The following is a 112,224-nucleotide window of genomic DNA, read 5'->3' on the forward strand; positions in this document are numbered from 1 at the left end:
CCGGACACCCCGAGCGCCCGCAGCCGGGTGCGCATCTCCCCCGCCGCCCGCGCCGTGAACGTGACGGCGAGGACCTGGCCCGGCGCGATGTGTCCGGTGCTGACGAGGTGGGCGATGCGGCGCGTGATCGTGCGGGTCTTCCCGGTGCCCGCCCCGGCGAGCACGCACACCGGCCCGCGGGGGGCGGTGACCGCGGCGAGCTGCTCGTCGTCCAGGCCGGCTTCGAGGGTGGGCGCAGTCACGGGCCCATCCTGACAGCCGGGGAAGACAGGACCCGCGGGGGTCGTTGCACGGTGCATGGCTCAGGTGACGATGTACTCGACGACGTGGTGCGGCTACTGCCGGCGGCTCAAGCTGCAGCTGGATCAGGCCGGCATCGCGTACGACGAGGTCGACATCGAGCGCGACCCCGAGGCCGCCGCGTACGTGGAGAGCGTCAACGGCGGCAACCAGACGGTCCCCACGGTCCGCTTCGCGGACGGCACGGCGCTGACCAACCCACCGTTCGTGGTGGTGGCGGAGAAGGTCGCAGACCTGGCGGCGTAAGACGGCGGTGCACATCTCCCGTTCACCGTGCACACGTCCTGCCGTATGCACGGTGGCGGTTTCGTTTGCACGGTCAGGTCAAGCGCGATCGGAGGCGGGCCGCCACCGGGGCGAAGTGCGTCAGGTCAGGCCACGTCCAGCGCACCACCGCCAGGTCCTCCGCACGTAGTGCGTCCTCGCGTCGTTTCTCCTCGTAGACGACGTCGGCCGGGTCCTGGCCCGGTCGGAGGAGTTTGCCGTACTTGACGCGGCCGTCGAACTCGCCGACCGTCCGCTGCCGGGGCCAGCCGAAGTCGACCCGGCCGACGAACGTGCCGTCGGAGCGGCGGACCTCCCACTGCAGGATCGGGGCGGGCAGACCGGCCTCGGCGATCGCCACCCGGCTGCGCGACTCCCCGACGCTCCCGCTGCCACGGGCCGCGAAGCCGATCGCCCGCCGCGCCGCCGGGAGCCCGGGCCAGCGCGACCACCGGGCGAGTGCCACCGCGAGCGCGCCCTCGTCGACGAGACCCGCCTCGAGTGCGGCGTCGGCCACGACAACGGCCTGCTCGAAGCCGACCGTGCGGGCGACGTCGACGATCGTGCGAGGGACCGAGGTGACCGGCAGCCCATCGACGAGCACGATCTCGTCGGGCTCCATCGGAGCACAGTGGACGTGTACGCGGCTGCCTCGCCGGGCTCCCGAGCGCCTGCGTGTTCGCGTCACGATCACCCGGTCGAGCGGGATGCCCCAGACGCGCAGCCCGTGGAGCACGGCAGCGGACACGTGGCTCACGACGGCGTCCGGCGACAGCTCGGCCAACGCGGCACGGACCAGCAGGGCGTGTCCAACCGCCGGGTCCTCCGACGGGCCAGCGACGTATGCACCGCGGCGGATCGGGTGCAACGAGCCGTCGCGCAACATCCGCCGTACCTCGTGGTCGCCGTACCCGGCCGCGCGAAGCCGCCACCGCAGGTAGATCTCGGACTGCACGCGGTGATCGTGCTCCGCGCCCGGTCACCCGCGGGCCCGTTCCGCGGAACTCGCCGAGCGTGCACACCTCCCGGCCATCGTGCACACGTCCTGCCATGTGCACGGTGGCCGCGCGGTGTGCACGGTCAGTCGAGGGCGGCCCAGCTCTCCAGCATCGATCTCGCGATGCTCACCTTTCCCGGGAGCAGCAGGGGGCGCTCGGACTTCGCGCCCCAGTCGCCCGCCTCCAGCGCCGCGCGGAGGACCGTGCGCGTCACCCACATCGCCTCGGCTATCTCGCCGTCCGCCGGGACCAGCGGCTCGTCGGGATCGGCCACCGCCGAGAAGCCGACCATCAGCGAGCGCGGGAACGGCCAGGCCTGGCTGCCCAGGTACGACACGTCGCGGACCCGGACGCCGACCTCCTCGTGGATCTCCCGCAGCACGCAGGCTTCGAGGGACTCGCCCGCCTCGACGAACCCGGCGAGCACCGAGTAGCGCCCCTCGGGCCAGACGGGCTGGCGGGCGAGCAGGACGCGGGCCGCGTCGCCCGTGCCGCCGTCGTGCACCAGGCAGATGACGGCCGGGTCGGTGCGCGGGTACTCCTCGTGCCCGTTGGCCTCGCAGACCCGGTGCCAGCCGGCGTTGCGCGGGTGCATCGGCGAGCCGTCGCGCGCGCAGAAGCGGGCGGCCGCGTGCCAGTTCAGCACGGCGACCGCCCCGGTGAGCAGGCCGGCTCCGAGTGCGTCGAGGGCGGCGCCGACGGTGCGCAGGTCGGCCCAGTCGGTGGGGTCCTCACCGGCGACGAGGTCGACGTCGCCCCGCACGGCCCAGTAGGCGACGCCCTCGTGCTCGCCGAGCAGCACGGCGTGCTCCGGCGGCTCGTCCCCCGTGGTCGGCCGGGTGATCAGCCGGGCACCGGAGCCGGAGATCGTGTCCCAACGGTCCCGCGGCCGGCGGACGTCGCCCCAGTCGACCGGGGTGCGCCCGCCTTCGTCGAGCACGACGATCCGGGCCTTCGGCCACCCGGCGAGCTGGCGCTCCCGGTCGGAGCGGATCGGTTCGTCGCGCATCACGACCGACCGGGAGAGGACCGGCGGAGCGTTCAGCCGGAACCGGAGCTCGTCGCTCACGGGCCGGTGATCCCACCCAGCGCGCGGACCCGCGCGCCGATGACGTCGGCGTCGCCGACCACCACCCCGGTGAACGCGGTGGGCGCGAAGAACTCCAGCGCCGCCTCGGCCACCTGCTCGACCGTGACCGACTCGAGCCGGGCGGGGTGGGCGCGCAGCCAGTCGATCCCGAGCCCGTCGGCGGCGAGCGCGGACAGGGTGGACGCGAGCCCGCCCTGGTTGTCCAGCGAGATCAGCAGCGAGCCGACGGCGTAGGCGCGCGCCGCGTCGACCTCGGCCGCGGTCGGCGGGACGGCGGTGATCCGGCCGAGCTCGTAGCGGGTCTCCAGCAGCGCCGGGGCGGTGACGTCGCTCGCCACGTCCGTCTCGACGCCGAGCACGGCACCGCCGGGCACGAACTCGATGCCGGAGTGGGCGCCGTAGGTGTAGCCCTTGTCCTCGCGGACGTTCTCCATCCACCGGGACGAGAAGTAGCCGCCGAACACGAGGTTGGCCAGCTGCAACGCCGCGTAGCGCGGGTCGTGGCGGCGCAGCGCGGGCGCGGAGAGCCGCAGCTGCGACTGCACCGAGCCGGCCCGGTGCACCAGCAGCAGGTCGGACGGCGTGATCGGCGGTGGCGTGGACAGCTCGCGGGCCGGTGAGTCGGAGACCCAGCCGCTGACCGCCTTCTCGACCTGCGCGATCGCGTTGGCGGGGTCGATGTCGCCGACGAGCACGAGGGTGGACCCGCCGGGCACGAGCGCCGCGGCGTGCAGGGCCCGCACCTGCTCGACGGTGACGGCGGCGACCGCCTCACCGGTCGGCATCTCCCGGGTGATCGGGTGGTCGCCGAAGCGCTTGCGCTGCAACGCCTCCCGGGCGATCGTGCGGGGCTGCGCGCGGGCCACGCTGATCCGCTCGACGAGCCGGTCGCGCTCGCGGGCGACCTCGCCGTCGGGGTGGGTGGCCGCGGTGAGCACGTCGGCGAGCACGCCGAGCAGGTCGGGGAGGCCGTCGGCCAGGCCGGAGCCGCCGATCTGCAGCCGCTCGGGGTCGACGTTCACCCCGAGGTCGGCGCCGACCGCCGCCAGCTCGTCGTCGATGCCGACCCGGTCGCGCGTGGCGGTTCCGGTGAGCAACGTGGACGCGAGCAGCTCCGCGACCGCCGGGTGCTCGGGCTCGTCACCGGCGAACGGCACGCGCAGCCGCAGCTCCACCATTGGCACGCCCGGCCGGTGGGCGGCGAGCACCCGCAGCCCGTTCGGGAGCACGCGCTCCTCCACGTCGGGGAGCGGCACCGCTCGGGTGGGTCCGAGCGGCGGCAGCGGGCGCGGCCCCAGCTCGGTGCGGCCGATCTCGTCGGCGCTGCGATGGGTCGTGCTGGTCACTCGCCCTCCTTCGGCTCCACCAGCAGCACACCGCGCCCGCCGGAGCGCAGCGCGGCCGCAGCGGCGCGCACCTGCTCGGGGGTGACGGCGGCGAGCCGGTCGGGCAGCTCCGCGCTGATCTCGGCGCGGCCGTACAGCAGCTCGCGCGCGCCCAGCCCGAGCATGCGGTACATGACGCGGTCGTTCTCCTGGTGCAGGCCGGCCGACCAGCGCGCCACCTGCCTGGCCAGCTCCTCGGTGCTCGGGCCTTCGGCGGCGAGCTTGTCCAGCTCCTCGTCGACGGCCGCGAGCACGCGGTCGGGGTCGACCGCCGACGGGTGCACGGCCGTGATCGTGAAGGTGTCGGGGTCGCGCGCGTCGAGCGGGCCCATCAGGCCCGCGCTCGCGGAGATGTCGGTGACGAGGCCGTCCACGTGCACGAGCCGGCGCTGGAGCCGGGCCGCCTCCCCGTCGCCGAGCACCGACCCGAGCAGCGCGTGGCCGAGGTAGCCGTCGAGGTCGGAGCCCGGGTCGGGCATCCGGTAGCCCAGCGCGATGGCCGGCAACGGGGCGTGCGCGTCGATGACCGACTGCCGCCGCTCACCGGTGGGCAGCGGCTCACCGAACGAGGGGCGCTGCGGCGCCGGGCGGGCCGGGATGTCCCCGAAGTGCTTCTCGACCAGGCGCAGCGTCTCCTCGACGTCCAGGTACCCGGCCACGGTGACCTGCGCGTTGGCCGGCGAGTAGTAGGTGTCGAAGAAGGCGGCGGCGTCCTCGAGCGATGCCTGCTCCAGCTCCGAGAAGTCGCCGTAGCCGTTGTGCGCGTTGGGGAAGGTGTCGTACAGCACCGGCGGCAGCAGGATCCAGGGGAACCCGCCGTACGGCCGGTTGAGGACGTTGAGCCGGATCTCCTCCTTGACCACGTCGATCTGGTTGCGGAGGTTCTCCTGCGTGAGCTTGGGCGCGCGCAGGCGGTCGGCCTCCAGGAACAGCGCGCGTTCCAGCGCCGCCGCCGGGAGCACCTGGAAGTAGTCGGTGTAGTCCTGGTGCGTCGAGCCGTTGAACACGCCGCCCGAGCCCTGGACGTGCCGGAAGTGGGCCAGCTTCTCCAGGCTCTCGCTGCCCTGGAACATCAGGTGCTCGAACAGGTGCGCGAACCCGGTGCGCCCCTCCGGTTCCGAGCGGAAACCCACGTCGACGTGCACAGCGACGCCGACGACTGGGGTGGCGGGGTCCGGGACGACGAGGACCCGCAGCCCGTTGGGCAACGTCGTCCGATGCAGTTCTGGCGCAGGCACAACGCCGAATGTATCCCGTCGCGAGGACCTGCCGCCTACCCCGTCGACACGCCGAGCAGGCCGGTGCCCGGCCGGCAGTCGACGTACTCGAAGAGCGCCTCGCCGTCGGCCACCACCGACACCTCGTGGTACAGGCGCAACCGGGCGGCGGGCCCCAACGTGGACAGGTACCGCATGGCGGCCCCGAAGATCGCGACGTGCGTCGGGTGGGACTCCGCCCAGCGCTCCAGGTCGGCGAGGCTGCGCCACCAGCCGAGGCCGAACGTGCGCTCCACCGGCCGCCCGTCCTCGACCACCGTGAGGTAGCGGTTGGCGTAGCAGCCGACCTCCCGCCCCTCGGTGCGGAGGAAGTCCATCCCGGCCCTCAGCACGGGTTCGACGTCGTTCAGGTACATTGCCCGCTCGGCATCGTCGGTGTCGGCCCAGTCCTGGCCCGACCGGATCAGGCAGATCCCGCCGTGCGGCCGGATCCGCACCCGGCCCCCGTCGCGCTCGACGACGGGCGCACCGACCGGTGCGAGCGGGTCGGTCTGCGACAGCGGGATCCGATCGCGAACCCCGCCCCAGTAGCCGTGCTCCGCGATCTCACCGCTCCACTCGTCGGCGAGCGCGCCGACGCCCTCCGGGCGGCCGAGTGAGGAGAACAGCGTCTCGTGCTCCTCGACGGTGGGCCGCAGGACCTCGGCCCAGCGGCCGCAGCCGTCCCGAACACCGAGCCAGGACTCGCGGTGGGCGGCGGACCAGCGGTCGAACGACGCCGGGTCGTCCCAGTAGGCGATCGACACGATGTCGACCGTCCCGTCCGCGGCAACCTCGCGCGCCCGGTCGTGGTGGCCCGGCCCGTCGGCCGCGGCGAAGGCGGCGTCGAGGACGTCGAGAGCGCCGACCGGCGGCTCCCCGCGGAACTGCAGCCCGAAGTAGGCCATGACGACCTGGCGCACGGCGGGCCGCATCCGCGCGACGAAGGACGGGTACGGCGGCGCGTACCCCTCCTTCATCCGGCGGGGGTGGGTGCGCGTTGCGGCGAGGTGCGCCGGGATGGCCGACTCCACGTCACACGTCCGCGGCGACGCGGGTGGCCGCGATCGGCGGGAGCTCACCCTCGATCTCGACGCCGGGGGCGGCGAACGGCACGACGCGGTCGCCCGGGGTCTTGTTGAGAAGCAGGCGCGTGACGTCCGGCCGCGAGTAGTGGCCCGCCGGGTCGGCGGCGGCCTTGGCGAGGGAGATCATGCCGAGGTCGAGGTCGGCGTACACGATCCCCTCGGCGTCCGGCGCGAGCGGCTCGTGCAGGAGGCTCCCGTCGGGACCGAAGATCCGGGCGTACCCGCCGCCGGTCTGGAGCAAGGCGCGCTTCGTGTCGTCGGTGCACATCAGCTCGACCATCCCGGGCGAGACGGTGGCGCACGGGGCCACCACGAAACAGCCGCCCTCGACGGCGTAGATCCGGCTCGCCGACGTGTTCACCTCGGGGCCGAGCGCGTACGCGGCGCCGGCGTAGAGCGAGAAGCTCGGCCACGCCGCGACGTGCACCTGCTCGTTCTGCGCGTACATGGCGTACTTCGACAGCGGCTGCAGGTGCTCCCAGCAGCACAGCCCGCCCATGCGGCCCAGCGGGGTGTCGTACACCGACAGGTCGCTGCCGTCGCCCTCGCCGAACACGGTGCGCTCGACGTGGGTCGGCTTGAGCTTGCGCCGCTTCGCGATCGTCTCCCCGTCCGGCCCGATGAGCCACTGCGCGATGTAGAGGCTGCCGCCGTGCCGCTCGGACAGCCCCATCACCACGGTGATCCCGTGCCTGCGCGCCGCGGCGGCGAGCCGCTCCGCCTGCGGCGAGCCGTAGACCAGGGAGTTGTCGTGGTAGCGCGGGAAGAACTGCAGCCCCCACGCCGGCGCGTCCAGCCAGATGAACCACGGGTAGCCCGGCAGGAAGGTCTCCGGGAACCCGATCAGCTGCGCGCCGTTCCCGGCGGCCTCGGCGATGAGGGCGATCGACTTGTCGACACCGGCTTCGAGGTCGAGGAACTCGGGGGCGGCCTGCACGGCCGCGGCGCGGAAGCGGGGGTGGGTCATACCCGGGAAGCGTGGCGTGCGGTCGGGACGCACGCTGGTCCCTGCGTGTCGGATGTGTTGACTGTCCGACGCACATCGGTGCGAGGACGGCTCGGGCAAGGCCGTGTCAGCAAAGCCACTTTCAGGACGCGAGAGGACATGAAAGTGGCTTTGCTGACGCTGGGCTTGCCCTGGCGCCGGGGGAAGCGGATCTAGCGGTCCTCGCGACGCTCGGCCGCGATCCGCCGGAGTTCATCGCGGACTCGCTCGATGTTCCACCTGGCGTGCCCACCGGCCGATTCGAGATCCGGGGTCAGGATGCCGTCCTGCCTGTACTTCTGGATCGTGCGGGGCGCCAGGCCCAGGGCACGCGCCAGCTCCGCCGTGGTGACGAGGCGCGGTTCTGACACCCCTCGACCGTAGGCGCAGGTCAGTGCGGTTACTGCTGCTTGTGCGGCCTCTGCTGTTATTGCGCTCTATGCGGAGTATGCGGCATCGTGGAGTGCATGGCGTTCTGGATGACGAAGATCCCCGGAGGTGGGTTCGCGATGGGCGAGGCGGCGGACGAGGCCGAGGCGCGGCTGATGATCGCGCGCGAGCAGGGCCGGGCATCGGTGACGTTCAGCGAGCGCTCCGGCCGGTACCGGTGGACCGTGGTGCTGGACGAGGGGAAGACCTCGCACGGCTGGGCGGAGACGGAGGACGAGGGGTGGTGGTTCGTGAAGGAGGCGGTGAACCGGCCCTACCGGGGCACGCACCACCGAAAGCCCCGCGGCCTCTGGACATTGCCGCCGACATAGGCCGGACGGCATCTTGCCTGGTGGCGACCGCCTCCCTACCGTCTTCCCATGGCGCGCCTGCTCAGCACCGACGCGGTGGACGCGCGGGAGCGGTTGGCGTACTGGAACGAGGCCGTCTCAGACACCTACGTCCGGCTCGACACCACCGCGCCGGGCCGCGACGTCGTCGGGGAGATCCGGGCCGACTCACTCGCCACGCTGGAGCTCTCCCGCGTCACCGCCACCGCGCAGCACGTCCGGCGCACGCCGTCGCTCATCGCGGCGGCGGCCGAGGACTACTTCCTCGTGAGCATCCAGACCAGGGGCGCGGGCGCCCTGGTGCAGGACGGGCGCACCGCGGCGCTGGCGCCTGGCGACTTCGCCCTCTACGACTCCACCCGGCCGTACGAGCTGCACTTCGACGCGCAGTTCCAGCAGTACGTGCTCATGCTCCCCGGCCCGACCCTGCGCTCGCAGCTGCGGCGGGTGCAGGAGCTCACGGCGCGCGGCGTCCGCGGCTCCCGCGGGGCCGGGCACCTGATGATCGAGATGATCCGGACGCTCGCCACCGACATCGAGGTGCTCGAGCCGGCCGCGGCGGCGGCCGTGGCGCAGAGCGTGGAGCACATCGTCGTGGCCGGTCTGAGCTCCCTCGCCCCCGGAGCACCCGCCCCGGAGCCGGAGCTGGCCGCTCGTCGCGAGCAGATCAAGGCGTGCGCCCGTACCCGGCTGCGCGACCCCGGCCTCACGGTGGCCGCGATCGCCGCCACGCTGCACACCTCGGTGAGCACGCTGCACCGGGCGTTCGCCGGGGAGCCGTGCTCGATCGCGGAGTGGATCTGGGCGAAGCGCCTCGACGCGGTGCGCGCCGACCTCTGCGACCCCGCCCTGCGTCACCGCACGATCAGCGACCTGGCCTTCTCGTGGGGCTTCGTCGACGCGTCGCACTTCAGCCGGGCGTTCAAGGCCCGGTTCGGGTGCACCGCACGCGACGTCCGTCAGGCGGGCGGCAGCACCACGAACTGGCGCAACGACAGGTCGACGTAGGTCACGGGGCCACGCGGGCCCGGCGTGTGGTCGACGTTGATGCCGGTCTCGGGCAGGCCGAGCAGCTTGTAGCCGTCGAGCAGCCGGGTGGTGGTGTTCCAGAAGACGCCGGTGCCGGTGTACGCGTCGATGAACGCGGTGGCGGCCGCCTCGTCCGTTGCGCAGACGGAGGCCGCGAGCCCGGACGTCTCCCGGATCGCGGTGGCCGCGGCGTCCACCGGGCCGTCCACCGGTGTGACCGTGACGTGCGCCTCGGCGCCCGAGTCGAGGGCCCACTCGTGGCCGAGGGGGTGGGTGTGCGGGGGCAGGCTCGGTGTGATCTGCCGGGCGCGCAGCGCCTCCTCGGCAACCGGCCACAGCCGGCCGTACGCGGGGCGGTCGATCAGCAGCAGGTTGAGGCGGTTGCAGACGCCGAGCCGGTCGGTGCTCTCCGTGACCAGCCGCGTGACGTCGGCCGGGTCGGCGCTCGCGTCCAGGTAGAGGACGCCGCCGCCGTCGGCGTGGGCGAGGACCCGGGTGCCAGCGGTGGCGCCGAGCGCGGACAGCTTGCGGGTGACCTCGCCGCTGCCCCGCACCACGACGAGCGGGACGAGGTCGGGCAGCCCGACCAGCGCCTCCGCGCCTGCGTGGCCGGGCGTGGGGACGAGCTGCACGGCGGCGGGCGGCACGCCGTTGCGCTCGAGGGCAGGCGCGATCACGAGCTCGACGAGGGCGCGGGCGGAGCCGAGCGCGGCCGAGCCGGTGCGCAGCACGGCGGCGCTGCGTGCCTTCAGCACCTGGGACGCCACGTCGACGGTGACGTTCGGGCGGGCCTCGAACACCGCCCCGATCACGCCGACCGGCACCCGCCGCTCGTAGACCCGCTCACCGCTCGGCAGCGTGCGCACCTCGCGCTCGGCGGGCGGCTCCGGCGTGCCGGCGAGCACCTCGAGCTGGGTGGCCATGTCGGCCAGCCGCTCCGGGGTGAGCCGCAGCCGGTCGAGCAGGCCGGCGGCCATCCCACCCCGCTCGGCAGCGGCGACGTCCGTGGCGTTGGCGGCCAGCAGGTCGGACTCCCGCTCCCGCAGCAGCTCTGCCGCGGTGCGCAGGGCGGCGTCGACCGCAGCGCCACCCGCGGCACGCACCCCCGGCGCGGCCGCGGCGGCGCGCTGGGCGGCCTCCCGCACCGCGGTGGCCTCGGGGGTCTCGGTCGGGGTGGTGGTGCTGGTGCTCACGGGAGAAGGTTGCCACGCGGTCGGGCGGCTCCGCCCGGAGGTTCAGGAAAGCCACATTCCTGAACCTGGAGTACAGCAACGTGGCTTTCCTGAACTTCGCGGCGCCGCGAGTCAGGCCTTGGCCAGTGCGGCGCCTTCGGTGAGGGCCCGCAGCTTCGCCCACGCGATGCGCGGGTCCACGCCGTCCTCGCTGACCGCGAGGGTGGCCATCCCGCAGTCGGTGGAGGCGAGCACGCGGTCGGGGCCGACGATCCGCGCGTAGTGCTCGATCCGCTGGGCGACGAGCTCGGGGTGCTCCACGTAGTTGGTGGTGCTGTCGATCACGCCGGGCATGAGGACGAGGTCGTCCGGGAGGTCGGCGTCGGCGAGGACCGCCCACTCGTGGCCGTGCCGGGGGTTCGCTCCCTCGAAGGACAGCGTGCCGACGCGCGCGGTGAGCAGGACGTCCAGGATCTCGCGCAGCGGCACGTCGCGGTGGTGCGGCCCCTCGTAGTTGCCCCAGCAGACGTGCAGCCGCACGCGCTCGCGGGGGACGTCGCGCAGCGCGCTGTTGAGCGCGGCGATGTTCTCCTCCATGCGCGCGCGGTGGGCGCGCAGGCCGTCCTCCCCGTCGGGGAAGCCGGCGCGGCCTGACGCGAGGTCGGGGCAGTCGACCTGCAGCATGAGGCCGGCGCGGACGATCGCGCCGTACTCCGTCTTCATCGCGTCGGCGAGCGCCGCGAGGTAGGTGGTGCGGTCGGCGTGGTGCTCGTCGTCGACGAACAACGCGATCACGCCGGGCGATGCGGCGGTGAGGAACGCCTCCCCCGCCCCGGCGGCGTCGGCGGCGGAGCGCAGGGCGGCGATGTCGGCCTCGACCGGCGCGGTGTCCGGGTAGGTGACCGGGCCCCGGCAGACGGGGATGACGAAGTCGCGCGACGCGGCCTGCCGGGCGAGCCGCTCGGCGTACTCCGGGAAGCCGTCGAGCGCCGCGTTGGGGCGGGGCTCGCGCTCGACCGCCTCCAGCCCGGTGATCCGCGACCGCACGTACGTGACGTAACTGATCTTGCCGAGCTCGCCGTCGTTGACGACGTCGAGGCCCGTCTCCACCTGCCTGCGCACGCACCCGGCAACCGCGTCGCGCACCGCGGCCGGGTCGAGCTCGGGCCCGCCGCGCTCGCGCTCGGCGATGGCCGCGAGCAGGTGGGCGGGACGCGGCAGGCTCCCGGTGTGCGTCGTCCTGACCGGCATGCGGACCCCCCGCCGCAAACGAGTTTGACCTGTACCCCTGTTGAGGTTGCACCATCGTCGGCGTGACCGCAGCCCAGACCCCCAGCGCCGTCCGCGACGAACTGTTCGGACCGAGCCGGCGCGCGACGACGATCGGCATCGTCCTCCTGATCAGTCTCATCGCGTTCGAGGCGATGGGGGTGAACACCGCGATGCCGGCGCTCGTCGCCGACCTCGGCGGCGTCGCGCTCTACGCGTGGCCGTTCGTGTCGTTCATGGCCGCGTCGGTGTTCGCCACGGTGCTCGGTGGCCGCTGGTGCGACCGGGCGGGCCCGCGGGTGCCGCTGGTGGTGTCGCCGCTGATGTTCGGCGCCGGCCTGCTGGTCGCCGGCACGGCCACGACCATGGCCCAGCTCCTCGTGGGCCGCGTGCTGCAGGGCGCGGGTGCCGGGATGTCCAGCGTGGCGATCTTCGTGCTGATCGCGGCGGTGTACCCGGAGCGGGCCCGGCCCGCGGTGTTCGGCCTCATCTCCTCGGCGTGGGTGCTCCCGGCGCTGCTCGGGCCGCCGGTGTCCGGGCTGGTCACGCAGACCCTCTCCTGGCACTGGGTGTTCCTCGGGCTGGTCCCCCTCGTCCTGGTCGCCACCGCGCTCGTGGTGCCCGCGGTGCGCACGCTGACGCCGCCGGAGCAGGGGGTCGGTGCCGTCCGCCGCGGCGTGGTGCCCGCGGCGTTCGCGGCCTCCCTCGGGGTGGCCGCACTGAGCTGGGCCTCGCAGCACGCGTCGGTGCTCGCCGCCGTCGTGGCCGTCGCCTCGGTCGCGGTGCTCGTCCCCGCGCTCGTGCGGCTCTTCCCGCGCGGGGTGTTCCGGCTGGGGCGCGGGATCCCCACGGTCGTCGCCTCGCGCGGCCTGCTCGCGGGCGTGTTCTTCACGATCAACTCGTACCTGCCGCTCATGCTCGAGGCGACGCACGGCTGGTCGCTGGCCGCGGCCGGGATCCCGCTGATCGTCGGCGCGCTGGCCTGGTCGGGGGCGTCGGCGTGGCAGGGCAGGCATCCCGACCTGCCGCGCACCACGCTGCTGCGCGTCGGCTTCTGCGGGGTCACCGTCGGCGCCGCCGGCATGCTGCTGGTCGCCCCGTCGTGGGGGATCCCGTGGCTGGCCCTGCCGTTCTGGGCGATCGCAGGGCTCGGGATGGGCCTCGGGTTCTCGTCGGTGTCGTTCCTGCTGCTCCAGCAGTCCGAGGCGCACGAGACCGGCTTCCACACCTCGGCCGCCCAGATCGCCGACCAGCTCGGCACCGCCATCCTGATCGGCGCGGGCGGCGCGGTGCTCGCGCTGCTCGGCACGCCGGCGGCGGCGCTGCCGGTGCTGATCGCGGTGCTCGTGGCGCTGGGGCTGATCGGCGTGTTCGGCGCGGCGCGGGCGGCTCAGCCCGGATCGGCGAACACCACCACGTTGTCGGAGTAGTGCCGGGTGCGGCGGTCGAACGCACCGCCGCACGTGATCAGCACCAGGCGGGGCGGGCCGCCCGCGGCGAACACCTCGCGCGGCAGCTCCGCCTTCGCGTACTGGCGGCGGGCGCTCACGCGGTAGCCCACGGAGCGGCCGTCCGCCCCGAGCAGGACGATCTCCTCGCCCTCCGCGACCTGCCGCAGGACGGCCAGCGCACCGAGCCCGCCCGCGAGGGAGTCGACGTGCCCGGCGAGCACCGTCGTCCCGCCTGCGCCGCCTGCGAGGGCGCTCGGCGACCACCAGCCCACGGTGGAGGGCGGTTCGGGCACCACGAGCGCGCCCTCCGGTCCCGTCGGCACGGCGACGACGGGAGCGCGCAGGTCGCGCGAGGGCAGCGCGAGCTCGACTGGCGGCGTGCCCGCCCGGACCGGCTCCGATGCGGGGGCCTCACCGGCGACCAGCCGGGCGAGCACGCCGTCGACGACGGGTGCCGGTGCGAACGGGTTCACCACTGCCCGCACGGCCCCGACCGGGGAGTCGAACGGCGTCGCGTCCGGCGCGGGCCCCGGGCCGAGCATGGCCGCCCCGCCCACGAGGCACATCCCGCCCGCGACGGCAAGAGCGCGGGCGAGGCGAGCGTCGCGTGGACCACGGCCCACGGCGGCCGGGCGGTCCGCGATCGGGGCGCGATGGCGCCCCACCGCCTCGTCGATCGCGGGGCGTACCCCCTCGAGGACGGCGGTGCCCGCGCGGGGCGTCACGCCGCCCGGCGCCGCCACCACAGCGCGCCGGAGAGCAGCAGGGCCCCGAGCCCGACCAGGACGATCGCGGCCGGCGTCACATCGCCTGCGGCCTGCCCGCCGCTCCCCGCGTCGACGGCCCCGGGGGTGGCGGCACCGGCCGGAGCAGAAGCCTGCCGGAGCTCTTCGGCAGTCGAGTCGAGGCGCTTCAGCGCATCCTGCGCGGCGGCCTTGGCCTGGTCCGAGGCGTCCTCGTCGGCGAGGACGGCGTTCGCCGCCTCTCGCACCTGCTGCTGGAACCGGCCGGCGGCCCGCAGCCACGCCTGGTCGAACTGCTCCCCGCTGCGGGCGCGCAGATCGGCGAGGGTGGCCTGCTGCTCCGCGGTCGGCTCGGTGGCGAGGATGCCCCCCACGCTGGCCTTGAACCGGTCGAGAACCGCCTGCCCGTCGGTGGAGTACTGCGCGCTGAGCGTCCGGACGTCCTGGGCGCTGCCCTGCGCCTGGCCGAGGCCGCCGAGAGCCGCGATCGCCGACGCGGCCGAACCCGCTGCCCCGAGCGTGTTGTTCGCGCCCATGCCGAGGGCGGCGTTCAGCCCACCCGGTGTGCCGGGCTGATCGGGCGCGATCGGCGTCGCTTCTTGAGGCTGGTCGGGCGAACCGCATGCGGTGACGGCGCCGAAGACGATGCCGATCACGGCGAGCACGGCAACCGCGTTCGCGACGACCTGCCGGATGGGACGGGTGCGCACGGCTCCTCCTTCGTCGGATGACACCGAGCACGTTTGCTCCATCCGGGTCGAGCCGCTGCCGAAACCGGGGAAGTCCGCCCCAATGTGTGTCGCTCAGGTGGGTCGCGGGGCCGGGGCGAGGTGCACGACCTTCACCGCCGTCATCTCGTCGAGCAGCTCGGGGCCGAACCCGAAGCCCGAACCGCTGTCGCCGCGCGGCTGGGACGCCCCACCGGGCGCACCGCCGAACACGTTGTTGACCTTGACCGTGCCGACCGGCAGCTCGCGCCACGCGCGCTGCGCGTGCTCCATGTCGGAGGTGAGGACGGTGGCGGCGAGGCCGTAGCGGTCGGCGCTCGCCTCCTGCAACGCGGTGGGGAAGTCGCGCACGACCCGGACCGGGGCGACCGGACCGAACGTCTCCTCGCTCATCACCGCCATGGCCGGGACGCACCCGATCAGCACGGTGGGCGGGTAGAACGCGCCGGGCCCGCCCGGGATCGCGCCGCCGGTCAGGGCGTGCGCACCGGCGTCGAGCGCCCCCTGGACGTGCCCGTGCACGTGCTCGCGGTGCGCCCGGTCGACGAGCGGACCGATCCGATCCGCCCACTGCCGCGCCTCCCCCACGAGCGCCTCGATGAACGCGTCGGCCTCGGCGGCGTGCACGAAGATCCGCTCGACGGACACGCAGATCTGCCCCGCGTTGGCGAACGCTCCGAGCGCGGCCTGCGCGGCGGCCCACCCCGGGTCGACTCCCGCGTCGACGATCAGCGGGTCGTTCCCGCCGTTCTCCAGCAGCGGGCGGGCACCGGTGCGGGCGCAGGCCTCGGTGATGGCGCGGCCGGTCGCGGAGCTGCCGACGTGCGCCACGACGTCGACCGGCGCCGAGGCGAGCCGGGCGCCGACCGCGCCGTCCCCGTCGACGATCTCGAGGACGCCGGGCGGCAGGGCTGCTGCCACCAGCTCGGCGAACCGGCGCCCGGTCTGCGGGCAGCGCTCGCTCGGCTTGTGGACGACGGTGTTGCCGGTGACGACCGCGGCCCCGATCAGCCCGGCCGCCACTGCCACCGGGTCGTTCCACGGCGTCAGCACGGCCACGACACCCCGCGGCTCGGGGACCATCAGGTCGGCGGCGTCCCAGGCACCGTGCAGGCTGCGGCCGCGGTGCACCGGCCCGAGCTCGGCGTACTGCACGAGCGTGCCGATGCCCGCGTCGACGCCACCACGGGCGTCCTCCACCGGCTTGCCGGTCTCCCGGGAGTTCAGGGCGGCGAGCTCGTCGGCGGCCTCGCGGACGGCGGCAGCGGCGGCGTGCAGGGCGGCCCCGCGCTCCGCCGCCGGCGTGCGGGCCCAATCGGACGCGGCGCGCCGAGCGGACGCGACGGCCTCGTCGCACCGCTCGGGCGTGGCGATCGGGACGCGCCCGACCACCTCGTCGGTGCGCGGGTCGAGGACGGTCAGCTCACGGTTCTCCAGCACGGTCACCGAGGAGCAGTACCCGCCCCCGAACTGGATCACGCTCGCACCAGCGACAGAGCTGTCACCACCACGGCGATGACTGCGGCCGCCAGCACGAGCCATGCGCCCGGACCCGGCGCGGCGACGACGTCCTGGCCTGCGGCGACCAGCACCCGTGCGTTGCGCATCGCAGCGGCCAGGTCCAGCCAGACGTGCGCCGCGACGGCCACGACGAGGCCGCACACGCCCACACCGAGCAGCCGCCCGCGGACGACGTGCGCGGGCCGTCCCGCCCGCAGCACCATCGCGAGCGCGGCGACGAGCGCCAGCGCGGCAGCCGCGCCGAGGGGGACTCCCAGCAGCGGCGCGGTCTCGGTCGGTGCGACGACGGGGATGTCGAGCCCGTACTCGGAGCCGGCTTCGGAGTAGCTGGAGGTCCACGGCGAGCCGGTGGTGATCCCCCGCCCGGCGACGACCTCCCCGAAGCAGGCACCGACCGCGACCGCCGCCAGGGCCGGCAGCAGCAGGGCGACGCTGGTCCGCGGGCGTCGCGGTAGAGCGGGAAGCCCGGCGACGAGCACCGCGACCACGAGCGCCACCAGAGCGGCGGCCAGTACGAGCCACGTGCCCGCGCCGACCTGCACGACCTGCCATGGACTGCCCGGCCCGCGCGCGTCGCCGAGCTCGGCGGCCACATCGAACCCGATCGAGGCCGCCCCGCCGACCAGCAGGCCCGCGACGAGCGCGGCCATGCCGGGAGCGGCACGCAGCGGCCTCGAACCCGAAGCGAGCACGAGGATCGCGACGACGAGCGCGAGGACGGCGCCGAGGGTGACCAACCCGCCGACGGCAGGTGCCGCGGCGGCCCGTTCGAACAGGCGCGCCAGCTCGGGGTCGGGCCACAGCAGCCCGGCGAGGGTGAAGAACCACGGTATGACGAACTGGTCGATCGCCGAGACGGCATGTCCCGGCTCCGTGGACCACATCACCCAGCTCCAGCCGGTACGGACCTGGACCATCTCGCCCGATGCGGATGACGACTCCACGTAGAGCACGAGCGCGCCGGACTGGCCGATCACGGCGAGTGCGGATGCCACGACCGCGAGGCCCGCGGCCAGCAACCGCCGCCGACGCCCGGCCGCGGCCGCGCAACGGGGTACCACGCACCTGTGGACATGCGGACACGGTCGCACCTCGCTCCGGGAGGGCTCCCCGACCCTCGGACCACCGTTGCGGGGCGGCGCCACCCGGATCCGGCCACGTTCCGGCTCAGGACCGGTGCGGCAGCTTCTTCGGGGTCGACGGCGGCGGCACCACCGGGCCGGCGTCGCCGTCGGGTGCGGTGTCGAGGTCGACGATCACGGGAGCGTGGTCGCTCGGGCCGCTGCCCTTGCGTGCCTTGCGGTCCACCCAGGCCGCCTGCACGCGCGCGGCCGGGTCGGCCCCCGCGAGCACGAGGTCGATGCGCATGCCGAGGTCCTGGTGGAACCGCCCGGCGCGGTAGTCCCAGTAGGTGAAGATCCGGTCGGACGGCCAGCGGTCGCGCACCACGTCGTGCAGGCCGAGGCCCTTGATCTCGGCGAGCGCCTTCCGCTCGGCCGGCGTGACGTGGGTCGAGTTCACGAAGAGCGCCGGGTCCCACAGGTCCTCGTCGGTGGGGGCGATGTTCATGTCACCCGCCACGACCGCCGTCGTCGCGTCGGTGATCGACTGCCGCAGCGCCGCGAGCCACTCCAGCTTGTAGAGGTAGTGCGGGTCGTCGGGCGTGCGCCCGTTCGGCACGTACACCGACGTGACGCGCAACCCGCCGCACGTCGCCGAAACCGCGCGCGCCTCGGCGGGCGAGTCGGGGGCCGGGAACCGCGGTTCGCCGGGCAGCCCGCGCACGACGTCGTCGAGCCCGACGCGCGACAGCAGCGCCACCCCGTTCCAGCGGCCCTCCCCGAAGTGGGCGACGGCGTAGCCCCGCTCCGCGAGCGGCCCGTCGAAGGCTTCGGCGAACGCCTCGTCGGACAGCTTGGTCTCCTGCAGGCACACGACGTCGGGTGCGCGCTCGTCCAGCCATGGCAGCAGCCGGGGCAGGCGGGTGAGGGCCGAGTTCACGTTCCAGGTAGCCAGACGCACCTGGAGCACGCTACCGTTGCCGAGTTTGTACGATGGCCGAACAAAGGGGTTTGACGATGCCGCAGCCCACCCGCGAGGACCGCTTCAGCTTCGGGCTCTGGACGGTCGGCTGGCCCGCCCGTGACCCGTTCGGGGACGCGACGCGGCCCGCGATCGACCCTGTCGAGTCGGTGCACCGGCTCGCCGAGCTCGGCTGCTGGGGCGTGAACTTCCACGACGACGACCTCATCCCGTTCGGCACCGAGGCCGCCGAGCGCGACCGGATCATCGCCCGGTTCAAGGCGGCCCTGGCCGACACCGGGACCGTCGTGACGACGATGACCACCAACCTGTTCACCCACCCCGTCTTCAAGGACGGGGCGTTCACCAGCAACGACCGGGGCGTGCGCCGGTTCGCGCTGCGCAAGGTCATCCGCAACCTCGACCTCGCCGCCGAGCTGGGCGCGAAGACGTACGTCTTCTGGGGTGGCCGGGAGGGCGCCGAGGTCGACTCCGGCAAGGACATCGCCGCAGCCCTCGACCGCTACCGCGAGGGCATCGACCTGCTCGCCGCGTACGTCAAGGAGCAGGGCTACGACATCCGCTTCGCGATCGAGCCGAAGCCGAACGAGCCCCGCGGCGACATCCTGCTGCCCACCCTCGGCCACGCGCTCGCGTTCATCGCCGAGCTGGAGCACGGCGACATCGTCGGTGTCAACCCCGAGGTCGGCCACGAGCAGATGGCCGGGCTCAACTACACGGCGGGCATCGCCCAGGCGCTGTGGGCGGGCAAGCTCTTCCACATCGACCTGAACGGGCAGCGCGGCATCAAGTACGACCAGGACCTCGTGTTCGGTCACGGCGACCTGCTCAGCGCGTTCGCCACCGTTGACCTGCTGGAGAACGGCGCGCCAGGCGGCGGGCCGAAGTACGACGGCCCCCTGCACTTCGACTACAAGCCGCTGCGCACCGAGGACATCGACGGCGTCTGGGCGTCGGCCGCGGCGAACATGAGCACCTACCTGCTGCTCAAGGAGCGGGCCGCCGCGTTCCGCGCCGACCCGGAGGTGGCCGAGGCGTTCGCGGTCTCCGGGGTGGCCGAGCTGGCGAAGCCCACGCTGAACCCCGGCGAGACCGTGGCCGACCTCAAGGCCGACCGCTCCGCGTTCGAGGACTACGACGCCGTGAAGGCGGGTGAGCGCGGCTACGGCTACGTCCGGCTCAACCAGCTGGCGGTGGAGCACCTGATGGGCGCCCGATGACACTGGTGGCCGGGGTCGACTCGTCGACCCAGTCCTGCACGGTCGTGATCCGGGACGCGGCCACCGGCACCCTCGTGCGTTCGGGCAACGCGAAGCACCCGGACGGCACCGAGGTCCACCCCTCCGCCTGGTGGGAGGCGCTGCAGGCCGCGATCGCGGAGGCCGGCGGGCTCGACGGGGTCGAGGCGATCGCCGTGGCAGGCCAGCAGCACGGCATGGTCTGCCTCGACGAGGCGGGCGAGGTCGTCCGGCCCGCGCTGCTGTGGAACGACACCCGCTCCGCTGCCGCGGCCGCCGACCTCGTCGCCGAGCTGGGCGCCAAGGAGTGGGCGGAGGCCACCGGGAGCGTCCCGGTGGCGTCGTTCACGGCCACCAAGCTGCGGTGGCTAGCCGAGCACGAGCCGGAGCACGCCGCCGCCACCGCGGCGGTGTGCCTGCCGCACGACTGGCTCACCTGGAAGCTGCTGGGCACCGGCGCGCTCGACGACCTGGTCACCGACCGCTCCGACGCCAGCGGCACCGGCTACTTCTCGGGTGTCACCGGTGAGTACCGGCTCGACCTGCTGGAGCGCGCGTTCGGCCGGTCGGACGTCCGGCTGCCGCGGGTGCTCGGCCCGGCCGAGGCGGCCGGCCGCACCCCGGACGGGTTGCTCGTCGGGCCCGGCGCGGGCGACAACGCGGGTGCGGCGCTCGGGCTCGGGGCCGCCGTCGGGGACGTGGTGATCTCGATCGGCACGTCCGGGGTGGTGTCCGCGATCAGCCCGACCCCGACCGCGGACGAGACCGGCATCATCGCCGGCTTCGCGTCCGCGTCCGGCGAGCACCTGCCGCTGGTGTGCACGCTGAACGCCGCTCGGGTGCTCGACGCGGCGGCGCGCATGCTCGGCGTCGACCACGACGGGCTGTCCCGGCTCGCCCTGTCGGCGCCGCCCGGGTCCGACGGGCTCGTGCTCGTGCCGTACCTGGAGGGCGAGCGGACCCCCAACCGGCCCGACGCCACCGGCGCACTGCACGGGCTCACGCTGGCGAGCTCCACGCCCGCGCACATGGCGCGCGCGGCCGTGGAAGGCCTGCTGTGCGGGCTCGCCGACGCGCTCGACGCGTTCCTCGCGGCCGACGTGCCCCTCGAACGGGCGTTCCTCGTGGGTGGCGGCGCCCGCTCGGAGGCCCTGGCCCGCATCGCGCCCGCGGTGCTCGGGCGGCCCGTGCTGCGCCCCACGCCCGGTGAGTACGTGGCCGACGGCGCGGCCCGGCAGGCGGCCTGGGTGCTCGCAGGCGGCGACAACCCGCCGGTGTGGGAGGCCGCCGACACGGAGACGTTCGAGGCCGACCCCACGCCGGCAGTCCGCGAACGCTACGCGCAGGTGCGCGAGCTGACGGCACCGCGCCTCGGCTCGTGAACCCGTGGGAGAACGCTCCGCGAGTCGCGGGATGAGTGCGGGCGAGTCGGGGTGAGCGTTCCCGCGGGGCAGCACACGGTCCGGCGGCACAACCTGGCGCTCGTGCTGGGGGAGGTCGCCGGGCCGGAACCGCTGTCCAGGGCCGCCGTGGCGGCGCGTACCGGGCTCACGCGCGGCACCGTGTCGTCGCTGGTGGAGGAGCTGATCGCGGCCGGGCTCGTCACGGAGCTCGCGGCCGCCCGTGGCGGGCCGGGACGGCCGGCGAGCCCGCTACGGCTGGACCCGCGCGGGCCCGCCGGGCTCGGGCTCGAAGTCGGCGTCGACACCGTGGGCGCGTGCGTCGTCGACCTCACGGGCGCGGTGCGGGCGCAGCGCACGGTGGTCTCGGACCACCGCGACGACGACCCGGACGCCGCGCTCGCCCGCCTCACCGCGCTCGCGGACGATCTCGTGGCCGAGACCGGGCTCCCGATCGCAGGGGCGACGGTGGCCCTGCCGGGCGTCGTCGGCCCGGCCGGGGTTCTGGAACGGGCGCCGAACCTCCCCCGCTGGGTTGACGTGGCCGTCGGCGACGCGCTGAGCACGCGGCTGCACGGCCTGCCCGTCCGCGCCGGGAACGAGGCCGACCTCGCCGCGCTGGCCGAGCGGTGGGCCGGTGGGCCGAGCGACGCCGTCGTCGTCTCCGGCGGCATCGGCGTCGGCGCCGGGATCCTGCTGGACGGCGCCCTCTTCGCGGGTGGCGGTGGGCGGGCGGGCGAGATCGGCCACGTCGTCGTCGAGCCGGACGGGCAGGCGTGCCACTGCGGCGGACGCGGCTGCCTCGAGACCGTCGCCGGGCTGGAGGCGCTCGCCGCGGGTCGTCCCGAGGCCGTCGGCGCGGCCGGCCGGGCGCTCGGCATCGCGCTCACCGGGGCGGTGCACCTGCTCGACGTGCCCGCCGTGGTGCTGGGGGGCAGCTACCCCGGATGTGGTCCGCCGCTGCTCGACGCCGTGCGCGCCGAGCTCACCGCGCGGGTCTTCTCCCGGGCCGGCGTGGAGGTTCGCTTCTCCACGCTCGGCCCGGAAGCGGCTCTGCGCGGGGCCGCGACCGCGGTGGTGCAAGGGGTTCTCGCAGATCCCGGGGCACTGATCGTGCGGGCCTGACCCGGCTCAGGAGGCCTTGGGCAGCACGCGGATGCCGTCGGCGCGGATCGTGCCGGCGTCGGCCGTGCCGGTGAGCACCACGACGTCACCGACGGCGGGCTTCTGCGACAGCGCCGTCGTGTTCACGGTGACCTGGAGGCCCTCCACGGAGGTCACGGTGGCGGTGTCGCCGCTGACAGCGGTGACCGTGCCGGTGACGCCCGCCTGCGGCGCCCAGATCGCCTCCGCGGTGGCCGCGTCGCCGGTGCCCTCCACGGCGACCACCACGCGCTCGCCGACCTGCAGGTCGCCGAGGCCGCTGTTGCCGGAGCCACGCACCCGCGTCTCGCCGTCGGTGCGGATCGTGCGCTGGCCGGCGCCGTCGACGTTCACGACGATCGAGCCGTTGGCCACGGACGCGACCGTGCCGGTGACCACCGGTTCGTCGTCGAGGTCGAAGCCCCGGCCGCCCGGGCCGCCGAAGCGCTCGCCACCGGGACCGCGCTCGTCCATGTCCATGCCTCCGTGCCGGCCCTCCGCCCACGGGGGTGCGCCCGACCAGCCGGCTCGGTCGAAGCCGGGGCCGAAGCGGTCGTGGTCGCGGTCGGGCAGGAGCAGGGCGGTGGTGACGCCGCCGATCACGACCAGCGCGGCGACCACCGCGGTGATCACGACTCCACGGCTGCGCAGCCGGGACCGCCAGGACTTGCGTTGCGGCGGGACCTCGGTGGTGGGTGGTTCCGTGCTGCTCATCTGGATGCTCCCCTCGGGACGGTGCTCACTTCCCCACCGACGCTCCCGCCCCTTCCTGAAGGCGACCTGAAGTCCCACGACTCCTTCAGCCGATCTTCAGGCAGGTGGTGCGGACGCCCTGGAGAATGGGCGGCGTGACCGCGCGCGTGCTGGTGGTGGAGGACGCCGAGGCGATCCGCACCGCCGTGGTCGCCGGTCTCGGCGAGTCCGGGTTCGGCGCCACCGGCCGCCCGGACGGGCGCACCCTCGAGGACGACCTGGCGACGTTCCGGCCCGACCTGGTGGTGCTCGACGTCATGCTGCCCGGCCGCGACGGCTTCACCCTGCTCGACGTCGTGCGCCGCCACAGCGACGCGGGCGTCGTGATGCTCACCGCCCGCGACGCCGTCGACGACCGGTTGCGGGGCCTGCACGGTGGCGCCGACGACTACGTGGTGAAGCCGTTCGCGCTGGCCGAGCTGGTCGCGCGCGTCACGGCGGTGCTGCGCCGGATGGGCCGCACGCCCACCACCGTGGAGGTGGGCGACCTCGTGGTCGACGCCGCTGCCGGCACCGTGCTGCGCCGCGGGGTGCCGGTGGAGCTCACCGCCACCGAGCTGCGCCTCCTCGACTACCTCGCCGCGCAGCGCGGCCGCGTCGTGAGCAAGGGCCAGATCCTCACGCGGGTGTGGGGGTACACCGACTACGACCCCAACCTCGTGGAGGTGCACGTCTCGGCGCTGCGCCGCAAGCTCGGCGAGCCGCGGCTGGTGCACACGGTGCGCGGCCTCGGCTACGTCCTGCGGGCCGACGGCGACGAGGCACCGACGTGACGCCGCTCCGCACCGTCTCGCTGCGGCGGCGGGTCACGGTGCTCAGCCTCGTCGTGCTCGCCGCCGTGCTGCTGGTGGTCGGCGTCCTGACCGACGTCTTCTTCAGCGCCCAGATCCGCTCGGAGCTGCGCCAGCAGCTGAACGTGCGCGCGACGCTCGCCGGCCAGCTCGTCGCCCAGGGCGTACCCGCCGACGAGGTGGCGCGGCGGCTGGAGGCGCCGGGGATCCGGGCCGAGGTCGTCGCCTCCGACGGCCGCGTCTTCGCCGGGGATCCCCACGACGACGAGCGGTGGGGTCCGCCGTGGCGCAGCAGGCCGATCGGGCCCGGCCACCGCGACTGGTGGGACGACGACGAGGACCCCGGCAACCCGCAGGTCCTCGAACAGCCCCTCGCCGACGGCTCGCGGCTCACGCTCGTGGCGAGCGGCGGGCCCGTGAGCGGCGCGCAGGCGCTGCTGCGGCGCACGCTGATCGTGCTCAGCATCGCGGCGCTGGCCGTGGCCGGCATCGTCATGCTGCTCAGCACGCGCGTCGCGCTGGCGCCGCTCGACGCCATGACGGCTCTGGCGCGCTCCATCACCAGCGGCGACCGCGGCCGTCGCCTCGCGCCGACGCGCACCGACACCGAGCTGGGGCGCACCGCAGCCGCGTTCGACGCGATGCTCGACGAGCTGGAGGGCGCGGAGGCGACCGCGCGGGCGTCCGAGGCCAGGACGCGGCGGTTCGTCGCCGACGCCGCGCACGAGCTGCGCACCCCGATCGCCGGGGTGCAGGCCGTCGCGGAGGCGGCGCTCGCGCCTGGCATGTCCACCGAGGACCGCGAGCGGCTGCAGCTGCTGCTGCTGCGCGAGAGCCGCCGGGCCGGTCGGCTCGTCGACGACCTGCTGGTGCTCGCCCGCCTCGACGCGGGCCTCGAGCTGCGCCGCGAGCCGGTGGACCTGCTGGAGCTCGCCGGCACCGAGGCCGAACGGGCGCAGCTCGTGGCACCCGACCAGCAGGTCGAGGTGCGGGGCGAGCCCGTCACCGTGCCCGGTGACGCCACCCGGCTCGCGCAGGTGCTGGGCAACCTGCTCGACAACGCCCGCCGCCACGCGGGCCCCGGCGCGGTCACCGTCACGGTGTCGGGCGGCGACCCGGCCCGCGTCCTCGTCACCGACGAGGGGCCGGGCGTCCCGCCCGCCGACCGGGAGCGGATCTTCGACCGCCTGGTGCGGCTGGACGAGGCCCGCGGCGAGGACGGCGGTGCCGGCCTCGGCCTCGCGATCGCCAGGGGCATCGCGCGCGCCCACGGCGGCGACCTGCGTTGCGTCGACCCGCCGACCGGTCGTGGCGCGGCGTTCGAGCTGACGCTGCCCTCGGGGGTCAGTCCTCGTCGGGCAGGGTGACCTTGCGGATGTAGAGCAGCCGGTCGCCGCGCTCGAGGGCGTCGACGGCGGAGGCGTCCACGCGGTAGAGGTCGTCACCGCGCACGACGCCGAGCACGATGTCGGCGAGGTGCCGCGGCGAGCCACCCACCTCGGACTCCTCGACCGGCCGCTCGCTGATCGCGAAACCCGCCTCGGGCGTGAGCAGGTCCTCCACCACCTCGACGATGTTCGGCGTGGTGGTGGCCATGCCGAGCAGGCGGCCGGCCGTCTCCGCCGAGACGATCACCGAGTTGGCCCCCGACTGGCGCAGCAGGTGCACGTTCTCCGACTCGCGCACCGACGCCACGATCCGGACCTCAGGGGCGAGCTCGCGGGCGGTCAGCGTGACGAGCACGGCGGTGTCGTCGCGGTTGGTGGCGACGATGATCGCGGCCGCCTGCTGCAGACCCGCGATCCGCAGCACGCTGGAGCGCGTGGCGTTGCCCGTGACGGTGACGAGGCCGAGCGCGGACGCGGCGTCGAGCTGGGCGCGGTCGGTGTCGACCACGACGATGTCCGAGGGTTCGGCACCGTCGCCGAGCAGCGTCTCGACGGCGGCACGACCCTTGGTGCCGTAGCCGACGACGACGGTGTGGTTGCGCACGCGGGACCTCCAGCGCTCGATTCGAACGGCCTGCCGGGAACGCTCCGTGAGCAGCTCCACCGTCGTTCCGACCAGCACGATGAGGAACAGCAGCCGCAGCGGCGTGATGACGATCGTCGTCAGCAGCCGCGCCTCGGGGGTGACGGGCACGATGTCGCCGTAGCCGGTGGTGGAGAGCGAGACGGTGGCGTAGTAGAACGCATCGCCCAGGGAGATCGGGGTGTCGCTGTTGTTGTCGACGTACCCGTCGCCGCCCGCGTAGACGACGAGCGCGGCGGCGACCAGTGCGCCGAGCGCGATGAGCAGGCGGCGCAGCAGCGCCACCGCCGGGCTCCCACCCGTCTCCGGCATGCGAACGAGGCCGACCAGCGACGGGTCGGCGAACGGCCGGCGGTGGTTCCCCCGACCCAGATCCGTCACCACGCGCGGAGAGTAACCGCCGGGGCTCGGGTACCGCGCGACGACCTGCCCGTCGCGGCGAAGATCGTCAGGGCTCTTCGACGATCCCGGCCTGCGCCGCGCCTTCCACCACCTCGTCCAGGCCGAACGCCGCCACCGCGTCGAGCGCCCCGCTGCCGTGCACGCTGTGTTCCGCCGCGCGCCACGCACCCCACGCGAGCAGGTCGGCCGTGATGGCGTACGGCTCGGGTGCCGTGAGCCGGGTGCGGGCGAGCAGGGTGCCGGTGGCGTCGAAGACCTCGGCGACGAAATGCGACCGGGCCGCCGCGAGCGCATCGGTGGCCGGGTCGGTCTGGACCCGGCGGGTGAGCACGTCGGCCACGGTCGCCACCGCACGGGACGGCACCCGGGACAGCAGCGGGGAGATCCGCGCGCCCGCGTGCACGGCACCGCTCGCCCGGCCGAACCAGCCGAGGTAGACGTCCACCGTGCGCAGGCCCGGCGCGATCCGCGGCAGCGCGAACTGCTCGCTCGCGCCGATCGTGACACCGGGGCGCGGCCGGCCCGCCACGTCGAACGTGCGCATGCGCGCCCCGGCCGGCTCGGTGCGCAGCGCCCCGTCCCGCCAGGCGTAGAGGGGCTGGGTGGCGATCCCGAACAGCGAGCGCAGGGTGCCCCGGGAGAACGGCTGCCCCTTGCCGAGCCCGCTCACGAAGTACCCGACGTCCACCCGGTCGGCGCCCTCCCCCGCGGCCCGCAGGGCGAGCGCCCCGGCCAGCACGCCGGGCACGTAGTCGTTGCCGAACGCGGTGAGCAGCGCCGCGCCGGAGCGCTCGGCGGCCGGGCCCCAGCGCTCGTGCACCGCGCGGATGAACGGCGGCTCGCCGGTGGAGTCGAGGTACACCGCGCCCGCGTCGACCGCCGCCGCGACCGCGGGCTCCCCCAGCTCCGTGAACGGGCCGACCGTGCTGACCAGCACGTCACCGCGGCCGACGAGCGCTGCCACCGACGCCCGATCGGTGACCTGCGCGACCGCGGTCTCCAACCCGCCGAGCCGCTGCGCGAGCGCCGCGAGCCGGGCGGGATCGCGCCCCGCGAGCACCGGCCGCAAGCCCCTGCCGACCATCGCCTCGGCCGTGCGGGCGCCGGTGTAGCCGGTGGCCCCGAACAGCACGATCCGCGCGCTCATGGCCGTGAACCCTAGGCCGAGATCGGGTAGCGTCGCTCGCGTACCGCACCGGTGGCGGCGTCCCACACCTCGCGAACCCCGGGATGCGCCGTGCCTCCGATCGAGATCCGCCCCTTCCGCCGCAGCGACCGCGACCAGCTCACCGACCTGGTCAACGCCCACGTCGAGGTCGTGTTGCCGGGGGTGTCCGTCTCCCCCAACGCCGTGCTGAGCCAGCTGGAACGCGAGCCCGACGAGATCGTCGTGGACCCGTGGGTGGCCACCCGGCACACGCTCGTCGCGATCCGGCACGACCGCCTCGTCGCGGCCGTCCACCTGCGGACCTTCGCCGACGAGGAGCGCGTCGCACCGAACCACCGCGGCGCGGGTGAGTTCCTGTGGCTGCTCTTCTGGCCGGGGTCGGACGAGGCCGCCGACGCCCTCGCGGCCGCCGCGATCACAGCGCTGGAACGGGCGGGCGTCCGGAGGGTCCACGGGGACGGCTCGCTCCCCGCGCCCGCCACGTACGGCATCCCGGAGGTGTGGCCGCACGTCGCCGCGGCGCTGCGCCGCGCCGGGTTCACGCCGGGGCGGCGGACGGAGGCGATCCTCGTGGCGGACGTCGCGGACCTCCCGCGCCCCGGCGACCCGCCCCTGCCCGAACTGGAGCTGCACATCGCGCTCGGCGGTCGGGGCACCCGGTTCAGCGCGGTGCTCGACGGGGCCGTGGTGGGCATCCACGAGGTGCAGACCGACCTCACCGCGGGCGGCACCCGCTCGCGGCTCGCGGGCTGGGCGGACGCGTGGGAGCTGCACGTCGACGCGGCCCACCGGCGCCGCGGCATCGGCACCTGGCTGGTCGGGCACGCCGCTGACCGCCTCCGGCTGGCCCGGGCGGACCGCCTGCTGGCCTACACGGTGCCCGGGGAGGACGCGGGCGAGCTGCCGTTCCTGCGGCGGATGGGCTTCCGCGAGCTCACCCGCACGACCCGCGGCTGGATCCGCGAGCCCTGACCCCGTGCGGAACGCCGCACCCAGCGGGCCGGAACGTCGGACTCGCGGACGAGTACGACGCCCGAACCCGGCGAGTCCGACGTCCAGGCACGGCGAGTCGGCCGTCCGGACACGGCGAGTCCGGCGGCCGGTCCTACGCTGCGCGGCGTGCCTCGCTACGCCGTGCTGCTGCGTGGGATCAACGTCGGTCGCGCGAAGCGCGTGGCGATGGCCGACCTGCGCTCCCTGCTGGAGGACGCCGGCTACACGGCGGTGCGCACGCACCTGAACAGCGGCAACGTGGTGCTGACCGGCGAGGACGCCGATCCGGCCGACCACGCCGAGCGGATCGAGGGTCTCATCCGCGAGCAGCTGGGCATGGAGGTGCGCTGCGCCGTCCTCACCGCGGACGAGCTGCGGGCGGTGGTCGAGGGCAACCCCTTCGCGGACGTGGTCGACAACGGCTCGCGGATGATGGTCTGCGTCTACGTGCGACCGATCGACCCGGCGCTCGCCGCCGGGCACCCGCCGGTGCCGCAGGACCCGGACCGCGCCCGGGTCGGGGACCGTGCCGTCTACCAGTGGTGCCCGGACGGCCTGATGGCTGCGCCGGACATCGGCCCGTACGTCAAGCAGCGCCTGGCCGTCGACGTCACCGCGCGGAACTGGAACACGATCACGAAGCTCGCGGAGCTGATCCAGGACCGGCCGCCCGGCCGCGCAGGTTCATGATCTGCTTGCGGGCGTCGCGCAGCTCGGCCCGGGTGCGCTGCAGCTCGTCGTCGCGGTCCCGCAGATCGGCTCGGGCGTCCTCGAGCGCGTCGTCGGCCTCCCGCCGCCGGACGTCGCTGGCGCGGAGCTGGTCCTCGAGCCCGCAGATGGCACGGGCGGAGGCGAGGGAGTGCCCCTCGTCGAGCAGCTCGCGCAGCCGGGCCGCGAGCGCGAGCTGGCGACGCGAGTAGCGGCGGTGCCCGCCGACGGTGCGGTGCGGCCGCAGCACGCCGGCGTTGTCGAGGCTGCGCAGGAAGGCGGGCTGGACGCCGAGCAGCTCCGCGGCCTGCCCCATGGCGACCGACGGGTAGTCCTCGTCGTCCAGCCTGCCCAGGTTGTTCGTCACCGATCACTTCCGTTCGTCGTTCGGTCGGTTTCTGTCATCTGCCTCCCGCGGTGGTGCTTCTTGCGGTCGTGGTCCTCGGCCTTCCGGTGCATCGAGGCGGACCGGTCGGCCGGTATCGGCGAAAGCCGGTCAGCGCGCGCCGCTGGAAGCCGGTTCCCGGGAGGTGAGCTCCCGCAGATCGCTCGGGCCACCGCCGTCGACGAGGGACGGCACCGGGTCGGAGCCGCCGGTGAAGGCGGTGAACCCGAAATGGACCTCACCCGCGGCCACCGTGCGCTCCGGGTGCGGGGCCGCGTTCACCCGCGAGATGTCCGCGCGCATGATGCCCGCCGCGTCGACGGCGTCGAGCCGGGCGAGCAGCCGGGCCAGTGCGGCCGGGGCCTCGCGCGGGCACCGGTTGGTCTGGACGAGGGTGCGGTGCAGCGGCCCGGTGCGCCAGCCGCTCTGGTCCCCGCTGCCGACCGGGACGGCGACGGCGACGTCGAGCAGCCAGCGCGACGGCTTGCCGGCGAAACCGGGTGTCTGGTGCAAGGTGATCTCGGTGACCTGGTCGGCGCGGACCAGGCTGCCGTCGAGCAACTGCAGCCACACGTTCGAAAGGCTCAAGTCGATCTCCTCGAAGCTGCTATCTCCAACGGGGATATCTCCATTGTGCGATGCAGTTTGTCGGAGTACAAGATGCAGGATCGTAGGTCAGCCGGCCAGCGGCACCGAGGCCAGCAGGGCGCGCAGGCCGGTGGCGTCGAGCAGGTCGGCCGGGCGCAGCGTGACGTCCTGGCGCACGAAGTGGAACGCCGCCCGCACCAGCTCGGGCGCGCAGCCGGCCAGCGCCGCCCACGCCAGCCGGTACGCCGCGAGCTGCACCGTGAGCGCCGGGATCCGCTCCTCCTCCGGCAGGGCGCCGGTCTTCCAGTCGACCACGGTCCAGCCGCCGTCCGGGTCGGCGTAGACGGCGTCCATCCGGCCGCGCACGCCCACCCCGGCGATCACCGTCTCGAACGGCACCTCCACCTCGACCGGCCGCCGGTCGGCCCACTCGCTCGCCAGGAAAGCCGCCTGCAGCTCCTCGAGGGCGTCGTCGGATGCGGCGCCCTCGTCGGCGGCACCCGGCAGCTCGTCCAGGTCGAGCAGCTGGGCGGCGCCGAAGCGCTGCTCCAGCCAGGCGTGGAAGGCCGTGCCGCGACGGGCGTGCGGGTTGGGCGGCAGCGGGAGCGGGCGGCGCAGCCGGGTGGCCAGCGCCGCCGGGTCGGCAGCCAGCTCCACGAGCTGGCTCACCGACAGCTGCACCGGCAGCGCCACCAATGGCCGGGCCCGGGCGGCGGCCCGCTCGGCGAGCAGCACGTCGACGTCCGCGGCCCAGCCCTCCGGGTCAGAGCCCTCCGGGTCGTCGAGCTCCGGGTCTTGCGGGGGTTCGGACGCCAGCAGCTCCATCTGGCCGCCCGGCTCCGCGGCGGCCTCCGCCTGCGCCGCCCGGCGCTCGGCGAGGTCGCGCAGCGCCGTCCGGACGAGACCCGCGCCTGCGTGCACGTGCTCCGACCGCGGACCCAGCGGATCGGCCGGCCAGAGCGCGGTGGGCTGGTCGAGGGTGGCCGGGTTGACGTCGTCCGGGCCGGGCTCCTCGGCCCACTGCTCGGCGCCGTGCACGGCCGCGATCTCGACCAGGAAGTCCGACGGCTGCTTCGGCCGCTCCCCCGCGGGGCCCCAGCGGTGCCCGGACACGAGCAGGACGTGCTCGGAACGGGTGAGCGCGACGTAGAACAGCCTGCGCTCCTCGGCGAGCCGCCGTTCGTCGAGGGCCTCGGAGTGGGCCTTGATCGCGTCCTCGAGCTGTTTGCGGTCGGGTGAGTCCGATGGCAGGTCGAGGGCGGGCAGGTCGTCGGCGTCGCCGCGCAGCGCAACCGGCAGCTCGGTGGGGTTGGTGAGCCAGGTGCCGCTGAGCTTGCGGCCCGGGAAAACCTGCGCCACCAGGTGCGGGACGGCCACGACCTCCCATTCGAGGCCCTTCGCCGCGTGCACGGTGAGCACCTGCACGCGGTCGGGCGCCACCTCCACCTCGCCAGGGGTGAGCCCGTCCTCGGCCCGCTCGGCGGTCTCGAGGAAGTCCAGCAGCGCCGGGAGCGTCGCCACCTCGGCGCCTGCGGCGAAGTCGGCCACCACGTCGGCGAACGCGTCCAGGTGGGCCCGCCCGACCGGGCCGGGACGGGCCGATGTCTCGGCGTCCAGCAGCAGCACGCGCTCCGCGTCGGCCACCAGGTCGGTGAGCGGCGCCGACGCGCGCGACCGCAGCCACCCCAGCTCCCTGGCGAGCCGGGTGATGCGTGCGTAGCCCGGCCGCGAGTAGCGCTCCGGCTCGCCCGGGTCGTCGAGTGCGTCGACGAGGCCGGCCTGCTCGGCCTGCTCGCCGGGCAGCGCGCCGAGGGCGAGGTCGGCGGGCGAGAGCGGCCCCGGCCGGGGCGGCAGGCCGGGCACGATCTCGCGGGCGCGCTGCCACAGCGCGGCGAGGTCGGCGACCCCGAGCCGCCAGCGCGCTCCGGTGAGCAGCCGGACGGCGGCCGGGCCGGCCAGCGGATCGGACACCAGGCGCAGCGCGCTGACGAGGTCGCGCACCTCAGGGGTGTCGAGCAGACCGCCCAGGCCGACGACCTCCACCGGCAGGCCACGGGCCCGCAGCGCGGCGGCGATCGGGTCCATGTCGGCCCGGCGCCGCACGAGCACCGCCGACGTGGGCGGCTCGTCAGCGCTGATGCGCTCTCCGCTGTCGCTCCGCGCGGCGGCGTTCCACCGATCCGCGATCGCGTCGGCCATCCACGCGATCTCTCCTGCGACATCCGGCAGCAATGCGACGCGGACGTCGCCGGTGCGGGCGCCGGGCCCGGCCGTCAGCTCACCGACGCCCACCGCACCCGGCGCGGCGCGCAGCGGGGCCGAGGCCGCGTTGGCGAGCGCCAACACCTCCGGCGGGTTGCGGAAGCTCGTGAGCAGGCCGTACTCGGGGGCCGGGCGGCCCTGCGGGCCGGGGAAGTCGGTGCGGAAGCGGGCCAGGTTGCCGGCGCTCGCGCCGCGCCAGCCGTAGATCGACTGGTTCGGGTCGCCCACCGCGGTCACGGTCGGGTCGTCGGGCCGGACCGGTTCGCCGGGCGGGGTACCGAACAGCGACCGCAGCAGCACCCGCTGCGCGTGCCCGGTGTCCTGGTACTCGTCGAGCAGCACCGCCCGGTACGTGGCGCGCTCGGCGGCGCCGACCTCGGGGTGCTCCGCGGCCACCCGCGCCGCGATCGTCAGCTGGTCGCCGAAGTCGACCGCCCGCTCGGACCGCTTGCGCGCCGCGAACGCCTCGACGAGCGGCAGGAGCGCCTGCCGCTGGCGCTGGGAGTCCATCCACCGCTTGTAGGTCTGCGACGGTTCGGCGCGCTGCCGCTTGCCGGGTGGCGCCGCGGCGAGGACGGCGACCAGCGCGTCGGCGTGGCGGCGCACCGCCTCCGGGTCGACGAGGTGCTCGCCCAGCTCACCCGCCAGCGCGAGCAGCCGCTCGGTGACGGTGGCCGGCACGAGGTCGACGTCCAGGTCGTGGGCCCACGTGGTGACGACGCGGTGGGCGAGCTGCCACGACGCCGTCTGCCCCAGCAGGCGCGCCGCCGGCTCGGCGGGGAGGCGCAGGGCGTGCTCGCCGACCAGACGCCCGGCGTAGGCGTGGTAGGTCGCGATCGTGGGCTCCCCGGCGAGCACCTCCGCGCGGCGGCCGCCGCTCGGGTCCAGGTCGTCGAGGAGGCGCGTGCCGGCCAGGCGGCGCAGCCGCGCCCGCACGCGGGCCCCGAGCTGCTGGGCCGCTTTCCGCGTGAACGTCAGGCCGAGCACCTGCTCGGGCAGCACCTGGCCGGTGGCGACGAGCCACACCACGCGCGCGGCCATCGTCTCGGTCTTGCCCGCTCCGGCCCCGGCCACGACGAGCGCGGGCCCCGGCGGAGCGGCGATCACGGCGGCCTGCTCGTCGGTGGGCCGCGGCAGGCCGAGGGCGGTCGCCAGCGCCGCGGGGGTGAGCTCCACCTGGAAGGTTCTACCCGACCGCGTGCGGCGCCTGCGTCAGCGCTTCGCCTCGCGCGGAGCGGCGAAGATCTTCACCCAGTCGACCCACAGCCTGATCTCCTCGGGCGTGGTGGCGTCGGGCGCTGGGATCCACTCCTCGTAGGGGCCCTGGTCGAGCTGGATCGTGAGGTGCATCGGCACCTTCGGGATCACGTTCTTGTCGAACGTCTCGAACTGCTTGACGCCGTCGACGTACCAGGTGATCCGGTTGGGCAGCCAGTCCATCGCGAACGTGTGCCACTGGCTGAAGTCGCCGGTGATCTTGGTGCCGGCCGTCTTGTTCTGGGCCGAGAAGTGGATGACGAAGTGGGCCTCACCGCGGTCCTCACGCGGCGACTCCATCATGTCCAGCTCGCCGTCGTCCTTGTTCTCGGTCTTGGGCCAGAGCAGGATCGCGGCGCCGAAACCGCGCCCCTTCTCGGTGCGGGCCCGGAACTCCCAGCGCCCGTAGAGCTGGTCGACGCGGTGCGCCATGCCGCCGGTCACGTTGTCCCGGGCGGTGATCCGCAACATGCCGTTCTCGACGCCGATCGCGGACGGGCGGCGCAACCCGTTGCCGAAGCCGCCGACGCTGTTGTAGCGGCCCCAGGCGTTCGGGTCGAGCGTGGACCCGTCGAAGTCGAAGCTGTGGACCGGCTTCCAGCTCACCCCCGATGCGTCCCGCCCGGTGTTGGCAGCGGACGCGTTCCGGCCGGCCAGCGGGGTGGGCACCGCGGTGGGCGCGGGCGCAGGAGCGGGCAGCGCCTGCAGGAGGTCCGGCTCACCCGTGGAACCGGCCGCCCCGGCACAACCCGCAGACAGCAACAGCACGGCGCAGACCAGAAGCGATCGCGCCCGCCCCGGCCTCCGGGACATGTCTGCCTCCTCGACCTGCACACCGGTGGGGGAGCCGCTTGGGGAGCGCCGGTGTACCCGGCAGACGTTACCGCGTCCCGGAACCGGACAGAACGCCCTCCCCCGGAGTGATCCATCCCCTGAACTGCGGATCCACCGTGCACACCGCGTTGCGACCGGGTAGATCACGCGTCCGTGACCGGACGCCCCGACGCGCTCAGCGGGCAACTGGTGCGAACCGGGCAGCGGTCGCAGTCGGGTCCGACCCGGGCGATGAACTGGCCGTCGGAGGTGTCCTCCGCGCACTGCCGCACGACCTTCTCCCACGCAGCCAGCTCGGCGTCGCCGAGCGGGGGCTGCACGGGCTCCTTCGCCTGCCCGTCGGCCTTCTGGTCCGCCACGTACACGAGCCGGGCGCCGCCCGGCCTGGTGCCCGGCTCGAGCAGCTCGCCGAACGCCCCGAGCGCCGCCGCCAGCTGGTAGACGGCCAGCTGCGGGTGCTCGGCCGCCGCACGGGCGCTGATCGCGGTCTTGCCCGTCTTCACGTCGATCACGACGGGCCGGCCCTCCGCGTCGACCTCCAGCCGGTCGACGCGCCCGCGGATCCGCAGCCACGGCCCACCGGAGCGGCCGGCGCGCTCCCCCAGCTCGCCCGGCTCGTCGCCGACGAGGTCGAGCTGCACGGCCTGCTCGACGGCCACCAGCCGCAGCCCCTCGGCCCGGCTGCTGCGCACCCATCCCTCGAACGCGGCCAGCATGCCCTGCACCCGTTCCAGCTCGCGGCGGCCGTACCACGGCGCGCCCGCGTCGAGCCGTGACCACGCGGTGCGCAACGCCCCCTCCAGCTCCGCCGGGTCGGCGCCGGCCGCGCTGGCCTGCACCAGGGCGTGCACCAGCGAGCCGGTGACGGCCGCCAGCGCGCCCACGTCGCCGCCGCCGTGGCGCTCCAGCACCCAGCGCAGCGGGCAGCGGACGATCTTCTCGACGTCCGACGGAGACACCGGCACGACCTCACCCGGCGCGCGCAGCGGGGCTTCGGTGGACACGGGGGCCAGCCCGTACCAGTCGTCGGGATGGGCGCCAGGCACGCCCGCCTCGGCCAGCCGCGCGAGCTGCACCGCGGCGCGCCGCCTGCGCTCCTCCCCCGCCGCGTCGTCCGCCGGGCTGCACACCGCCCGGCGCAGCTCCCCCACCAGCTCGGCGAGCACCAGGGAACGCCCCGGCCGGTGGACCGGCCGGTCGGCGCTGGTGGCGGGCACCGGGTCCAGCTCGTCGAGGAAGCGGGACGGCTGCTCGTCCTCACCCTGCACAGCGCTCACGAGCAGCGAGTGCCGCGCTCGCGAGCACGCCACGTAGAACAGCCGCCGCTCCTCGGCGAGCAGCGGCGCCACCCGCGACACGGTGGGTTCGGAGACCCCCGCGACGAGGTCGACGAGCCGCTCGTTGCCCAGCAGGCTGCCGCGCAGGCGCAGGTCCGGCCAGCTGCCCTCCTGCACCGCGGGCACGGCCACGACGTCCCACTCGCGCCCCCTCGCCGCGTGGGCGGTGAGCAGCGACACGGCATCGCCCTGCGGGGCGCGCGGCGCGAGCGAGTCGCCCGGCAGCTGCTGGTCGGCCAGGTACTCGACGAAGCTCGCGACGGCCGCGCCGGGCAGGCGGTCGGCGTAGCGCGCGGCCGCGTCGAACAGCGCGAGCACGGCGTCGAGGTCGCGGTCGGCCGCGGCGCCCACCGGCCCGCCGCGCCCGCTCGCGTCGCGCAGCCGCGGTCCGAGCCCGCTGGCCTGCCACACCCGCCAGAGCACCTCCTCGGCGCTCTCGCCGTCGCGGGCGGCGTCGCCGGCGATCGCGAGCAACGTGGCGACGCGCCGCAGCGGCGCCGCCTCGTGCGGGGGCAGCGCGACGAGTGGGTCGGGACGCCCGAGCGCCGCCGCCCGCAGCACCTGGACGAGCAGCGGGTCGCTGCCCGCGCGCTCGGCGTCCTCCGGCTCGCCGGCGGGCCGGGTGCCGGCGTGCAGCCGCAGCAGCCCACGGCGCAACCGCCGCATGCGCATCGGGTCGGCCGATCCCAGCGGGGACGTGAGCAGCGCGCCCGCTGCGTCGGCGTCGATCTCGTCCGGCCGGGTGGCGCAGCGCAGCACGAGGAGCAGCGGGACGACCGCGGGCTGGCGGGCGAGCGGCAGCTCGTCGGGCGGGGCCGCGATGGGCACGCCCGCGGCCAGCAGCGCGCGCCGCAGGGTGGGCAGCGTGCGGCGGGTGGAGCGGGCCAGCACCGCCATCCGCGACCACGGCACACCCCGGTTGAGGTGGGCGCGCCGCAGCTGGTCGGCGATCCACCCGGCCTCCTGGGCCGCCGACCCGAACACCTTCACATGGACGTCGCCGGGGACCTCCGGATCGCCCGGTGGTGCCACGCGCTCCCGGCCGGGGCCGGTGCCGGGCAGCCGCGCCGCGAGCCTGCCGACGGCCTCCCGGACCGCGGGCGCACCCCGGTGGTCGACCGGCAGCACCACCGTGGGGGCCTCCACGGCCCGCAGGCCCTCCGGGTCGGCGCCCCGGAAGTTGAGGACGGCCTGGTCGGGGTCGCCTGCGAGCAGCACTGTCTGCGCCGTGGCGCCCAGCACCCGGACCAGCTCCATCTGCTGCGGGTCGAGGTCCTGCGCGTCGTCGACGACGAGGTGGCGCACCCGCTCGCGCTCGGCCGCGAGCAGGTCCCGGTCGGCGGCGAGCGCGTCGAGCGCGGCCGCCACGAGCTCCGCGGCGTCGAGCGCGGGCGCGGTGGCCTGCGGCGCCCCCCGGCCTGCGGCCCCGCGCAGCAGGATGACGTGCTCGTACGTGCGGAAGAACCGGCCGGACGCCACCCACTCCGGCACGCCGTGCCGGCGCCCCAGCTCGGCGAGCTCGCCCGGCCCGAGCCCGCGCTCCGCCGCTCGCAGGAGCAGCTCGCGCAGCTCGGCCGCGAATCCCGGCAGCCCGAGCGCCGGACGCAGCCGCTCACCCCAGCCCGAGTCGGGCACCCCGCCGCCCTCCGGCCCGGCGAGCTCGCCGCCGAGCAGGTCGCGCACCACGGCGTCCTGCTCGGCGCTGGCGAGCAGGCGCGGCGGCGGGTCGCCGTTGCGGGCGGCGTGCAGCCGCAGCACCCCGAACGCGTAGGAGTGCACGGTGCGCACCAGCGGCTCTCGGGTGGTGCGCTCGGAGTGCGGGTCGTGGGCGAGGTCGACGATCCGTTCGCGCAGCTCCGCCGCCGCCCGCCTGCTCCCGACCAGCACGAGGGTGCGCTCCGGGTCGTCCCCCGCCCTGATCCGCCGCGCCACGGCGGCCAGCAGGACCGTGGTCTTGCCCGTGCCCGGCCCGCCGACGACACGCAGCGGCCCGGCGACGTGCTCGAGCACCCGGCGCGCAGCGGTGTCCCACTCGGGCTCGGCGGCCGCCGCCCGCGCGCGCCGCACCAACCCGGGCGCGAGCGCGGCGCGATCGGGGCGGGCATCGGAGCGGAGCACGGGACGATGCAACCACGCACCCCCGACACCACCCGCGCCCGGCTGGCAGGATCGGCCCGTGACCGAGCTTCCCCTCCACGTCCACTCGTTCGGTCCCGCCAACGGGCAGCCGGTGCTCGCGATGCACGGCGTCACCGCGCACGGAGCCCGCTACCAGGTCCTCGCCGAGGAGCTCCCCGGCGTCCGGGTGCACGCCGTGGACCTGCGCGGGCACGGCCGCTCCCCATGGGTCCCGCCGTGGCGGATCGAGCAGCACGTCGCGGACGTCCTCGGCGTGCTGGACGGGCTCGGCCTGGACCGCGTCCCGGTGATCGGGCACTCGTTCGGCGGCGCGATCGCCGTGCACCTCGCCCACACCGCTCCCGAGCGCGTGGAGCGGCTGGTGCTGCTCGACCCGGCGCTCGGGCTCGACACCCAGCGCATGCTGGAGCAGGCCGAGGCGACGCGGGCCGACGAGTCGTTCCCCGACCTCGACACCGCCCGCGCCGACCGCGCGCAGCGCTGGGAGGGCCTGCCGGCCGACCGCGTGGAGGCCGAGCTCGCCGAGCACCTCGTCGCGGACGGCGACCGCTTCCGCTACCGCTACTGCCAGTCCGCCGCCGTCGTCGCGTGGAGCGAGATGGCCCGCCCCGCGGTGCCCCCGCCCGCGGGCACCCGCACGCTGCTGCTGCCGGCCACCAGGGGCGGCTTCGTCGATCCTGCGTGGGTTGCGGCCTGCCGTGCCGAGCTGGGCGAGGCCCTCACCGTCACGGAGGTCGACGCGGGCCACCTGCTCTTCCTGGAGAGGACGGCCGAGGTCGCGCAGCTGGTGCGCGCGTTCCTCGCCGGCTGAGAGGATCGGGATGGACGAGGAGACCGTGGAGCGGGTGCGGGACGCGGTGCGGGCGATCCCGCCCGGCGAGACGGCGAGCTACGGCGAGATCGCCGAGCGCGTCGGCCTGCGCTCGCCCCGACTGGTCGGCCGGATCCTCGCCGAGGACGGGCACGACCTGCCCTGGCACCGGGTGCTGCGCGCCGACGGCTCCTGCGCCCCGCACATCGCGGAGGAGCAGAGCGCGCGCCTGCGGGCGGAGGGGATCCTGATGGTGGACGGCCGCCTCCCCCGCGAGCTGCGCGGCCGCTGACGTCAGGCGGGGAGGGACCGGGCGGCCTGCGCAGACCTGTACCGGGACGCCAGCACGTCCAGGACCGCCCCGTGGTCGGACAGCGGGGCGGCCACCACGTCGGCGCCGCAGCGGTCCAGGTTGCGCTGGAACAGGCCCGGAGCCAGCAGCCACGAGGCGACCGCCACCCGGCGCGCACCCCCGGCCCGCAGCCGGGACACGACCTCGGCCACGCCGGGCCGGTCACCGAGCACGATGGGAGCGAGGGTGACGGGCCTGCCGAGCAGCCGTCCGAGCCGCCGGGCGGCCCGGGCGCCGTCGGCCTGCGCGTGCGGGTCGCTCGACGCGGCGACCGCGAGCACCACCGCGTCGCCGGGTCGGGCGCCCGCCTCGGCGAGGCGCTCGGCCGCGGCCGCGACGAGCACGGGGTCGGGGCCGAAGGCGCCGGCGAGCACGACGTCGCGGCGGCCGGTCAGGCGCAGCTGGTCGGGCACGTCGGCGCGGACGTGGTAGCCGGCGGCCAGGAAGGCGGGCACGGCGACGGTCGGGCCGGGCAGGTCGGCCAGCGCCTCGCCCGGGGTGGGACCCCGCACGTCGGCGTAGCAGGCGCGCACGCGCATGCCCAGCTGCCGCTCGGCCTGCGCGGCCACCCGTTCGGTGACAACGGCCCCGGCCGGGTCCCGCGTGCCGTGCGCGACGAGGAGCAGGTTCACCGCACCGCCCCGTGCACGCAGTGGCCGCCTGCCGAGCCCGGTCCGGCGCCGGGGTCGAGGGCGAGCCGGTAACCGCGCTTGACGACGGTCTGCACGAGCTTCGGCCGCCCGAGCGAGCCGCGCAGCCGGGCCATCGCCGTCTCGACGGCGTGCTCGTCGCCGCTGCCACCGGGCAGGGCCCGCAACAGCTCGGGGCGCGAGACGACCCGGCCGGGCCGGCGCGCCAGCGCCCGCAGCAGTGCCATCCCGGCGGGCGGCACCGTGCGCAGCTCACCGTCGACGAGCACGGCGTGCCCGCGCAGCTCCAACAGGTGCCCGGCTACCGGCAGGCGGCGGGCTCGGGCCGGCAGCTCGGACTCCAGCTGGCGCACCATCGCACCGAGCCGGGAGCGCTGCGGCTGCAGGGTGGGGACGTCGAGGGCCTCGAGCGGAGCCGCGGTGACCGGTCCGACGCACAGCGCGAGCACGGGTCCGCGCAGCGCGTCCAGCATGGAGCCGCGGACGCCCCGCTCGTCCGCGCGGGCCAGCAGGCTCGCCGCGGCGGGCGCGCTGGTGAACGCGAGCACGTCGATCCCACCGCAGAGAACGGAGTCGATCAGCCGGTCCAGCGGCCCGAGGTCGGCGGGTGGCAGCCAGCGGTACACCGGCACCTCGACCACCTCGGCGCCCGCCATCCTCAGCGCCTCGACGACGTCGGGCAGCGGCTCGCCATGCAGCTGCACCGCGATGCGCAGGCCGTCGACCCCCATGTCGAGGAGGTGGTCGAGCACCTCGGCGGACGACTCGGAGGCCGGCGACCAGGCGTCCACCAGCCCGGACGCCCGGATGGCACCACGGGCCTTCGGACCGCGGGCGAGCAGCTTGCCGGAGCCGAGCGCGGCGAGCAGGTCCTCCGCGATCCCCCAGCCGTCGGCGGCCTCGACCCATCCGCGGAACCCGATCCCGGTGGTGGCCACTGTGACGTCCGGCGGCCGGGCGATCAGCCCGCGCGTGGCGTCCGCGAGCTCGGTGTCGTCGGCGAGGGGGACGATCCGCAACGCGGGTCCCTGCTGCACGACCGCCCCGCGCCGCTCCAGCATCGTGCCCAGCTCCTCGGCCCGGCGCGCGGCGGTGACCCCGACCGTGAACCCGGCCAGCGGCGGCACCGCGGTGACGCCCGGGGTGGTCACGGCGGCGGTCACGGCAGCCCGACCTGCAGCCACCCGTCGGCGACGCGCACGGGGTACACCGGCACCTGGACGGCGGGATCGTCCAGGCACTGTCCGGTGACCAGGCTGAACGCCTGCTTGAACACGGGCGAGGCCACGATGGGTACGCCTCCGCGGTCGCCCACGATGCCACGCGAGAGCACGGCCGCCCCGGAGAAGGGGTCGACGTTGCCGACCGCGTGAATCGTGCCGTCGGCCAACCGGAACAGGGCCACCTGCACGGGTTCACCGCCTGCCGCGAGCAGGGCGGCGGCCCCGCGCTCGGGCAGCAACCGGTCCACCAGGCAGACGGTCTCCCAGCGAAGGTCGATCATTTCGGCTGTCATGCGCGCACCCCCGGAAGGCCGAGCGTGACGGGCACCGGCTGCCCGCGTTCCGTGACGAAGGAGATCGTGGGGTCCGGTGTCTCCGGAGCGTTCACGAAGGACACGAACCGCTCGAGCTTCTCCGGGTCCTCCAGCACGCCGCGCCACTCGTCGGCGTATCCCTCCACGTGCTTCTCCATCGCCGCCTCGAGGTCGGAGCAGATGCCGAGCGAGTCGTCGACGATCACGGCGCGCAGGTGGTCGAGCCCGCCGTCCATCGCCTCGATCCAGGACGCCGTGCGCTGCAGCCGGTCGGCCGTGCGGATGTAGAACATGAGGAACCGGTCGATCAACGTGATCAGGGTGTCGGTGTCGACGTCGGACGCGATCAGCTCGGCGTGCCGGGGCGTGAAGCCGCCGTTGCCGCCGACGTAGAGGTTCCAGCCGGTCTCGGTGGCGATCACCCCGAAGTCCTTGGACCGGGCCTCCGCGCACTCGCGGGCGCAGCCCGACACCCCGGACTTGATCTTGTGCGGGGCCCGGAGACCCCGGTAGCGCAGCTCCAGCGCGACGGCGAGGCCCACCGAGTCCTGCTGGCCGTAGCGGCACCACGTGGTCCCGACGCACGACTTCACCGTGCGCAGCGCCTTGCCGTACGCGTGGCCCGACTCGAAGCCCGCGTCGACGAGGCGGCGCCAGATCGCCGGCAGCTGCTCGACGCGCGCGCCGAACAGGTCGATCCGCTGGCCGCCGGTGATCTTCGTGTAGAGCCCGAAGTCGCGGGCCACCTCGCCGATCACGATGAGCCCCTCCGGCGTGATCTCCCCACCCGGGATGCGCGGCACCACCGAGTAGGTGCCGTTGCGCTGCAGGTTCGCCAGGAAGTGGTCGTTCGTGTCCTGCAGCGCGGCCTGCTCGGCGGAGAGCACGTGCCCCGAGCCGAGCGAGGCGAGGATCGACGCCACCGCGGGCTTGCAGATGTCGCAGCCGCGGCCGGTGCCGTGCTGCGCGATCAGCTCGGAGAACGTGCGGATCCCGGTCCCGGCGATGATCTCGAACAGCTCGGCGCGGGACACCGCGAAGTGCTCGCACAGCGCCTTCGAGACCTCGACGCCCTCCTGGGCGAGCAGCGTCTTGAGCAGCGGGACGCAGGACCCGCAGCTGGTGCCGGCCCTGGTGCAGGCCTTGAGCGCGGGCACGTCGTGCGCGCCACCGCAGATCGCCTCCCGCAACGCGCCCTTCGTCACGGCGTTGCACGAGCAGATCTGGGCGGAGTCCGGGAGGGCGTCGGCACCGAGCTCCACGCCACCGGGAGCGATCATCGCGACCGGGTCGGCCGGAAGTGGCGAGCCCACCAGGGGCCGGAGCGTCGCGTACTTCGAGGCGTCGCCGACGAGCACCCCGCCGAGCAGCGTCTTCGCGTCGTCGCTCACGACGAGCTTGGCGTAGGTGCCCGCCACCGGGTCGTTGACGACGACCTCCAGCGCGCCCGGCGTGCGGCCCAGCGCGTCGCCGAAGCTCGCGACGTCGACGCCGAGCATCTTCAGCTGCGTCGACATGTCCAGCTCGGCAGGCGTCATCGTGGCCTCGCCGCCGAGCAGCCGGTCGGCCACCACCTCGGCCATCGCGTATCCGGGCGCGACCAGCCCGTACGTGCGGCCCTCCAGCGCTGCCACCTCGCCGACGGCCCAGACGTGGGGGTCGGGCGTGCGGCAGGCGGTGTTGACCAGGACGCCGCCGCGCTCCCCGACCGGCAGCCCGGCCGCGCGGGCCAGCCCGTCGGCGGGGCGGATACCCGCGGAGAAGACGACGACGTCCGCGTCGAGCTCGATCCCGTCGGACAACGACGCGATCAGGCGACCGCGGTCCTCGCCGATGCCCGTGACGGACACCCCGCAGCGCACCTGCAGGTCCTCTGACTCGACGAGCCGCCGCAGCAGCGCGCCGCCGCCCTCGTCGACCTGCACCGGCATGAGCCGGGGCGCGATCTCGACGACCTGCGGCGACAGGCCGAGCAGCCGCAGCGCCCGCGCGGCCTCCAGCCCGAGCAGCCCACCGCCGACCACCACGGCCGAGCGCCGCCCGGGACGGGCCGCCGACACGGCCCGCTCGGCGGCGGCCATGATCGCGTCCAGGTCGTCGAGGGTGCGGTAGACGAAGCAGCCGGGCAGGTCGCGCCCCGGCACCGGCGGCACGAACGGCACCGAACCGGTGGCGAGCACGAGCGCGTCGTAGGGCAGCTCCCGGCCGGACGCCGTGCGCACGACGCGCGCGTCCCGGTCCAGCGCGACCGCGGCATCCCCCAGGTGCAGCCGCACCAGGGGGTCTGCAACTTCCGGCAGCGTCAGGTCCTCGGCGGTCTTGCCGTCGACGTAGGACGACAGGGCGACGCGGTCGTACGCGGGGCGGGTCTCCTCGCCCAGCACCGTGATCCGCCAGGTGCCCGCCGTATCGCGGTCGCGCATCGCCTGCACCAACCGGTGCCCGACCATGCCGTTGCCGACAACAACGAGTTCCTTCACGCGGCTCCCTCCTCGGGGACGGGGGTCAGCGTCGGGGGGTCGCTCTCGGCGAGCCACGAACAGATGCCGCGCACGGTGTCGCCGCAGCTGCCACAGCCGGTGCCGGCGCGGGTGGCCCGGCTCAGGGCGGGGACGTCCGTGTTCCCGGCGCGCCACGCGGCGACCAGGGCACCCTTCGTGACCGTGTTGCAGCGGCAGACGACGGCGGACGCGGGCAACCGGCCCGGGTCGGCCGTCTCGGGCGCGCCGGGCAGCGCGCGGCCGAAGAGCAGCCCGAGCCGGTCGGTGGGCGCGGGCTGCCCGGTGTCGTAGTACTGGATCATGGACGCGGCCGCCTCGGGCAGGCCGATCATGGCGCCGCCGACCACGCGGTCGCCGTGCAGCGCGAGGGTGGCGTAGCGGCCACCGGACGGGTCGGCGAAGCGCAGCACCTCCGCGCCCGCCTCGGCCAGCACCGCGGGGTCACCGACCGTCGCGAGGTCCACGTCGCGCGCCTTGAGCCGGGTGACGGCGCGGGTGCCGCCGTAGCGGGCCGCCGGGTTCGTCCCCGTGATCAGGTCGGCCAGCACCGCGGCCTGCTCCCACCCCGGCTGAACGAGGCCCGCAGGCGTGCCCGGGTGCTGGGCGCAGTCGCCGATGGCGTGCACCCGCCCGTCGGAGGTGGCGAGGCGGTCGTCCACCAGCACACCGCGGTCGACGGCGATCCCGGCGTCCGAGGCGAGTGCGGTCTCGGCGCGCACACCGGCCGCGACGACGAGGGCGTCGGCCGCGACGAGGTCGCCGTCGGCACCGCGCACCCCGAAGTCGGGTTCCCACGCGGCCGCCCGGAAGCCGAGCCGGACGTCGATGCCCAGGCGCGTCATCGCGGCGGCCAGCACCTCGCCCGCTCCCGGGTCGAGCTGGCGCTCCATGAGGTGCGACATCGGGTGCACGAGCGTCACCCGCACCCCGCGCCCGGCCAGCCCGCGCGCGGCCTCGCAGCCCAGCAGCCCACCCCCGAGCACGGCGAACCGCGCACCGGGGCGGGCCAGCTCCAGGATCCGCTCGCAGTCGTCCAGGTCGCGGAAGGTGACGACGCTCTTGTCGGCGAGCCCCTCCATCGGCGGCAGCCAGGCCCGGCTGCCGGTGGCGAGCACCAGCTCGTCGTAGCGCTCCACCGCACCGTCCGAGCAGTGCACGACCCGCTCGGCGCGGTCGATCGACTTCACCGTGACGCCGATGCGCAGGTCCACGCGGTGCCGCGCCGCCCAGCCCGGCGGGTGCAGCTGCACCGCCCGCGCCGACAGGCCGCCGCCAAGCACGGTGGACAACAGCACCCGGTTGTACGCCGGCCGCGGCTCCGCGCCGAGGACGGTCAGGCGCACGAGCCTCCCGTTGGGATCCCGGCGCCGCACCTCCTCGGCGAACCGGGCACCGACCATCCCGTGTCCGATCACCACGACGCGTCTGCTCACGCCGATCGACGGTAGGTAGCCGGAGTTACACCCGTGGGGCAGCTCGTGACGGAGAGGTAACGCCGCTCGCACATCGGCAGGCAGACACCGTGAGTCCGACCTGAGGGTGACCCAGGCCATGCCAGCAGGGCGGGGGGACGCGAGGTCGGCCGTGTCAGCAAAGCCACTTTCCTGACGTGGGAGGACAGGAAAGTGGCTTTGCTGACATCCGGGCGCGCTACGCCGGCTCCAGGCGAACCGCGCTCACCTTGAACTCCGGCATCCGGCTGATCGGGTCCAGCGCCGGGTTCGTCACCCGGTTCGCCGCCTGCTCGCCGCCGAAGTGGAAGGGCAGGAACACCGTGTCCGGCCGCAGGGTCGGCACGCACCGCACCCGCGCCTCCGCCGCGCCCCGCCGGGAGACCACGCGCGCCCAGTCGCCGTCGGCGAGCCCGGCGCGGGCGGCGGTGTCCGGGTGGACCTCTACGAACGACTCGGGCACCACACCGGAGAGCTCGGCCACGCGGCGGGTCTGCGCGCCCGACTGGTAATGCACCAGCACCCGCCCGGTGGTGGCCCGGAGCGGGTGGTCGGCGTCGGGCAGCTCGGCCGACGGCGTGTGGTCGACCGGGATCAGCCGCGCGCGGCCGTCGGGATGCGCGAACCGCTCGGTGAACAGCCGAGGCGTGCCCGGGTGGCCGGGCGCGGGACAGGGCCAGTGCAACGCCTCGCCCGCGTCGAGCCGGTCGTAGCTGATGCCGGAGTAGTCGGAGATCCCGCCCGCGGACGCCGCACGCAGCTCGTCGAACACCTCTTGCGGCTCGGCCGGGAAGCCCGCGACGCCGAGCCGGTCGGCGAGCCCGGAGATCACCTCGAGGTCGGTGCGCACCCCACCGGGCGGCGCCATGGCCCGGCGCCTGCGCAGCACCCGCCCCTCGAGGTTGGTCATCGTGCCCTCCTCCTCGGCCCACTGGGCCACGGGCAGCACGACGTCGGCGGCCATCGCCGTCTCACCGGGCAGTACGTCGGCGACGACCAGCAGGTCCAGCGCTGCGAGCCGCTCGGCCACGGCGTTCGCGTCCGGTGCCGAGACGAGCACGTTGGAGCCGAAGACGAGCAGCGCTCTCGGGCCGTCGTCGCGGCCGAGCGCGGCGAGCAGCTCGGTGGCGCTGCGACCCGGCCCCGGCAGGCTGTCCGGGTCCACGCCCCATACGCCTGCGACGTGCGCCCGGGCGGCCGGGTCGCTGATCGAGCGGTACCCGGGCAGCTGGTCGGACTTCTGCCCGTGCTCGCGGCCGCCCTGCCCGTTGCCCTGGCCGGTGATCGTGCCGAAGCCGGAGCCGGGCCGGCCCGGCAACCCGAGCGCGAGCGCGAGGTTGATCCAGGACGTGACGGTGTCGACGCCGTTGGCGTGTTGCTCGGCGCCGCGCGCGGTGAGCACGTAGCGCCGCGCGGCGCCGGCGAGCCAGCCGACCGCCCTCCGCATGTCGGCGGCCGGCACCCCGCACACCCGCTCCGCGCGCTCGGGCCACCACTGCGCCGCGACCCGCCACGCGTCGTCGAAGCCGGTGGTGCGCTCGGCCAGGTAGTCGGCGTCCAGGTACCCGTCGACCACGGCGACGTGCAGCATGCCCAGCGCCAGCACCAGGTCGGTGCCGGGCACCGGCTGCAGGTGCAGGCCGCCCGATGCCAGCGCCCGCTCCGCGGTCGGCGTGCGCCGCGGGTCCACCACGACGAGCCGGGCGCTCCCGAGGTGCCCCATCAGCGGCGGCATCGTCTCCGCGACGTTCGCGCCGGCGAGCAGCACGACCTCGGCGTCGTCCAGGTCGGTCACCGGGAAAGGCAGCCCGCGGTCGACGCCGAACGCCCGGTTGCCGGCAGCCGCGGCCGACGACATGCAGAACCGGCCGTTGTAGTCGATCTGCGACGTGCCGAGCGCGACGCGGGCGAACTTGCCGAGCAGGTAGGCCTTCTCGTTGGTGAGCCCGCCCGCGCCGAACACGGCGACGGCGTCGGGACCGTGCTGGGCCTGCAGCTCGCGGAGCCGGCCCGCGACGTGCCCGAGCGCGGCGTCCCAGCCCACCGCGGCGAACGGCGCCGACCGCGACGCGCGCATCAGCGGGGTGGTCAGCCGCTCGGGGTGGGCCAGCAGGCTCCCGGATGTCCAGCCCTTCTGGCACAGCCCGCCGCGGTTGGTCGGGAAGTCCCGCGCGTCGACCTCCCCACCGGCACCCACCCACTGCCCGCACTGCAGCGCGCAGTACGGGCAGTGGGTGGCGACGCGCGGGGTGACCGCGAGCGTCATACGCCCGCGTAGGCCACACGCGGGTGCGTGGCCTCTGCCGGGGCCGGCCGCAGGTAGACCACGTAGGTCACCGCGATGCACAGCACGTAGAAGGCCAGGAAGGACCAGAACGCCGGGTCACCGGACTGCGTGGTCATGAACGACTGGCGGAACGCCAGGTTGATGAACAGGCCGCCGAGCGCGCCGACCGCACCGGCGATTCCGATGACCGCGCCGGAGACCCGGCGCGCCCGCAGGTACGCCTGCTGCGGTTCGGCACCGGCGGTCTCGACCGCGACCCGGGCCTGACCACGGAAGATCGCCGGGATCATCTTGTACGTGGAGCCGTTGCCGACGCCGCTGAACACGAACAGCAGCACGAAGCCGACCGTGTACAGCGTCAGCGAGTCCATGGCCGATGCCGCGAGCACCACGAGGGCGGAGACACCCATCGCGATGAAGTTGTAGAACGTGACCTTCGCACCGCCGTACTTGTCCGCGAACCAGCCGCCCACCGGGCGGATCAGGGAGCCGAGGAGCGGGCCGATGAACGTCACGGCGGCGGCCTGCAGCGGGGTACGCCCGAACTGGTTCTGCAGCACGAGCCCGAACGCGAAGCTGTAGCCGATGAACGAGCCGAACGTACCGATGTAGAGGAACGACATCACCCAGGTCTGCGACTCCCGGTACGCCTCCTTGAAGGCGCCGGTGTCGTTGCGCATGGAGGTGAGGTTGTCCATCTTGATGGCGGCGAACACAGCGGCCACCACGATCAGCGGGATGTAGACGCCGAGCAGGATCCGGGGCGCGCCCGCGCCCGCCGTCGCGATGATCAGCAGCCCGACCAGCTGGATGACCGGTACGCCGATGTTCCCCCCGCCGGCGTTCAGGCCGAGCGCCCAGCCCTTCCTCGCCTCCGGGAAGAAGGCGTTGATGTTCGCCATGGACGAGGCGAAGTTCCCGCCGCCGACGCCTCCGATCGCGGCGACGAGGACGAACACCCAGTACGGCGTGCCCGGCTGGATGACCATCGCGGCGAGGATCGTCGGGATCAGCAGCAGGACCGCGCTCACGATCGTCCAGTTGCGGCCGCCGAAGCGGGCGGGCGCCATCGTGTAGGGCAGCCGCAGGATCGAGCCCACCAGCGTCGGCACGGCGACCAGGAAGAACTTCCCGGCCGCGTCGATGCCGTACTCCGGCCCCATGAACAGCACGAGGACGGACCACATCGTCCAGATCGAGAAGCCGATGTGTTCGGAGAAGATCGAGAACCACAGATTGCGGTTCGCGACCTTCGCGCCGGTGCGCTCCCAGAACCCCGCATCCTCGGGGTCCCACTGGTCGATCCAACGCCCGCGGAGCGCGGAACGCGCGGGGGGTGCATCAGGTGCGGTCGTCGTCACGCCGATCCTCCTGGGTTCGTCGGTCGGCGCGACGCTATGCACGGCCCGTTACCGGCCCGTCGGTTCGATGTGACATGGACGCAAACCCGGCCTCACGGCGGCCGCACGTCAGGGGTGAGGCTCCTCCTACAGGAGCGGGCCGATGGCGCCCGCCGCGCGCTGCAGGCCGGCCAGCGTCCGCGCAGAGGCGTCGGGGTGCTGCGCGTGCAGTGCGACGCGGTGCAGGAGGGCCCGCAACAGCATCTGCGGCCACTCCTCGAGGTGCGTCCACCGCTTGGGCAGCTCCTCGTCGGCACCGCCCCACGCCAGCGCGTCGACGACGACCACGGCGGCCGCCCACTGCGCGGGACGCCAGCACGGGACGAGGTCGATCACGGCCGGCATCCCGCGCTCGTCGAACAGGACGGCGCCGAACAGCTCCGGGTGCACCAGCTGGGGGGTGAGCTGCACGGGCCTGCGGAACTCGGCGAGCTGCGAGTACAGCTCACCACCGGTCGCCGGGTCGAGGGTCAGCCGCCGCTCGCCGAACGCTCCGGCAGCGGACCGGGTCACCAGGTCATCACGGTCGTCCAGGAGCCGCGGCCGGGAGACGCCCGCGGTGGCGGCGTGCAGCCGGATGGACGCCTCCACGACCTCGTCGTAGCGGGGCTCGACGTAACCGGGGATGTAGCGGCACGCGGCCCAGCCGCCGACGACCCACCGCCCGTCGGAGGAACGCAGCGGGCGGGCGACGCGCACACCCTCGACCTGGAGCCCGTCGAGGACGGCCGCGGACCACGCCGCCACGACGTTGTCCGGCACCGGGCGGACGAGCACGTCACCGCAGTGCCATGCCCGCCTGCCGGCCCACACGACGGGACGTGGCTCGACGTCGCTCACGCCGAACGCGTTGCGAACGTGCGCGGGCAGGGTGGTCCCGGTGGACGGCAGGACAGGCGCAGCGGTCACGGCAACGGACGCTACCGGCGCCACCCCGCCGTTCCGGGGCGCCACGCGGGGGCGCGTCGCCGTGCCGCGCGATCGGGCGGCGGGGACGGCTGGACGATCACTCGCCGTCGTCGTCCCCGTGTCGTCTCAGTCGTCGCCCCCGTCGCCGCCACCGTCGTCGCCGCCACCGTCATCGCCGCCGTCATCGCCGCCACCGTCATCGCCGCCGCCGTCGGAGCTCCCGCCGTCGTCGTCCCCGTCGCCGGAGTCGCCGCTGTCCGAGTCCTTGCTGTCCGAGTCCTCGCTGTCCGAGTCCTCGCTGTCCGAGTCGCCGCCGTCCGAGTCGCCGCCGTCGGAGTCCTTGTCGTCCGAGTCGCCGTCGTCCGATCCCTTGTCGTCGGAGTCCCGGTCGGAGTCCCGGTCGGAGCTCTTCTCGTCGGAGTCACCGTCCGAGTCCTCGTCGCCGGACTCCTTCCGGTCCGAGTCGCCACGGTCGGAGCTCTCGTCATCGCCCTTCTCGCCGGACTCCTTGCGATCCGAGTCCCCGCGGTCGGAACTCTCGTCATCGCCCCCGTCGCCGGACTCCTCACGATCGGATTCCCGACGGTCCGAACTCTCGTCGTCGCCCTTCTCGCCGGAGACCTCGCGATCCGAGTCCCCACGATCGGAACTCTCGTCGTCGCCCTTCTCCCCGGACACGTCACGATCCGAGTTCTCACGATCCGAACTCTCGTCATCGCCCTTCTCACCGGACTCCTTGCGATCGGAATCGCTGCGATCCGAGTCCTCGTCCGAGCCTTCGGAGTCACGGTCGGAGTTGTCCCGCTCGGAGGAGTCACGGTCGGAGGACGCCTCCGCCAGCGCCTTCCAGACGGCCGCTTCGAGCTCGTCCTCGTCCAAGCTGCCGGCGTCCGACCCGGAGTCGCGGTCGGACGATTCACCCGACGAGTCGTCGTCCTCGGAGTTCCGATCCGGAGCGTCACCATCGGTCTCGCGGTCGGAGTCGTTGCGGCCGGAGTCGTCGTCCGAGTCGCTCCTCGACTGCCGGCCGGAGTCCTCGTCCGAGTCGCCGTCGGACCGGTCGGCCTCGGCGGCTGCCGCCAGCAGGGAGCCGAGTCCGGAGGCGCCCATCGCCTCGAGGACCCTTCCGGCCCGTTCGGCGTCCTCCGAGCTGGGCGAGTCGGACGAGTCGTCGGAGTCCGAGCCGGCCCTGTCGCGCTGGTCGTCCGAGCGGGTGCTGGGCCGGTCGCCGTCCGACTCGTCGCGGCTGCGGTCGTTGTCCTGGGCGGATCGGCGGTCGGTGTCGGCGCGGGGGCTCGCGTTGTCGCGCTCGCCGCCGGACGCACCGCCGCGGTCGTCCTCGCCACCGTCGTCCCCGGTCACGGAGCCGCTGACGGCCTCGACGACCCCGGTGACGTTGCGCTCCGGTCCCGAGGAGCCCGAGTCGCCGTCGTCCTCGTCGCGGTCGTCACTCCCGCGGCCGCTCTGATCCGCCCCTCCGCCACTCGGTTTGCTGTCGGACGCGCTGCCCCGCTCGCTCCGGCTGTCCCCGTCGTCGCCGTCGTCCGAGCGGTCGTCGGCGGCGCCGTCGCGGTCTGCGCCTCCACCGACGAGGCCCCGCAGCAGTCCGCCCGAGTCGCCTCCGCCGTCCTCGTCTCCGGAGCCAGAGCCGGAGCCGGAGCCGGATTCAGTGCCTCCGCTGTCGTCGCCTGCGCCGTCGTCCCTGCCCCCGTCGTCCCGGCCCCCGTCGTCCGAGCGGTCGCCGCCGCCGAGCAGGCCCCCGACCGATCCGAGGATCCCGCCCCCGGACGGGCCGTCCCCCGCCTCCGGGCCGGCGTCCGGGCCGCCGGGCGAGTCCGCCGGACCCGCACCAGGACCGGACCGCCCCTCGGACGCGTCGTCGCCGGGTCGCCCCCGGTCCTCGCCGCCGGAGTCCGAGTCGCCCCGGCCACCGTCGCCGCCGAGCGCATCTCCCAGGGAGCCGAGGGCATCGCCGACGGGCCCACCGCGGTCGCGATCGCCCGGTCCCCCGCCCCGCTCGTCACCCCGGTCGCCCGAGGGGCCGGGAGCGTCGCGCCCCGGGCCACCGGAACCGGGCTGACCGGGTCCTTCCTGCTCGTCGGTGCTCGTGTCGCCCGCGCGGTCGCCCGGACCGGAGGGTCCGCGCTCACCACCGCCGAGCGCCTCACCCACGGAGCCGAGCGCCTCACCGACCGGGCCACCGCCCGGCGCGTTCCGCTCCTCGCCGGGAGCGCCACCACGCCCGGGTTCACCCTGATCCCGATCCTGACCAGGTCCCTCGCGATCTCCACCCGCCGGAGCCCGGCCCTCGTCCTCGCCGCCGCCCGCGTCGTCCCCCCGGCCGCTGTCACCCCGACCCGCATCGCCGCCGAGCGCCTCACCCACCGAACCCAGTGCCTCACCGACCGGACCACCCGGCGCATCCCGCTCGTCGCCGGGAGCGCCACCACGCCCGGGTTCACCCTGATCCCGATCCTGACCGGGACCCTCGCGATCTCCACCCGCCGGAGCCCGGCCCTCGTCCTCGCCGCCGCCCGCGTCGTCCCCCCGGCCGCTGTCACCCCGACCCGCATCGCCGCCGAGCACCTCACCCACCGAACCCAGTGCCTCACCGACCGGACCACCCGGCGCATCCCGCTCGTCGCCGGGAGCGCCGCCACGCCCGGGCCCGCCCTGGTCGCGTTCTTGCCCGGGACCCTCGGGGGCTCCACCTGCCGGAGCGCGTTCCTCGTCCTCGCCGCCGCCAGCGTCGTCCCCGCGATCGTTGTCACCCCGGGCAGCGTCCCCGCCGGCGGCGTCGCCGCCGAGCGACTCCCCCAGAGAGCCGAGTGCGTCCGCGATCGGCCCACCGCCGTCGGCGCGGACATCCGGCCTCTGCTGGTCGGGGTCGTCGTCGTGCTCCGCGGCCTCATCGCCGGGGCCGCGCGGGTCGGGGGGAGCCCCGTTGGACGTGTCCTGCCGCTCCCTGTCCTCCTGCTCGTCGCGGGCGACCACGTCGGGGAGGTCGGGCAGGGCGTCGCCCTCGTCCTCGTCGTCGTCGCGTTCCGAACGGTCCGAGTCCGGGTCGTCCCGGTCCTCGGAGCGCGTCTCGTCCGACTCGTCGGGGCCGTGCTCGACCACGTCCAGGAGGCGCTCGGTGACCTCCTCGGTCTCCTCGTCGTCGTCGGGCAACGGGGCCCGGACGGCGTTGTCGACGCCGCGCTCCAGGTCCTCCAGCTCGGTGCGCTTCGCCTCCCGCTGACGCAGCCGCAGATCGCGTTGCTCGTCGAGCGCGGCGAGCTCGGACGACTGCTCGGGGCTGCGCCTGCCGGGCGGTGCGGCCGAGAGCGCCTGCTCGACCGCCTGCAGGTGGCGCTCGGTGGTCTGGAGGTCGGTCCGGGCCCGGTCGAGGGAGCGGTAGGTGTCGATCTGCGACTGCAGCATGGCCTTGCGCCGCTCGAGGACGGCTTTGCGCGCCTGGAGGTCCTGCACCTCGGGCGGGGTGACCGAGCGGCGCTCCGGCGGCAGGCTCGTCCATGCCCGCTCCGTCTGCGCGAGCGTGGCGAGCTGGCTGTCCAGCGAGGCGAGGGAGATCTGCGCGTGCGCGATCCACTCCGCGCGCGGGTCGACCCCTGGCGGCGCAGGCGCGGTGGCCTGGGGCGGGGCGATGGGCTCGGACGCGGTGAAGACGTACGTGGCGGCGAGGATGCCGGCCGCGCCGAACACCGCCACGGTGCGCCGCCTCCGGCTGGTCGCGCTCGCGCGGGCCCTGGCGCGCGTGGCCTCCGACTGCGCGGCGCGCTCCACCCGGCGGGCCTCGACCATGGCCCGCTGCTCCCGCACTCCGTGCGGGACCGGTGGCGCCTCCGGCTCGCCCTGCGGCTCGAGGAGCCATGGCAGCGCGGCCGCGAGCCGTTCGTCCTGGCCGGCCTGCGCGGCGGCGCGGCGGGCCTGCCGAGCGGCGGCCCGATGCGCTGCGGTGCAGTAACGGCGAGGCGGGCGACCGGGGATGTCCTCGATCACCTCGTTGCACCCGGGCAGGGCACAGCGTCTCGCGTTGTCGTCCACCAGTGCGACCCCCATCGCCGGGTGACGGAAGGAATGCCAGTACTCGGAAGTGCCACCGGTGACCGTGATGTGCACCGTGGCGCACCCCGACACCACGGTCCCGCAGATCCGTCTTGATCTTCCGGCTCCGGAACGCTACTCGGCACTCGTCCGGGTGTCACTGCTCCGTTCGACGAACACGAAGGCAGGCATCCGATCACTGCGCGTGACAGCAAGTGCTCCGATTGGGCCATTCGGGCGCGACTCGTCCTGCCGAATGCATCCGTCCCTTGCATCGGTACGTACGACTGGCCCTGAAACGGCGACGGCGCCCCCTCCGACCAGGGGCCGGACGGGGGCGCCGTCGTGCGGGGCCCGAGGTTGCGCTCAGTACACGGGCTGGGAGGGGTCGACCTGCTTGATCCAAGCCAGCACGCCGCCACCGACGTGCACGGCGTCCTTGAAGCCCGCCCGGTGCAGCACCGCGAGCGCCTCCGCCGAGCGCGCCCCGGACTTGCAGTGCAGCACGACGGGCCGGTCCTGCGGGATCTCCGAGAGCGCCTCGCCGGACAGGATGCGGTCCTTCGGGATCAGCTTCGCGCCCGGGATGCTGACGATCTCGAACTCGTTCTGCTCCCGGACGTCGATCAGCTCGAAGTCCTTGCCCGCGTCGATCATCTCCTTGAGCTCGAGCGCGGTGATGGTGCTGCCCGCGGCCGCCTGCTGCGCGTCGTCGGACACCACGCCGCAGAACGCGTCGTAGTCGATGAGCTCGGTGATCTTCGGGGTGCTCGGGTCCTTGCGGATCCGAATCGTGCGGTAGGTCATCTCGAGGGCGTCGTAGACCATCAGCCGTCCCAGCAGCGGCTCGCCGATGCCGGTGATCAGCTTGATGGCCTCGTTCACCATGATCGAGCCGATCGAGGCGCACAGGACACCGAGCACGCCACCCTCGGCGCAGGACGGCACCATCCCGGGCGGCGGGGGCTCGGGGTAGAGGTCGCGGTAGTTGAGGCCCTGTCCGTTCGGGGCGTCCTCCCAGAACACCGACGCCTGGCCCTCGAACCGGAAGATCGAACCCCACACGTACGGCTTGCCGAGCAGGACCGCCGCGTCGTTCACGAGGTAGCGGGTGGCGAAGTTGTCGGTGCCGTCGAGGATGAGGTCGTAGTCGCGGAACACGTCGAGCACGTTCGACGAGTCGAGCCGCGTCTCGTGCAGCCGGACCTCGACGAACGGGTTGATCTCCTTGATGGAGTCGCGCGCCGACTCGGCCTTCGACCGGCCGACGTCGGACTGCCCGTGGATGATCTGACGCTGCAGGTTGGACTCGTCGACCACGTCGAACTCGACGATGCCGAGCGTGCCGACGCCCGCGGCGGCGAGGTAGAGCAGGGCCGGGCTCCCGAGGCCACCGGCGCCGACCACCAGCACCTTCGCGTTCTTCAGCCGCTTCTGCCCCGCCATGCCGACGTCCGGGATGATGAGGTGCCGGCTGTAGCGCTCGACCTCCTCCTTGGACAGGGTGGCGGCCGGCTCCACGAGCGGCGGTAGCGCCATGATCAAGCTCCTCGCATCGACGTACGGTTCCTTCCGGCAACGCGACGGTCACCCGGGTTCTTCCCAGGTCCCCGCCCCGACCGCATCCCACATGCCCGCGACGGCGCGCGCCACCGTCTGCGGCGCCTCGATCTGAGCGACGTGCCCCACACCCGGCAGCACCAGCAGCCGCGAGCGCCGCAGGGCCGCGGCGGTGCGGCGGGCCAGCCGGGGCGCCACGAGCCGGTCGCGCTCGCCCCACACCACGAGCGTCGGAGCCTGCACGCGGGCCGCCACCGACCACAGCGACTCCCCGCGCAGCCATCCGGCCACCATCGCCTTCCCGGTGCGCTCCGCCGCCTCCTGGGCCCAGGCCAGGCGGGCCCGCGCGGCGTACTCGGCGGCGGCCTCGGCCATCCGGTGCTCCGGGACGAGCGTCGGGTCGCCGAAGCAGAGCCGCACGACCTGCTCCGCCCGGGTGCGCGGGTCCATCGCCGCGAGCTCGGCCCGGGCGCGCTTCCCGATCAGGGGCAGCAGCGCGAGCAGCAGCTTCGGGTCGGACACGCGATGCGGGTGGGGTCGCAGGTCGGGCATCGCGGGCGACACGAGCGTGAGCGTGCGCACCAGCTCGGGCCTGCGGGCGGCCACGGCGAGCGCGACGGCGCCGCCGAACGAGTTGCCCAGTAGGTGCACCGGGCGGCCGCGACCCGCGAGGAAGCAGAGCAGGGCGTCGGCGTGGCCGGCGGGCGAGTAGTCCCGGGACGCGAGCGGCCGGGAGTGCCCGAAGCCGGGCAGGTCCACCGCCGTGCCCGCCGCCCGGGTGGACAGCAGTGCGGCGAGGTCCGTCCAGTTGGTGGCCGAGCCGGACAGCCCGTGGACGTAGACGGCCGGGGTGTCCTGCGGACCGGGCGTCTCGCGCACGTGCAGCGTGACGCCGCCGGAGGTCACCTCGCCGCCCGGCCACGGGGCCTGGTGCGGATCGAGGTGCGGAAGCGTGGCCGGGTCCGCCAGCGGCGGCGGCCCGATCGGCACGTCCTGCGCCCGGCGGGCGCGCACCAGTAGCGGACGGATGAACGGCAGCGCGGCTGTGCCCGGATCTCCAGCACTCACTCCCCGAGGATGACTCGCCCGCGATGTTGCGGCCACCCGCGCGGCATCCGGCTCGCGCCTGTGGGGGACGTCATCGCGGCCGGTCACCGGCGTTGTACTCCGGGAGAGGAGGCCGACATTGGCCGGGGCGAGCCCACTGGAGGTCGCGGCCGCGACCCTGACGGTCACGGCGGCACTGGTGGTGCTCGCGTACCGGCTGGGCAGCGGGCAGCCGGCCACGGTGGCCATCGGGGCCGCGCTGGCCGTGCTGCTCGTCGCGGTGCCCGGTGCACTGCGCCTGGCCACCGGGCTGCCGCGCCTCGTCGGCATGGACCGAGCGGCCCGGCTCGGTGTCCTGGCCTCCGGCGCTGCGTTCGGGTCTGCGCGGAGCGTCGACACGGTCGTGCTCGCCGGGACGGGCCTGCTCACCAGCGGCGAGCTGGAGGTGCAGGCCGTCCACGCCGTCGACGGCGTCCCGGCGGACGACGTGCTGCGCCTGGCCGGTGCCGTGGTCCAGGAGTCCGGCCGGCCGATCCACCGCGCGATCGCCGCGGCGACGCCCCGCCTGCCCGGCGTCGCCGACTTCGACCCCGTGGACGGACTCGGCGCGCGCGGCGTCGTGGCCGAGGTCGTCGGCGCTCCCGGTGAGGAGCGGGTGATCGCCCACGCCGTGCTCGTCGGCGACGCGGCGCTCCTCGCGGCGCACGACATCGACCTGCCCGCCGTCCCGGCGACGGCCGGCTGCACCCCGGTCGCGGTGGCATGGGACGGCTCGGCGCGTGGCGTGCTGGACGTCGGGCCGGACGTGCCCCGGGCGATCGCAGCCGCCGTCCGGGAGCTCACCGCTCTCGGGGTGCGGCCCGTCCTCCTGGCCGCCGAGGAACCGGATGTCGCACGGGCCGTTGCCGCGAGCGCGGGGATCGCGCCCGACGCCGTGCTGGCGGGCGTCGCCCCCCGGGATGCGGCCGGGCTCGTCCGCGAGCTGGGTTGCGGCATCGCCGTGATCGCCTGCTCCGAGCGGTACGAGGCGGCCCTCCGCGCCGCCGATCTCGCCGTGCGCATCGGCTGGGCCGGGACGGACTCCCGGCCCGCGCTGACGCTGGTGCGCGGCGATCTCTCCGTCGCGGTGGCCGCGATCCGGCTCGCCCGCCACACCGCGGCCGTCGCCCGGACGAACCTGATCTGCTCGCTCGCCTGCGTCGCGGTGCTGCTGCCGACGACCGCGGCCGGCCTGCTCGGCCCGGCGCTCTCAGCAGCGGCGACGGCGGTCTGCGCCGCGGTGCTGGTGATCAACGACCTGCGGCCGCAGCGCGGTGCTGCTACCGACGGGTAAGGTGTTCCTCCGCACCCGATCGGGTGGATGGACGGAGGGCAACGGCATGACCGAGGCGCCGGCACCGGTGCACCGCGGCACCCGCCTTTCCCGCGACGCGCGCAGGGCCCAGCTTCTCGTGGCCGCGCGCGACGTCTTCGCGGCCCACGGGTACCACGCCGCCGCGATGGACGACATCGCCGAGCGGGCCGGCGTGAGCAAGCCGGTGCTCTACCAGCACTTCCCCGGCAAGCTGGAGCTCTACCGGGCGCTGCTCACCACGTACGCCGACGAGCTGGTGGAGCGCGTCACCGCCGCCATCGACGGCACCTCCGACAACGAGCAGCGCGTGCACGCCGCCGTCGCGGCCTACTTCGACTTCGTGGCGGGCGAGGGGCAGGCCTACCGGCTGGTGTTCGAGTCCGACCTGCGCGGCGAGCCGGAGGCCGCCGCGGTCGTCGACGGCGCGCTCACCCGCTGCATCGACACGGTCGCCGCGGCCGTCACCACCGACGCGGGGCTGGACACCCCGCGCGCCCGGATGCTGGCCGTCGGGCTGGTCGGGCTGAGCCAGGTGGCCGCGCAGTACTGGCTCGACTCCGACCAGGCGGTGCCCCGCGACGAGGCCGTGTCACTCATGTCCGGGTTCGCGTGGCGCGGCCTCGCCGGCTTCCCCCTGATCCACGGCTGAGGGCGATCACCGCGCAGGCGTGCGCAGCACCCCGTCGATCAGGCCGTAGTCCACGGCCTCCTGGGCGCTGAACCAGCGGTCGCGGTCGAAGTCGGCCTCGATCCGCTCGACCGGCTGCCCGGAGTGCTCGGCCGTGAGCTCGGCGATCCGCTTCTTGAGCTTCGACAGCATCTCGGCGCGGATCACGATGTCCGACTCCGCACCGCCCGCCCCGCCCGATGGCTGGTGCATCATCACCTGGGCGTGCGGCAGCGCGAACCGCTTGCCCGGCGTGCCCCCGGTCAGCAGGAACTGCCCCATGGACGCGGCCATGCCGGTGGCGATGGTGGACACGTCCGGCTGGATGGCGTGCATGGTGTCGTAGATCGCCATCCCGGCGAACACCGAACCGCCCGGTGAGTTGATGTAGAGCGTGATGTCGGCGGTCGGGTCCTCGCCCGCGAGGAGGAGCAGCTGGGCGACGAGCTTCGTGGCGACGTCGTCGTCCACCTCCTGGCCGAGCACGACGATCCGCTCGCGCAGCAGCCGGTCGTAGACGGTGTCGTCGATGGTGGGGGCGCTCATGTCAGTGGTCTCCTTCAGCGGGGGAGCTTGCGGCTGGCGATGATGTTGTCGGCGATGCCGTACTCGACGGCCTCGTCGGCGGTGAGGACGAGATCGCGCTCGATGTCGGTGTGGACGCGCTCCACGGTCTGGCCGGTGCCCTCGGCGAGGGCCTCCTCGAGCTGGCGGCGCAGGCGCGACACCTCGGCCGCGTAGATCTCCAGGTCGGACGTCTGGCCGCGGACGACGTCGATGCTCGGCTGGTGGATCAGCACCCGGGCGTTGGGCACCACCGAGCGGTGGCCCCGCGCGCCGGCCGCGAGCAGCACCGCTGCGGCGGACGCCGCCTGCCCGAGGCAGTACGTGTGCACGGGCGGGCGGATGTAGCGCATGGTGTCGTAGATCGCCGTCATCGCGGTGAGCGACCCGCCCGGCGAGTTGATGTACATCGAGATCGGCCGGTCCGGCTCCGCCGACTCCAGGCAGATCAGCTGGGCCATCACGTCGTTGGCGGCGGCGTCGTCGATCTGCGTGCCGAGGAAGACGATGCGGCCCTCGAACAGCTTGCTGTAGGGATTCGACTCCTGGTAGCCGTAGCTCGTCCGCTCGACGAACGACGGCAGGACGTAGCGGGCCTGCGCGCTCTGCATGCGTTGACCTCCGGGTCGGTGGATCTCCCGGACGCTAACGGCGCCCGACCTGCGCCAACCCGGACATTCGCGGGGGGCGAAACCCTTTCGCCGAGAGCGGACGCCCGGCCACCCCGCGCCAAGCCCCGCGAGTCGCGGCCTGGGTGCGCGCGAGTCGGGTTGCGGTCGAGCGATGAGTTCCGGGTGTGGCCGCGGTCTCATCTGCAACCGCGCCGCACGGGGCGCGCCGGCCCGGAAGGGAGCGAAAGATGACCACCACGACCGACCTCAGCTACCGGGACCGCGCCGTCCTCCGCGCGGTCGCCGCCGGGCGGTGCACCGTCTCCGCGATCGGCGTCCTCGCCGTCGACGGGCTGGGCTGCTGCGACCAGTTCGTCGGCCGCAGGCTGACGAACGCCGGCCTGATCGCCCCCGGCCCCGGCCCCGCCCGCCTGACGGTCACCGGCCGCGCACTGGTCGAGGCGGCGTGACATGAACACCACCACCGACAACGGCGCGGCCTACTGCGACCGCTGCCCCGCCCGGGCCCGTGTCCGCGCCGAGCTGCCGGCGGGCGAGCTGCACTTCTGCAACCACCACATCCGCGAGCACCGCGACCGTCTCGCGGCGTCAGGCGCGACGCTCGTCGTCCTGCCGGGTCACCCGGCCCCCATCCGGAGCGCTGCGGCCGATCGTGCGGCGTGATGCGGGTGCCGCCGTGGTCATGCGGTCCGGCGTTGCCGGGCCTGCCCAGCGGCGGCGGCCGTGGCCAGCGCGGCGATCCGGCCCGCCACGCCGGACACCCGCTCGAGCGGCAGCATGTGCCCCGCCTCCGGGAAGATCGTCAGCTCGGCCGACGGCAGCGCGTCGACGATGCGGCGGGCCGAACGCACCGGGGTGAGGCGGTCCCGGGAGCCGACGAGCACGACGGTCGGGATGTCGGCGAACGCCGTGAGCGCGGCATCGCGTTCGTGGGCTTGCAGCGTCGGCTGGAACCCGGACACGGTGAGCGGCCGGCACGCGCCCACCGTCTCGAACGTGATCCGGCGGGCCTCTGCGCTCGGCTGCGTGCCGAGCAGCAGCCACCGCATCGCCGGTGCGATGAGGCGCGGGTCGGCGAGGCGCTCCCGGCGCGCCCATGCCCTCGTGGCGGCGATCCGTCCCTGCACCCGCCGGTACACCGCGGCCGCGGGCGGGGTGAGTCCGAACGGCCGCTCGGCGAGACCACCGCTCGCCGTGGCCACCAGCGCGATCCCGGCGGCACGCGCCACCACGTCCGGGTGGCGCTCGGCCAGGGCCATCAGCGTCATGCCGCCCATCGAGTGCCCGGCGAGCACGAGCGGACCGGTCGGCGCCGCAGCGGAGACGACCGCTGCGAGGTCGTCGGCGAGCTGGTCGATCGTCATCGTCGCCGGGTCGACCGCGGCCGAGCGCCCGTGCCCGCGGTGGTCGTGCCGCACCACGCGGACCGGGGAGGGGCCGGCCGCGAGCGACCTGGCGACGGGCCGCCACGAACGCCGGTCGAGCGACCAGCCGTGCACCAGGACGACGGTGACGGGCGCATCGTGCGTGCCGTCCAGCTCGACGTGCAGCGGCACGCCGTCGGCCGCGGGGACGGATCGTGCGGTGGTCATGTGACGAGTCGTGCCTTCCGCCGGGGAGCACTGGCTATCGCGGGTCGGTCAGGAAGATGTCCGCCAGGGTGGGGTTGTAGGCGTGCACGAGGATGCCGAAGATGATGGCGTCGAAGGTCAGGTGCACGGTCACCACGTACGGCAATGACCGGGTGCGCTGGAAGATGTAGCCCTGCAGCAGGGCGAAGGGCACCGTGAGCAGCGGACCCCAGCCGCGGTATCCCAGCTCCCACAGGAACGAGACGAACACCACGGACTGCAGCAGGTTCGCCTGCCAGACCGGGAAGTGGTGGCGGAGCAGGGCGAAGACGATGCAGATGAAGAACAGCTCGTCCCACAGGCCGACGCCGTTCACGCCGATGAACAGCCGGACGATCTCGCCGGAGCCGGAGACGTCCGGCCAGTTCCGGTAGGCACCCGACCCCAGGAAGTACACCGGGAGGATCAGGTAGCCCGCGACGACCACCAGCGCCAGGTAGCCGAACTCGAACCCGCTCCACCGGTTCCCGGTTCCGACCGGGAACTTGATGATGTCCTCCCGATACCACCACCGGGAGAGGGCGTAGGGCAGGACGACCGCCGTCGACAGGGTGATCGCGAACCGGGCCATGCCGGCGTTGCTCAGGTCCGCCGCCAACGACATCGTGCTGATGACGACGAGGCCGGTGGAGATGAGGATCAGGTGTCGCAGCAGCAGGCGGTCCACCAGCGCCGCGACGACCAGGCCCACGACGATCAGCGCGTACCCGATCAGTCGCTCCTGCAGGCCGAACAGCGCGACCGCGGAGACCATCACCAGTGCCGCGGCCAGCAGGCGGTTCCACGCGGGCCGCGCGGCGGGCCGGCCCTCGGACCTGCCGGGGGTCGCCGCACCTGCGCTCACCGCGCCAGCATGACCGGACCGGCACCGGCCCGACAACTTCGCCCGCGGTGACGACGTCGACGGATCGGGCGGTCGTCATCAGATGAGGTGCGCCTTGCGCCAGAGGACCTCGCTCGGTCCGCCGATGAGGTGCTGCTCGCGCAGGAACGGCACCAGCTTGCGCGCCGTCCAGCGCAGCATCTCCTGGTGGTGCGGGTTGGCGAGGGCCGCCTTGTGGCCGACGGCCGGGTCGATGCCCACGGACTTGTAGACGTCGCGGTGGATCAGGTTGCGGGCCACGACGAACGCCACCCTCGCCGAGAGGAAGCGGGCGAGCGCGCGCTGAGCCGCGTTCGTCTTCGGCATGATCCGCATGAGCTCCTCGCGGGCGTAGCGGACGTGCCGCGCCTCCTCCGTGACGTGGATCCGGTTGACCATGCGGGTGAGCGGCTGCACGGTGTCGTCCCGCATCGCCTCCCGCTGCAGCTGGTCGAGGATCTCCTCGACGAACAGGGTGCCCGCGAACATCGCGGGGCCGTAGGCGACGGTCTTGAAGAACCGCCCGAGCTCGTGCGTGAGCCGCCGTGGTGCGTAGTCCGGCACGCCGTACCGCTCGGTCATCTTCGCGAACATGATCGAGTGCCGGCACTCGTCGGCGATCTCGGTGAGCGCGTACTGGATGTGCTGGCGGCGCGGGTCGCGGTCGTAGGCGTAGCGCAGCAGCATCTGCATGAGGATGATCTCGAACCACAGGCCGATGCGGGCGATGCTGCACACCTCGTGCACCGACAGCGTGCGCCGCTGCTCCTCGGTGAGGCCCTCCCACAGCTCGGTGCCGTACAGCGAGACCCGGTGGGCCGGCATCGCCCATCCGTCCTCGAGGAGCGGGGCCTCCCAGTCGATGTCGATGCTGGGCTCGTAGGAGTGGTCGAGCGACGAGCGGAGCAGCCGCTCCGCGGTCGCCTCGCGGTCGTTCACCGTCTTGACGTTCATCGCTGGCTCCTCTCAGTGGCGCGACCGATCAACCGGGCGACGAGGCCGGCCGCGAGCGGCGAGCCGTCGAACCGACCTGCGGCCGCGTGCTTGCGGATCTGGCGGGCTGCAGCGGCACCGACCACGCCCGGCAGGTGGCGGGCGGCCCACAGCTCGACGTTCCCGGCGCGGGTGCAGGCGGTGTCGCGCGGCGGCCGCTGCGTGGCGAGCGTCCGCAGCACGGTGCCGACGACGTCCTCGACCTCCTCGCGCCGCACCTGGCCTTCCAGGGTCAGGCCGACCTCGCGCCCGGCGGCGTGGATCCCGGTGCGGACGTAGCCCGGGTAGACGGTGCTGACGTGCAGCTCCGTGCCGTACTCGAGGCGCAGGGCGTCGGCGTAGGCGGACATGCCGCGCTTCGCGACGCTGTAGGCCGAGACGAACGGCAGCGTCACGTACGCCAGCTCGCTGGCGACGAAGACGGCCCGTCCGCGCTGGCCGCCCCGCCCGGCCCGGCCGGCGAGCAGCGCGGGGAGCGCGGCCGCGGTGACGCGCCACGCGCCGAGCAAGTTGACGTCGATGACGCGCAGCGCGTCGGGTTCGAGCGGGCCGCCCGCGTCGTTCGGGATGCCGATGCCGGCGTAGTGCACGACGGCGTCCAGGCCGCCCAGCCGCTCAACAGCCTCCGCGACGGCCGTCTCGACGGCCGAGGTGTCGGTGATGTCGCAGGCGAGCACCCCCTCGCCGCCGGCCACGTCGAGCCCGACCACCTGCGCGCCCTGCTCCCGCAGCCGCGTCACCGTGGGGGAACCGAAGCCGCCGGCCGCGCCGGTGACGAGCACCCGGCCCGGCACCCCGCCGACCGTTCCTGTCCGTGCCATCGAACCAGCCTCCAGACGACACTTGCGTGTTACCGCCGGTAACTGTTACCACAAGTACCGTGCATCGGGACGAAGCTCGTGTCAAGCCGGGAACCTCGGCGGAGCGGCAGCAACGGCGGGCGGAACGCCGCGCCGAGATGGTGCAGGCCGCGATCGAGGCGGTGCGCACGCACGGCCCCGGCGTCTCCGTGGCCGAGCTGGCCGCGGCGGCCGGGATCACCAAACCGGTGCTCTACCGGCACTTCACCGACCGCGCCGACCTGCAGCGAGCCGTCGGGGAGAAGGCCGCTGAGATGCTGCTGGACCGGATGGCACCCGAGATGGACCCCGACCGGGAGCCCATCCAGCTCATCCGCGGCGTGATCGACGCCTTCCTGGCCGGCATCGAGGCCGAACCGCAGCTGTGGCGCTTCGTCGTGCACCACCCGATCGAGCGCGAGACGGGTGCCGAGATCGTCGAGGACGCCCGGCAGCAGATCGCCCGCCTGCTCTCCATGATCATCGGCGAGCGCCTGCGCGCGCTCGGCCTCGACTCCGGCGGCGCGGAGGCGTGGGCCCAGGGCCTCGTGGGCATGGTGCAGAGCGCGGGCGACTGGTGGCTCGAACGCCGCACGATGAGCCGCGCCGCGCTCACCGACTACCTGACCACGCTCATCTGGGGCGGCATCTCGGGCGTCATCGCGATGGCCGACCAGCCGCTGCCGACCCCCACCTCGGAGGTGGACCGTGTCTGACCACGACGAGGGCTACACCGGCCCTGCCGTCCTCACCGTCGACGGCCGGGACGTGCCCGTCCACGCGCAGCTGGACGCCCGGCACGAGCCGCACGACGGGCGGCTGCACTGGTTCGGGCGGATCCGCGTCGAGGACGGGCAGGCGGAGATCCCGAGCGGCACGGTGGAGCTGCGCACCGAGACGGGGCGCGCCGAGACCCGGATCGGCGAGGTCGACCCGTGGGGCCGCTACCGCGTGACCGGCGTCGGCGCCCCGCCGTTCCGGATCGAGGAGCCGGACCTGGACGACTGACGGGTCCGATCCCGCACTGCGGTGCTCCCGAACGCGGATGAGGACGCGGCGGCCGGGTACGCCCCCGCCACGGCGCCGGACGCAGCGGCGCACAGGAAGGGGCCAACAGACATGACCCAGCGCAACACCGTCGTCCGCAGCCTGCACGACCTGACGCTCGCCGCCTGGTTCGGGGGGACGCTGGCCGGCGTGATCGGGATCAACAGCGCAGCCGCGGCCGTGTCCGACGAGCGGGAGCGGCTGCAGGTGGCGAACGCCGGCTGGGCGCGCTGGAGCCGCGTGACGAGCAGTGCCGTGGCGGTGCACCTCGCCACCGCCGCAGCACTGGGCTACGGCAACAAGGGCCGCATGTTCCTGCAGAAGGGCGTCGGCGCGAGCTCGATCGCGAAGACCGCGCTCACCGGGGCCGCCGTGGGCGCCACGGCGTGGAGCGCCGCGCTCGGCCGGAAGCTCGACCAGGGCAGCGGCGCGCCGGTCGAGGGCAGCACCGAGCCGGCTCCCGCCACGCCACCGGACGTCGAGAAGGCGCAGCGGCAGATGCGGGTGCTGCAGTGGGCGGTGCCGGCCCTCACCGGCGCCGTGATCGTGCTGAACGCCGTGCACGGCGAGCAGCAACGCCCGAGCCAGGTGCTGCCGGGCCTGCTGCGCAAGCCCGCGGAGCTGCTGGGCGTCGCCCGATAGGTCGTGAGCGGATACGGGTGCTCCCGCACCCGTATCCGCTCACGGGCTGTCCTCAGCCGATCGTGAAGCCCACGCGGCCGGCCGAGGCCGGTGCGATCTCCACGTAGGCGATCTGGGCGGCGCGGACGAGGTAGCGCCGACCCTTGTCGTCGACGAGGCGGAGCAGGCCGTCCGCGTCCTTGAGCGCGTCGTCGACCAGGGCCTGGACCTCGTCCGGCGTCTGGTCGCTGGACACCACGAGCTCGCGCGCGCTCTCCGCGATGCCGATCTTGACCTCCACCGGTGGACCTCCTGGTCACGTCGTCCGAGCTGCAATGCGCGGCCCAGGCTAGCCGAGCGCGGGGGCGCAGGAGGGTGTGGGCGCTCCGCCCTCGGCGAACGACGGCTAGGTCAGCCCGAGCTTGGCCATCCGCTTGCCGTGGTTGGACTGGAGGCGTTTGAGCAACGCGGCGATACCGGTCAGGTCGCCGGACCCGGACACGATGAACTCGGCGAGCTCGTCGCGTTCTGCGACGATCTGCTGGGCCTGGGTGACGGCCTCGCCGAGCAGGCGCCTGCCCCAGAGCGCGAGCCGGTCGTGCACCTGCCTGCTGCTCTCGCAGGCCGCCTTCACCTCGCGCTCGGCGAACGCGCTGTGGCCGGTGTCGGCGAGCACCTTCTGCACCAGCTCGCCGGTGGGGCCGGGCAGCCAGCCGGCGATCTCGCGGTAGAAGTCGGCCGCGAGCCCGTCGCCGAGGTAGGCCTTGACCAGCGACTCGAGCCAGCTGCGCGGCGCGGTGGACGAGTGGTAGGCGTCCCACTGCGCCACGAACGGGCGCATCGCGTCCTCGACGCCGACCCCGAGCCCTTCCAGGTGCTTCTCGAGCAGCCGGAAATGTCCGATCTCGGCGGCGGCCATGGCGGAGAGCGCGGCCCGTCCGCCGAGGGTGGGCGCGTGCCGCGCGTCCTCGGCCAGACGGTCGAACGCCGACAGCTCCCCGTAGGCCAACACGCCGAGGAGGTCGACGGTCGCCCGATCCGCGACGGCCTCGTCCACCGCCCGCGCAGTCACCATGCTGCGAGCCTAATGCCCTGGCGACCGCCGTGACCGATGTCACGGAGACCGGTTCGATGCCGCCCCGGCCACGGCCCCGCGGCGACCGGTGCCCCCGACGGGCCGCCTGGGTAGCACGTCCGAGCCCGCGAACCGGTAGGATGTGCGGCAGCGCAGCGCCCACGACGGGTGCGCGCCTACGAGCGTCGCCGGCGTGAGCGCGTCGGCTCCGCAACGACATGGTGCGTGCAGCGCCTCGTCAGCTCTCCCGCCTGAGCGCATCACGCGCCGGTGGTCGATGAGCCGGCCTCGGGCTCCTGTGCGCGGAGAGAGGCGATCAACCTGTCCGTCGAGAGCGACACTTCCATCGAGAACCCCCCCACCGCCGACCCGGCCGACGAGGTCGTGGAGGCGCATCCCCTCCAGGCCGGTGCCCCGGTCCGGCCCGAGTCCCCCACGTTCGCCGAGCTCGGCGTCCGGCCCGAGATCGTCAAGGCGCTCGAAGAGGCCGGCATCGTCCGCACGTTCGCGATCCAGGAGCTCACGCTGCCGCTGGCGCTCGCCGGCGAGGACGTGATCGGCCAGGCCCGCACCGGCATGGGCAAGACGCTCGGCTTCGGCGTCCCGCTGCTCCAGCGCGTCGTCCCGCCGTCCGAGCAGCCCGCCGCCGGTGTCGACGGCGAGGCCGCCGACCGCACCAAGGACGTTCCGCAGGCGCTCGTCGTGGTGCCGACGCGCGAGCTGTGCGTGCAGGTCGCCAAGGACATCGCCGACGCCGGCAAGTACCTGGGCATCCGCGTCACCGCCATCTACGGTGGCCGTGCCTACGAGCCGCAGCTCGCCGCCCTGCGCAAGGGCGTCGACGTGGTGGTGGGCACCCCCGGCCGGCTGCTCGACCTCGCGGAGCAGCGCCACCTGGTGCTGGGCCGCGTCAAGGCCCTCGTGCTCGACGAGGCCGACGAGATGCTCGACCTGGGCTTCCTGCCCGACGTCGAGCGCATCATGCGCATGCTGCCGGAGCAGCGCCACACGATGCTCTTCTCGGCCACCATGCCGGGCCCGATCATCCAGCTGTCGCGCACGTTCCTGCACCGCCCCACCCACATCCGGGCGGAGGAGTCCGACCAGGGCTCCATTCACGAGCGCACCCGGCAGCTGGTCTACCGCGCCCACGCGATGGACAAGGTGGAGCTGCTCACCCGCGTGCTTCAGGCCGACGAGCGCGGCCTCACCATGATCTTCGCGCGCACCAAGCGCACGGTGCAGCGGGTGGCCGACGACCTGGCCGAGCGCGGGTTCGCCGCCGCCGCCGTGCACGGCGACCTGGGCCAGGGCGCCCGCGAGCAGGCGCTGCGCGCGTTCCGCTCCGGCAAGGTCGACGTGCTGGTGGCCACCGACGTCGCGGCCCGCGGGATCGACGTCACCGACGTCACGCACGTCGTCAACTACCAGTGCCCCGAGGACTCGAAGACCTACGTCCACCGGATCGGCCGCACCGGCCGCGCCGGCAAGGAGGGCGTGGCGGTCACGCTGGTCGACTGGGACGAGACCCCGCGCTGGAAGATGATCAGCGACGACCTCGGCCTCGGCATCGACGAGCCGGTCGAGACCTACTCCACCTCGGACCACCTCTACAGCGACCTGAGCATCCCCACCAGCGCCACCGGCCGGCTGCCGCGCTCCAAGCGCACCCGGCCCGGGCTGGACGCCGAGTACATCGACACCGAGGGCGACAACGGCTCGAAGCGCCGCTCCGGCCGCTCGAAGCCAGGAGGTCGGCACCCGGAGGACGAGGTCGTGGCGCCCCGGCGCCCGCGGCGCTCCCGGGTGCGCACCCGCAGCCGCGGCGGCATGACGGTCGACGGCGCTACGGAGGGCGGCGCGGAGGGCGGCGCCGGCTCTGACGCAGCGGCCGGCGAGCAGGGCATCGAGCGGGTCGCCCCGGCTGCCGAGGCCTCCGCTCCGCACGCAGGTCCCGAGGCCGGGCCGCGGGCCGACAGCGATCGGCCCCGCAGGCGCAGGCGCCGTGGCGGAGCCCGTCGCCGGGCCTCCGAGACCGGTGGCGACGCGGGCGGCGAGGCGCAGGACGCGGCTGCCAGCTGAACGCCGCACCCGGGGCGGCCGAGATGGCGCCCGAGATCCGTGACCGGCCGCGCCCACCGCGGGTGCGGCCGGAGCGCCGTCGCCGCAGCGACGTGGTCGTCGCGGCGGCGCTCACCGTCATCCTGATCGGCGTCACCGTGGTCCTCTGGGTCACGAGCGACGCCGCGGGCACGTCGTCCCGGCCGGCCGAGGTGCCGATCGTCGCGCCACCGGCCGCGACGGCGGTGCCCACTGCCGTCACCGAGGCGTGGCGCGCACCGAGCGGTGCCACGGTCGCCCCGGTGGTCTCGGGACCGGCCGTCGTCACCGCCGACGGTGACCTCGTCGTCGGGCGCGACGCGCTCACCGGCGAGGAACGCTGGAGCTACGAGCGCGACCGGCCGCTCTGCACGGTCGCGGCCGGGTTCCCCCGGGCCGACGACGGCCGCGGCCGCGTGCTCGCGCTGTACGCAGAGGGCTCCCAGTGGTGCAGCGAGCTCACGGCCCTGCGTCCGGACACCGGCGAGCGGGCCGCGGCGAGCAACCCGGACGTCCGCCCTGGCACCCAGCTGCTCGCCTCCGGCTCGTCGGTAGTCGCCACCGGTGCCGACTACCTGGAGGTCATGCGCAGCGACCTCGTCAAGACGCTCGAGTACGGCGCCGTGCCCATCCCGGTGCAGGTCAAGCAACAGCCGCGGCCGCAGTGCACCCGCGCGTCCACGGCGCTCGGGGCCGACCGGCTCGGCCTCGTCGAGCGCTGCCCCGGCGAGGGGACCGACCGGCTCACGCTCGTCGCCACCGACGGGGAGAAGGGCGCCGAGCAGCCGGAGGTCCACTTCTCGGTCCTGCTGCCCGGCACGGGTGCGGTGATCGTGGCGGTGTCGGCCGAGCGGGTGGCCGTGGCGCTGCCCGGACCACCTCGGCTGCTCCTGTTCGACCACGCGGGCCAGCAGGTGGCCGAGCACCCGCTGGACGTGCCGGAGTCCGAGCTCACCGACCCGCCGGGCGGGGTGGCGGCCACCGTCACCCGCGACCGCCGGGTCAGCTGGTGGACGGGGTCGCGGACGATCTCGCTGGACGGCCAGGACCTCACCCCGCAGTGGACCGTGCGGGACGCGCTCGGCCCGGCCGTCCCCTACGCCGACGCGCTGCTCGTCCCGGTGCCGGGCGGGCTGCGGGTGCTCGACGCGGCCGGCACCGAACTGCGCACGATCCCGGTGGACCGGCCGCCCGGCCCGGTGCGGCCGGCCACGCTCGGCGTGATGTTGCTCGAGCAGCGAGGCGGTGAGGTGGTCGCGCTGCGGCCGGCCTCCCCGTAGCCCGAGCGGCCCGATCGGGTGATGCTGGTGGGGTGAGCACCGCATCGCCCCCTCCCACCACCACGAGCGAGTGGCTCTTCCCACCGGGCAGCGCCACCCGTCGCGTCATCGGCGACCCGGCCGCCCTCGTCGGCGGTATCAGCGCCCTGTTCCTGCAGGCCCTGCACCCGCGCGCGATGGCGGGGGTCGAGCAGCACTCGTCGTTCCCGGCCGACTTCTGGCCCCGGCTGGAGCGCACCGTCGGCTACGTCACCACGCTCGCGTTCGCCGACCTGGCCACCGCCGAGAAGGCTGCCGCCCGCGTGCGGGCGATCCACCGGCGGGTGCACGGCGTGGACCGGGTGACCGGCCTGCCCTACTCGGCCGACGACCCAGACCTGCTGCGCTGGGTGCACGTCAGCGAGGTCAGCTCGTTCGCGGCCGCCGTGCGGCGACTGGGCGTGATCGACGGGGACGAGGAGGACCGGTTCCTGGCCGAGCAGGTGCGGGCGGGCGAGCTGCTGGGCGGCACCGACCTGCCGGCCGACCGCGCCGCGGTGGAGGCCTACTTCGCGGCCGTCCGGCCGGAGCTCGTGGCGAGCCCCGTGGCCCGGCGGGCCGCGGCGCGGCTGCTGCTCGCCCCGTTGCCGTGGCGGCTGGCGGTTCTCACGCCCGCCCGGCCCGCGTGGACGTTCCTGGCCGGCGTCGCCGTCGGGCTGCTCCCCGACTGGGCGAAGCAGCTGTACGGGATCCCGCGGCTCCCCGGCTCGGACGCCGCCACCACCGCCGGGCTCGCCACGGTGCGCGCGGCGTTCCTGACCTTCAGGCGAGCCACTGGACGCCCAGCACCACCACGGTGAGCGCCACGACGCCGCAGGCCGCTCCGACCGCGGCCAGGCCTGCGGTCCGGTCGGCCCGGCGCTGCACCAGCACCGCAACGGCCGCGGCGACGGCGTGCCCGGCGATCGCGACGATGCCAGGGCCCGGCACGGCGCGTTGCTGCGCCGCGATCCCGGCGACGAGCAGCGCCACCGCCAACGCCACGAGCCCGCCTGCGAGCACCCCGGAGAACCCGCGCAGCACGCGGATCCCCCGGTTCTCGGGGCGGCGCCCTACGGCGCGAGACCGGCCCACGGCACCTCCTCGGGGGCGGCCGCCCTGCCCTCTGGGCAGTGCCGGCGCACGTCGCAGCTGCCGCAGCGCGGGGCGGGGCGCGGCGGGAAGAGGGCGTCCGGGTTGCCGCCGGCGGCGAGCTCGTCCGCGGCGGCGTCGAGCTCGGCCGCGCTCGTCTCGGCCCGTGCGACGTGCTCCCGCAGCGACGCCGCGTCGTGCCGCCAGGCCGCGACCGTGCCGCTCGGCACGTGGTGCAGCTCCACCTGGGTGCACGTCCGGCGCAGCGTGCGCTCCACCCCCACGGCGTAGAGGGCCAGCGCCTGCGACGCGGCGGCGTCGGCCGGGGTCGGGGTGCGCCGCCCGGTCTTGTAGTCCACCACCACCAGCTCGGCGCCGCGCCGGTCGATCCGGTCGACCCGCCCCTCGGCGACGATCCGCTCGGTGGCCGCGGACACCCACCGCTCGAGGGCGACCGGCTCTGCGTCGGGGTCCAGCTCGGCGACGTACTCGGCCAGCCAGCCGCGGGCGCGCTCGCGGTACTCCGCGGCCTGGTCGGCGTCGCGGAACCCCTCGCTGTTCCAGTACCGGTCCACGAGCCGGGCCGCCGCGCGCGGGGTGCGTTCGGCGGGCGGGAGGTCGAACAGCGCCCGCAGCGCGAGGTGCACTACGGCACCGAGCGTGCTCCCCGCCCGGGCGCCGCCGCGCGGCGGCGCGGGCCGGTCGAGGTAGGTCATCCGGTAGCGACGCGGGCAGTCGTCCCAGGTGCCGAGCTTGGACGGCGTGACGCGCACCAGCCGGGTGGTGGCGAAGTCGAACCCGAGCTGCGCGCCGTCCACCCGAGCACGGTAACGGTCAACCTGTGAGCACCTCGACACCGGTAGTGGTGTCGAGCAGCTGCTCCAGGGCCTCGGGGGCGGTGGTCTCGAGCGCGATCGGGGTGGTCTTGTTGGTGCCGTGGTAGTCGCTCGACCCGGTGGGGGCGAGCCCGGTGTCGGCGGCGAGGCGTCGCAGCAGCTCGCGGTCCTCGGGGGTGTGGTCGGGGTGGTCGACCTCCACGCCCACGAGCCCGGCGCCCGCCAGCTCGGCGATCACCGACGGCTCCACCACCCGCCCGCGCCTGCGGGCCAGGGGGTGTGCGAACACGGTGAACCCACCCGCGGCACGCACCATGTCGATGGCGTCCCGCACGGGGGTGTCGGTCTTCGGCACGAAGTAGGGGCTGCCGTTGTAGAGGAGCTCGGCGAAGGCCTCGGTGACCGAGCCGACCACGCCCGCCGCGACGAGCGCCCGCGCGAGGTGCGGCCGCCCGGCGCTCGCCCCCTCCGGCAGCAACGCGAACACCGCGTCGGGGTCGACCGGGTAACCGTCGGCGGCCATCTTCTCGGTCATCCGCCGCAACCGATCCACGCGCTCGCCCCGCAGCCGAGCCTGCTCGGCCACGATCGCCGGGTGCTCCGGATCGAACTGGTATCCGAGCAGGTGCACCGCCACGGGCCGATCACCGCGACCGGTGGGGCTGACGCACGAGAACTCCGCCCCGCGCAGCAACCGCATGCCCGGCGGCAGCGCCGCCGCGGCCTCCGCCCACCCCGCTGTCGTGTCGTGATCGGTGATCGCGAGCACGTCCACGCCCGCGGCCGCCGCCACGGCGACGAGCTCGGCCGGGCGGTCGGTGCCGTCGGACGCGTTGGAGTGGGTGTGGAGGTCGATGCGGGGGCGGCGGGGCACGCCTGAGGTTATCGTGACGCCATTTGACGAGGTCAGCGGCGCCAGCGCGGCCGAGCGAGCATGCCGGTGGCGCGCGTCTTGCCCTTCTCGCCGAACACGAGCTCGGACAGCGCCTCGTAGATCTCCTCGGGGCGCGGCAGGTAGTCGATCCGGTTGAGCGCCTGGATCTGACCCGCCGACTCCACGACGATGGTGCCGTAGCCGAACATGCGACCGCCGAGCGTGCGCTGGAACGTGAGGTCGGTGACCTTGCCCAGCGGCATCATGCCGACGTTGTGGGTGATGATGCCCTGCGCCAGCATCACCCGCTTGTCGGTGATCACGATGCGCTCGATCCACCAGAGGATCGTGAGCACCGTGAACCGCAGCACCGCCACCAGCGCGAGGTACCAGGCGATGTTGTCGACCAGGACGCTGTCGGGCAGCATCCGCTCCCCGATCACCAGCGCCAGCAGGAACAGCGACGTCGAGCTGACGTGATTCATCATCACGGCCCAGTGCTGGCGCACGCGAATCACCCTGCGCTCCGTGGGGAGCAGGTACTCGTCGATCTCGCGGGGCGCGAGCACGGCGCTAGACGAGTTGGGTGACGAAGCGGATGACGGACTCCGCGCCGTCCCTGAGCGTGGTGCCGACGCTCGTGACGGACCCGGCCGCGTTGTCCGGCTGAGTGAAGACGAAGAAGAGGAGCAGCGCGATCGCGAGCAACCCGACGATCTTCTTGACGTTCACCACAACCACCGTTCTGACTGGACGGAGACCTGCACTTGATTTGTACCGCACCGATCGTGTCCAGGGTATCCGGCGCGCGGGCACGTATGGTCGTCGTTGATGACATTGGGTGAGGATCTCGTCCCCTGTGTGGGGGCACTGGCCTACGACCACTCGGGCAGGCTGCTGCTCGTTCAGCGGGCCAACGAGCCTGGTCGGGGCCTCTGGTCACTGCCGGGAGGCCGGGTCGAGCCGGGCGAGGACGACGCAGCGGCACTCGTCCGGGAGATGGCCGAGGAGACCGGCCTCATGGTCCAGCCGGGTGATCTCGTCGGGCGAGTCCGACGGGGGCACTTCGAGATCGCGGACTACCGCTGCCGCGTGGTGGGCGGCACCCTCCTCGCCGGCGACGACGCGCTGGACGCGCGGTGGTGCGACGCCGCCACGCTGCTCGAGCTCCCGCTCGTGCCGCTGTTGCTGGAGACGCTGCGGGAATGGGGCGCGCTCCCCCGTTGATGGGGAGGTCCTGACCGGGTCGAGACCGGCCGAGCACCGTCAGCCGTCGACGTCCGGGAACGCGACGAACCGCACGAGGACCCTGCGGGCGTCGTCCGACGGTGGGTCGGCGGCAGCGGCATAGCGGTTGAAGAGCTCCATGTAGTCCGACCAGAACGCCATGAGCTGGTCGCGATCGAGGCGCAGCGCGCCACGCGCGAAGAGCAGCGCGTCGCCCCACTCACCCAGTGCCTCCCGCTCCCGCTGGAACCGGGCGAACGCCTCGATGTCCTGTGTCACGCCCTGACGGCTGAACTCGTCGTAGGCCGCGCGCATGTCGGCGCTCATCGCGCTGCGCGAGGGGAACCGGAGGTCCTGGCGCCGGGCCCGCCACCAGCGCTCGCGGCCCTGTCCCCGTTCCGGCACGTCCTCGACGAAGCCGTGCTCGGCGAGCTGGCGCAGGTGGTAGCTGGTGGCTCCGGTGTTCTCCCCGAGCGCGCGGGCGAGCGTGGTGGAGGTGGCCGGCCCCTCCCGGTCCAGCGTGCGCAGGATCCGCTGCCGCAGCGGGTGGGCGAGCGCCTTCAGGGCGGCGGGATCGGTGAGCTCTCGGGGTTGTCCCTGATGTGCCATCCCGGGCGACGCTAGCAGACTTCCCTTTGCAGAGCTTTCTGTGCAAAGCTTTCTCTGCAGCCGGAGGAGCAGCTCATGCCCATGCTCGGAACCGCCTTGGCCACTACCGCGGCCGCCGTGATCGCCGCCCTGCCGGGCCCGCCGCCGGCACCGCCGCCGGTGGACGCCGGGGTCGTCCGGACCCAGCTCGCCGTGCCGACCGCCGACGGGTTGGTCCTGCCGGCCACGCTGCACGTCCCGGCGGACGCCCCGCCCGGCCTGCCCGGCATGGTGCTCGTGCACGGCGCCGGACCGGGCCCGCGGGAGCGGCTCCGAGCCGAGGCCGAGGCCTTCGCGCGGGCCGGTATCGCGACGCTCACCTACGACAAGCGCACCGTGGGCTACTCGCTGATGGAGCGCTCCTACTCGCAGCTGGCCGACGACGCGATCGCGGCCGCGGCGGTGCTGCGGGCCCGGATCGAGATCGATCCGGGCGAGGTCGGGTTCTGGGGCCTCAGCGAGGGAGGCTGGGTGGCGCCGCTCGCCGCGTCCCGGGACCCGAGCACCGCGTTCCTCGTGGTGGTCGGCGCCAACGGCGTGCCGCCCCTGCGCCAGCAGACCTGGGCGGACGCGAGCGGGCTGGAGCACGCGGGCGTGCGCGGCTCCCTCGTCGACGCGGAGTCGCGCACCCTGTACCGCCTGCTCTCGGGCGCGGGCGTCTTCCCGGAGCCGTACCACGACCCCGGCCCACCGCTGCGCTCGCTCACGCTGCCGGTGCTAGCGGTCTGGGGCGCGCTGGACCGGGCGACGCCGCCGGTCGAGAGCGCCGCTGCCTACCAGCAGTTCCTCGACCAGGCCGGCAACCGGCACTACACCCTGCGCACCATCGACGGCGCCGATCACGCCCTACGCGCCAGCGCCACCGGCTACGACAAGGGGCCCGGGTTCGTTCCCGGCTACGTCGAGCTCGTCGGCTCGTGGGTCGCGGACGTCGCGGCCGGCCGGGCCCCCGCTACGTCGTCGACGGGCCGCGGCGACCAGCATCGCGCGACGGCCGAGGTGCCCCCGCTCGCCTGGTACGAGTCGGTGCCGGTGCAGGCCGGTGCGCTCGCCGTGATGATGGCGGGCTTCACCGGGCTCGGGTTCACCGCGGCCTGGCGCAGGCTCCGGGGCCGCCCGGCCCGGCCCGCACCGTGGTCGGCGCGGGTGCTCGCAGGCGCAGGCGTCGTCGCCGTGCCCGGCTGCCTGCTCTACCTGGGATCGGTGATGATGTCGAGGCGCGGCGCGCCGGACCCGGGGCCGATGATCGCCGGCCGGCCGCTGCCGTGGCTCTTGCTCCAGGCACTCGCCATCGTCGCCACCTGCGCCACGGTGGCGTTCGCCGCGCGGACCGTGCGCCGGGGCGGCGACGGCTCGCGGGACGCGCTGCTCGTCACCGCCGGGGTGGTGTTCGTCCCGTGGGCCGCCTACTGGGGCCTCCTCCTGCCGTGACCGTCGATTCGGCCAGGCGCGTGCGGCGACCCGCGGTCTTCTTTCTCCGAGGAATTCCTCAGGACCGGAGCAATACGCCACCACGAATCGTCGTCGGGAAATGCGACGGGAACGAGTTCCCACATTCGGGTGACCAATTGCCGAAAGGTGCGTTCGTGGCTAGCTGACCGGCATGGCTCCGCCGCCGAACACCAGCGCGGCTTCCCGCCCCTTCGCCTGGTTCTCCGTGACGTACGGCCGCAGCCTCGCCTCGTACGCGGCGAACGCCGCCGCGTGGTCGCCTCCCGAATCGGCCAGCTGCCCGGCCAGCACCCGCGCGCCGATCAACGCCTGTGACGTGCCCATACCGCTGGTCGGCGCAGCGCAGTAGCCCGCGTCGCCGACCAGCGCCACCCGGCCGCGCGACCAGCTGTCGAGGTGGACCTGCCCGGCGGAGGCGAAGTAGAAGTCGTCGGCCTCCGCCATCGCGTCCAGCAGGCGCGGCACCTCCCAGCCGTGCCGGCCGAACGCGTCCCGGACCGCCGCTTCCTGTTCGCCCCGGCTACGTCGATCGAGGGCTGCCGACGCGGTGGCGAAGGAGAGGCTGACCGTGAGCCGGTCCGGGTCGCCGGCGCTGAACAGGTAGACCGCAGCGCCCTCGGCCTGCTGCAACACGCCGACGCGGTCGAGGCCGAGGTGGTTGGGGGCGCTGAACCCGGCGCCGGACATGCCCAGGTGGCGCACCGTGTCGGTGTGTGGACCGAAGGCCAGCTGCCGGACCTTGGAGTACAGCCCGTCGGCACCGATCACCAGGTCGAACTCGCGCGGGCCGCCGCCCTCGAACTCGACCGCGAATCCGGAGTCGCGCGGGGTGAGCGTGCTGATCGAGTCCCCGAACACGTACTCGACGTCGTCGGCGGTGATCCGATGCAGGATCCGGGTCAGCTCCCGTTTCGGCACCTCGAGCTCGCCTGCGAACACCTCGGCGGGCAGCCGCCCGGTCTCGGCGCCCGTTCCGTCGACGAGGACGACGCCACGCATCCCCGTGTCGAGCCCGCGAACCTCGTCGAGGATGCCCATCTCGTCCAGCACGTCGAACGCCGGGCCACGGAAGTCCACCGCGTAGCCGCTGTCGCGCACGGCGGGCGCGCGTTCGACCACGGTCACGTCGTAGCCCACGCGCTGCAGGAAGTGGGCGAGCGCGGGCCCGGCCACGCTCGCACCCGAGATCAGCACCCTCGTCTTCGCCATGGGTGCGACCCTAGCCGCTGCTTATCCAACCGGTCAATCCATATGGATAAACCGTTCGGTCAAATCGATCGGTACGCTCCGGCCATGGGAAACCGGGAGGATCTGCTCGCGGGGGCGAAGCGCTGCCTCGTCGAGCGCGGCTGGGCCCGCACGACGGTCCGCGACATCGCCGCGGCCGCAGGGGTCAACCACGCCGCGATCGGCTACCACTTCGGCTCCCGCGACGCGCTGCTCACGCAGGCACTGGTGGAGTCGGTCGACGAGCTCGCCGACGAGCTCGCCCGCCTGCCCGGGGGCGGGCCGGAGCAGCGCTGGCAGGCGCTCATCGACACCTTCACGACGCACCGAGCGCTGTGGGTCGCCCAGCTGGAGGCGGTCGTGCAGGCGGAACGGTCCGCCGAGGTGCGCGAGCACCTCGCGAGGGGTCAGCGCGATGCGCGGGAGGGACTCGGCGGTTCGGTGCCGCTCGCGCTGCTCACCGGCCTGATGCTGCAGTGGCTCGTGGACCCCGATCAGGCGCCGTCGAGCACCGACGCGATCGCCGAGCTGCGCTCGCTCGCCGCAGAGCTGTGACCGTGCTGCCCGCGGGCGGCGTCAGAGCCTCGGCTCGGGCCGCGCCGGCTGCTCCCCGCCGCGGGCATCGCCGTAGGAGCGCTTGGGCACCATCACCTTGCGCCGGAACGTGCACACCACGGTGCCGTCCTGCTTGTAGCCGCGGGTCTCGACGTACACCACGCCGCGGTCGTCCTTCGACCGCGACTCGGTCTTGTCCAGCACCTCGGTCTCGCCGTAGATCGTGTCGCCGTGGAAGGTCGGCTTGACGTGCTTGAGCGACTCGACCTCGAGGTTCGCGATGGCCTTGCCGGAGACGTCCGGCACCGACATGCCCAAAAGCAGCGAGTAGATGTAGTTGCCCACGACGACGTTGCGCCCGAAGTCGGTGGTCTCGCCCGCGTAGTGCGCGTCCAGGTGCAGCGGGTGGTGGTTCATCGTGAGGAGGCAGAAGAGGTGGTCGTCGTACTCGGTGACCGTTTTGCCCGGCCAGTGCTTGTAGACCGCGCCGACCTCGAACTCCTCGAAATACCGGCCGAACTGCAACGCCGCCGCCTCCATCGCCGATGACCAGGACAGGTGGGGGTAATCTAGCTCCTGGACCTACCGTGTCCGCGACTTTCGCGGGCATGGTCCTGCACACACCGACGAGGAGGTGAGCGCGGTGCCGACGGCACCCGGATGCAGTAGTCGCCGCGTTCCCGACACGGTGACTGGCTGACGGTCTCCCCGGTCGGGACGCGATCTCCACGCGCGCCGCGAGCTCTGCTCCGCGCGACCCCGACCGATCTCTCGGAGGTACGCCGTGCCGCCCCTGTCCGCCCTCCGCCCCGCCATCCGCGCCCACCGCCAGGTGCGCCGGGACACCGTGCTGTCGACCAAGCTGCGCGTTCCGATCTCGGCCTACGTCGTCGACTGCGCGGTGTACGCCGACGGGAAGCGGCTGCCCGGGCGCTTCACGCACGAGCGCGCACTCGCCGAGGTTCGCGAGCGCAACGACGCCTTCGTCTGGATCGGGCTGCACGAGCCGGACGAGGAGCAGATCACCGGCATCGCCGACATCTTCGGGCTGCACGAGCTGGCCGTCGAGGACGCGGTGCACGCCCACCAGCGCCCCAAGCTGGAGCGCTACGACGACATGCTGTTCATGGTGCTCAAGACCGTCTGCTACCGCGGGCGGCCGGAGGAGGGCGCCGAGCACGAGATCGTCGAGACCGGCGAGGTCATGGTGTTCCTCGGCCCCGACTTCGTGATCACGGTCCGCCACGGCGACCACTCCTCGCTGCGCGATGTCCGCCGCAAGCTCGAGGACGACCCGGAGCAGCTCGCGCTCGGCCCCGCCGCGGTGCTGCACGCCATCGCCGACCACGTCGTGGACAGCTACCTCGAGGTCACCGCGGCAATCGAGGACGACATCGAGGAGATGGAGACCCAGGTCTTCGCGCCGCGGTCGAGCCCCGACTCCGAGCAGATCTACGTCATGAAGCGCGAGGTGCTCGAGCTGAAGCGCGCCGTGGTCCCGCTCGGGGCGCCGGTGCGCAAGCTCACGGAGGGCTACAGCTCGCTCGTGCCGCACGACGTGCGGTCGTACTTCCGCGACGTCGACGACCACCTCGTGACCGTCACCGAGCGGATCGCGGGCTTCAACGAGCTGCTCTCGACTCTGATCGACGCTGCGCTCGCCAAGATCACGCTTCGGCAGAACACCGACATGCGCAAGATCTCGGCGTACGTCGCGATCATCTCGGTCCCGACGATGATCGCCGGGATATACGGGATGAACTTCGACTACATGCCCGAGCTCGGCTGGACCTACGGCTATCCGACGGTCCTGCTCGTGATCGTCGTCAGCTGTCTCACCCTGTTCAGGGTGTTCCGCCGCAACCAGTGGCTCTGAGCTCTAGCCTGACGACGTGAAGACCGGTCCGCTCCGCCTGCTCCGGCGTCCGGCGTGGTCCGACCAGCGACCGACGTGGGCCGACGCCAAGCCCGGGGTCATCCGGGCCGCCCTGCGTCGCGCACTGGAGCGCCCGACCGGCGGCTGGTACGTGCTCGCCGCCAGCCGCGAGGTGCGGCCGGGGCGGGCGTTCGGTCGTGTCGTCGCCGGGCGCGAGATCGTGGCGTGGCGGGACGAGGCAGGCGCCATCCACGCCGGCCCTGGCGCGTGCCCCCACCTCGGAGCCGCGTTGTGCGACGCCCCCGTGCACCAGGGCCGGGTCGTGTGCCGGTGGCACGGGCTCGCGCTCGGCGCCGACGGCAGGCCCGGGTGGCGCCCGCTGCCGGCCCACGACGACGGGGTGTTGGCCTGGGTCCGGCTCGACGAGCCGGGCATCGACCCGACCGACGCCCCGATCCTCGGGCCGCGCCCACCTGCCGACCGCAGCGTGCCGGCCGTCGCCACCGTGATCGGCCGCTGCGAGCCGCAGGACGTGGTCGCCAACCGGCTCGACCCGTGGCACGGCGCCTGGTTCCACCCCTACTCGTTCACGGCGCTGCGGGTGCTGAGCGCACCGCCGATCGACTGCCCGCCCACCGAGGACCGCTTTCTCGTCGAGGTGACGTTCACGGTCGGGAAGCATCTGGGCGTACCGGTGCACGCCGAGTTCACCTGCCCCGACGCCCGCACGGTGACCATGTGCATCGTCGACGGCGAGGGCACCGGATCAGTGGTCGAAACCCATGCCACGCCGCTGCGGCCGGGCCCGGACGGCCTGCCCCGCACCGCCGTCATCGAGGCGGTGGTGGCGCACTCCGACCGTCCGGGCTTCGGCCACGCACGGCGCGTCGCCGCGGCGTTGCGCCCCCTGATGGGCGCGGCCGCGCGACGGCTGTGGCGCGACGACATCGCCTACGCCGAGCGCCGCTACGAGGTGCGCTCCCCCCGCTGACCCGGCGCCGCCCGCCGGGGGACACCGGCCGTCAGCACCAGCGCGCCGCAGAGGAGCAGGCCGCCCGCGATCCCGGACGCGCCCAGCCGATCGCCGAGCAGCACGGCCGACAGCACCGCCGACGTCACGGGCTCGAGCAGCGCCATCAGCACGCCCACCCCGGCCGCGGCGGTGCGCAGCCCGCGGAAGTAGCAGGTGTAGGCCACGGCGGTGGGCACGAGCCCGAACGCGAGCAGCAGCCCGAACGCGGTCGGCGTGGGGGCGAAGGCGAGTCCCGAGGTCGTCACGGCGAGCGGAGCCAGCAACGCGCCGCCGACCGTGAACCCGATGCCGGTGGTCGTCATGGCGTCGAGGCTGGGAACGGGACGGGCGCCCAGCAGCGACATCACGGTGAACCCCGCCGCCGCGACCAGGGCGAACGCGGCGCCTGCCACCACCGCCCCCGCCGACGGGCCACCGTCGGCCGGGACCCCGACGAGCAGCACGAGACCGCAGAGCGCCAGCCCGACGGCGACGAGTCCGCGGCGGTCGGCGGAGCGCGGCCGCGCGATCAGCACGAGCACCGGTGACGATCCGATGGTCACCAGCGTGGCCACGCTCACCGAGGTGAACGACACGGCCGTGAAGTACGCGACCTGGAACAGGGCCGCCAGCGCTCCGACGGCGGCGATGCGGGCCCACGCGGTTCTCGACCGCGGCAGGGGCGCCCCCTTGACCAGGAGATACGCGACGAGGAGCAGGCCGCCGACGGCCAGCCGGTAGGTCGCGACCGCAGCCGCGGAGAGCCCGGTGGCATCACCGAGCATGCGGCCGAACAGGCCGCCGGTCCCCCAGAGGATCCCGGCGGCGACGAGGAAGGACACCCCGGAGGACGGGGTGGTGCGAACGATGGACACGGGTGCACGCGCTCCTGCGACGTAGGAAAGGGGTCGCTGAAGCGGGGCCGATCAGGCCCGGGAAGATCCGCCCGCCTGGCGGGCGGCGACGTGGACGGCCCCGCTAGGAGTGGGGCGGCGGGGTGATCGGGTACATCCGGTGCACGCCCCCACCCTACCGGCCGTGCTCAGGGCTGAATCGGGGCGAGCGCCCGCCGCCAGTGCTCGGTGACCGACCGCCGCAACCGTTCGGTGTCGGCGGCCCCCGGATCGAGCAGCCGTTGCAGCCCGATCCCGCGGAGCTGCCCGACGATCGCGACGGCGACCTCCTCGGGCACGGCATCGGGGTGGATGGTGCCGTCGCTCGTTCCGGCTGCGACGTCCTCGCGCAGGTCGGCGCGGAACGCCTCGTCCCGCTCGCGGAAGATCGGGGCGAGCTCCGACGCGGTCGCGGCCTCCGCCCACAGCAGGAGGAACGCCCGGTTCAGCACGCCCACCTCGCCGAGCGCCCCGATGTACCCGTCGATCAGCCGCAGGAGCCGTTCCCGACCGGGTGGCAGATCGGCCAGCCCGGGCACGAACCCGGTCTGGGTCGTACGCGCGAGGCGTTCCAGGAGCGCCTGCTTGGACCCGAAGTGGTGGCTCACGAGCCCCCGGCTGTATCCGGCCCGCTCGCTGACGCGGGCCAGCGTCAGCGAGCGCACGCCCTGTTCCACGACCAGTTCGGCGGCGGCGTGGAGCAACGCGGCCTCGGCCTGGTCACGGCGCTGCTTCTGGGTGCGGCGGGCGGTGGTCACGATGCGAGCATACAACAAACTGGTCGTTCAGCCAACAAGTGTGCAATGCTGGGGTGGTTGCCGACGAGGAGGATCCGATGATCGAAGTGGATGAGCGCGCCGTGGATGCCATGCTGGCCGAGGACCCGGGTGGTCCCGTCGTGATGCTGAACCTGCTGCGGTTCCGCCCGGACGGCGGCCGGGACAGCTACCGGCGCTACGCCGAGGCGCTCGGCCCGGCGATCAACGCCCGGTACGGGGTGCAGGTGGAGTACCTGGGTGACGCGGGGCGCGCGCTGGTGGCCGAGGACGGGCAGGCCTGGGACATGGTCCTGCTGGTCCGCTACCCGAGCCGCCAGGCGTTCGCCGACATGCTGCGCGACCCCGAGTACCGCACGGCGTCCCGGTTGCGCAGCGAGGCGCTGGTGGAGTCGGTCCTGCAGCCGACGGTGCCGCTGAGCGGCCTGGTCTGAGCCTCAGGCAGGCGGCTTCGTCATGTCGATGCCTTCGGCCGGTGTGATCGCTTCCGGGTCGATGTCCGCCGCGGCGGCAGGGGCGGCCGTGGCAGCAGTCGGGTCGGGCGGTCGCCTGCCGAGGAACGTGTGCACGATGTGCTGCTGCCAGCCCGGGACCGTCTGCACCCGGATGTCCTCGAAGCCGGCCGAGATGAGGCGCCCGGTGAGGGCCTTGATGCCGTCGAACTGCAGCGCGCTGCGCCACAGGTAGCGGTAGAGGTCGGTGGAGCCGGCGCGGATTCGCGCCATGGGGATGATCACGCCCCAGCAGACCATCGTCCAGACGACGCGGCTGCGCAGCGAGTCGCGCACGGAGTACTCGTGGATCGCGAGCGGTGCGCCGGGACGCAGGAGCCGGTGGAACTGGCGCAGCGCGGCGTCCTGGTGCACCAGGTTGCGCAGGATGTACGCGGCGAGGATCCCGTCGAACGGCCCCACGATGCCGCTCATCGCCAGGTTCTCGGCGTTTCCGTGCACGAACCGGACCGTGCGCGGCCACGTCTTGCGGTGCGCCTGCGCGAGCATCTCGGCCGACGCGTCGACGGCGATGATCTCCGCCTCGGGGGCGGCGTCGAGCAGGGCGGCGGTGGAGGCGCCGGTACCGCATCCGACGTCGAGCAGCCGCAGGCCGCGGCCCCGGTTCGGTATGCCCATCCGCTTGGCGGTCAGCCGCAGATGCGCGTGGTAGCCGGGGTTGGAGCCGACGAGCTTGTCGTAGGTGCGCGCGTGGGCGTCGAACGAGCGCGCGACCCCGCCTCGCTCGATCGGACCTGGCTTCGGAGGCACACCCCGCATCCTGGCAAATCTGCGCCCCCACGTCGCGGTACCCGTAGGCTGAACGGGATGGTCCGCGCCCTTGCCGTCAGCGACGAGGTCGAGGCCGCACTCTGCGCAGGCGCGGCCGGGCGACTGGGTGTCGGTCTCGTCATCGCGGCCGGTGACCTGCCGTTCGACTACCTGGCCGAGCTCTGCGACCAGGTCGACCGCCCCGGCGTGCTCGTCCCCGGTAACCACGACCCCGACATCTCGGGCTACTCGCAGCGAGCCGGGATGTGGCTGCGCGCCGGGTTGCCGGCGCGCTGGCCGGGCCCCGCGGGTTTCGTCGACGCCGACGGCCGCGTGGTCGACGTCGCCGGGGTGCGCGTGGCCGGCCTCGGCGGCTGCGTGCGCTACCGGCCCGGACCGAACCAGTGGACCCAGGCCCAGCAGGCCCGCCGGGCCCGGCGGCTGGTGCGGGCCGCGCGGCGGCGCACCCGGGCCGACGGCAGACCGGTGGACGTGCTGCTCACGCACGCCCCGCCGCGCCACTGCGGCGACCGCCCCGACCCGCCGCACCACGGGTTCGAGTGCCTGCACGACGTGGTCGCGGCGCTGCGTCCGCGCCTGCTCGTGCACGGCCACATCCACCCGTACGGCGAGCGTGTCCCGGACCGGATGATCGGGAACACCCGCGTGGTGAACGTCGTGGGCCGAAAGCTGCTGGAGCTGTAGCCGCGATGGCGGACACGGGGTTCCCCAACGTCGATGCGGAGCACGACTTCCTGCGAGCCCGCCGCAAGGAGGTGCTCTCGCGGCTGGCGGCGTGGCTGCGCCGCGAGCCGGACGACATCTCGGAGGTCCTGCCGTTCGACGAGGTCGTGTCCGCGCTCGGCCGCACGGGCGAGAGGCGGCTCGGGCTGCAGGTCATCCCGCTCGACTCGATCGTGGGCAGCGTCGACCGCACCCGCGACTTCGACCGCTGGTTCCGCCCGCGATCCGGCCGCAGCCGGGAGCGGTGGGAGCGGCTGGCAAGGGCGCAGCGCCGCGGCGAGGCGATCCCGCCGATCGACGTCTACCGCGTGGGCGAGCTGCACTTCGTCAAGGACGGACACCACCGGGTCTCGGTGGCGCACGCGCTCGGCTTCCGCTCGATCGACGCCTTCGTCACGGAGGTCACCACGAAGATCGACGCCACCGGCATCTCCCGGCGGGGCGACCTCATCACCAAGGACCTGCGCCGGGTGTTCCTCGACCGGGTGCCGCTGCCCGGGCCCGCGCTCGCGACCATCCTCGTGACGACCGCGTGGTCGTACGCGCTGCTCAGCGAGGAGGTGGAGGCGTGGGGCTTCCGGCTCATGCAGCAGGAGCGCCGCTTCCTCGACCGCGAGACGGTGGCCCGGCGCTGGTACGCGGAGGAGTACCGCCCCGTGGTGCGGATGCTCGCCCAGGCCGACCTGATCGGCGAGCGCACCGAGGCCGAGGCGTACCTGCACCTGGCCGGCCAGCGGTACAAGCTGATGCGCACCCACCGCTGGGACGACGAGGTGATCGAGCGCCTGCGCTCCGACAAGGACGACTGACTGCGAACGTCGGCGAGGTGGCTCCACCGGCGTGCTGTGCCGGCGGAGCCACCTCGCTGTCACACCGGTCCTAGCCCGCCGCGACGGGGGTGCTCTCGCGGGTGGTCAGGTTCTTCCCGCTCGCCGGTTCGAACACCTGGATCTTGCCGGTGTCGACCCACACCTCGGAGCGCTCACCCTGACGCACGCCGGACTCCGCCGACAGGCGGGTGACCAGCGTGCCCGAGTCGCCGCCGGGCACGTCCGCCGTGCCGGCGTCGGCGGCCAGGTCGGCCAGGTCGTCGGACATGGCCTGCTCGCCCTCCACGCTGAAGTAGGCGAACTTGTCCGAGCCCATCGACTCCAGCACGTCGACCTGTGCGGTGAACACAGCGCCCCGGGACTTCTGTTGCTCCTCCACGAGCGTGGCGTCCTCGAAGTGCTCCGGCCGGATGCCGATGATCACTTCGCGGGGCGCGTTGCCCGCCTCGAGGGTGCGGCGCAGCTCGTCGGTGATCGGCAGGTCCCCCAGCGGGGTGCGGAACACGCCCTCCTCCGCCTTCGCGGGCAGGAAGTTCATGGCGGGCGAGCCGATGAACCCGGCGACGAAGAGGTTGGCCGGGGTGTCGTAGAGCACCTGCGGGGAGCCGATCTGCTGGATCTTCCCGCCGCGCATGACGACGATCCGGTCGCCGAGCGTCATCGCCTCGGTCTGGTCGTGGGTGACGTAGACCGTGGTGGTCTGGAGGCGGTGCTGCAGCTTCGAGACCATCGTGCGCATCTGCACGCGCAGCTTGGCGTCGAGGTTGGACAGCGGCTCGTCCATGAGGAACGCCTTCGGGCTGCGGACGATCGCACGGCCCATCGCCACCCGCTGCCGCTGGCCGCCGGACATGTTGGCGGGCTTGCGGTCCAGGTGGTGGGTGAGGTCGAGGATCTGCGCGGCCTCCTCGACCTTGCGGTTGATCTCCGCCTTGTCGACCTTGGCGAGCTTGAGCGGGAAGCCCATGTTCTCGCGCACCGTCATGTGCGGGTAGAGCGCGTAGGACTGGAACACCATCGCGATGTCGCGGTCCTTCGGCGCCTTCTCGTTGACGCGCTCGCCGCCGATGCGCAGCTCACCGTCGGAGATGTCCTCGAGCCCGGCGATCATGTTGAGCGTGGTCGACTTCCCGCACCCGGACGGGCCGACCAGGATGATGAACTCGCCGTCGGCGATCTCGAACGTGGCGTTGTCGACGCCGATCGTTCCGTCGGGGTAGCGCTTGGTGATGTGGTCCAGGACGATGTCAGCCACTTTCTCAGCCCTTCACTGCGCCGGAGGTCAGACCGGCGACGATGCGCCGCTGGAAGAAGAACACGAAGATGATGATCGGGATCGTGAGCAGCACCGCGGCCGCCGCGATCGAGCCGGTCGGCTCGGCGAACTCGCTGGCCCCGGTGAAGTTCGCGATCGCGACGGTGGCCGTCTGCGAGCGTTCGGTGGAGGTCAGCGAGAGTGCGAACAGGAAGTCGTTCCAGCAGAAGATGAACACCAGGATGGCGGTGGTGAACACGCCGGGCGCGGCGAGCGGCACGATCACCGACCGGAACGCCTGCAGCGGGGTGGCACCGTCCATCTTGGCGGCCTTCTCCAGCTCCCACGGGATCTCGCGGAAGAACGCCGAGAGCGTGTAGATCGCCAGCGGCAGCGAGAACGTGATGTAGGGCAGGATCAGGCCGGGCCACGTGTCGAACAGGCCGATGGCCCGTTCGATGTCGAACAGCGGGCTCACCAGCGAGATCGGCGGGAACATCGCGATCAGCAGCGAGATGCCCACGAGCAGGCCCTTGCCGGGGAACCGCAGCCGGGCGATCGCGTACGCCGCCATCGTGCCGATCACGACGGCGAGCACGGTTGCGATGATCGCGATGCCGATCGAGTTGATCAGCGCGCTGGTGAACAGCGAGACCCCGAACACCTGGGCGTAGTTCTCGAGCGTCCATTCCCGCGGGATGAAGTTGCCGTCGGTGATGGTGCTCGCCGGCTTGAACGACAGGCTGAGGATCCACAGCACCGGGACGAGCGCGTAGATCAGCACCAGCGTGTTGGCCACGGCCCACTTGCTCTTCGCGGCTCCGGTCGTCGCGACGGCCATGTCAGCGCCTCCCCTCGGTGTCCGAGCCCGGCGCGGCCGCGCCGAACAACTTGATGAAGACGAAAGCGATCAGCCCGACGGAGATGAAGATCAGCACGCTGATCGCCGACCCGATTCCGAGGTTGAACGCCCGGAACAGGTTGTTGTAACCCAGCATCGAGACCGATCCGGTGCCGTTCGAGCCACCGGTGAGGATGTAGATGTTGTCGAAGATGCGGAACGCGTCCAGCGTGCGGAAGAGCAGCGCCACGAGGATCGCGGGCTTCATCATCGGCAGGATGATCTGCGTGAGCCGCTCCCACGGCCCGGCACCGTCCACCTGGGCCGCCTTGAGCAGGTCGTCCGGCACGAGCGCGAGCCCGGCCAGCAGGAGGAGCGCCATGAACGGCGTGGTCTTCCAGACCTCGGCGATGATGATCAGCACGATCGACGCCGCCTGGTCGGTGAGCGGCGCGCTCCCCGCCGGGAGCATGTTGGCCAGGTAGCCGGTCTCCGGCGTCCAGGCGAACTGCCAGCTGAAGGCCGCGACGACGGTGACGATCCCGTACGGGATGAGCACGACGGTGCGGGTGAGCCCGCGGCCGATGATCGTGCGGTGCATGACCAGCGCGAGCGCCAGGCCGAGCACGAACTCGATCGCCACCGAGATCACGGTGATGAGCAACGTGATGCCGAACGCCGACCACCAGTACCCCGACGAGAGCACCGCGACGTAGTTCGACAGGCCCGCGAACGCCCGGTCGGCCGGGAAGCGCAGGTCGTAGCGTTGCAGCGACAGCCAGAGGGCGTAGCCGATGGGGTAGGCCGTGACCGCGACCATGATGATCACGGCCGGGGCGCAGAGCAGGAACGCCAGCTTCCGCTCGGCGCGCGCCCCCTCCGACAGGGGAGGCTTGCCCCGGTGCTTCGGCGCCGCCGCCGAGGTCTCGACCTCGGCGGCCGGAGCCGTGCTCGAAGCGGTCATCAGGGCACCAGTCCTTCCGAGTTCACCGCTCGCTCGACCTCGGACGCCATCCGCGGGACGACCGTGTCGGGGTCGATCTGCGCGGGCGGGTTGAGCAGGTCGGCGAGCACGATCGAGATGCTCGTGTAGGCCGGGGTCTTCGGCCGCACGCTCGCGTTCTGCAGGGAGTCGCGGATGGCCTGCGAGGCCGGGTACTCGGCCTGGAACGCCGGGTCGTCGTACAGCTCGGACAACGTCGGCGGCACGCCACCCTGGGTGGCGTTGGTGAGCTGGGCGTCCCGGTTGCGCAGGCACTGCGCGGCCTCGAACGCCAGGTCCGTGTTGCCGCCGGTGGTGCTCACGCCGATGTTGAGGCCACCGATCGTGACCGTGGCGGGCTTGTCCGGGTCCACGCGGGGGTACGGCGCCCACGCGAAGACGTCCACGATGCGGCGGCCGGTGTCCTCGCCGGTCGGGCGGCCCTGCTCGTCGATGAACGTGCCGCCGCCCCCGCCGTCCGGCGGTGGTGTGTTGATCGACGCGTTCACGAACGGGTAGTTGACCTGGAACGCCGCGACGCCGGCCTCCATCTGCAGGCGCCCGTCGTTCTCCTGGGCCACCGACAGCGACGGGTCGCTCGCAGGCGAGCTCGCCACCCGCTGCATGATCGACGTGGCCTTGCGGGCGGCGTCGCCGTCGTCGACGAGCACGTCGCCGTTCTCCGAGACCACCTGGCCGCCTGCGCTCGTGAGGAGCGTGTTGAACCAGACCGTGATGCCCTCGTACTGCGCCGCCTGCACCTCGATGTAGGAGGGCAGCCCCTGGTCGTGCAGCGCCTCGGACATCTGGATCATCTGGTCCCACGTCTGAGGGGGCTCCGGCGCCAGGTCCTTGCGGTACCAGAGCAGCTGCGTGTTCGTGTTGAGCGGCGCCGCCCACAGCCGCCCCTGGTACCGGGCGGTCTCGAGCGGGCCCTCCAGCGTGCCCCGCTCGACGGCAGCCGCCGCGTCCTCGGGCCACGGCGCGATCCAGCCCGCCTCGGCGAACTCGGCGGTCCACGTGACGTCGAGGCCGACCAGGTCGACCTCGGGGTCTCCCGCGACGAGGCGGCGGGCGAGCTGCAGCCGCTGGTCGTCGGCGGCCTTGGGCAGCGTCTGCTGCGTCACGACGTAGCGGCCGTTGGCAGCCGCGGTGCAGGCTTCGGCCGCGGCAGCGTAGCCCTTCGCGTTGTCGGCGGGCGTGTAGAAGTTGAGCACCGGTGGCCCGGCCGGCCCCGAGCTGCATCCGGCCACCGCCGCGGCAACCAGGAGCCCACAGGCCGCCGCGGCGAACAGTCGCCCGCGTCGCCGCCGGAACGTCGGATGAACCGGCTCCCCCATGCGTCTCTCCGTCCCGAAAAGCGCAGACGACGAGGCGACGTCGCCCGCGGGTGTGATACCGATCACGGCCAGTGGCCGGTGATCAGAACCTATGCGCGCGGAGATGCGGTCGCAATCGCTGGGCGGACGGTTAGGGGTATGACAAGGGCGATTTAGTGTCCCTTAAGCCGGGCCTCCGCTCATGGCGAGCTTCGCCAGCAGCTCACGGGCCTTCTCGGCGTTGCGCGGCTGGCAGAGGACGTCGTACCGGCCCGCGACGAGCTGGCTCACCGACTGGAAGTCACGGCGGCCACGGGACAGGCCGTAGGTGACAGCGGCGAAGATCAGTCCGAACACCAGACCGAACCCGAGGCCGAGCAGGATCGGCCCGAACGAGCTGCCACCCTGGCTCACCAGGCTCAGCAGCAGGCCGACGAACAGACCGAACCACGCGCCGGACGCGGCGCCGGACGCGAGGACCCGGCCCCAGGTGAGCCGGCCGATCACCCGCTCGACCAGCATGAGGTCGACGCCCACGATCGTGACGTCGCGCACCGGGAAGTCGGAGTCGGCGAGGTGGTCGACCGCCCGCTGCGCCTCCTCGTACGTGGCATAGGAACCGACCGGCCACCCGGTGGGCGGAGTCGGCAGGTTGGGCAGTCCGGGCGCGGTGCGCGCGGGGCCACCGAACGGAGTGGTCACGGGGCCTCCTGTTCCTCGTCGTCAGGGCTCCTGGTGCTCTCGAGCCCACATCATGTCAACGCGGGGACCAGGGACGAAGTGCCCATACCGACGATCATCACATGGAGTCCGGGCTGCCGCCCGCCGTGGACCGGCCCCGGAGGCGTGCTGGTCGGTTCGGCAAGTTTGCCCGAACGGACCGTTTGATCGACGACGGGCGGTTCCGGGCGCCCCGGTGGACGACGCCGGATCCGGCCGGCCGCCCGCTGGACGAGGACCATACGCCGACCGGCGCAACGTTCTTTAGCCTTTTCGGCGGCTCCGATTGGACTGAACGTTGCATAACGTTGTCCCAACATCCGGGACGGACGGCAGGGTGCCGCAAAGGGGGCGCTCCCGGGATCGGAGGTGTCCCATGCCGTTCCTGCTCACCACGGTGGCTTCGGTCGCCGCCGATCTCTCCGGGTCGGGCATCGTCGTCATCGTCGGGCTCGGCATGCTCGTGGCCTGGGCGGTCTCGCTGCTCCTGCACCCGTACACGGCGTGCGGCTCCTGCAAGGGCACGCCGCGCTCCTACGGCTCGATCGCCACCCGGTCGTTCCGGCTCTGCCCTTCCTGCAGCGGGACCGGTCGTCGCCTGCGCCTCGGGGCGCGCATCTGGCCGCAGAACCGCGCCTGATCGTCCGGTCCACGAGCGGCTACCGCAGGCGGTACTCCCTCAGCAGCCCGCGGCTGATGATGGTCTTCTGGATCTCCGAGGTGCCCTCGCCGATGAGCAGGAACGGCGCCTCGCGCATGAGCCGCTCGATCTCGTACTCCTTGGAGTAGCCGTACCCGCCGTGGATGCGGAACGACTCCTGAGTGACCTCGGCGCAGTACTCGCTCGCCAACAGCTTGGCCATGCCGGCCTCGACGTCGAACCGCTCGCCGGAGTCCTTCAGGCGCGCGGCGTTGACCATCATCAGGTGCGCGGCCTCCACCTTGGTGGCCATCTCGGCGAGCTTGAACGCGATGGCCTGGTGCTCGGCGATCGGCTTGCCGAACGTGCGGCGCTGCTGCGCGTACTCGACGGCCAGCTCGAACGCCCGGATCGCGATGCCGCAGGCCCGCGCCGCCACGTTGACGCGCCCGACCTCGACTCCGTCCATCATCTGCGCGAAGCCGCCGCCGCGCTTGCCGCCGAGGACTTGCCCCGCGGAGACGCGGTGGCCCGAGAACACCAGCTCGGTGGTGTCGACGCCCTTGTAACCCATCTTGTCGATCTTCCCGGGGACGGTGAGCCCCGGAGCGACCTCGCCGTACCCCTCCGGCTTGTCCACCAGGAAGCAGGTGAGGTTCTGGTGCGGCCGGTCGGCCCCCTCGTCGGTGCGGACGAGAACGGCGGTGAGGTTGGAGGTGCCGCCGTTCGTCAGCCACATCTTGGCGCCGTCGATGACGAAGTCGTCCCCGTCGGCCACCGCCTTGGTGGAGATCGCGGCGACGTCCGAGCCGAGGTCCGGCTCCGACATCGAGAACGAGCCGCGCACCTCACCGGTCGCCATCCGGGGCAGGTACCGCTGCTTCTGCTCGTCCGTGCCGTGCTGGCTGATCATGTGCGCCACGATGAAGTGCGTGTTGATCACGCCGGAGACGCTCATCCAGCCGCGCGCGATCTGCTCGACGACCAGCGCGTACGTCAGCAGCGACTCCCCGAGCCCCCCGAACTCCTCCGGGATGGTGAGCCCGAAAAGGCCCATCTCCTTCATCCCGTCGACGATGTCCTGCGGGTAGGTGTCGGCGTGCTCCAGCGCGTTGGCGTGGGGCAGGATCTCCTTGTCCACGAACGAGCGGACCGTCGCCAGGATCTCCTGCTGGATCTCGGTGAGACCGGCGGTCTGGGCGAGCTTGGCCATGGATCCTCCCGACGCTGGGCGAGTTACCGGCCAGTATCACCCGCCGGCCCGGCTGCACGCTGTGAACGTCCGCACACAGCGCGCGCGATGCACGTCACTCCTCCGGCGGGCTCCAGCGGTCCGTGCGCTGCATGCCGGCCGCCCGGCCCTTGCCCGCGATGACCAGAGCCATCTTGCGGCTCGCCTCGTCGATCATCTCGTCGCCGATCATGGCAGCGCCGCGCTTGCCGCCCGCCTCGGACGTGTACCACTCGTAGGCGTCGAGGATGTTCTCGGCGTGGTCGTAGTCCTCCTGGCGGGGGCTGTACGTCTCGTTCGCCGCGTCGATCTGGCCGGGGTGCAGCACCCACTTGCCGTCGAAGCCGAGCGCCGCGGAGCGATCGGCCACCCTGCGGAAGCCGTCGACGTCCCTGATCTGCAGGTAGGGCCCGTCGATCGCCTGCTTGTCGTGCGCGCGGGCGGCCATGAGGATGCTCATGAGGATGTGGTGGTAGGCGTCGCCCACGTCGTAGCCGGGCGGCTGCTCCCCCACCACCAGCGACTTCATGTTGATCGACGCCATGAAGTCGGCCGGCCCGAAGATGATCGTCTCGACCCGCGGCGAGGCCGTGGCGATCGCGTTGACGTTGATGAGCCCCAGCGCGTTCTCGATCTGCGCCTCGATGCCGATCTTCCCGACCTCGTGGCCCATCGCCTTCTCGATCTGCGTGAGCAGCAGGTCGAGCGCCACGACCTGCTCTGCCGTCTGCACCTTCGGCAGCATGATCGCGTCGAGGTTGGCGCCCGCGCCCTCCACGACCTCCGTGACATCGCGGTAGGTCCACTCGGTGGTCCAGTCGTTCACCCGGACCACCCGGATCTTCTCGCCCCAGCCGCCCTCGTTCAGCGCCTCGACGATCGTCTTGCGGGCCCCGGGCTTGGCCAGCGGTGCGCAGGCGTCCTCCAGGTCGAGGAAGACCTGGTCGGCGTTCAGGTCGCGGGCCTTGTCGATGAACTTCTGGCTCGACCCGGGTACGGCGAGGCAGGACCGGCGGGCGCGGAGCTGGGTCGGCTCGTTCGTGGTGGTCACGGGCGACTCCTCGTCGAGTGCGGCGCGGATTGCGCCGATGCTGACACGAGCGGCGGCGTCCGCAACTCCGAGGTGACTGGTCTCTCAGGTCGATCCACCGGGTCAGGGCAGGGTCGGTACACGCCCCCCGGCGGTGAACACGTCCACCACGTCGTACCGCAGGAGATCCACGTCCGGAGCCTAGGCTTCCGCGCATGGGCACCGATCGGGTCTTCGTCGCGCGCCTGGTCGGTATCGCCGTCTTCGGGCCCGACGGGGAGCGCATCGGCAAGGTGCGCGACCTCGTCGCCGCGCTGCGCGTCGACTCGAACCCGCCGCGGGTGCTAGGCATGGTGGTGGAGCTCGCCACCCGCAGGCGCATCTTCGTGCCGATGCTGCGGGTCACCGCGATCGACCCCGGCGCCGTCACCCTCGCGACGGGCTCGGTCAGCCTTCGAGGCTTCGCACAGCGCCCCAACGAGGGTCTACTGGTCGGCCAGCTGCTCGACGCGCACGTCCGGCTCGTCGAGAGCGGCGAGGAGGCCGTTGTCGTCGACGCCGCGATCGAGCCGACCCGCTCGCGCGACTGGGTGGTCGGGCGGCTCGCGGTGCGGGTCCGCCGCCACCGCCTCGGCAGGCGCGAGCCGGTGCAGGTGCTGCCGTGGCGCGCGGTCACCGGGCTCTCGCTCACCGACCGGCAGGGCACGGAGGGCCTGCTGGCCGTGTTCGAGTCGATGCGGCCCGTCGACGTCGCGGCCGCGCTGTCGGAGCTCCCGCAGAAGCGCCAGCACGAGGTGGTCGACGGCCTCGACGACGAGCGGCTCGCCGACGTGTTCGAGGAGATGTCCGAGGCCGACCAGCGCACGCTGCTCGCGCACCTGTCCCCGGAGCGGGCGGCCGACGTCCTCGAGGCCATGAACCCCGACGACGCCGCCGACCTGTTGCACGAGCTGCCCGACGCCGAGTCCGACGCGCTGCTCGCCCTGATGCACCCCGACGAGTCCGAGCCGGTGCGCAGGCTCATGAGCTACTCGTCGGACACCGCAGGCGGCCTCATGACCCCGGAGCCGATCGTCCTGCGTCCGGACGCCACGGTGGCCGAGGCACTCGCCCGCATCCGCAACCCGGACATCCCGCCGGCGCTGGCCAGCATGGTGTTCGTCTGCCGGTCGCCGTCGGAGACGCCGACCGGGCGGTACCTGGGGTGCGCGCACGCCCAGCGGCTGCTGCGGGCGGCGCCGTTCGAGCTGGTGGCGGGCGTGGTCGACACCGAGCTGGCCCGCCTGTCGCCGGACGCCACCCTCGGCGAGGTCACCCGCTACTTCGCGGCGTACAACCTGGTGGCGGGGCCGGTCGTCGACGCCGAGGACCACCTGCTCGGCGCCGTCACGGTGGACGACGTGCTCGACCACCTGCTCCCGCCCGACTGGCGCGACCGCCTGACAGAGCCCGAGGAGACCAGCGAGGTGTCGGATGCCTGAGGTGACAACCCATCGCCGGCTGGACCAGCCGCTGCTCGGGCGGGCGCGCTTCGAGTTCGACCCCGACTGGTTCGCGCGGCTGTCCGAGCGGATCGCCCGGTTCCTCGGCACCGGCCGGTTCCTCGCGGTGCAGACCGTCCTGGTCGCGGTGTGGATCGCGCTGAACCTCGTGGCGTGGTCGGGCCAGTGGGACCCCTACCCGTTCATCCTGCTCAACCTGGCCTTCTCCACGCAGGCCGCCTACGCGGCGCCGCTCATCCTGCTCGCGCAGAACCGCCAGGACGACCGCGACCGCGTGTCGCTGGAGGAGGACCGCGCCCGCGCGGAGCGGACGAAGGCCGACACCGAGTACCTGGCCAGGGAGCTCGCGGCCCTGCGGATCGCGGTCGGCGAGGTCGCCACCCGGGACTACCTGCGCGGGGAGCTCGACAAGCTCTGCGATCGCCTCGGTGCCGCCGCCCCCGGCCCCGCCGCCGACCGGGCTCAGCGCCGGACGCGGTAGCGGACGTGGGTCGCCTCCGGGGTGTCGATCACCCGGACGATCTCCAGCTCGATCTCGGACGGCAGCTGGTCGAACAGCCGGATGCCACGGCCCAGCAGCACCGGTACCTGGTGGATCCGCACCTCGTCCAGCACCCCGGCCTCGAGCGCCCGTTGCCCCGTGTACGCGCCGCGCACCTGCACCTCCCGGTCCCCCGCGGCGGCCTTCGCCTGTGCCATGGCGCTCTCGATCCCGTCGGTCACGTACGTCACCTTCGGATAACCCCACCGCGCGGCCGGGCCGGGCGGCCGGTGGCTGGGCACGAAGATCGGGAGCCCGTTGTGGTCGCCGCCCCAGTGGTCCATGAGCTCCGCGGTTCTCCGCCCCGCCAGGACGGCCCCGGCCCCGCCCATCTCGTCCATCAGTTCCTTGACGGGCCCGGACAGCTCGACGAGCTCCCCGCCCGGCGCGAACCAGTCGTGCAGCCGGTGGCCGTCGGCGCCGCCGAGGAAGTCGTCGGGACCTGCGGCGTAGCCGTCGAGCGACACCGACATGTCGAGCACCGAGATGGACACGTGACCTCCTGGAGCGGTGGGGCGGGATTGATCGCCAGCTTGGCGGCCGTCGGTGGCAGAGTGCTGTCACCGCGGTGAAACCCGGCTCGGAAAGGGGTCGACGCGTGCTGACCGTCGAACTGCTCGGGCCCCTGCGCGTCTCGGTGGACGGGCGCCCGGTCGAGCTGCCGGCGGGGCGGCTGCGCGCGCTGCTGGCCGTGCTCGCGATGTCGGCGGGCCAGGCCGTGCCGACGGACCGGCTGGCCACCGCGGTGTGGGGGGCCGACGCGCGTGGCGACCCGCGGGCCAACGTGCGAACGAACGTCAAGCGGCTGCGTCGTGCACTGGACTCCGCCGGGGAGCTGGTTGCTGCCCGCCCTGGCGGCTACCTGCTGGCCGTCGACCCGGACCAGGTGGACGCGCTCCGCTTCGGCCGCCTGCTCGACGAGGCCGCGGCGGAGCCGGACCGGGTGGCCGAGCGGTCCCGGCTGGCCGCCGCGCTGGCGCTGTGGCGCGGCACCCCTTTCGACGGCGTCCGATCGGACTGGCTGGAGCAGGCGACGGCCCCCGCGCTGCAGGAGCGCTACCTGGCAGCGGTGGAGCGGCGCACCGACCTCGACCTCGCGAGCGGCGCGCGACCCGACCCGACCGATCTGAGCGAGCTGGCCGAGCGGAACCCGCTGCGTGAGTCGCTCTGGGCGCGCCTCCTACGGGTGCTGGAGGCGGCCGGCCGCCCCGCCGAGGCCCTCGAACGCTACGACGCGATCCGGCGCAGGCTCGCCGACGAGCTCGGCACCGATCCCAGCCCCGAGATCCGGCAGGTGCACGCCGACCTGCTCGCGGGCGGGACGGCGTCCGGCAGGCACGCGGTGCCCAGGCAGCTCCCCGCCGCGGTCGACGGGTTCGCCGGGCGGACCGCCGAACTTGCGGCGCTGGACGCGCTCCTCGGCCGACCGGACGAGGCGAGGAGCGGGTCGCCCCGGATCGCGGTGATCACCGGCACCGCCGGCGTCGGGAAGACCACGCTCGCCCTGCACTGGGCGCACCGGGTCGCCGAGCGCTTCCCGGACGGGCAGCTCCACGTCGACCTGCGCGGGTACGACCCGGCGGGGAGAGCCGCACCGGCAGCGGCGATCCGCGATCTCCTCGACGCGCTGCGGGTGCCGCCGCATCGGATCCCGGACGGCGGGGCCGCGCAGGCCGGGCTCTACCGCAGCCTGCTCGCCGGACGGCGGATGCTCGTCCTGCTGGACAACGCCCGCTGCGCCGAGCAGGTCGTCCCGTTGCTGCCCGGAACGCCCGGGTGCCTCGTGGTGGTCACCAGCCGCGACCAGCTGACGGGCCTGGTCGTGACGTACGGAGCGCGTCCGTCGACGCTCGATCTCCTTCCGCCCGGCGAGGCCGCGCAGCTGCTGGCCGGCCGCCTCGGCCACGACCGGATCGCCGCCGAGCCCGATGCCGTCACGGAGATCGTCCACCGTTGCGCGGGGCTCCCGCTGGCGCTGGCCATCGTGGCCGCCCGCGCCGCGATCCACCCCGCGCATCCGCTGGAGGCGCTCGCAGGCGAGCTGCGGGACGCCCTCGGCGCGCTCGAGAGCGCCGTCGACGTGCGGGCGATCTTCTCCTGGTCCTACGAGACGCTCAGCGGGCAGGCGGCGCGGCTGTTCCGGCTGGCCGCCGGCCTCCACCCCGGCCCGGACTGCACGATCGCCGTCGCGGCGAGCTCCGCGGGTGTCCCGGTCCGGCGGGCCCGGGCGGCACTGGCCGAGCTGACCCGCGCGAACCTCCTCACCGAGCACGCCACGGGCCGCTACTCGTGCCACGACCTGCTACGGGCCTACGCCTCGGAGCTGTGCGCGGCCCACGACCCGGATCGGGACGCCGCGCGCCGCCGCATCGTGGACCACTACGTCCACACCGCCGACGCAGCGGCGCAGCACCTCCAGTTCCGCGCGTACGCCGGGAACAGCACGCTCGGCCCGCCGCTCCCGGGTGTCGCCGTCGCCGACGTCGCAGGGGCCGACGAGGCGATCGCCTGGTTCACCGCCGAACGCCCCGCGCTGCTCGCCTGCCTGGCGCTCGCCGCCGACCTGGGCCTGGACCGGCACCTGTGCCACCTGGCCAGGGCGCTGTACGTCTCCCTCCACCGCCAGGGCCGCTGGCTGGAGCGGGCCGAGGCGCAACGGGCCGCCGTGGCCGCCGCCCACCGGCTGGGCGACGCGGCCGAGGAGACCTGTGCGCACCGCAACCTGGCTGTCGCGCTGGCCGACCTCGGCCGGTTCGACGAGGCCCACCACCACCTCGACACCGCGCTGGAACGATCCCGCCACGACCTCACGGGGCAGGCGTGGACGCATTACCACCGCGACCTCGTCCACGTCATCCAAGGCCGGGAGGCCGAGGCGCTCGACGCCGCCCGCCGCGCCCACGACCTCTTCGACCAGGTGGGCGACGAGGTCGGGCAGGCGATCGCGCTCACCGACCTCGGCTGGTACCACGGCCGGCTGGGAGACCACGACCTGGCGCTCGAACTGTGCGAGCAGGCCCTGGTCCTGCACCAGAAGCTGGGGAACCGGCCCCACGAGGCCCACGCGTGGTCGTGCCTCGCCGAGGTGCACCTCGCGCGCGGCGCCCCGTCCTGCGCCGTCCCCTGCCACCTCCGGGCGCTCGAGCTGTTCCGGGAGGTCGGCGATCTCTACGCGGAGGCCGGCACCCTCGCCCACCTCGGCGCGTGCGAGCACGTGGCGGGCGACCGCGCGGCCGCCCACGACCACTGGCGCCGGGCCCACGGCCTCCTCGCCGATCACGACCCTTCGACGGTCGACCAGATCCACGCCCAGCTGGCGACGGCCGTCGACGCGTCGACCGCCGATGCCTTCAGACGAGCCGCCTGCTGATCCGTTCCAGCGTGCGCAGGTCGGCCTCGTCGAGGCGGTTGACGAAGTGCCGCGCGACTCCGCGCAGGTGGGTGCGCGAGGCGATGCGCAGCCGGTCGAGCCCGGCGTCGGTGAGCCGAGCTGCGACGCCGCGGCCGTCGGTCTCCACCGGGCACCGGGCCACGAGCCCGCCCTTCTCCAACCGGTCGACCAGGCGCGTGACGCCCGAGCGGGACAGCAGCACGGCGTCGGCGAGCTCCGTCATCCGCAGCCGCCGGTCGGGCGCCTCGGCGAGCTGCACGAGCACGTCGTAGGAGGCGAGCGGGAGGTCCTGCTCGGCGAGCAGCTCGGTCTCGAGGGTGCGGGTGATGGACGCGTGGGCCCGCAGGAACGCCCGCCACGCGGCCAGCTGCTCACGGTTGGGACTCGACCGCTGCCGCCCCGTGTCGGGCGCGCTGGTCGCCGCGGTGTCCGTCACGATCGACGATGGTACGGAGCCCGGCCGACAAGAGCACGGACGTGCCGAGCACGGACGTAGAGTGGACGAGAGGGGCGTGGGCAGCCGCGCCCGGCAGCGTCGCGCCGTCGATGGAAGGTCCAGCGGAACCTCTGATGTCCACCACCGAGAGCAGCACCACCGTCGAGCAGGCCGTCCGGGCCGCGCTCGCCACCGTCGACGATCCCGAGATCCACAAGCCGATCACCGACCTGGGCATGGTGAAGAGCGTCGCGGTCGGGCCCGACGGCCGTGCCCACGTCGGCGTCTACCTCACGGTGGCCGGTTGCCCGATGCGCGCGACGATCACCGCGCGGGTCACCGAGGCCGTCTCGAAGGTCTCCGGCGTCACCGAGGTCGAGGTCGAGCTCGACGTCATGAGCGACGAGCAGCGCCACGAGCTGCGCCGCAGCCTTCGCGGCGACGCGGCCGACCCGGTGATCCCGTTCGCCCAGCCCGGCTCGCTCACCCGCGTCTACTGCGTGGCGTCGGGCAAGGGCGGGGTCGGCAAGTCGTCGGTCACCGTCAACCTGGCTGCGGCGATGGCCGCCAAGGGCCTGAAGGTCGGCGTGGTGGACGCCGACATCTACGGCCACTCGGTGCCGCGGATGCTCGGCACGGCCGACCGGCCCACCAAGGTCGACGACATGATCATGCCGCCGCAGGCGCACGGCGTGAAGGTCATCTCGATCGGCATGTTCACCCCGGGCAACGACGCCGTGGTGTGGCGCGGCCCGATGCTGCACCGCGCGCTGCAGCAGTTCCTCGCCGACGTCTTCTGGGGCGACCTCGACGTCCTGCTGCTCGACCTGCCCCCCGGCACCGGCGACATCGCGATCTCCACCGCGCAGCTCGTGCCCAACGCTGAGCTGCTGGTCGTCACCACGCCGCAGACGGCCGCCGCCGAGGTGGCCGAGCGGGCCGGCTCGATCGCGCTGCAGACGCGCCAGCGCCTCGCCGGCGTCGTGGAGAACATGTCCTGGATGGAGCTGCCCGACGGCACCCGCATGGAGGTGTTCGGCTCCGGGGGCGGGCAGGCGGTGTCCGACTCGCTCACCCGGACCATCGGCGCCCCGGTGCCGCTGCTCGGCCAGGTGCCGCTGGAGCCCCAGCTCCGCGAGTGCGGAGACTCCGGCACTCCGATCGTCCTGGCTCAGCCGGAGAGCCCGGCCGCCCAGGCCCTGCGTGCGGTGGCCGACAAGCTCACGGTGCGCTCCCGCGGCCTCGCCGGGCTGAGCCTGAACATCTCCCCGGTCCGCAAGTAGGGCTCAGGCCGCGATGCGGTAGGTGCTGCCGCTGCTCCCGGGCAGCCACGCGCCCGGCAGCGCGGCGGCGAGCGCGTGCTGCGCGCGCCAGCCGGTGCAGTGGGCCGGCACCACCATGTCCGGGGCCAGCTCGGTGAGCGCGGCGACGGTCGGCGGGATCACCGGCTCGAACGCCGGACCGGACAGGTGCAACCCGCCGAGCAGCGCGCACAGCCGGTCGACGCCGGTGAGCCGCCGCGCGTGCCGCACGATGTTGACCGCGCCTGCGTGCCCGCAGCCGGTGAGCACCACCAGCCCGCGGTCGCGGACGTGCACGACGAGCGCCTGGTCGTCCTGCACGAGCGGGTCGTGCTCCCAGCCGGAGCCGGTCCAGGCCTGGTGCGGCGGTGGCATCCCGCGCTCGAACTCGGTGGTGCGGTCGACCTCGCCGGTGATCAGCACGCAGCCGTCCACCAGGAGCGAGGGCTCGCGCCGCTCGACCACCGCGAAGCCCTCGCCCTCCAGGGCGCGCTTGGAGAGCGTCGGCAGGTCGAACACCTCACCACGCGGCGGGGCGAGGCGCCTGCGGGTCCACGCCGCGGGGTGCAGGACCATCGGCATGCGGCGCCGCCCCCGCCCCACGAGCCCGGCGAGGCCCCCGGCGTGGTCGAAGTGCCCGTGGCTGAGCACGACCCCCTGCACCTCGGACAGGTCGACACCCAGCCGGTCGGCGTTGACGACCATGCCGTCGGGCGACAGGCCGGTGTCGAACAGCAGCGTGGTCGTGCTCGCGCCCCGCCGGACCGTGACGAGCGCGGCGAACCCGTGCTCGGCGCGCAGACCGGCGTCGGTGCTCCCACCCTCGAACTGCGCCGCGGTGACCCGCCCGTTCCCCACGTCCGCCCGGGTGACGCGGTCGTCCCCGGTGAGCAGCGCGTCGAAGACGTTGTCGACGAGCGTGGTGATCCGCACCTCGTCGACCGGCTGCAACGCGATCGGGTCGACGGCAGCCCCTTCCGCGTTCCGGGGAGCGCTCGCGAACACCTCGGCTGCATCACCGCCCTCGCACATGGCGACCACGCTATAGCGACAGGCAACCGTTCCGTCCGCTCCGCGTCGATAGCGGTGTGGACCCCCTCCGCTCCCCGGACAGCGACCGGGCCGACCGGCGCACGCTCGGGTGCGTCGTCGCGCTGGGAGCGGTCCTGTCGGCGGCGGCCGTCGGCCACAACCCCTTGAACATCGACGCCGGGCTGCTCCGCCCGCTGTACTTCGGACTGGACTGCCTGGTCGCCGCGGTCGCGCTGACCTACGTGGCGAACTGGTCGTTCAGGTCGACCGTCGCCCGCGTGGTCGTGGCCGTCGTCGGCGCCATGGCGGTCGCCTATTTCGCGGCGTTCCTCGCTGCCGCGACCCTCCTGACCACCGACTTCGACGAGGACGAGACGGTGCGCGCGACCCAGGGCGACGTGCGGCTCGTGCAGGTCGACGGCTACGCCATCATCGACCCCGTCCAGCGGATCGAGCTGCAGCGCACGTTCGGGCCGGTGTCCCAGGCGACCGTCGTGTGGCAGGGCAGGCCGGAGGGCGACACCGCCGACACCGCGTCCTTCAGCGGCCCGCGGGAGGCGACGGTCACCGTGACCCGGTGGGACGGCCGGGTGTGCACCTACCGCACCGGCTTCGACCCGCTGACGCTCGCGCCGGACCGGCCGTACGACGACTGGGAGTCGACCGGCTCCGGCTGCTGAGCGACCCGGGGACCCCTCCCCGTCCGCGCGGAGGATGATCCGCGAGCCCTGCGGTGACGGCCGGAACGCCACCTCGCCGCGCCCCTGACCGAGAGGGACGTCGTGACCGAGCAGCCTTTCCACCGCCCTGGTCCCGCGGTACCTCCGCACGGCCACCAGCCGCCACCGGGGTACGGCCCGGGTCCGGGGTTCGGCACCCCGGCTGGTTACGGCCCGCTCCCGCCGGCACCGCAAACCGGCACGATCCGGCCGGGACGGGCCTGGATCGTGGTGACCTGGGTGCTGTTCGCGGTCGTGACCGTGCCGGCACTGACCTGGGGGATCCTCGGGTTCGGCTCAGGGCTCTCGAGCACCGTCCCGGCGAGGTCGTTCGCCAGCGGCGAGGTTGCCACCGTCGAGCTCGACCCGGCCGACGCGCCCGCGATCTACGTCGGGATCGACGCCCCGGGCAGCGCCGGGTTCGAGGTCTCCCACCCCTTCTCCAGCCCGGTCGACGCGAACTGCGTGATCGGGGGCGACCCTCAGTACCTGGCACTCCTGCAACCCGACCGATCGGTCCGCGTCACCGCGGACGGCGTCGGGTGGCACCAGATCATGCTGATCCGCGTACCCCGGCCGGGGTCCTACGAGGTGCGGTGCGAGAGCGAGGGTGTGCGGTTCGGCGTCGCGAACGACCTGCCGGAAGGGCTCCTCACCCGCCTGCTGGGGTCGGTGGCCTTCGCCCTCGTGGCTGCGACGATCGCCGTCGTCACGACGATCGTCCTGGTGCGCAAGCGCACTGCCGCGCGGAACCGGCTGCTGCCGCCGACCTGGTACGCCCCGACGATCCCGTGACCGCCGTCGGGTGGGTCAGGCGCGGACCGCCTCGGCCCAGACGGCCACGGCCTCGTCCACCTGCTCGGCCGTGACGATCAGCGGCGGGATCATCCGCACGACGTTGCCGTGCGGTCCGCAGGTGAGCAGGAGCAGACCCTTCTCCGCTGCGGCGGCGTGGGCTCGGGCGGCGGCCGCGGTGTCGGGGGCGCCGTCGGGCGTGCAGAACTCGTTGCCGACCATCAGGCCGAGCCCGCGGACGTCGGCGATGCCCGGGTGCTCGGCCGCCACCTTCTGCAGGCCGTCGCGCAGCCGCAGGCCCTGTTCGGCGGCGTTGCCGACGAGCCCCTCCTCCTCGATGACCTCCAGCGTGGCGAGCGCGGCGGCGCAGGCCACCGCGTTGCCGCCGTAGGTGCCGCCCTGCGAGCCCGGCCAGGCCGCGGCCATCAGCTCCTCGCGGGCGGCGATGCCGGACAGCGGGAACCCGCTGGCCAACCCCTTCGCGGTGATCAGGATGTCCGGGGTGAGGCCATCGGTGTGCTGGTGGCCCCAGAACTTGCCGGTGCGCCCGAACCCGGTCTGCACCTCGTCGGCGATCAGCAGGATGCCGTGCGCGTCCGCCCGCTCGCGCAGCCCGGCGAGGAACGCGGGCGGGGCCGGCACGTAGCCGCCCTCGCCCAGCACCGGCTCGATGACGAACGCGGCGACGTCGGCCGCCGGGGCGGCGGTGACCAGCAGCCGGTCCAGCTCGCGCAGGCAGAACGCGACCGCCTCCTCCTCGCTCCAGCCGTACCGGAACGCGTACGGGAACGGGGCGAATGCGACGCCGCCCATCAGCGGGCCGATGCCGGCCCTGATCTTCGACCCCGATGTCGTGAGGGCCGCGGCGCCCATCGTCCGGCCGTGGAAGCCGCCGTCGAACGCGACGATCAGCGGGCGGCCGGTGGCCTGGCGGGCGAGCCGCACCGACGCCTCGACGGCCTCGCTGCCCGAGTTCAGGAAGAACACGCTGTCCAGGCTCGCGGGCAGCACGTCGCCCAGGCGCTCGGCCAGCCGAAGCAGCGGCTGGTGCATGACGGTCGTGTACTGGCCGTGGATGAGGGTGGCCACCTGCTCCTGTGCGGCCGCGACGACCCGGGGGTGGCAGTGCCCCGTGCTCGTGACGCCGATCCCGGCCGTGAAGTCGAGGTAGCGGCGGCCGTCGGCGTCGTACACGTGCACGCCCTCGCCGCGGGCGACGTGCACGGGCGTCGCCTGCTTGAGTGCGGGGGACAAACGGGCCATGCCTGCTCCTCGATCTTGTCTGATTGTCGACAATCTGGATCGATGGAAGCACGCATGGCGGCCCGGGGGCAAGGACTACCCCAGCCGGCTCACGCCGGCACGGCCGGAGCGGGGGACGGTCCGGGGGCCAGGATCCGCTCCACGGCGTCGGCCATGTGCGCCTCCAGCACGGCCGTCATCCGCTCGGCATCGCCGTCGCGCACGGCGTCGCGCAGCTCGCGGTGCTCGGCGATCAGCGCGGCCGCCGGTGGGAGGGTTTCCTGCAGGGCGGCGAGGCACATCCGGGTCTCGACGAGCAGGGTGTCGGCCATCCGGCGCAGCCGGGGGCTACCGGACGCGGCCACGAACTCGGCGTGGAAGGCGTGGTCGGCGTCGGCGAGCGCGACGGGATCGTCGGCGACGGCCTCCATCCGGGCCAGCGCGACGGTCAGCCGCTCCGTCGCGGCCACCCGGTCGCCTGCGAGCAGCAGCAGACCCGCGGCCCGCTCGATCGCGGTGCGGGCGGTGTACACGTCGCGCACGTCGGCCGCGTCCAGCTCGCGCACGAAGAGCCCGCGGTGGCGCTCGCTGCGCAGCAGGCCCTCGGCCACGAGCCGCTGCATCGCCTCCCGCAGCGGGCCGCGGCTCACGCCGAGGGCGGCGGCGAGCTCGACCTCGCCCAGCTGCGTGCCGGGCGGGAACGTCCCCCGCATGATCGCTGTGCGGATCCGGTCGGCGACGATCGCGGCGGTGGACCGCCGTTCGACCGGCTCCAGCCCACTCAGGTCCAAGTGATCTCCCCCTGATCAACCGGCGAACAGCGTGCCGAAGCCTCTGCGCGGGGCGTCTGCACCTGCGAGGCGCAGACCCTGCCAGACGCTCACCTGGTTGGCCGTGAGCACCGGCTTGCCGACGCGGGCGTCCAGCGCGTCGAGCAGGCCGATCGTGTGCAGGGCGGTGTCGGGCAGCAGCACGGCCTGGGCGTCCGGGTGGTCCGCCGCCGCCGCGAACTCCAGCACGGTCTCCTCCGGCAGGGTGCCGACCTCGGCCGCGGTGATGATCCCCTTGGCCGACAGCGAGAGCACCTCGATCCCGGCGACGCCGAGGAAGGCGACGAACCGCTCCGCGACGTCGTCCGGGTAGGTGGCGCCCACCGCCACCCGGCTGACGCCCAGCCGTGCGCACGCATCGACGAACGCGAACGACGTGCTCGACGCCGGCACCCCCGCGACCGCGCCGAGTGCCTCGACCTGGGCCGTGGCGCCGTCCCAGCCGAAGACGAAGCTCCCGCTCGTGCACGCCCAGACCACGGAGTCGAGGGGGGCGCCCAGTGCACGCACGCCGTCGGCCAGCACGTCGTCGCCGCCGATGTCGAGCAGCGCGTCGACGCGGTGGGCGTCCTCGCGCATGAGGGTGTGCACCAGCGGCAGCCGGGGGCCGCCCAGCAGGGATTCGGCGAGCGCGTAGTCGTCCTCCGCGGAGTAGCCGGGGTAGAGGATCCCGACGGTGGGGGTGGTCATGCGGCTCCCGGGGTGAGGTGGTCCTGGCTCGTGAGCAGCCGGCCGCCGCCCACCGCGTCGCGGCCCATGGCGCGCAGCGCGGCCCACATGGTGACCTGGTTGGCGGTGAGCACCGGCTTGCCGAGCGCCTGCTCCAGCGGCTCGATGAGGTCGTAGGTGGGCACGTTCGTGCAGCTGATGAACAGCGCCTCGGCTGCGGGGTTGTCGGCAGCCCGCACGATCTCGACCACCTGCGAGTACGTGACCCGCCAGATGTTGCCGAGCAGGCCGAGGCCCTCGCTCGACACGGTGCTCACGCCGTGCTCGGCGAGGTAGGCGACGAGGCGGCGCGTGACCGGTTCGACGTACGGGGTGGCGATCGCCAGCCGGGAGACGCCGAGCACGCGCAGCGCGGCGATGAGCGCGCCCGATGTGGTCCGGGCGGCAGGCGCGCCCGCGTCCTCCATGGTGCGGCGCAGCACCTCCTCGCCCGCGGCGCCATCCACGAAGCTGCCGGACGTGCAGGCGTAGATGACGACGTCGGGTTCGGGGGTGAGCACGTCGCGGGTGGCCCGGCGGACCGCCCGACGGTCGCCGCACGCCACCGCCATCTCGACGGTGACCGGTGTGGTGAAGAACGGCAGGCGGGTGAGGTACAGCGACACGTCCTCTGGCACCCATCGCCACAGCTCGCGGTCGAGGGCGAAGTCGAACGGGGCCACCACTCCGATCCCCTGCTGGCGGTCGGGCTCGGTGAGACCGACCGAGAGCTCGGTGGGCACGGCGGACTACCCGAGCCGCTCGTACACCAGGCGCTCGCCGACGCTGCCGGAGCGCCAGACGTCGTGGCACGCCTCTGCCATCGCGTCGAGCCCTTCGGTGATCGTGGCGTAGACGTTGCCCGGCACCCAGCCGATGTCCCCGTTGATCAGCAGGTTGTTGCGGCCGTAGAAGATGGCGAGGTCGATCGCGCCCTCGTCCTGGTCGATCCCCTGGTCGGTCTTGAACGCGGCGTCGAGAGCGCCGCCCGCGAAGTCGAACAGCACGACGTCACCCGGGATCGGCGTGACCGTGGGGTTCTCCCGGCCGATCTCGGCGAACCGGGGCACCATCGTGTACACCTCGTTGCGCGCGTACTTGGCGTGCTGCGCGTCGCCCGCGAGGGGGCCGGCCTCGAGGGCGCGCCACACCGCGGCGGTGGTGCGCGGCGCCTCCTTCTCCAGCAGCTCGGCCACGCAGGACACCCCGCGGCGGGCAAGGCTGATGCGGAGGAACTTCGACATAGGGCCGCTCCCGGCGTCATAGAAGTACCGCGGCGCCGCGGATTGTTGACAATAGTACGAGCGCTTCCTAGCGTGTCAATCCTCGCCCCCACTCGGGAAGGTCCCGTCGAATTGCCCGTTCCCGCTGGTCAACGTGCCGTTCCGACGATCGCGGTACTGCACGGTGACGACCGGCCGCCGGGCCTCGCGCTCGACGGCATGCGCCTCGCATCCGACGCCGCGTCCCTCGCCGAGGTGTTGCCCGGCACCGAGGTGCTCCTCGTCTGGGACTTCCTCTCCGACGCCGTGCGCGACGCCTGGCCCGCCGCCGACTCGCTGCGGTGGGTGCACACCGCGAGCGCGGGCGTCGACCGGCTGACCTTCCCCGGCCTGCTCGCGTCCGACGTGACGCTGACGAACTCCCGCGGCGTGTTCGACCGGCCCATGGCCGAGTACGTGCTAGGACTGGTACTCGCGATGGCCAAGGACCTCCCGGGCACGCTCGCCGCGCAGACGCGAGGCGAGTGGCACCACCGCGAGACCGAGCCGATCGCAGGCCGCCGCGTCGTGGTCGTCGGCGGCGGGCCGATCGGGCGCGCCATCGCGGGCCTGCTCGCCGCCGTCGGGATGGACGTGGAGCTGGTCGGGCGCCGCGACTTCGACGGCCTGCCCGGGCTCCTGCCGAGCGCCGACTGGCTCGTGCTCGCCGCCCCGCTCACCGACGCCACCCGCGGCATGCTCGACGCCGCCGCGCTCGCCCTGCTCCGCCCGTCGGCGCGGGTCATCAACGTGGGCCGCGGGGCGCTGGTCGTCGAGCCCGACCTCGTCGACGCGCTGCGCGAGGGGCGGATCGCGGGCGCTGCCCTGGACGTGTTCGCGCGCGAACCGCTCCCGGCCGACTCGCCGCTGTGGACCCAACCGGGCGTGATCGTCTCGCCGCACATGTCCGGTGACCTGATCGGCTGGCGGCAGGACCTCGTAGAAGTGTTCCGCGACAACCTCGCCCGCTACCGGGCCGGCGAGCCGCTGCGCAACGTCGTGGACAAGACGTTGGGCTACGTGACGACCGGAGGTAGGCCGTGACCGCCGACCTGACCGCGACCCAACTGCTCGCGGCCTACCGCACCGGCGAGCTCTCCCCCATCGAGGCCACGGAGGCGGCGCTGCAGCGGATCCGCCGGCACGACCCGGAGGTCAACGCGTTCTGCCTGGTGGACGCGGACGCCGCCCTCGGCTCGGCCAAGGAGTCCGAGGAGCGCTGGCGGCGCGGCGAACCGGCCGGGGCCCTCGACGGCGTGCCGATCTCCATCAAGGACATCCTGCTCACCCGCGGCTGGCCCACACTGCGCGGCTCGCACACGGTCGACCCGGTAGGCCCGTGGGACGTCGACGGCCCCCACGTGGCGCGCGTGCGCGAGCAGGGCGCCGTGCTGCTGGGCAAGACCACCACCCCGGAGCTGGGCTGGAAGGGGGTCACCGACAACCCGCTCACCGGCGTCACCCGCAACCCGTGGGACCCCAACCGCACGGCGGGCGGTTCCTCCGGCGGCAGCGCGGCGGCCGTCCTCTGCGGCATGGGGCCGCTGAGCCTCGGCACCGACGGCGGCGGTTCGGTGCGCATCCCGGCGGCCTTCACCGGCACCACCGCGCTGAAGCCCACCTACGGGCGGGTGCCGCACTACCCGCCGAGCCCGTTCGGCACCCTCGCCCACGTCGGCCCGATGACGCGGACCGCTGCCGACGCGGCGCTGCTGCTCGACGTCGTGTCCGGCACCGACTCCCGCGACCCGTGGGCGCTCGCCCCCACCGGCAGCGCAGTCGCCGCGCTGGACGCGGGCGTGGCCGGCCTGCGGATCGCCGTCAGCCCGACGCTCGGCCACGTCGACGTGCACCCCGAGGTGGCTGCGGCGTTCGCGGCGGCGGTGCGGGTGTTCGCCGAGCTCGGCGCCCACGTCGAGGAGGCGGATCCCGGTTTCACCGACCCGATCGAGGCGTTCGAGACCCTCTGGTTCAGCGGCGCCGCCAAGTCGATCGAGCACCTCGGGCCGCAGCAGCGCGCATCGATGGATCCCGGGCTGGTCGCGATCGCCGAACAGGGCGCCCGGGCGTCGGCGCTGGACTACCTCACGGCGATGGCCGTGCGCAACGAGCTCGGCACGCGCATGGGCGAGTTCCACACCCGCTACGACCTGCTGCTCACGCCCACGCTCCCGATCCCGGCGTTCGAGGCAGGAGTCGAGGTGCCGGCCGGCTGGCCCCACGAGCGCTGGACGACGTGGACGCCGTTCACCTACCCCTTCAACATGACCCAGCAGCCGGCCGCGAGCGTGCCGTGCGGGTTCGCGGAAGGGCTCCCGGTCGGCCTGCAGATCGTGGGTCCCCGCCACGCGGACAACGCGGTGCTGGCGGCCTCTCACGCGTTCCAGCAGGCGACGGACTGGCACCGGCGCCGCCCCTGATCCGACGAACGGCGCGTTCGTCGGTACCTATCCGACGAACGCGCCGTTCGTCGGAACGGGACCGGGCTTCCTCAGGTCGCGTCCGGGTCGACCGGGGGGACCTCGTTCTTCGCCAGCCGCTCCGGCGGGGGCGTGGGCTTCGTCAGGTTCGGCTTCGGCGGCGTGTAGCCGTTCGGCTTGGGCGGGTCGTCGTCGAAGAGCGTGCGCGCAACGGCCGTGCGCGGGTTGAAGTTCCGCAGGCCGCGCAGCTCCTCGAGGGGCTTGCGCAGCTCGTCGAACTCCGGGCCGAGCTCGCCGCGCAGCTGCTCACGGGCGCCGGTGGCGTACTCGCGCACCTGGCGGATTGCCCTGCCCGCCCACGCCGCCGCCGACGGCAACCGCTCCGGACCGAGGATGAACAGGCCGGCCACGATCAACACGAGGATCTCGCCCCAGCCGACGCTGTCGAACATGTGACCAGCCTAGTGTCAATCCGAGCCGAGAACGACCGACACCGTGAGCGGGCGGCCCTCGCGGATCAGCTGGACCGGCACCGTGTCACCGGGGTTGCGCTCCCGCACGGCGACGACCAGCTCGTCGGCACCGGCGATCGTGCGGTCGCCGACGCGGACGATCACGTCGCCCTCGGCGATGCCCGCGGCCTCCGCCGCGCCACCCTGCTGCACGTTCTGCACCTGGGCGCCGTCGGTGGTGCCGTCGCTGACCGAGCGGGCGTTGATGCCGATCTCGGCGTGGGTGACCGATCCGGTGCGGATCAGCTCCTCGGCGATGCCACGGGCGTCGTCGATCGGGATGGCGAAGCCGAGGCCGATCGAGCCTCCCTCGCCCATCCCGATACTGCGGATGGCGGTGTTGATGCCGACCACGGCTCCGGTGGAGTCGACGAGTGGCCCGCCGGAGTTGCCCGGGTTGATCGCCGCGTCGGTCTGGATCGCGTCGATCACGGCGTTGGTGTCGGTGCCGGACCCGTCGAGGCGCACCGGCCGGTTGACCGCGCTGACGATGCCCTGGGTGACGGTGCCGACCAGGCCCAGCGGGGAGCCGATCGCGATCACCCCGTCACCGACGACGAGCCCCGCCGACGACCCGAACGTGGCCACCACCGGGTTGGCGACCTCCACCTTCACGACCGCTAGGTCGGTCTTCGGGTCGCGCCCCACGATCTGGGCGGCGGCGCGCGTGCCGTCGTGGAAGATCGCCTCGATCTGGGCGCCGGTGACCTCCGCGGCTGGCGCGACCACGTGGTTGTTCGTGAGCACGTAGCCGGACGGGTCGATGACCACGCCCGAGCCGGTGCCGCCCTCGTCGCCCACCCGGATCTCGAACGAGACGACGGCGGGCACCGTGCGGGCCGCGATGTCGGCCACCGAGCCCGGCGGGCGCTCCCGCGCCGGCACGGTCTGGGTGATCGTGGGGTCCGGATCGGTGAGTCCGGCCGCTCCCTCGACGGTGAACCGGCCGAGCATGCCCCCGGCGGCGCCGATGAGCAGCGCAACCACGGCGAGCACCGCGAGGGCCCGCGGCTCGACGCGGCGACCGAAGAGCAACTCGCGCAGGCTGAGCCGGGCCCCCTCGCCGCGCACCGCCTCGCTCGTGCCCTTCGCGGCACCGGCCGGTGGCCCCAGCGCCGCTGCGCTGTCCGGGTCGCGCCACGGGTCGCGCTCCGCCTCGTCGTTCCAGAAGGCGTCCCCGTGCACCGCGCCGTTGCCGCTCCCGTTCTCCGCCGGACGCTGCAGCGACGGGGCGGACGGGTCGGGACGCCCGAACGCGCTGGCCAGCGCGGCGGGTGGCGGGGCGACGAGCGTGTGGTGCGAGGTGCCCTGCGCCGCGCCGTTGCGCTGCGCGGCGAAACCGCCGTCGACCCCGCCCGGACGGCCGAACACCGCTGCGGTCTCGGGGTCGACGGCGGGGCGCTCCAGCGGCCGCGGCCCGAGGCGCGGTGGTACCGCGTCGGTTTGGGCTGCGTCGACCTCGGCGGCGTCGGACTGCCGCGGGAACTCGACGGTGCGGTCCTCGCCAGGGCCCTCGGCGCCGTCTCCTCGCTCCGCCGAGCTCGGCTCGGCGGGGGTGCTGGGATCGCTCATCCCTCGACGGACTCCTGGAGAAGTGCGGACCGGACCCCGTCAGCGTGCATCAGGGCCGGTGAAGTCCGCGTAGCTCAGCGGGGCTCGTGACCCGCGGCACGGGGAGCCGAGGTGGGCGCCGACGACGGCGGCGCGCTGGTGGCCGCCGCGGGCTGCGGGGCCGGGACGAGCTGGAGGCGCGCGTCGACCGGGGTGGCGGTGCCGCCGAGGACGGGGCGGTGCAGCGGGTCGCTGTCGCCCGGTGCCGGTACCGCGGAGCCGGTCACAGCCGCAGGCACGGCGAAGGCGATGGCACCCGCGGCGAGGCCGGTGACGGCGACGCCGGTGCCGAGCCACATCCTGCGGTGCGTGCGATCGCTCTGCGGTGCCTCGGAGCGGCCGCGCGTTGCACGCTCGAAGCGCTCCGGGCGCAGCACGGAGACGAACTGGCCGTCGGGCGTGACCGCGAGCCCCGCGGGCGGAGCCGGGAGGTCGGCGTCCTGCGGGATCGAGCGCAGGCTCGACAGCAGGGAGGACGGGAGGCTGGGACAGTCTGCGGTGCGCAGCGCGGAGCGCGCCTGCCCCTGCGCGACGACCTGCGCGGCGCACTCGGGGCACTGGGCGAGGTGCTGGGTGGCCCTCAGGTGCGGGCCAGGGGCGAGCTCGTCGTCGACGAACGCGACGATGGCATCGGACGACAGGTGATCATGACCCCAATCGGGGGTGGTCACCGAAATGCGCCAACGCCCTGAACTCACCCGTGTACCTCCTCCAGCTCCGCTCGGCCGGCCACGCCCCTGCGGCGCTCGAGCGCGCTGCGCAGTGCGGCCCGGCCGCGGTGGATCCTGCTCCTCACCGTACCCAGCTTCACGCCGAGCGTGGCGCCGATCTCCTC

The 112,224-nt window shown here is 73.9% G+C and carries 112 protein-coding genes (2 of these 112 running past the window's edge); 40 read left to right on the forward strand and 72 right to left on the reverse strand.

Features of this window, described 5'->3' with window-relative positions; all coding sequences use genetic code 11:
- A protein-coding gene (locus FB388_RS28710; RefSeq protein ID WP_142105235.1) for an ATP-dependent DNA helicase UvrD2 crosses the window boundary here: on the reverse strand, positions 1-299 show its 5' portion. Its footprint begins 1,813 nt before the window's first position; 299 of the gene's 2,112 nt are visible here — the first part of the coding sequence; it begins with the start codon at positions 297-299; the stop codon falls past the left edge of the window.
- On the opposite strand from FB388_RS28710, the gene FB388_RS28715 reads away from it, so the two are divergent.
- Positions 298-546, forward strand: a complete 249-nt coding sequence (locus tag FB388_RS28715) for a mycoredoxin (protein ID WP_142105236.1) — start codon at positions 298-300, stop codon at positions 544-546. The two genes, FB388_RS28710 and FB388_RS28715, sit on opposite strands and share 2 nt — an antisense overlap.
- A gap of 73 nt (positions 547-619) precedes the next feature.
- On the opposite strand, the gene FB388_RS28720 is transcribed toward FB388_RS28715, so the two are convergent.
- The 7 genes from FB388_RS28720 to FB388_RS28750 all read right to left on the reverse strand — a co-directional run bounded on the left by FB388_RS28720 (position 620) and on the right by FB388_RS28750 (position 7,737).
- Entirely contained in the window at positions 620-1,519 is a 900-nt protein-coding gene (locus tag FB388_RS28720; RefSeq protein WP_142105237.1) for a type IV toxin-antitoxin system AbiEi family antitoxin domain-containing protein, read from the reverse strand.
- A gap of 125 nt (positions 1,520-1,644) precedes the next feature.
- A complete protein-coding gene (gene nudC / locus FB388_RS28725) occupies positions 1,645-2,571 on the reverse strand; it encodes an NAD(+) diphosphatase (protein ID WP_142106355.1) in 927 nt (308 codons plus the stop codon).
- A gap of 56 nt (positions 2,572-2,627) precedes the next feature.
- Positions 2,628-3,998: a M16 family metallopeptidase gene (locus tag FB388_RS28730; protein WP_142105238.1), complete on the reverse strand. Its 1,371-nt coding sequence runs from the start codon at positions 3,996-3,998 to the stop codon at positions 2,628-2,630.
- Entirely contained in the window at positions 3,995-5,275 is a 1,281-nt protein-coding gene (locus tag FB388_RS28735; RefSeq protein ID WP_142105239.1) for a M16 family metallopeptidase, read from the reverse strand. Before FB388_RS28735 ends, FB388_RS28730 begins: the two co-directional genes overlap by 4 nt.
- Before the next feature lie 35 nt (positions 5,276-5,310).
- On the reverse strand, positions 5,311-6,327 hold the full coding sequence (locus FB388_RS28740; protein ID WP_142105240.1) for a phenylacetaldoxime dehydratase family protein: 1,017 nt from the start codon (positions 6,325-6,327) through the stop codon (positions 5,311-5,313).
- A 1-nt stretch (position 6,328) separates the two neighbouring features.
- Complete coding sequence (locus FB388_RS28745; RefSeq protein ID WP_142105241.1) at positions 6,329-7,348, reverse strand: carbon-nitrogen hydrolase family protein; 1,020 nt, start codon at positions 7,346-7,348, stop codon at positions 6,329-6,331.
- A 191-nt stretch (positions 7,349-7,539) separates the two neighbouring features.
- Positions 7,540-7,737, reverse strand: coding sequence for a MerR family transcriptional regulator (locus tag FB388_RS28750; protein ID WP_142105242.1), 198 nt, complete (start codon positions 7,735-7,737; stop codon positions 7,540-7,542).
- A gap of 96 nt (positions 7,738-7,833) precedes the next feature.
- On the opposite strand from FB388_RS28750, the gene FB388_RS28755 reads away from it, so the two are divergent.
- Positions 7,834-8,127, forward strand: coding sequence for a hypothetical protein (locus FB388_RS28755; RefSeq protein ID WP_142105243.1), 294 nt, complete (start codon positions 7,834-7,836; stop codon positions 8,125-8,127).
- A gap of 48 nt (positions 8,128-8,175) precedes the next feature.
- Entirely contained in the window at positions 8,176-9,153 is a 978-nt protein-coding gene (locus FB388_RS28760; protein ID WP_142105244.1) for an AraC-like ligand-binding domain-containing protein, read from the forward strand.
- Here FB388_RS28760 and FB388_RS28765 read toward each other — a convergent pair.
- Both FB388_RS28765 and FB388_RS28770 read right to left on the reverse strand, forming a co-directional pair.
- Positions 9,105-10,367 carry an aldehyde dehydrogenase family protein gene (locus FB388_RS28765; RefSeq protein WP_142105245.1) on the reverse strand — a complete coding sequence of 421 codons (1,263 nt, stop codon included), beginning with the start codon at positions 10,365-10,367 and terminating at the stop codon, positions 9,105-9,107. The two genes, FB388_RS28760 and FB388_RS28765, sit on opposite strands and share 49 nt — an antisense overlap.
- Positions 10,368-10,478: 111 nt before the next feature.
- Positions 10,479-11,597 carry a cobalamin-independent methionine synthase II family protein gene (locus FB388_RS28770; RefSeq protein WP_142105246.1) on the reverse strand — a complete coding sequence of 373 codons (1,119 nt, stop codon included), beginning with the start codon at positions 11,595-11,597 and terminating at the stop codon, positions 10,479-10,481.
- Between the two features lie 62 nt (positions 11,598-11,659).
- On the opposite strand from FB388_RS28770, the gene FB388_RS28775 reads away from it, so the two are divergent.
- Positions 11,660-13,045 (forward strand): MFS transporter, encoded by a 1,386-nt coding sequence (locus FB388_RS28775; protein WP_246122476.1) that lies wholly within the window; start codon positions 11,660-11,662, stop codon positions 13,043-13,045.
- On the opposite strand, the gene FB388_RS28780 is transcribed toward FB388_RS28775, so the two are convergent.
- The 5 genes from FB388_RS28780 to FB388_RS28800 all read right to left on the reverse strand — a co-directional run bounded on the left by FB388_RS28780 (position 13,006) and on the right by FB388_RS28800 (position 18,080).
- Positions 13,006-13,791: a class F sortase gene (locus FB388_RS28780; RefSeq protein WP_142105247.1), complete on the reverse strand. Its 786-nt coding sequence runs from the start codon at positions 13,789-13,791 to the stop codon at positions 13,006-13,008. The two genes, FB388_RS28775 and FB388_RS28780, sit on opposite strands and share 40 nt — an antisense overlap.
- The gene (locus FB388_RS28785; protein ID WP_170225873.1) at positions 13,788-14,519 is read right to left on the reverse strand and encodes a DUF4142 domain-containing protein; all 732 of its coding nucleotides are present in this window, start codon (positions 14,517-14,519) and stop codon (positions 13,788-13,790) included. Before FB388_RS28785 ends, FB388_RS28780 begins: the two co-directional genes overlap by 4 nt.
- Before the next feature lie 93 nt (positions 14,520-14,612).
- Complete coding sequence (locus FB388_RS28790; protein ID WP_425468592.1) at positions 14,613-15,983, reverse strand: aldehyde dehydrogenase family protein; 1,371 nt, start codon at positions 15,981-15,983, stop codon at positions 14,613-14,615.
- A gap of 29 nt (positions 15,984-16,012) precedes the next feature.
- Complete coding sequence (locus FB388_RS28795; protein WP_142105250.1) at positions 16,013-17,053, reverse strand: hypothetical protein; 1,041 nt, start codon at positions 17,051-17,053, stop codon at positions 16,013-16,015.
- A gap of 172 nt (positions 17,054-17,225) precedes the next feature.
- Positions 17,226-18,080, reverse strand: coding sequence for an exodeoxyribonuclease III (locus tag FB388_RS28800; RefSeq protein ID WP_142105251.1), 855 nt, complete (start codon positions 18,078-18,080; stop codon positions 17,226-17,228).
- A gap of 56 nt (positions 18,081-18,136) precedes the next feature.
- On the opposite strand from FB388_RS28800, the gene xylA reads away from it, so the two are divergent.
- The 3 genes from xylA to FB388_RS28815 are packed head-to-tail and all read left to right on the forward strand — an operon-like array spanning position 18,137 to position 21,864.
- A complete protein-coding gene (gene xylA / locus FB388_RS28805; RefSeq protein WP_142105252.1) occupies positions 18,137-19,321 on the forward strand; it encodes a xylose isomerase in 1,185 nt (394 codons plus the stop codon).
- Entirely contained in the window at positions 19,318-20,721 is a 1,404-nt protein-coding gene (gene xylB / locus FB388_RS28810) for a xylulokinase (RefSeq protein ID WP_142105253.1), read from the forward strand. The genes xylA and xylB overlap by 4 nt, the downstream gene beginning before the upstream one ends.
- Positions 20,722-20,772: 51 nt before the next feature.
- Entirely contained in the window at positions 20,773-21,864 is a 1,092-nt protein-coding gene (locus tag FB388_RS28815) for an ROK family transcriptional regulator (RefSeq protein ID WP_142105254.1), read from the forward strand.
- Between the two features lie 6 nt (positions 21,865-21,870).
- Here the strand turns inward: FB388_RS28815 and FB388_RS28820 are convergent, their stop codons facing one another.
- Positions 21,871-22,596 carry a hypothetical protein gene (locus tag FB388_RS28820; RefSeq protein ID WP_142105255.1) on the reverse strand — a complete coding sequence of 242 codons (726 nt, stop codon included), beginning with the start codon at positions 22,594-22,596 and terminating at the stop codon, positions 21,871-21,873.
- A gap of 125 nt (positions 22,597-22,721) precedes the next feature.
- Here FB388_RS28820 and FB388_RS28825 point away from each other — a divergent pair, with 125 nt between their 5' ends.
- Together FB388_RS28825 and FB388_RS28830 are read left to right on the forward strand one after the other, a co-directional pair.
- Positions 22,722-23,408 (forward strand): response regulator transcription factor, encoded by a 687-nt coding sequence (locus FB388_RS28825; RefSeq protein ID WP_142105256.1) that lies wholly within the window; start codon positions 22,722-22,724, stop codon positions 23,406-23,408.
- The gene (locus FB388_RS28830; RefSeq protein ID WP_142105257.1) at positions 23,405-24,793 is read left to right on the forward strand and encodes a sensor histidine kinase; all 1,389 of its coding nucleotides are present in this window, start codon (positions 23,405-23,407) and stop codon (positions 24,791-24,793) included. Before FB388_RS28825 ends, FB388_RS28830 begins: the two co-directional genes overlap by 4 nt.
- Here FB388_RS28830 and FB388_RS28835 read toward each other — a convergent pair.
- The gene (locus tag FB388_RS28835) at positions 24,771-25,769 is read right to left on the reverse strand and encodes a potassium channel family protein (protein ID WP_142106357.1); all 999 of its coding nucleotides are present in this window, start codon (positions 25,767-25,769) and stop codon (positions 24,771-24,773) included. The genes FB388_RS28830 and FB388_RS28835 overlap by 23 nt on opposite strands.
- Positions 25,770-25,905: 136 nt before the next feature.
- The gene (locus tag FB388_RS28840) at positions 25,906-27,006 is read right to left on the reverse strand and encodes a saccharopine dehydrogenase family protein (protein ID WP_142105258.1); all 1,101 of its coding nucleotides are present in this window, start codon (positions 27,004-27,006) and stop codon (positions 25,906-25,908) included.
- A gap of 90 nt (positions 27,007-27,096) precedes the next feature.
- On the opposite strand from FB388_RS28840, the gene FB388_RS28845 reads away from it, so the two are divergent.
- Together FB388_RS28845 and FB388_RS28850 are read left to right on the forward strand one after the other, a co-directional pair.
- Positions 27,097-27,999 carry a GNAT family N-acetyltransferase gene (locus FB388_RS28845; RefSeq protein WP_211362255.1) on the forward strand — a complete coding sequence of 301 codons (903 nt, stop codon included), beginning with the start codon at positions 27,097-27,099 and terminating at the stop codon, positions 27,997-27,999.
- A gap of 147 nt (positions 28,000-28,146) precedes the next feature.
- Complete coding sequence (locus tag FB388_RS28850) at positions 28,147-28,710, forward strand: DUF1697 domain-containing protein (protein WP_142105259.1); 564 nt, start codon at positions 28,147-28,149, stop codon at positions 28,708-28,710.
- On the opposite strand, the gene FB388_RS28855 is transcribed toward FB388_RS28850, so the two are convergent.
- The 5 genes from FB388_RS28855 to FB388_RS28875 form a co-directional block, all read right to left on the reverse strand.
- Positions 28,655-29,095: a helix-turn-helix domain-containing protein gene (locus tag FB388_RS28855; RefSeq protein ID WP_342787936.1), complete on the reverse strand. Its 441-nt coding sequence runs from the start codon at positions 29,093-29,095 to the stop codon at positions 28,655-28,657. The two genes, FB388_RS28850 and FB388_RS28855, sit on opposite strands and share 56 nt — an antisense overlap.
- A gap of 129 nt (positions 29,096-29,224) precedes the next feature.
- Positions 29,225-29,701, reverse strand: coding sequence for a hypothetical protein (locus FB388_RS40060; RefSeq protein ID WP_211362256.1), 477 nt, complete (start codon positions 29,699-29,701; stop codon positions 29,225-29,227).
- A gap of 87 nt (positions 29,702-29,788) precedes the next feature.
- The gene (locus FB388_RS28865; protein WP_142105260.1) at positions 29,789-33,139 is read right to left on the reverse strand and encodes an ATP-dependent helicase; all 3,351 of its coding nucleotides are present in this window, start codon (positions 33,137-33,139) and stop codon (positions 29,789-29,791) included.
- 36 nt (positions 33,140-33,175) lie between these two features.
- Positions 33,176-34,033, reverse strand: coding sequence for a glycoside hydrolase family 16 protein (locus tag FB388_RS28870; protein WP_142105261.1), 858 nt, complete (start codon positions 34,031-34,033; stop codon positions 33,176-33,178).
- Between the two features lie 164 nt (positions 34,034-34,197).
- Positions 34,198-37,509: an ATP-dependent helicase gene (locus FB388_RS28875; RefSeq protein ID WP_425468577.1), complete on the reverse strand. Its 3,312-nt coding sequence runs from the start codon at positions 37,507-37,509 to the stop codon at positions 34,198-34,200.
- Positions 37,510-37,567: 58 nt separating this feature from the next.
- Here FB388_RS28875 and FB388_RS28880 point away from each other — a divergent pair, with 58 nt between their 5' ends.
- Positions 37,568-38,341, forward strand: a complete 774-nt coding sequence (locus FB388_RS28880) for an alpha/beta fold hydrolase (protein WP_246122477.1) — start codon at positions 37,568-37,570, stop codon at positions 38,339-38,341.
- Positions 38,342-38,351: 10 nt separating this feature from the next.
- The gene (locus tag FB388_RS28885; RefSeq protein WP_142105262.1) at positions 38,352-38,633 is read left to right on the forward strand and encodes an MGMT family protein; all 282 of its coding nucleotides are present in this window, start codon (positions 38,352-38,354) and stop codon (positions 38,631-38,633) included.
- Positions 38,634-38,635: 2 nt separating this feature from the next.
- On the opposite strand, the gene FB388_RS28890 is transcribed toward FB388_RS28885, so the two are convergent.
- From FB388_RS28890 to FB388_RS28940, 11 genes are all read right to left on the reverse strand, one after another.
- Positions 38,636-39,325, reverse strand: a complete 690-nt coding sequence (locus FB388_RS28890) for a sirohydrochlorin chelatase (protein WP_211362257.1) — start codon at positions 39,323-39,325, stop codon at positions 38,636-38,638.
- Positions 39,322-40,506, reverse strand: coding sequence for a uroporphyrinogen-III synthase (locus tag FB388_RS28895; protein ID WP_170225874.1), 1,185 nt, complete (start codon positions 40,504-40,506; stop codon positions 39,322-39,324). The genes FB388_RS28890 and FB388_RS28895 overlap by 4 nt, the downstream gene beginning before the upstream one ends.
- On the reverse strand, positions 40,503-40,859 hold the full coding sequence (gene nirD, locus FB388_RS28900) for a nitrite reductase small subunit NirD (RefSeq protein WP_142105263.1): 357 nt from the start codon (positions 40,857-40,859) through the stop codon (positions 40,503-40,505). Before nirD ends, FB388_RS28895 begins: the two co-directional genes overlap by 4 nt.
- Positions 40,856-43,360 carry a nitrite reductase large subunit NirB gene (gene nirB / locus FB388_RS28905; RefSeq protein WP_142105264.1) on the reverse strand — a complete coding sequence of 835 codons (2,505 nt, stop codon included), beginning with the start codon at positions 43,358-43,360 and terminating at the stop codon, positions 40,856-40,858. The genes nirD and nirB overlap by 4 nt, the downstream gene beginning before the upstream one ends.
- The gene (locus FB388_RS28910; RefSeq protein WP_281290487.1) at positions 43,357-44,814 is read right to left on the reverse strand and encodes an FAD-dependent oxidoreductase; all 1,458 of its coding nucleotides are present in this window, start codon (positions 44,812-44,814) and stop codon (positions 43,357-43,359) included. The genes nirB and FB388_RS28910 overlap by 4 nt, the downstream gene beginning before the upstream one ends.
- Positions 44,815-45,031: 217 nt before the next feature.
- Entirely contained in the window at positions 45,032-47,098 is a 2,067-nt protein-coding gene (locus tag FB388_RS28915; protein WP_142105266.1) for a molybdopterin oxidoreductase family protein, read from the reverse strand.
- Positions 47,095-48,480 carry a nitrate/nitrite transporter gene (locus FB388_RS28920; protein ID WP_142105267.1) on the reverse strand — a complete coding sequence of 462 codons (1,386 nt, stop codon included), beginning with the start codon at positions 48,478-48,480 and terminating at the stop codon, positions 47,095-47,097. The genes FB388_RS28915 and FB388_RS28920 overlap by 4 nt, the downstream gene beginning before the upstream one ends.
- A gap of 126 nt (positions 48,481-48,606) precedes the next feature.
- Complete coding sequence (locus FB388_RS28925) at positions 48,607-49,428, reverse strand: TIGR02569 family protein (RefSeq protein WP_246122479.1); 822 nt, start codon at positions 49,426-49,428, stop codon at positions 48,607-48,609.
- Between the two features lie 126 nt (positions 49,429-49,554).
- A complete protein-coding gene (locus tag FB388_RS39665; RefSeq protein ID WP_211362258.1) occupies positions 49,555-53,490 on the reverse strand; it encodes a hypothetical protein in 3,936 nt (1,311 codons plus the stop codon).
- A 351-nt stretch (positions 53,491-53,841) separates the two neighbouring features.
- A complete protein-coding gene (moeZ, locus tag FB388_RS28935) occupies positions 53,842-55,014 on the reverse strand; it encodes an adenylyltransferase/sulfurtransferase MoeZ (protein ID WP_170225876.1) in 1,173 nt (390 codons plus the stop codon).
- 48 nt (positions 55,015-55,062) lie between these two features.
- Positions 55,063-56,103, reverse strand: a complete 1,041-nt coding sequence (locus FB388_RS28940) for an alpha/beta fold hydrolase (RefSeq protein ID WP_246122481.1) — start codon at positions 56,101-56,103, stop codon at positions 55,063-55,065.
- A 118-nt stretch (positions 56,104-56,221) separates the two neighbouring features.
- On the opposite strand from FB388_RS28940, the gene FB388_RS28945 reads away from it, so the two are divergent.
- A complete protein-coding gene (locus tag FB388_RS28945) occupies positions 56,222-57,415 on the forward strand; it encodes an HAD family hydrolase (RefSeq protein ID WP_246122483.1) in 1,194 nt (397 codons plus the stop codon).
- 46 nt (positions 57,416-57,461) lie between these two features.
- Positions 57,462-58,085, forward strand: coding sequence for a TetR/AcrR family transcriptional regulator (locus tag FB388_RS28950; RefSeq protein ID WP_142105270.1), 624 nt, complete (start codon positions 57,462-57,464; stop codon positions 58,083-58,085).
- A 6-nt stretch (positions 58,086-58,091) separates the two neighbouring features.
- On the opposite strand, the gene FB388_RS28955 is transcribed toward FB388_RS28950, so the two are convergent.
- Complete coding sequence (locus tag FB388_RS28955) at positions 58,092-58,649, reverse strand: ATP-dependent Clp protease proteolytic subunit (RefSeq protein ID WP_246122485.1); 558 nt, start codon at positions 58,647-58,649, stop codon at positions 58,092-58,094.
- Between the two features lie 14 nt (positions 58,650-58,663).
- A complete protein-coding gene (locus FB388_RS28960; protein WP_142105272.1) occupies positions 58,664-59,278 on the reverse strand; it encodes an ATP-dependent Clp protease proteolytic subunit in 615 nt (204 codons plus the stop codon).
- A 248-nt stretch (positions 59,279-59,526) separates the two neighbouring features.
- On the opposite strand from FB388_RS28960, the gene FB388_RS28965 reads away from it, so the two are divergent.
- The gene (locus FB388_RS28965; RefSeq protein WP_142105273.1) at positions 59,527-59,748 is read left to right on the forward strand and encodes a hypothetical protein; all 222 of its coding nucleotides are present in this window, start codon (positions 59,527-59,529) and stop codon (positions 59,746-59,748) included.
- Position 59,749: 1 nt separating this feature from the next.
- On the forward strand, positions 59,750-59,962 hold the full coding sequence (locus tag FB388_RS28970; RefSeq protein WP_142105274.1) for a DUF7455 domain-containing protein: 213 nt from the start codon (positions 59,750-59,752) through the stop codon (positions 59,960-59,962).
- A gap of 17 nt (positions 59,963-59,979) precedes the next feature.
- Here FB388_RS28970 and FB388_RS28975 read toward each other — a convergent pair whose 3' ends face one another.
- The 4 genes from FB388_RS28975 to FB388_RS28990 form a co-directional block, all read right to left on the reverse strand.
- The gene (locus tag FB388_RS28975) at positions 59,980-60,891 is read right to left on the reverse strand and encodes an alpha/beta fold hydrolase (protein WP_142105275.1); all 912 of its coding nucleotides are present in this window, start codon (positions 60,889-60,891) and stop codon (positions 59,980-59,982) included.
- 34 nt (positions 60,892-60,925) lie between these two features.
- Complete coding sequence (locus FB388_RS28980) at positions 60,926-61,774, reverse strand: CPBP family intramembrane glutamic endopeptidase (protein ID WP_211362259.1); 849 nt, start codon at positions 61,772-61,774, stop codon at positions 60,926-60,928.
- Between the two features lie 78 nt (positions 61,775-61,852).
- Positions 61,853-62,746 carry an AurF N-oxygenase family protein gene (locus FB388_RS28985; protein WP_142105276.1) on the reverse strand — a complete coding sequence of 298 codons (894 nt, stop codon included), beginning with the start codon at positions 62,744-62,746 and terminating at the stop codon, positions 61,853-61,855.
- A complete protein-coding gene (locus FB388_RS28990; RefSeq protein ID WP_142105277.1) occupies positions 62,743-63,606 on the reverse strand; it encodes an SDR family NAD(P)-dependent oxidoreductase in 864 nt (287 codons plus the stop codon). Before FB388_RS28990 ends, FB388_RS28985 begins: the two co-directional genes overlap by 4 nt.
- 59 nt (positions 63,607-63,665) lie before the next feature.
- Here FB388_RS28990 and FB388_RS28995 point away from each other — a divergent pair, with 59 nt between their 5' ends.
- The 3 genes from FB388_RS28995 (at position 63,666) to FB388_RS29005 (ending at position 65,313) form a co-directional block, all read left to right on the forward strand.
- Complete coding sequence (locus FB388_RS28995; RefSeq protein WP_246122487.1) at positions 63,666-64,340, forward strand: TetR family transcriptional regulator; 675 nt, start codon at positions 63,666-63,668, stop codon at positions 64,338-64,340.
- Complete coding sequence (locus FB388_RS29000) at positions 64,333-64,632, forward strand: DUF4873 domain-containing protein (protein WP_142105278.1); 300 nt, start codon at positions 64,333-64,335, stop codon at positions 64,630-64,632. Before FB388_RS28995 ends, FB388_RS29000 begins: the two co-directional genes overlap by 8 nt.
- A gap of 111 nt (positions 64,633-64,743) precedes the next feature.
- The gene (locus FB388_RS29005) at positions 64,744-65,313 is read left to right on the forward strand and encodes a hypothetical protein (RefSeq protein ID WP_142105279.1); all 570 of its coding nucleotides are present in this window, start codon (positions 64,744-64,746) and stop codon (positions 65,311-65,313) included.
- Positions 65,314-65,365: 52 nt separating this feature from the next.
- Here the strand turns inward: FB388_RS29005 and FB388_RS29010 are convergent, their stop codons facing one another.
- Together FB388_RS29010 and FB388_RS29015 are read right to left on the reverse strand one after the other, a co-directional pair.
- Positions 65,366-65,593, reverse strand: coding sequence for a DUF3107 domain-containing protein (locus FB388_RS29010; RefSeq protein ID WP_142105280.1), 228 nt, complete (start codon positions 65,591-65,593; stop codon positions 65,366-65,368).
- Between the two features lie 105 nt (positions 65,594-65,698).
- The gene (locus tag FB388_RS29015; protein WP_142105281.1) at positions 65,699-66,367 is read right to left on the reverse strand and encodes a ferritin-like fold-containing protein; all 669 of its coding nucleotides are present in this window, start codon (positions 66,365-66,367) and stop codon (positions 65,699-65,701) included.
- Positions 66,368-66,637: 270 nt separating this feature from the next.
- Between FB388_RS29015 and FB388_RS29020 the strand changes: the two genes are divergently transcribed.
- The 3 genes from FB388_RS29020 to FB388_RS29030 are packed head-to-tail and all read left to right on the forward strand — an operon-like array spanning position 66,638 to position 70,586.
- A complete protein-coding gene (locus FB388_RS29020) occupies positions 66,638-68,449 on the forward strand; it encodes a DEAD/DEAH box helicase (protein ID WP_170225877.1) in 1,812 nt (603 codons plus the stop codon).
- 23 nt (positions 68,450-68,472) lie between these two features.
- The gene (locus FB388_RS29025; protein WP_142105282.1) at positions 68,473-69,747 is read left to right on the forward strand and encodes an Rv3212 family protein; all 1,275 of its coding nucleotides are present in this window, start codon (positions 68,473-68,475) and stop codon (positions 69,745-69,747) included.
- 32 nt (positions 69,748-69,779) lie between these two features.
- On the forward strand, positions 69,780-70,586 hold the full coding sequence (locus FB388_RS29030) for an oxygenase MpaB family protein (protein ID WP_142105283.1): 807 nt from the start codon (positions 69,780-69,782) through the stop codon (positions 70,584-70,586).
- Here the strand turns inward: FB388_RS29030 and FB388_RS29035 are convergent.
- Genes FB388_RS29035 through FB388_RS39670 form a run of 5 tightly spaced genes read right to left on the reverse strand, consistent with a single transcriptional unit; the run spans position 70,549 to position 73,299 of the window.
- The gene (locus FB388_RS29035; RefSeq protein WP_142105284.1) at positions 70,549-70,860 is read right to left on the reverse strand and encodes a hypothetical protein; all 312 of its coding nucleotides are present in this window, start codon (positions 70,858-70,860) and stop codon (positions 70,549-70,551) included. The two genes, FB388_RS29030 and FB388_RS29035, sit on opposite strands and share 38 nt — an antisense overlap.
- The gene (locus tag FB388_RS29040) at positions 70,839-71,675 is read right to left on the reverse strand and encodes a RecB family exonuclease (protein WP_142105285.1); all 837 of its coding nucleotides are present in this window, start codon (positions 71,673-71,675) and stop codon (positions 70,839-70,841) included. Before FB388_RS29040 ends, FB388_RS29035 begins: the two co-directional genes overlap by 22 nt.
- Positions 71,676-71,691: 16 nt before the next feature.
- Complete coding sequence (locus FB388_RS29045) at positions 71,692-72,567, reverse strand: PHP domain-containing protein (protein WP_142105286.1); 876 nt, start codon at positions 72,565-72,567, stop codon at positions 71,692-71,694.
- A 32-nt stretch (positions 72,568-72,599) separates the two neighbouring features.
- Positions 72,600-73,136, reverse strand: a complete 537-nt coding sequence (locus FB388_RS29050) for a PH domain-containing protein (RefSeq protein WP_142105287.1) — start codon at positions 73,134-73,136, stop codon at positions 72,600-72,602.
- Positions 73,137-73,140: 4 nt separating this feature from the next.
- Positions 73,141-73,299: a hypothetical protein gene (locus FB388_RS39670; protein WP_170225713.1), complete on the reverse strand. Its 159-nt coding sequence runs from the start codon at positions 73,297-73,299 to the stop codon at positions 73,141-73,143.
- A 99-nt stretch (positions 73,300-73,398) separates the two neighbouring features.
- On the opposite strand from FB388_RS39670, the gene FB388_RS29055 reads away from it, so the two are divergent.
- On the forward strand, positions 73,399-73,794 hold the full coding sequence (locus tag FB388_RS29055) for an NUDIX hydrolase (RefSeq protein WP_142105288.1): 396 nt from the start codon (positions 73,399-73,401) through the stop codon (positions 73,792-73,794).
- Between the two features lie 39 nt (positions 73,795-73,833).
- On the opposite strand, the gene FB388_RS29060 is transcribed toward FB388_RS29055, so the two are convergent.
- Positions 73,834-74,403: an ArsR/SmtB family transcription factor gene (locus tag FB388_RS29060; RefSeq protein ID WP_142105289.1), complete on the reverse strand. Its 570-nt coding sequence runs from the start codon at positions 74,401-74,403 to the stop codon at positions 73,834-73,836.
- Positions 74,404-74,478: 75 nt separating this feature from the next.
- Between FB388_RS29060 and FB388_RS29065 the strand changes: the two genes are divergently transcribed.
- Positions 74,479-75,873: an alpha/beta hydrolase family protein gene (locus tag FB388_RS29065; RefSeq protein WP_142105290.1), complete on the forward strand. Its 1,395-nt coding sequence runs from the start codon at positions 74,479-74,481 to the stop codon at positions 75,871-75,873.
- Positions 75,874-76,032: 159 nt separating this feature from the next.
- Here FB388_RS29065 and FB388_RS29070 read toward each other — a convergent pair whose 3' ends face one another.
- Positions 76,033-77,103: an FAD-dependent monooxygenase gene (locus FB388_RS29070; protein ID WP_142105291.1), complete on the reverse strand. Its 1,071-nt coding sequence runs from the start codon at positions 77,101-77,103 to the stop codon at positions 76,033-76,035.
- Between the two features lie 84 nt (positions 77,104-77,187).
- Between FB388_RS29070 and FB388_RS29075 the strand changes: the two genes are divergently transcribed.
- The gene (locus FB388_RS29075; RefSeq protein WP_142105292.1) at positions 77,188-77,676 is read left to right on the forward strand and encodes a TetR family transcriptional regulator; all 489 of its coding nucleotides are present in this window, start codon (positions 77,188-77,190) and stop codon (positions 77,674-77,676) included.
- A gap of 21 nt (positions 77,677-77,697) precedes the next feature.
- Here the strand turns inward: FB388_RS29075 and FB388_RS29080 are convergent, their stop codons facing one another.
- Entirely contained in the window at positions 77,698-78,201 is a 504-nt protein-coding gene (locus FB388_RS29080; RefSeq protein WP_142105293.1) for a MaoC family dehydratase, read from the reverse strand.
- 259 nt (positions 78,202-78,460) lie between these two features.
- Here FB388_RS29080 and corA point away from each other — a divergent pair, with 259 nt between their 5' ends.
- On the forward strand, positions 78,461-79,552 hold the full coding sequence (gene corA, locus FB388_RS29085) for a magnesium/cobalt transporter CorA (RefSeq protein WP_142105294.1): 1,092 nt from the start codon (positions 78,461-78,463) through the stop codon (positions 79,550-79,552).
- A 16-nt stretch (positions 79,553-79,568) separates the two neighbouring features.
- Complete coding sequence (locus tag FB388_RS29090) at positions 79,569-80,543, forward strand: DUF5914 domain-containing protein (protein ID WP_142105295.1); 975 nt, start codon at positions 79,569-79,571, stop codon at positions 80,541-80,543.
- Here FB388_RS29090 and FB388_RS29095 read toward each other — a convergent pair.
- Positions 80,519-81,439 (reverse strand): EamA family transporter, encoded by a 921-nt coding sequence (locus FB388_RS29095; protein ID WP_211362260.1) that lies wholly within the window; start codon positions 81,437-81,439, stop codon positions 80,519-80,521. The genes FB388_RS29090 and FB388_RS29095 overlap by 25 nt on opposite strands.
- 167 nt (positions 81,440-81,606) lie before the next feature.
- Entirely contained in the window at positions 81,607-82,215 is a 609-nt protein-coding gene (locus FB388_RS29100; protein ID WP_142105296.1) for a TetR/AcrR family transcriptional regulator, read from the reverse strand.
- A 77-nt stretch (positions 82,216-82,292) separates the two neighbouring features.
- Between FB388_RS29100 and FB388_RS29105 the strand changes: the two genes are divergently transcribed.
- Positions 82,293-82,667: a DUF1330 domain-containing protein gene (locus FB388_RS29105; RefSeq protein ID WP_142105297.1), complete on the forward strand. Its 375-nt coding sequence runs from the start codon at positions 82,293-82,295 to the stop codon at positions 82,665-82,667.
- 3 nt (positions 82,668-82,670) lie between these two features.
- Here the strand turns inward: FB388_RS29105 and FB388_RS29110 are convergent, their stop codons facing one another.
- Complete coding sequence (locus FB388_RS29110; RefSeq protein ID WP_246122488.1) at positions 82,671-83,495, reverse strand: class I SAM-dependent methyltransferase; 825 nt, start codon at positions 83,493-83,495, stop codon at positions 82,671-82,673.
- Between the two features lie 57 nt (positions 83,496-83,552).
- Between FB388_RS29110 and FB388_RS29115 the strand changes: the two genes are divergently transcribed.
- Together FB388_RS29115 and FB388_RS29120 are read left to right on the forward strand one after the other, a co-directional pair.
- Positions 83,553-84,200: a metallophosphoesterase family protein gene (locus tag FB388_RS29115; protein WP_142105299.1), complete on the forward strand. Its 648-nt coding sequence runs from the start codon at positions 83,553-83,555 to the stop codon at positions 84,198-84,200.
- Positions 84,201-84,205: 5 nt separating this feature from the next.
- Positions 84,206-85,048 carry a ParB N-terminal domain-containing protein gene (locus FB388_RS29120; RefSeq protein ID WP_142105300.1) on the forward strand — a complete coding sequence of 281 codons (843 nt, stop codon included), beginning with the start codon at positions 84,206-84,208 and terminating at the stop codon, positions 85,046-85,048.
- 70 nt (positions 85,049-85,118) lie between these two features.
- Here FB388_RS29120 and FB388_RS29125 read toward each other — a convergent pair whose 3' ends face one another.
- From FB388_RS29125 to FB388_RS29145, 5 genes are all read right to left on the reverse strand, one after another.
- Positions 85,119-86,324: an ABC transporter ATP-binding protein gene (locus FB388_RS29125; protein ID WP_142105301.1), complete on the reverse strand. Its 1,206-nt coding sequence runs from the start codon at positions 86,322-86,324 to the stop codon at positions 85,119-85,121.
- A 4-nt stretch (positions 86,325-86,328) separates the two neighbouring features.
- On the reverse strand, positions 86,329-87,165 hold the full coding sequence (locus FB388_RS29130; RefSeq protein WP_142105302.1) for a carbohydrate ABC transporter permease: 837 nt from the start codon (positions 87,163-87,165) through the stop codon (positions 86,329-86,331).
- 1 nt (position 87,166) lies between these two features.
- Complete coding sequence (locus FB388_RS29135) at positions 87,167-88,129, reverse strand: carbohydrate ABC transporter permease (protein WP_142105303.1); 963 nt, start codon at positions 88,127-88,129, stop codon at positions 87,167-87,169.
- Positions 88,129-89,487 carry an ABC transporter substrate-binding protein gene (locus FB388_RS29140; protein WP_142105304.1) on the reverse strand — a complete coding sequence of 453 codons (1,359 nt, stop codon included), beginning with the start codon at positions 89,485-89,487 and terminating at the stop codon, positions 88,129-88,131. Before FB388_RS29140 ends, FB388_RS29135 begins: the two co-directional genes overlap by 1 nt.
- Before the next feature lie 162 nt (positions 89,488-89,649).
- Positions 89,650-90,168 (reverse strand): general stress protein, encoded by a 519-nt coding sequence (locus FB388_RS29145; RefSeq protein WP_142105305.1) that lies wholly within the window; start codon positions 90,166-90,168, stop codon positions 89,650-89,652.
- A 394-nt stretch (positions 90,169-90,562) separates the two neighbouring features.
- On the opposite strand from FB388_RS29145, the gene FB388_RS29150 reads away from it, so the two are divergent.
- Entirely contained in the window at positions 90,563-90,826 is a 264-nt protein-coding gene (locus FB388_RS29150; protein WP_142105306.1) for a hypothetical protein, read from the forward strand.
- A gap of 19 nt (positions 90,827-90,845) precedes the next feature.
- On the opposite strand, the gene FB388_RS29155 is transcribed toward FB388_RS29150, so the two are convergent.
- Together FB388_RS29155 and FB388_RS29160 are read right to left on the reverse strand one after the other, a co-directional pair.
- Positions 90,846-92,039 carry an acyl-CoA dehydrogenase family protein gene (locus tag FB388_RS29155; protein WP_142105307.1) on the reverse strand — a complete coding sequence of 398 codons (1,194 nt, stop codon included), beginning with the start codon at positions 92,037-92,039 and terminating at the stop codon, positions 90,846-90,848.
- 94 nt (positions 92,040-92,133) lie between these two features.
- Positions 92,134-93,108, reverse strand: a complete 975-nt coding sequence (locus FB388_RS29160; RefSeq protein WP_142105308.1) for an HpcH/HpaI aldolase/citrate lyase family protein — start codon at positions 93,106-93,108, stop codon at positions 92,134-92,136.
- 194 nt (positions 93,109-93,302) lie between these two features.
- Between FB388_RS29160 and FB388_RS29165 the strand changes: the two genes are divergently transcribed.
- On the forward strand, positions 93,303-94,568 hold the full coding sequence (locus tag FB388_RS29165; protein WP_142105309.1) for a magnesium transporter MgtE N-terminal domain-containing protein: 1,266 nt from the start codon (positions 93,303-93,305) through the stop codon (positions 94,566-94,568).
- The gene (locus tag FB388_RS29170; protein ID WP_142105310.1) at positions 94,561-95,070 is read left to right on the forward strand and encodes a DUF1003 domain-containing protein; all 510 of its coding nucleotides are present in this window, start codon (positions 94,561-94,563) and stop codon (positions 95,068-95,070) included. The genes FB388_RS29165 and FB388_RS29170 overlap by 8 nt, the downstream gene beginning before the upstream one ends.
- Here the strand turns inward: FB388_RS29170 and FB388_RS29175 are convergent.
- Positions 95,052-95,624: a dihydrofolate reductase family protein gene (locus tag FB388_RS29175; protein ID WP_142105311.1), complete on the reverse strand. Its 573-nt coding sequence runs from the start codon at positions 95,622-95,624 to the stop codon at positions 95,052-95,054. The genes FB388_RS29170 and FB388_RS29175 overlap by 19 nt on opposite strands.
- A 104-nt stretch (positions 95,625-95,728) precedes the next feature.
- Between FB388_RS29175 and FB388_RS29180 the strand changes: the two genes are divergently transcribed.
- Positions 95,729-98,500 carry an AfsR/SARP family transcriptional regulator gene (locus tag FB388_RS29180; RefSeq protein ID WP_142105312.1) on the forward strand — a complete coding sequence of 924 codons (2,772 nt, stop codon included), beginning with the start codon at positions 95,729-95,731 and terminating at the stop codon, positions 98,498-98,500.
- Here FB388_RS29180 and FB388_RS29185 read toward each other — a convergent pair.
- Positions 98,481-98,957, reverse strand: coding sequence for a MarR family winged helix-turn-helix transcriptional regulator (locus FB388_RS29185; protein ID WP_142105313.1), 477 nt, complete (start codon positions 98,955-98,957; stop codon positions 98,481-98,483). The genes FB388_RS29180 and FB388_RS29185 overlap by 20 nt on opposite strands.
- Positions 98,958-99,091: 134 nt before the next feature.
- On the opposite strand from FB388_RS29185, the gene FB388_RS29190 reads away from it, so the two are divergent.
- The gene (locus tag FB388_RS29190; RefSeq protein WP_142105314.1) at positions 99,092-100,240 is read left to right on the forward strand and encodes an Mrp/NBP35 family ATP-binding protein; all 1,149 of its coding nucleotides are present in this window, start codon (positions 99,092-99,094) and stop codon (positions 100,238-100,240) included.
- Positions 100,241-100,243: 3 nt separating this feature from the next.
- Here the strand turns inward: FB388_RS29190 and FB388_RS29195 are convergent, their stop codons facing one another.
- Positions 100,244-101,290: an MBL fold metallo-hydrolase gene (locus FB388_RS29195; protein WP_142105315.1), complete on the reverse strand. Its 1,047-nt coding sequence runs from the start codon at positions 101,288-101,290 to the stop codon at positions 100,244-100,246.
- Positions 101,291-101,346: 56 nt separating this feature from the next.
- Between FB388_RS29195 and FB388_RS29200 the strand changes: the two genes are divergently transcribed.
- Positions 101,347-101,970, forward strand: a complete 624-nt coding sequence (locus FB388_RS29200) for a hypothetical protein (protein ID WP_142105316.1) — start codon at positions 101,347-101,349, stop codon at positions 101,968-101,970.
- A 102-nt stretch (positions 101,971-102,072) separates the two neighbouring features.
- A complete protein-coding gene (locus FB388_RS29205; protein WP_142105317.1) occupies positions 102,073-102,804 on the forward strand; it encodes a hypothetical protein in 732 nt (243 codons plus the stop codon).
- Positions 102,805-102,819: 15 nt separating this feature from the next.
- Here the strand turns inward: FB388_RS29205 and FB388_RS29210 are convergent, their stop codons facing one another.
- The 5 genes from FB388_RS29210 to FB388_RS29230 form a co-directional block, all read right to left on the reverse strand.
- Positions 102,820-104,067, reverse strand: coding sequence for an aspartate aminotransferase family protein (locus FB388_RS29210; RefSeq protein ID WP_142105318.1), 1,248 nt, complete (start codon positions 104,065-104,067; stop codon positions 102,820-102,822).
- 89 nt (positions 104,068-104,156) lie between these two features.
- On the reverse strand, positions 104,157-104,837 hold the full coding sequence (locus FB388_RS29215; RefSeq protein WP_142105319.1) for a GntR family transcriptional regulator: 681 nt from the start codon (positions 104,835-104,837) through the stop codon (positions 104,157-104,159).
- 15 nt (positions 104,838-104,852) lie between these two features.
- Positions 104,853-105,566, reverse strand: coding sequence for a maleate cis-trans isomerase family protein (locus FB388_RS29220; protein ID WP_142105320.1), 714 nt, complete (start codon positions 105,564-105,566; stop codon positions 104,853-104,855).
- Positions 105,563-106,327, reverse strand: coding sequence for a maleate cis-trans isomerase family protein (locus FB388_RS29225; RefSeq protein ID WP_142105321.1), 765 nt, complete (start codon positions 106,325-106,327; stop codon positions 105,563-105,565). The genes FB388_RS29220 and FB388_RS29225 overlap by 4 nt, the downstream gene beginning before the upstream one ends.
- Positions 106,328-106,333: 6 nt before the next feature.
- Positions 106,334-106,828 carry a DUF3830 family protein gene (locus FB388_RS29230; protein WP_142105322.1) on the reverse strand — a complete coding sequence of 165 codons (495 nt, stop codon included), beginning with the start codon at positions 106,826-106,828 and terminating at the stop codon, positions 106,334-106,336.
- 198 nt (positions 106,829-107,026) lie between these two features.
- Here FB388_RS29230 and FB388_RS29235 point away from each other — a divergent pair, with 198 nt between their 5' ends.
- Together FB388_RS29235 and FB388_RS29240 are read left to right on the forward strand one after the other, a co-directional pair.
- Positions 107,027-107,890, forward strand: coding sequence for a D-2-hydroxyacid dehydrogenase (locus FB388_RS29235; RefSeq protein ID WP_142106370.1), 864 nt, complete (start codon positions 107,027-107,029; stop codon positions 107,888-107,890).
- Positions 107,887-109,266: an amidase gene (locus FB388_RS29240; RefSeq protein ID WP_142105323.1), complete on the forward strand. Its 1,380-nt coding sequence runs from the start codon at positions 107,887-107,889 to the stop codon at positions 109,264-109,266. The genes FB388_RS29235 and FB388_RS29240 overlap by 4 nt, the downstream gene beginning before the upstream one ends.
- A 71-nt stretch (positions 109,267-109,337) precedes the next feature.
- Here FB388_RS29240 and tatB read toward each other — a convergent pair whose 3' ends face one another.
- From tatB to sigE, 4 genes are all read right to left on the reverse strand, one after another.
- Positions 109,338-109,718: a Sec-independent protein translocase protein TatB gene (gene tatB / locus FB388_RS29245; RefSeq protein WP_142105324.1), complete on the reverse strand. Its 381-nt coding sequence runs from the start codon at positions 109,716-109,718 to the stop codon at positions 109,338-109,340.
- A gap of 15 nt (positions 109,719-109,733) precedes the next feature.
- Positions 109,734-111,350, reverse strand: a complete 1,617-nt coding sequence (locus FB388_RS29250; RefSeq protein ID WP_142105325.1) for a S1C family serine protease — start codon at positions 111,348-111,350, stop codon at positions 109,734-109,736.
- Positions 111,351-111,424: 74 nt separating this feature from the next.
- Entirely contained in the window at positions 111,425-112,060 is a 636-nt protein-coding gene (locus tag FB388_RS40955) for an anti-sigma factor family protein (protein ID WP_170225878.1), read from the reverse strand.
- 23 nt (positions 112,061-112,083) lie between these two features.
- On the reverse strand, positions 112,084-112,224 hold the 3' end of the coding sequence (gene sigE, locus FB388_RS29260; RefSeq protein ID WP_142105327.1) for an RNA polymerase sigma factor SigE. Its footprint extends 459 nt past the window's final position; the window shows 141 of its 600 coding nt (coding positions 460-600); its start codon lies off the right edge, out of view; it ends in the stop codon at positions 112,084-112,086.

The organism is Pseudonocardia cypriaca, from assembly GCF_006717045.1.
In the GTDB taxonomy this organism is placed as follows: Bacteria; Actinomycetota; Actinomycetes; order Mycobacteriales; family Pseudonocardiaceae; genus Pseudonocardia; species Pseudonocardia cypriaca.

What these genes read in the sequence shown, in the direction of transcription:
- FB388_RS28715 (WP_142105236.1), top strand. Translation starts at nt 298, where the DNA reads ATGGCTCAGGTGACGATGTACTCGACGACGTGGTGCGGCTACTGCCGG.
- nudC (WP_142106355.1), bottom strand. Translation starts at nt 2,571, where the DNA reads ATGCGCGACGAACCGATCCGCTCCGACCGGGAGCGCCAGCTCGCCGGG.
- FB388_RS28745 (WP_142105241.1), bottom strand. Translation starts at nt 7,348, where the DNA reads ATGACCCACCCCCGCTTCCGCGCCGCGGCCGTGCAGGCCGCCCCCGAG.
- FB388_RS28755 (WP_142105243.1), top strand. Translation starts at nt 7,834, where the DNA reads ATGGCGTTCTGGATGACGAAGATCCCCGGAGGTGGGTTCGCGATGGGC.
- FB388_RS28760 (WP_142105244.1), top strand. Translation starts at nt 8,176, where the DNA reads ATGGCGCGCCTGCTCAGCACCGACGCGGTGGACGCGCGGGAGCGGTTG.
- FB388_RS28770 (WP_142105246.1), bottom strand. Translation starts at nt 11,597, where the DNA reads ATGCCGGTCAGGACGACGCACACCGGGAGCCTGCCGCGTCCCGCCCAC.
- xylA (WP_142105252.1), top strand. Translation starts at nt 18,137, where the DNA reads ATGCCGCAGCCCACCCGCGAGGACCGCTTCAGCTTCGGGCTCTGGACG.
- xylB (WP_142105253.1), top strand. Translation starts at nt 19,318, where the DNA reads ATGACACTGGTGGCCGGGGTCGACTCGTCGACCCAGTCCTGCACGGTC.
- FB388_RS28820 (WP_142105255.1), bottom strand. Translation starts at nt 22,596, where the DNA reads ATGAGCAGCACGGAACCACCCACCACCGAGGTCCCGCCGCAACGCAAG.
- FB388_RS28825 (WP_142105256.1), top strand. Translation starts at nt 22,722, where the DNA reads ATGGGCGGCGTGACCGCGCGCGTGCTGGTGGTGGAGGACGCCGAGGCG.
- FB388_RS28835 (WP_142106357.1), bottom strand. Translation starts at nt 25,769, where the DNA reads ATGCCGGAGACGGGTGGGAGCCCGGCGGTGGCGCTGCTGCGCCGCCTG.
- FB388_RS28840 (WP_142105258.1), bottom strand. Translation starts at nt 27,006, where the DNA reads ATGAGCGCGCGGATCGTGCTGTTCGGGGCCACCGGCTACACCGGCGCC.
- FB388_RS28870 (WP_142105261.1), bottom strand. Translation starts at nt 34,033, where the DNA reads ATGTCCCGGAGGCCGGGGCGGGCGCGATCGCTTCTGGTCTGCGCCGTG.
- FB388_RS28885 (WP_142105262.1), top strand. Translation starts at nt 38,352, where the DNA reads ATGGACGAGGAGACCGTGGAGCGGGTGCGGGACGCGGTGCGGGCGATC.
- nirD (WP_142105263.1), bottom strand. Translation starts at nt 40,859, where the DNA reads ATGACAGCCGAAATGATCGACCTTCGCTGGGAGACCGTCTGCCTGGTG.
- FB388_RS28915 (WP_142105266.1), bottom strand. Translation starts at nt 47,098, where the DNA reads ATGACGCTCGCGGTCACCCCGCGCGTCGCCACCCACTGCCCGTACTGC.
- FB388_RS39665 (WP_211362258.1), bottom strand. Translation starts at nt 53,490, where the DNA reads ATGGGGGTCGCACTGGTGGACGACAACGCGAGACGCTGTGCCCTGCCC.
- moeZ (WP_170225876.1), bottom strand. Translation starts at nt 55,014, where the DNA reads ATGGCGCTACCGCCGCTCGTGGAGCCGGCCGCCACCCTGTCCAAGGAG.
- FB388_RS28950 (WP_142105270.1), top strand. Translation starts at nt 57,462, where the DNA reads ATGACCGAGGCGCCGGCACCGGTGCACCGCGGCACCCGCCTTTCCCGC.
- FB388_RS28955 (WP_246122485.1), bottom strand. Translation starts at nt 58,649, where the DNA reads ATGAGCGCCCCCACCATCGACGACACCGTCTACGACCGGCTGCTGCGC.
- FB388_RS28960 (WP_142105272.1), bottom strand. Translation starts at nt 59,278, where the DNA reads ATGCAGAGCGCGCAGGCCCGCTACGTCCTGCCGTCGTTCGTCGAGCGG.
- FB388_RS28965 (WP_142105273.1), top strand. Translation starts at nt 59,527, where the DNA reads ATGACCACCACGACCGACCTCAGCTACCGGGACCGCGCCGTCCTCCGC.
- FB388_RS28970 (WP_142105274.1), top strand. Translation starts at nt 59,750, where the DNA reads ATGAACACCACCACCGACAACGGCGCGGCCTACTGCGACCGCTGCCCC.
- FB388_RS28975 (WP_142105275.1), bottom strand. Translation starts at nt 60,891, where the DNA reads ATGACCACCGCACGATCCGTCCCCGCGGCCGACGGCGTGCCGCTGCAC.
- FB388_RS28985 (WP_142105276.1), bottom strand. Translation starts at nt 62,746, where the DNA reads ATGAACGTCAAGACGGTGAACGACCGCGAGGCGACCGCGGAGCGGCTG.
- FB388_RS28990 (WP_142105277.1), bottom strand. Translation starts at nt 63,606, where the DNA reads ATGGCACGGACAGGAACGGTCGGCGGGGTGCCGGGCCGGGTGCTCGTC.
- FB388_RS29005 (WP_142105279.1), top strand. Translation starts at nt 64,744, where the DNA reads ATGACCCAGCGCAACACCGTCGTCCGCAGCCTGCACGACCTGACGCTC.
- FB388_RS29015 (WP_142105281.1), bottom strand. Translation starts at nt 66,367, where the DNA reads ATGGTGACTGCGCGGGCGGTGGACGAGGCCGTCGCGGATCGGGCGACC.
- FB388_RS29025 (WP_142105282.1), top strand. Translation starts at nt 68,473, where the DNA reads ATGGCGCCCGAGATCCGTGACCGGCCGCGCCCACCGCGGGTGCGGCCG.
- FB388_RS29055 (WP_142105288.1), top strand. Translation starts at nt 73,399, where the DNA reads ATGACATTGGGTGAGGATCTCGTCCCCTGTGTGGGGGCACTGGCCTAC.
- FB388_RS29060 (WP_142105289.1), bottom strand. Translation starts at nt 74,403, where the DNA reads ATGGCACATCAGGGACAACCCCGAGAGCTCACCGATCCCGCCGCCCTG.
- FB388_RS29065 (WP_142105290.1), top strand. Translation starts at nt 74,479, where the DNA reads ATGCCCATGCTCGGAACCGCCTTGGCCACTACCGCGGCCGCCGTGATC.
- FB388_RS29070 (WP_142105291.1), bottom strand. Translation starts at nt 77,103, where the DNA reads ATGGCGAAGACGAGGGTGCTGATCTCGGGTGCGAGCGTGGCCGGGCCC.
- FB388_RS29075 (WP_142105292.1), top strand. Translation starts at nt 77,188, where the DNA reads ATGGGAAACCGGGAGGATCTGCTCGCGGGGGCGAAGCGCTGCCTCGTC.
- FB388_RS29105 (WP_142105297.1), top strand. Translation starts at nt 82,293, where the DNA reads ATGATCGAAGTGGATGAGCGCGCCGTGGATGCCATGCTGGCCGAGGAC.
- FB388_RS29115 (WP_142105299.1), top strand. Translation starts at nt 83,553, where the DNA reads ATGGTCCGCGCCCTTGCCGTCAGCGACGAGGTCGAGGCCGCACTCTGC.
- FB388_RS29120 (WP_142105300.1), top strand. Translation starts at nt 84,206, where the DNA reads ATGGCGGACACGGGGTTCCCCAACGTCGATGCGGAGCACGACTTCCTG.
- FB388_RS29130 (WP_142105302.1), bottom strand. Translation starts at nt 87,165, where the DNA reads ATGGCCGTCGCGACGACCGGAGCCGCGAAGAGCAAGTGGGCCGTGGCC.
- FB388_RS29135 (WP_142105303.1), bottom strand. Translation starts at nt 88,129, where the DNA reads ATGACCGCTTCGAGCACGGCTCCGGCCGCCGAGGTCGAGACCTCGGCG.
- FB388_RS29140 (WP_142105304.1), bottom strand. Translation starts at nt 89,487, where the DNA reads ATGGGGGAGCCGGTTCATCCGACGTTCCGGCGGCGACGCGGGCGACTG.
- FB388_RS29150 (WP_142105306.1), top strand. Translation starts at nt 90,563, where the DNA reads ATGCCGTTCCTGCTCACCACGGTGGCTTCGGTCGCCGCCGATCTCTCC.
- FB388_RS29155 (WP_142105307.1), bottom strand. Translation starts at nt 92,039, where the DNA reads ATGGCCAAGCTCGCCCAGACCGCCGGTCTCACCGAGATCCAGCAGGAG.
- FB388_RS29165 (WP_142105309.1), top strand. Translation starts at nt 93,303, where the DNA reads ATGGGCACCGATCGGGTCTTCGTCGCGCGCCTGGTCGGTATCGCCGTC.
- FB388_RS29170 (WP_142105310.1), top strand. Translation starts at nt 94,561, where the DNA reads ATGCCTGAGGTGACAACCCATCGCCGGCTGGACCAGCCGCTGCTCGGG.
- FB388_RS29190 (WP_142105314.1), top strand. Translation starts at nt 99,092, where the DNA reads ATGTCCACCACCGAGAGCAGCACCACCGTCGAGCAGGCCGTCCGGGCC.
- FB388_RS29195 (WP_142105315.1), bottom strand. Translation starts at nt 101,290, where the DNA reads ATGTGCGAGGGCGGTGATGCAGCCGAGGTGTTCGCGAGCGCTCCCCGG.
- FB388_RS29210 (WP_142105318.1), bottom strand. Translation starts at nt 104,067, where the DNA reads ATGGCCCGTTTGTCCCCCGCACTCAAGCAGGCGACGCCCGTGCACGTC.
- FB388_RS29220 (WP_142105320.1), bottom strand. Translation starts at nt 105,566, where the DNA reads ATGACCACCCCCACCGTCGGGATCCTCTACCCCGGCTACTCCGCGGAG.
- FB388_RS29230 (WP_142105322.1), bottom strand. Translation starts at nt 106,828, where the DNA reads ATGTCGAAGTTCCTCCGCATCAGCCTTGCCCGCCGCGGGGTGTCCTGC.
- FB388_RS29235 (WP_142106370.1), top strand. Translation starts at nt 107,027, where the DNA reads ATGCGCCTCGCATCCGACGCCGCGTCCCTCGCCGAGGTGTTGCCCGGC.
- tatB (WP_142105324.1), bottom strand. Translation starts at nt 109,718, where the DNA reads ATGTTCGACAGCGTCGGCTGGGGCGAGATCCTCGTGTTGATCGTGGCC.
- FB388_RS29250 (WP_142105325.1), bottom strand. Translation starts at nt 111,350, where the DNA reads ATGAGCGATCCCAGCACCCCCGCCGAGCCGAGCTCGGCGGAGCGAGGA.